Origin of the sequence: Streptomyces sp. NPDC008001 (assembly GCF_042958085.1) — a bacterium.
GTDB lineage: Bacteria > Actinomycetota > Actinomycetes > Streptomycetales > Streptomycetaceae > Streptomyces.
Map to the genome: position 1 here is coordinate 224,912 of NZ_JBIBIZ010000009.1, position 115,343 is coordinate 340,254.

Consider the following 115,343-nt stretch of genomic DNA (forward strand, 5'->3'; position numbering starts at 1 on the left):
CGCCGCGGACGCGGGCCGGCCGGTCCCGTCCTGGGCGGTGCCGCCGGCCGGCAGCACGGCCGCGGCCACCGCGGCCAGGGCGCACACGGCAGCGGCCACCGTCATGGGGACGGCCCGCAGCCGCCGCGCCGTACGGGTCTCTCCCACGGATTCCCCTTCCTCCCGCAGTTCCTCCCGCAGCACCGGCCTCACCGGTACTCCGACAGCCTGCGGCCTATGCCGAGGACGGCCCCGGCCGCGCCGAGGACGGCCAGGACGGCCGCCCCGGCGGCCATGCCCGCGAACGCGCCGCGCCCGTCGTCGGCCGCCTGCCGGAACTCGTCCTGCTCGTGGGCGAGGGCGCGCTCCAGTTCGGTGTCCACCCGGTCGAAGGACTGGCCGGTGCTGTCCTTGTCGCCGATCACCTTGCGCAGGGCCTCGTCGTAGTCGCCGTGGTCGTCGGCGAGCGTCCGGGCCCGGCCGTGGCGCTGCTGCCACTCGCGGACGTCCTTGACGGCGGCGTCGACCGGGTCGCGGCCCTCGGCGTCGTGGGCCAGCGCCCGGGCGCGGCCCAGCAGGCTGTCCTCGCGCGCGGGGCCCGTGTCGCCGCCGACGAGCCGCCCCATGCCGCTGCGGTAGTTGCTCTCGTACTGGTCGTCGCCGTTCTTCGCGAGCACGGCGCCGCGGGCGACCATCGTGAGGTTCTCGTCGCCGCGGGCCTGGAGGGAGCCGATCCTCGCCTCGGTGAGCGCCTGGAGGGATCTCGCGCCGTGGGCGTAGGAGTCCTCCAGGCCGGAGCGGGCCACGGCGTGGCCGGCGACCAGCCACAGCAGGACGACGGCGGTGGCCGCGGTGGCCGCCAGCAGGCCGTGGTTGAAGACCCGGTTCGTGCGGAGGTAGTTGCGCCGCTGGGCCCACCCGAGGGCGCCGAGCGCGACGGCGCCGAGGGCCAGGGCGGCCCACGGCCAGGACTTCGCGTCGTCGTAGTCGGCGCCGAGGCGGCCCGTCTCGGCCTCGTACAGGCCGCGGGCGGCGGGCAGCAGGTCGTCGCGCATGCGGTCGCCCGCGTAGCGCAGGTAGGCGCCGCCGAGCGGCAGGCCCTGGCGGTTGTTGGCGCGGGCGGCCTCCACGAGGCCGGTGTAGCGCGGCAGCCCCTCGCTGAGGGCGGCGATCCGGCGGCGCGCGGCGTCCGAGCCCTCGCGGCTCGCCGCGGCCTTGACGAGCAGCCGGGAGGCGAGCGCGATGTCCTTCTCGTAGCGCTGCCGGACCGCGCGCGGCTCCTGGCCGCCGGCGAGGAAGCCGCTCGCGGCCGTGGTGTCGGCGTCGGCGAGGGAGCGGTAGATGGCGGCGGCGTCGGCGCTCAGCGGCTGGCTGGTGCCCACGACGCCGTCCGCGGCGGTGGACCGGGCCGTGACCTGCCAGGCGGTGACCGCCCCGAACGCCACCAGGACCAGGGCCAGGACGGCGCCGATGACGCGCAGCCGGCCGGGCTCGGTGACGGCCGCGGCCCGCACGCGGTCGAGTGCCTCGCGCCAGGCCGGGACGGCGGCGGTGCGGCCGGGCGCCCCCCGTGGGCCCTCCGCCGGCTGCGGCTGTGACACGTGACCTCCCCCTCGGTCGCTGAGGGCGGCCCGTTGCCCGTGTGCGCAGGGAACAGGTGCCCGGCCAGCAGTATGGCCGCAAGGTCCGGCAAAAACACCGTCGCGGGCGGATCTTGTACGGACCGCGGCCGTCACGGGGGCCCGGGGCGGCCCTCGTTCCCCATCACGCCCGCCGGCCCGGTGCGGTTCCCCGCGCCGGGCCGGCGGGCGGGTGCGCCCGTCGCCTGCCGTGCCTTACGCGTACGTGTAGTACGAGCTGTGGTCGAGCATCTGGGCGGGGGTGACGTTGTTCCACGGGCGCATGGTGTCGTTGAGGTCCACGACGTTCGCGGTGCCGGCGGCCGGCAGGTACGCCGACTCCGGGTGCCTGCGCTGCCACTCCGACCACAGCTTGTCGATGTGGCAGTGGTGCAGCCAGAAGACGGGGTCGTTGGGGGAGACGCCGGTGGCCATCTGGCCGCCCATCCACACGTGGACGCTGTTGTGGACGCGCCCGGCGCCGCGCCAGCCCTCCAGGTAGTTGCGGAAGCTGCCCTCGGAGGCGCTGTTCCACGGGGCCGTGTCGTAGACCGGCATGGCCAGGACGGCGTCCACCTGGGCGCGCGTGGGCAGCGTGCCCGACGCGCCTATCTCGCGCTGCAGGAAGGGGCGGTTGTCGACGCTGACGTTGATGTTCCACTTGCCCGTGGAGTAGGCGAACGGGCCGGTGGTGACCTGCGCGTCACGGCTGCGGCCGTTGCCGCCCATGAAGTCGGCGCCGAAGATCGAGGCGTTGGCCGTGCGGTCGGCGGTCCAGTCCCAGTAGGGGAGCGTGACCGAGGCGTCGACCTTCTGCAGCTCCTGCTCGAACTGGATCAGGAAGCGGCGGTGCCAGGGCAGGAAGGAGGGGGAACGGTGGCCGACGCGGTCGCTGTCGTCCCGGTCGCTCATGATGAACTCGTTGTGCGTCTTGACGAAGCCGTCGTACACGCCGGTGCGCTTGAGCTCCAGTACGGCGTTGACGAAGTTGCGCTTCTCGGTGGCGGTCAGGTTCGCCTGGTTCTTGCGCACTGCCATGGGGTTCGTGTCCTCGTGGGTAAAGAAGTGTGGTCGGTGGTGTCCGTGCGGCAGTGGCCGGTCAGTTCATCGCGATCGGGGTGAGCACCGCGCCCCGGAGCTTCTCGACGGCGGCGCGGGTGAGGGCCAGCGGCTGGTCGAACGTCTGGTAGTGGTTCACGACGCTGATCCAGGAGCCGTCGGCGTTCTGCATGACGTGCAGTTCCTTGCCGTCGATGGTGACGGCGAAGCCGCCGTGGTGGGCCTCGTGGCCGCTCGTGGCCGGCTGCCCGACGATGTGGCGGCCCTGGTAGACCTCGTCGAACGGCATGGGGCCGCTGCCGTGGCCCTCGTGACCGGTGTGGTCCATGGTGTGGCCGGAGTGGTCGGCCGCCCGCGCGCCGGTGGCGACGAGCGCCACGCCGGCGGCGGCAGCGGCGGTTCCTCTGAGCACGACGCGTCGGCTGACGTTGGACGACATGGTCGGTCCCCCTCGGATAGGTGCGCCGAAAAGGCGCGGAATGGTCGATCAGTGGCGGAAGTTGTCACGAATGCAGCCGTAAATCCCTTTTGATGGCGGTTGCTTGTTGTATTTCGTGATCAATCCGTGCGGGCGGATGCTCGCATGTTCGAGGGGGACTCGTGGGGTGGTTGGCTGCTTTTGGGACATTCAGGTAAATGAAGGGTCAACAAATCCCAGGGGAGGAATTTCTGGCGAATGGCCTTGTTGACGCCATGTCAGGAAACTCGGTGGTTTCCGGCGGCCCGGACAGAAGATCTTCCGGCGGCGGGTGGCGTGCGGTGACGCCTCTCACGATGTGAACGTGACGTGAAGAAAGCGGCGGTACTGCGGATTCCGGCCACGGAACATGAGATTCCGCAAATGCGGCAAACGGGCCTGCGGTCCCGGCGAACAGCCCGCGCTCCGGCGAGCCAGCCCCGCGGTCCGGCGAACGGCCCCGCGGTCCGGCGATCAGCCCTACGCGTAGTGCGCGCGCAGCCGCCCGTACGCCTCCGCCGGGGCCTCCGCCCGGTCCAGCGCCAGCAGCGCCGCACCCAGCACCGGCGGGGCCGTCACCACCACCGGCACGGCCTTCGGCGCGCGCCGGGCCAGCAGGGCCACCACGCGCGCGTGCAGCAGCGGGTGCCGGGCCGCGAGCACCCCGCCGCCCAGCACCACCGGCACCTCCGCCCCCAGCAGGCCCAGCCGCTCCAGCGCGACCGCGGCCATGGTGACGACCTCCTCCGCCTGCCGGACCACGATCCCGCGGGCGACCGGATCGCCACCGGCCGCCACCGCGAACAGCACCGGCACCAGCTCGTGCCGCCGCCGCGCAGGCACCGAGCCCAGGTGCAGCGCCTCGATCAGCGCGGTCATGCCGTCCAGGCCGAAGTGCGCGGGCAGGGCGCGGGCCAGGGCGGTGGGCCCGCCGCGGCCGTCAGCCGCCCGCGCCGCCCACCACAGCGCCTCCTCCGCGAGGTCCACGCCGCCGCCCCGGTCACCGGAGAGCCGCCCGAGCGCGAGGAAGCGGGCCGTCCGCCCGCCCGGCCCGAGGCCCGCGCAGTTGATGCCCGCCCCGCACACCACCGCGACGCCCGCCGGCTCGCCGCCGTCGGGCAGCCCCGCCCGCAGCAGTGCGAAGGTGTCGTTGGCGACGGCGACCGTCCGCCCCCACCCCCGCGCGGCGACCTCGGCCGTCAGCTGCTCCTCCTCCACCGGCAGGTCGCAGTTGGCCAGGCACGCCTGGACGTGGGCGGCGTACGGGGGCGCGGCCGGCCCGGCGGCAGCGGTGGCCCGCTCCACGAGCTCCGCCAGGCCGTCCACCGCGCGCCGCAGGCCCGCCCCCTGCGGTTGGAAACCGCCGCCCCGCGCCGCCCCCAGCACCACGCCGTCCGGCCCCACCAGCGCCACGTCGGTCTTGCTGTTGCCCGCGTCGACCGCAAGCAGCGCGCCGCCCGGGCCCGTCTCCCGTCCGGGCGGCGCGCCGCCGTGCGTCACGCCCACGCGAGGTGCTCCCGGTTGTGCGCGAGGAGGGCGTCGGTCAGCCGGTCGGCGTGGTCGAGCTGCCCGACCAGCGGGTGCGCGAGCAGCGCCGCGAACACGCGGTCCCGCCCGCCCTTCAGCGCGGCCTCCAGCGCCAGGTGCTCGTACGCCGTGACGCTCGCGACCAGCCCCGCGTACAGCGGTTCCAGCGGGCGGACGGGCAGCGGGCGCGCGCCCCGGGCGTCCACGGCCGCCGGCACCTCGATCACCGCGTCGTCCGGCAGGAAGGGCAGCGTGCCGGCGTTGAAGGCGTTGACGACCTGGACGTCGCCGGTGTCCCGCAGCAGGGACGCGGTGAGGGCCACCGCCGCCTCCGAGTAGAAGGCGCCGCCGCGCTTCGCCAGCAGCGCGGGCTTCTCGTCGAGCGCGGGGTCGGCGTACAGGGCCAGCAGCTCCCGCTCCATCGCGGCGACTTCGGCCGCGCGCGAGGGCTTGGCCCGCAGCTCCCGGACCACCTCGTCGTGCTGGTAGAAGTAGCGCAGGTAATAGGACGGCACGACGCCGAGCCGGTCCACGACCGAGCGCGGCATGCGCAGGTCCCCGGCGATGGCGTCACCGTGCTCGGCGATCAGCCGCGGCAGGACGTCCTGCCCGCCCACCGTCACCGACCGCTCCCACGTGAGGTGGTTGAGGCCGACGTGCTCCAGCGCCACCTCCTCCGGAGCCACCCCCAGCAGCCGGGCGAACTTCCGCTGGAAGCCGATGGCCACGTTGCACAGCCCCACGGCCCGGTGCCCGGCCGTCAGCAGCGCCCTGGTGACGATGCCGACCGGGTTCGTGAAGTCCACGATCCAGGCGTCCGGGCTGCGGCGCCGTACGCGCTCGGCGATGTCCAGCACCACCGGGACCGTGCGCAGCGCCTTGGCGAGCCCGCCCGCGCCGGTGGTCTCCTGGCCGACGCAGCCGCACTCCAGCGGCCAGGTCTCGTCCCGCTGCCGCGCCGCCTGCCCGCCCACGCGCAGCTGCAGCAGCACGGCGTCCGCGCCGTCCACGCCCGCGTCGAGGTCCGCGGTCCACGAAACCCGGCCGGGGTGGCCCTGCCGGGCCAGGATCCGCCGCGCGAGCCCGCCGACGAGCTCCAGCCGCTCCGCGTCCGGGTCGATCAGGACGAGCTCCGTCACCGGGAGCGCATCGCGCAGCCGGGCGAAGCCGTCGACGAGTTCGGGGGTGTAGGTGGAGCCGCCCCCCACCACTGCGAGCTTCAACCTTGACTCCTGTCGGGTCGTAACCGGACCCGGGACCGGGACCGGAACCGGCCCGCAGCCGGGCCGGGCCGTGCAGGGGTGCCCGTCAGGCCGTGTCGAACACGACCTCCCGGGCCGCCGCGAGCGCCGTCCGCAGCGCGCCGGCCAGCACCGGATCGCCCTCGACGGTGCTCAGCCGCAACTGCGGCCGGGGCAGGGCCAGCCCGGTGAGCTCGGCCTCGGCCATCGCGCGCAACCGCTCGCCGCCCGCCCGGCACACCGCGCCGGAGAGCACCACCAGGGCCGGGTCGACCACCGCCACGACGGCCGCGAGCCCGACGGCCAGCCGCCTGCCCAGCTCGGCGAAGACGTCGTCGCCGGCGCCCGGCAGCTCCGCCGCGCGGGCGAGCGCCTCGGCAGCCGTACGGGCCTCGATGCCGTGGGAGCGGGCCAGGGCGACGACGGCCGGGGCGGCGACGAGCAGCTGGAAGCCCCCGCCGCCGTCCGGGCCGGCCGTGGCGTCGTCCCCGCCGCGCGCGAGCGGTGCGCCCGGCAGCGGCATGTAGCCGATCTCGCCGGCGCCGCCCGTGGCCCCGCGCAGCAGCCGCCCGCCGAGCACGATCGCCGCGCCGACGCCCTCGTCCGCCCACACCAGCACGTAGTCGCCGCAGTCCCGGGCCGCGCCGCCGTGCTGTTCCGCGACGGCGGCGAGGTTGACGTCGTTCTCGATGACGACGGGCGTGCCCACGGCCTCGGCGAGCTCGTCGCGCAGGGCGGGCGACTGCCAGCCCGGCAGGTGCGGGGCGTAGCGCAGGGCGCCGGTGCGCGGGTCGAGGGCGCCGGGGGTGCCGATGACGGTGCGGTGCAGGGCGTCGCGGCCGAGCCCGGCGGCGGCCAGGGCGCCGTCGACGGCCTCCGCGACGAGCCCGGCGGTGCGGCGCGGGTCCTGCTCCGTGCGCACGCGGTGCTCGCCGACGACGGTGCCGGCGATGTCCGCGACGCGCGCGGTGATGCCCTCGGGGCTCACGGCCAGCGCGGCGACGTGGGCGATGCCCGGGTCGACCTCGTACAGCCGGGCGCTGGGCCCGGGCCGCCCGGTGACGCTGCCGGTGCGGCGCACCAGGCCGGCGGTCTCCAGGCGGGTGAGCAGCTGGGAGGCGGTGGGCTTGGACAGGCCGGTCAGCTCCCCGAGGCGGGTGCGGGTGAGCGGGCCGTGGGCGATGAGGAGGTCGAGGGCGGCGCGGTCGTTCATGGCGCGCAGCACGCGCGGCGTTCCCGGGGCCCCGGCCATCTCGCTCCCTGTCCGTCAGGAAATCTGTTAGGAAACCTTCCTATCAACCGGGAGCGTAGGAGTCCGCCCGGCCGGGCGTCAACGGACCGCCCGGAAAATCGCGAGACGCATCGCCCGAACGCTGTTAATTTCCGTGACCATGCAACCGCTCGCCGACCACGACATACGCGCGTCCTTCATCAACTGCTCCAAGGGAGAGGCCCGCCGGATCGCGCTTCCGCGCAACCTCTCCGAACTCCCCTGGGAGGACCTCGACTTCCTGGGCTGGCGCGACCCGGGCGCGCCGGACCGCGGCTACGTCGTCGCCGAACGCGACGGCAAGCTGACCGGTGTGACCCTGCGGGTGCCGCAGGGCGGGCCGCGGAGCATGGCGAAGTCCACGATGTGCTCGCTGTGCCTGACGAGCCACCCGGGCTCGGGCGTCTCCCTGCTGGCGGCCCGCCGGGTCGGTCCCGCGGGCCGCGAGGGCAACACGGTCGGCGCGTACATGTGCGCGGACCTGGCCTGCTCGCTCTACGTGCGCGGCAAGAAGGTCCCCCAGATGGCGATGCGCTACAAGGAGACGCTCGGCGTGGAGGAGCGGGTGGCCCGCATGCTCGCGAACCTGGACGACTTCCTGGGGAAGGTCCGGCGCGGGGAGACACCCGCCGCATAGCCGGGGGCCCGCCCCGGGCGCCGGCCAGGGGCGGTTCCTCGTCCGTCCGGCGCCCGGGAGCGGGCGGCGGCCTACTTCCCGAGCGGCTGCCCCTGCGGGATCGGCGTCGTCGCCTGGGACTGCGGCGAGGAGGGGTTGGCCAGGACGGACGGGGCGGCGACGGCGGCCATCGGGTCCGGCCCGCCCTCCGTCTCCAGGTTCGCCTCCAGCGGGCGCCCGACGATCCGGATCCCCTCCGCGTCCAGCGCCTGCTTGATGCGCCAGCGCAGCTCCCGCTCGACGCCCAGCGCCTTGCCCGGCATCGTCTTGGCCGACACCCGGATGACCACCGAGTCCAGGTAGACCGCGTTCAGGCCCAGGACCTCGACGGGCTCCCAGAGCCGCTCCGTCCACGGCTCGGTCTTCTGCATCTCCTCGCCCGTCCGGGTGAGGACCTCGCGCACCCGGTCCAGGTCCTCGTCCGAGCGGACCTGGACGTCGACGCCGGCCGTGGCCCAGCCCTGGCTCAGGTTGCCGATGCGCTTGACCTCGCCGTTGCGCACGTACCAGATCTCGCCGTCCGAGCCGCGCAGCTTCGTCACGCGCAGGCCCACCTCGATGACCTCGCCGGAGGCGACCCCCGCGTCGATCGTGTCACCGACGCCGTACTGGTCCTCCAGGATCATGAAGACGCCCGAGAGGAAGTCGGTGACCAGGTTCCGGGCGCCGAAACCGATGGCGACGCCCGCCACGCCCGCGCTCGCCAGCAGCGGCGCCAGGTTGATCTTCAGCACCGACAGCACGGTCAGCGCCGCCGTACCCATGATCAGGAACGAGGTGACGCTGCGCAGCACCGAGCCGATGGCCTCCGAGCGCTGCCGGCGCCGCTCCGCGTTGACGAGCAGGCCGCCGAGGGCCGTGCCGTCGACGGCCGAGGCCGTGCGGTTCATCCGGGCTATGAGGCGGGTGATGGCACGCCGGATCAGGGAGCGCATCACGACCGCGATGACGACGATCAGGATGATGCGCAGGCTGTTGCTGAGCCAGACGGACCAGTTCTCCTCGACCCAGCCGGCGGCGTCGTTCGCCGTCCGTTGTGCCTCGTCGAGAGAGACAGGACGAGGCGTCGCGTCTTCTGCGGCCAGGGCAGCGGACCAGAACACTGCAGGAACCCTCCGTGTGTGATACCGGCCCGGGGAGGCGGGCGGGCAAGACCCCCCACAGTAGCGGGGCGCAGGTGATCGTCCGTTGCTGTGTTCGAGATGCGACCGGTCCTGAGCGGGGGATGAACAAGATGTGTTCCAAAACACCCGTGACCCGTTACCCGGTCATGGTGGCGCTCCGACCAGGGGCCGGGGGACACTTGCAGGAGATCGTCCCGGCGCGAGCCACGCGCCGCCGGCGTACAAGGAGGCACCCGTGCCGCATGTCCTGGTCCTCAACGCGTCGTACGAGCCGCTCGGCGTCGTACCGCTCCGCCGCGCGCTCATACTCGTCCTCAATGAGAAGGCCGTCAGCCTCGAGGACACCGGCGCCTATATGCACAGTGCAACGTGCACCATCCCCGCTCCCAGCGTGGTCCGCCTCAAACGCTTCGTGCGCGTGCCCTTTCGGGGGCCCGTCCCGCTCACCCGCCGTGCTCTCTTCGCCCGTGACGGCGGGCGCTGCGCGTATTGCGGTGGCGTCGCAACCAGCGTCGATCACGTGGTCCCGCGCAGCCGCGGCGGCCAGCACGCCTGGGAGAACGTGGTGGCGGCCTGCCGCCGCTGCAATCACGTCAAGGCCGACCGGCACGTCGCGGAGCTGGGGTGGCGGCTGCGCCACCAGCCCGCGCCGCCGTCCGGCCTGGCCTGGCGCATCATCGGCACGGGCCATAGGGATCCGCGCTGGCTGCCTTATCTGGAGGCATTCGGCGCGGAGGACGCGATGGCCCGGATCGACGGCATTTCCGCCTGACGGTTCCGGGCCATTGCCGTGTCCCGGGCGCCGGGCGGGCCGGAGGACCGGCCCGTCCGGCGCTTGAGGACGCCCCGGTCAGGGTGCCACCGCGTACGCCTCCACGCCCTGCAGCGCCTTCCCGTCCTGCACGCGGACGAAGCGGGTGTCCGGCGCGTCCAGGCGCACCGCCTCCGTGCCCTCCTCGCCGGAGGCCGCGGCGGCGTCCCGCCAGGTGCGGCCGTCCGCGGAGACCTGGACGCGGCGGCGCGCCGCCTCCTTCCCGTCCTGTCCTTCCCGCCAGTGCAGCACCAGCTTCCCCAGCCGTACGGGGCGGGCCAGCTCCAGCTGCCGGACGTCCCCGTCCGGGGAGCTCAGGGCCGCGCCGCGGGCCAGGTCGGGCCCGCCGGCCTGCGGGTACGCCCGCACGGTCAGCGTCCGCTCCTGATCGCCGAGCCGCACCGGCACGGTGAAGGTGCGGGCCGAGCCGCCCGCCGGGACCGCGAGCTCGATCCGGGCCGTGGTCACCCCGCCGCGAGCCACCGTCACCTCGGCGGGGGCCTTGACCGTGACGCCGTCGGGCGCCCGCACGGTGAGCTTCTCGCGCACCTGCTCCGGGCGCCGGTTGATCATCCGCACGTCCACCGCCGCCGGGCGCCCGCCGAGCTCCGCGTCCGCGGCCTCGTGCGCGAGCTCGACGTCCGCCGTGGGCGTGTCCGCGAACCAGGGGGCGAGCTCGTGGACGGGCGGCGGCGTGCCGCCCCCCTCCCACACCACCCGCAGCGCGTCCGCCCGCAGGCCCTTGCCCGGCACCTGCGTCCAGCCGCTGTCCGACACCGCACCCAGCGGCTGCCAGCCCTTGGCGGCGTCGCGGCCCCAGACCGTGCCGCGCGCGCCCGGGGCGGGGGCGGTGAGCACCGTGACGGCCGTCAGCGGCCGCGGCCCGTCCAGCCGTACGGTCAGCGGCTCGTCCGCGGAGCCCGTGAAGGCGGTGGCGGGGTCGCCGTCGGTCGCCGCGCCCGCGGAGCGCACCGGCCGGTCCACGCCCGTCCAGCCGTTCGCCCGCGCCAGGGCCTGGTCGAGGAAGGGGGTGAGCACGCCCTTGCCGACCGTCGCCGGGCTGTCCTTGATCCGCCCGCGCAGCCGCTGCACGTCCAGCTGGGCCCGCCAGGCCTCCGCGCCGTCGCCGCGCGCCTGGGCGAGCAGCATGTCCAGCGCCCGCGCCCCCGCCTCGCCGTGCCGCGCGAGCTGCTCCAGCCAGGGGCCGACCTCGTCGCCGAAGGTCCCCGACAGGTGCTGCGGGGCGTCCCGCATCGTGCCGAAGGCGGCCCGCAGCCGGTCCGCAGCCTCCTCCCGGGCCTTGGCGTCCGTGCCCGCCAGGGCGGCCCAGAACGCGTCCAGCAGCGGGCGCAGGTATGCCGACTCCTCGCCGCCGAGGACGGAGGACGCGTCGTTGCCCGCCAGGGCCCGCAGCGCCTCCCGGGTGCGCGGGTCAGGACCGGCCAGGTCGTCGACCGCGGCCCGCCACGAGTCCTGCGGGCGGTAGCCGCGCGGGTTCCACGCGTAGTCCGCCGCCGTGAACAGCGGGATGCGCGAGACGGCGGCCTGGGACGACGCGTTGGCCAGCAGCGCGGCGGAGCCCGCCGCGACGGCCGGCTCGCGGCCGGTGTACGGGCCGAGGAAGATACGGTCCTGCGCGAAGTCGTTGACCGGGTAGTTGTCCATCGTCACCAGCGGGTGCCCGAACGCCGCCCGGGCGTCGGCCAGTTCGCCGCCGGTGATGGTCTTCGGCACCACCCCGACGCCCGTCCACGCCACCTCCACGCGCGGGTCGAGCTCCTCCGCGAGCGCGCGCCGGAACGCCGTCCGCCCGTCCTGGTAGTACTCGGTCGGCAGCAGCGACAGCGGGGCCGCCTCCGGGCCCTTCGCCGCCAGGTGCGCCGCCAGCTCGCCCGCGACCTTCGCCTGCGCCTTCGCCGCCGCCTTCGGCCCAGAACCGAACGCGTCCGCGTCCGCCCCGCAGTGCCACTCGCTGTAGCTCACGTCCTGGAACTGCAGCTGGAAGGCGCGGAACCCCAGCGCCCACATGCCGTCCACCTTGCGCTTGAGCGCCCGCAGGTCCTCCGCCGAGGAGAAGCACATCGCCTGACCCGGCGTCACCGCCCACGCCAGCGTCACGTGGTTGCGGCGGGCCCGGTCGGCCAGCTCCCGGAACTCCTCGCGCTGCGCCGCGGGGTAGGCGGCGCGCCAGCGGGCCTGCCGGTACGGGTCGTCGCCCGGCGCGTACAGGTACCGGTTCTGCTTGGTGCGGCCCATGAAGTCCAGCTGCGCCAGCCGCTGCTCGCGCGACCAGGGCTCGCCGTAGAAGCCCTCGGACAGCCCCCGCACCGCCGTGCCCGGCCAGTCGCGGACCACCGCCCCCGCGAAGCCCTTCGCGCCGCCCTGCTCCACCGTCAGCTGCCGCAGCGTCTGCACCGCGTGGAACAGCCCGTCCGTTCCCGTGCCCGCGAGCGCGGCCGTCGGCCGGCCCGCCACCTGACCCGTCGCCAGGCGGTAGCCTCCGGCCGGCAAGTCCCCGGCCTCCGGCGCGCCCAGCGCCCGCAGCGCCTCCTCGGCGCCCTGCCCGCCCGCGTAGACGATCAGCCCGCTCGGGGGCGGCGTCCCGCCGGGCGCCGCGTCCACGACCGCACGGGCGCCCGCCGCGCGCAGCAGGTCGCGCAGCGCGTCCACCGCGTACGGGTCGGTGCCCGGCTCCGTCATCAGCGTGACCTCGCCGCCGACCGGGGCGAACGAGCCGAGGGCCCGCGCGGCCTGGGGCCGCGGCCACACCGGCGGCAGGGCGCCCTCGCCCTGCGGGTCGGTCGCGGCGGCCGCGGCATCGCCCGGCCGGGGCACCGCCGCGGCCCCGGGCGCACCCGCCAGCAGGCCGCTGAGCAGGGCCGCCGCGAGGACGGTCACCCCGGCGCGGCGGGGGCGCGCGGGCCCGTGGCCGCCGGGTGAGGAGTCGCTGCCCCGGAAGTGCACGGCCGTCTCCCTCGCCCTGTCGGTACTCCAGACGGGGGCGAGCCCATCACCAGCAGATGGGCGTGTCAACGCACGTGACCGAAGTGCCTGTATTGCCCGGCGCGTCGACCGCGAAAGCCGAACCTCCGCGGGTGAACGGGAATTCGAGTGGTGTCCCGCCGCCCAGCGGCGGGTACGGCCTTCGGCACGGACACCCCGCGGAGGTGGTGATGGCCGAGGTGCTCACGTCCAGGGCACGGCTCGCAGCCCTGCACGGCGTCGCGACGTCGTACGGTCCCGCGCCCGGCCGCAGCGCCGGCGTGCCCGAGGACACCGTCGTGGCCGTCCTCGCGGCGCTCGGAGTCGACGCCGCCACGCCCGCCGCCGTCCGCGACGCCCTGGCCGCCCACGAGGAGGCCGCACGCCGCAGGCTGCTGCCCGCCACGGTGGTCCTGCGCGCGGGGCGCGGCCCGCTGCCCGCCCTGCCGCCGGGCACCGAGGCCTGCGTGGAGACGGAGGACGGGGAGGTCGTCGTCCTGGACCTCACCTCCGGCGGCCCCGGGGCGGGCGGCGGCACGCGCCCGGCAGGTACGGGCGGGGCCGGTGTCCGCGCTTCTGCCCCGCTCCCGCTCGGCACGCACGTGCTGCGCGCCCACGCCCCCGACGGCCGCTCCGCCGCCGCCTCCCTGATCGTCGCCCCCGACCGGCTGCCCGCCCCGCCCGCGCGCGGCCACGGCTTCCTCGTCCAGCTGTACTCCCTGCTCTCCGCCCGCTCCTGGGGCATGGGCGACCTCGGCGACCTGGCCGCGCTCGCCGCCTGGTCCGGCCGCGCCTTCGGCACCGACTTCGTCCAGGTCAACCCCCTGCACGCAGCCGTGCCCGGCGCCGGCGGCGCCCCCACCGACCCCTCGCCCTACCGGCCCTCGTCCCGCCGCTTCCCCGACCCCGTCCACCTGCGCGTCACCGACGTCCCCGAGTTCGCGCGGCTCACCGGCGAGCCGCGCGAGCGGGCGGGACACCTCCTCGGCCGGGCCGCCGCCCTGCGCGACGCCGTGCTCCTCAAGGGCGAGCTCATCGACCGCGACGCCGTCTGGGAGCTCAAGCGGCGCGCCCTGGAGCTCGTCCGCTCCGTCCCGCTCGCCCCCGCCCGCCGGGCCGCCTACGAGACCTTCGTCGCCGAGCAGGGCCGCGCCCTCGACGACCACTGCGCCTGGAACGCCCTCGCCGAGCTGCACGGCCCGCACTGGCGCTCGTGGCCCGGCGGCCTCGCCGACCCCCGCTCCGCCGCCACCGCCCGCGCCCGCACCCGCCTGGCCGGCCGCATCGACTTCCACCGCTGGCTCGCCTGGCTCACCGACGAGCAGCTCGCGGCCGCGCAGGCCGCCGCCCGCTCGGCCGGCATGCGCGTCGGCCTCGTCCACGACCTCGCCGTCGGCGTCCACCCCTCCGGCGCGGACACCTGGGCGCAGCAGGACGCCTTCGCCGCCGGCATGTCCGTCGGCGCGCCGCCCGACGCCTTCAGCCCCCGCGGCCAGGACTGGGGCCTGCCGCCCTGGCGCCCCGACGCCCTGGAAGCCGGCGGCTACCGCCCCTACCGCGAGCTGCTGCGCGGCCTCCTGCGCCACGCGGGCGGCCTGCGCGTCGACCACGTCATGGGCCTGTTCCGCCTGTGGTGGGTGCCGGAGGGCGAGGAGCCCACGCGCGGCACGTACGTCCGCTACGACCCCGAGGCCATGCTCGGCGTCCTCGCCCTGGAGGCCCACCGCGCGGGCGCCACGGTGGTGGGGGAGGACCTGGGGACGGTCGAGCCGGGCGTGCGGGAGGCGCTGGCCGAGCGCGGGGTGCTCGGGACGTCGGTGCTGTGGTTCGAGCGGGACTACGCGCAGGACCCCGCGCCGCCGCTGCCGCCCGCCCGGTGGCGCACCGGCTGCCTGGCCACCGCCACCACGCACGACCTGCCCAGCACCGCCGCCCGCCTCACCGGCGACCACGTCGCCCTGCGCCACCGGCTGGGCCTGCTCACCCGGCCGCTCGGCGAGGAGCAGCAGGAGGACGCCCGGGAGGTGGGGGAGTGGCTGGAGCTCTTCCGGCGGCTCGGCCTGCTGCCCGAGGGGCCGGCCGGCGAGGAGGAGGCCGTCCTGGCCGTCCACCGCTATCTGATGCTCACCCCCGCCCGCCTGATCGGCATCTGGCTGCCGGACGCCGTCGGCGACCGCCGCCCGCAGAACCTCCCCGGCACGTGGGACCAGTACCCGAACTGGCGGCTGCCCGTCGCCGGGCCCGACGGGCGCCCCCTCTCCCTTGAGGAGCTGGCCGCCTCACCCCGGCTGCGGGCCCTGATGGCCGAGGTCGGAGCGGCGGCGGGCCCGTAGCACCACCCCCGGACGCGCGGGTCTCCCGGGCTCCCGATATCTTGAGGCCGTGAGCAACAAGAACAAGAACGCCGTGCGAGCCGGTGCCGTCTCGGCCGGCACGCTGCTGATGCTGCTGATGTCGTCCCCCGCGTTCGCGCTCACCCGCGACGACGGTGACGACCCGGGTCCGGGCCTGAGCGTGATCAACACCCTCGGCCTCTACGTCGCCGCACCGATCGTCCTCTTCCTGGTGATCGCCGGCCTCGTGATGGTCGCCGCCAGGCACTCGGACAACCCGCACACGATCGACACCCACCACCCGCGCACGCGCTAGCCGCTCCTTCCGCTTCAGCCCGGTGCCCCCGGTCCTCTCGAGGACCGGGGGCACCGGGCTTTTCCGCGTGTGTTCCCGCCCTCTTTTCCGGAGCGAGGGATTTCGCTTTACGGCCTCCTTAACCTACGGTGTCGTAACCTACGGAACCGTAAGTGCGATCATCCCCCCAGGAGCTGTTTGTGACCATCGCCCCCCTCCGCCACCACGCCCGGGCCATGTGGAGCGACAGCCGCCTGCTGTACGCGCTCGAAGAGGTCGTCGAAGCCGAGCTCAACCGGCATCTGAAGATCGCCAAGGAGTGGATGCCGCACGAGTACGTGCCGTGGAGCGACGGCCGTGACTTCGACGGCGTCATGGGCGGCGAGGCCTGGTCACCCGAGCAGTCCAAGGTCTCCGACATCGGCCGCACCGCCCTCGTGGTCAACCTCCTCACCGAGGACAACCTCCCCAGCTACCACCACGAGATCGCCCAGCTCTTCGGCCGCGACGGCGCCTGGGGCACGTGGGTGCACCGCTGGACGGCGGAGGAGGGCCGGCACGGCATCGTCATGCGGGACTACCTGCTGACCTCGCGGGCCGTCGACCCCGTCGCCCTGGAGCGGTTCCGGATGGCCCACATGAGCGAGGGCTTCGAGTCCGACAACCGGCACAGCATGCTCCACTCGGTCGCCTATGTGGCCTTCCAGGAGCTCGCCACGCGGATCTCGCACCGCAACACCGGGCGGCACTCCGGCGACCCCGTCTGCGAGCGGATGCTCGCCCGGATCGCCACCGACGAGAACCTTCACATGGTCTTCTACCGCAACCTGCTCGGGAAGGCGTTCGAGCTGGCCCCTGACCAGACGATGTCCGCCGTCCGTGACGTCGTCGTCAACTTCCGGATGCCCGGGCACGGCATCCCCGGCTTCGAGCGGGCCGCCGCCCAGATGGCGATCGGCGGCATCTACAACCTGCGCATCCACCACGACGACGTGCTCCAGCCGGTGCTGCGCTTCCTGAAGGTCCTGGAAATCACCGGCCTGGGCCCGGAGGGCCTCCGCGCCCAGGAGGAACTGGGCGCGTTCATGGCGGGCCTGGACGACCAGGCCACGAAGTTCGACGAGCGCCGGGCAGCCCTCCTGGCCCGCCGCGCCGCACGGGCCGAAAAGGCCTGAGGCCGGCCAAGGGCGCTCGCACCGAGTCAAGGGTGCTCGCACGCACCCTTGAATCCGCCGCGACGGCGATCAGCCACAGCGGCGCAGCCCGGCGGTGCCGGGGTCCTCCGGACGGGTGGGCGCCAGGTCAAGGGCGCCCGCGCCCTTGGATCTGCCGCCACGGCGCGCAACCACCTGGGCACCGAGTCAAGGGTGCTCGCACGCACCCTTGAATCCGCCGCGACGGCGCGCAGCCACCGCGGCGCAGCCCGGCGGTGCCGTACGGGCTCAGCCCGGTCCGGCACCGCCGGTCGCCACCGTTGTGGCTGATCGCCGTCGCGGCGGGGTGAAGGGTGCGCGCCCGGCACCCTTCACCCCCCCGGCGTCGGGGGTAGCGTCAGCTGGTCGCCGCCGCCGCGTCGGCGGCCCGCGCCCGCAGCGCCCGTTCCACGCCCGAGCGGGACTCCAGTACCAGTCGCCGCAGGGCCGCGTTCGGCTCGGCCGAGGCCAGCCAGGCGTCCGTCGCGTCCAGGGTCTCCTGCGAGACGAGCAGCGCCGGGTACAGCCCGATCGCGATCTGCTGGGCGATCTCGTGGCTGCGGCTCTCCCACACCGGCTTGACCGCCGCGAAGTACTTCTCGGCGTAGGGCGCGAGCAGCTCCCGCTGGTCCGCCTGGACGAAGCCGCCGATGACGGCCTCCTGCACGGCATTGGGCAGGGCGGCCGACTCCACGACCGCCTTCCACGCGGCGTCCTTCGCCTCGGCGGTGGGCTGCGAGGCCCGCGCCGCCGCCGCGTACCGCTCGCCGGCCGACGTCCGGTCCCGCTCCAGCTCGGCCGCGATGGCGGACTCGCCGGCCCGGCCGGTCGCCGCGAGGCGGCCCAGCAGCGCCCAGCGCAGCTCGGTGTCGACGGCGAGGCCGTCGATCTTCTCGGTGCCGTCGAGGAGCCCCTGCAGCAGGTCGAGCTGCTCGTCCGTACGGGCCGTGGCGGCGAACGCCCGCGCCCACGCCAGCTGGTGGTCGCTGCCGGGCTCGGCGGACTTCAGGTGGGCGAGGGTCGCCTCGGTCCACTCGGCGAGGCCGGCCGGCCGCCACTCGGGGGCGGCGTACAGGTCGAGGGCCAGCTTGACCTGCCGCTGCAGCGACTGGACGACGCCGATGTCCGACTCCTTGGCGATGCCGGAGAGGACGAGCGCGAGGTAGTCGCGGGCGGCGAGCTCGCCGTCGCGCGTCATGTCCCAGGCGGAGGCCCAGCACAGGGCGCGCGGCAGGGACTCGGTGAAGTCGCCGAGGTGGGCGGTGACGGTCGCGAGCGACTGCTCGTCGAGGCGGACCTTGGCGTAGGACAGGTCGTCGTCGTTGAGGAGCACGACGGCCGGCCGGGCGGTGCCGACGAGCGCGTCGACGGGCGTCAGCTCGCCGTCGACGTCCAGCTCGATCCGCTCCTTGCGGACGAGCTTGCCGCCCTCCAGCTCGTACAGGCCGACGGCGATCCGGTGCGGCCGCAGCGTGGGCTCGCCCTTGGCGCCGGAGGGCAGGGCCGGGGCCTCCTGCCGGACGGCGAAGGAGGTGATGACGCCGTCCGCGCCGGTCTCGATCTCCGGGCGCAGGATGTTGATGCCGGCGGTCTCCAGCCACAGCTTCGACCAGGTGGTGAGGTCGCGGCCGGAGGTCTCCTCCAGCGCGCCGAGCAGGTCGGGGAGGCGGGTGTTGCCGAAGGCGTGCGCCTTGAAGTAGGCCTGCACGCCGCGGAAGAACGCGTCCTCACCCACATAGGCGACGAGCTGCTTCAGCACGGACGCGCCCTTGGCGTACGTGATGCCGTCGAAGTTGACGAGCACGTCGTCCAGGTCGCGGATCTCGGCCATGATCGGGTGGGTGGAGGGCAGCTGGTCCTGCCGGTACGCCCAGGTCTTCATGGAGTTCGCGAAGGTGGTCCACGCGTGCGGCCACCGCGAGCCCGGGGCCGAGGCCTGGCAGGCGATCGAGGTGAAGGTGGCGAACGACTCGTTCAGCCACAGGTCGTTCCACCACTCCATGGTGACCAGGTCGCCGAACCACATGTGGGCCAGCTCGTGGAGGATCGTCTCGGCGCGCCCCTCGTACGCGGCGTCCGTGACCTTCGAGCGGAAGACGTACTGGTCGCGGATGGTGACCGCGCCCGCGTTCTCCATCGCGCCCGCGTTGAACTCCGGCACGAACAGCTGGTCGTACTTCGGGAACGGGTACGCGTAGGCGAACTTCTCCTCGAACCAGTCGAAGCCCTGCCGCGTCACCTCGAAGATGTGGTCCGCGTCCAGGAACTCGGCCAGCGAGGGACGGCAGTAGATGCCCAGCGGGATGCTGCGGCCGTCCTTCTCGTACGTGCTGTGCACGCTGTGGTACGGGCCCGCGATCAGGGCCGTGATGTACGTGGAGATCCGCTGCGTCGGCGCGAAGCGCCACACGTTGTCGGCGGGCCGCTCGGGGGTCGGCGAGTTGGAGATGACCGTCCAGCCCTCGGGCGCCTTCACGGTGAACGTGAAGACGGCCTTCAGGTCGGGCTGCTCGAACGACGCGAAGACGCGCCGCGCGTCCGGCACCTCGAACTGCGTGTACAGGTAGGCCTGCTGGTCGACCGGGTCGACGAAGCGGTGCAGGCCCTCGCCCGTGTTGGTGTACGCGCAGTCCGCGACGACCTTCAGCTCGTTGCGGCCGGCCACCAGGCCGCGCAGCGCGATCCGGCTGTCCGCGAACACCTCGGCCGGGTCGAGCGCGGTCCCGTTCAGCACGACCTCGTGCACCGTGGGCGCCACCAGATCGATGAACGTCTCGCCCGCCTCGGCCGCGTCGAACCGCACCACGGTCTCGGAGCGGTAGGTGCCCCCCTCCTGCGCACCGGAGAGGTCGAGCTCGATCTCGTACGCGTCGACGGTCAGCAGACGGGCCCTCCGCTGCGCCTCTTCGCGGGTCAGATTCGTTCCAGGCACCTGGGCATCTCCTTAACTTCGCGACTTTCCGGCCATCCTTCCACGCCGGGTGCCCATGGCGCCCGTGCTGTTTTCGGGAAGCGAAACGACCGCGCCGCCCGGCCCCGAGGGGGACGGGCGGCGCGGCAGGGCCGGGGGAGGGGTCAGCCCTTGAGCTCGGCGGCGACCAGCTCCGCGATCTGCACGGCGTTGAGCGCCGCGCCCTTGCGGAGGTTGTCGTTGGAGAGGAAGAGCGCGAGGCCGTGCTCGGCGGTCTCGTCCTGGCGGATGCGGCCCACGTAGGAGGCGTCCTTGCCGGCCGCCTGCAGCGGGGTGGGGATCTCCGAGAGCTCGACGCCGGGGGCGCCCTTGAGCAGCTCGTACGCGCGCTCGACGCTGATCGGGCGCTCGAAGCGGGCGTTGACCTGCAGCGAGTGGCCGGAGAAGACGGGGACGCGGACACAGGTGCCGGAGACCTTGAGGCCCGGGATCTCCAGGATCTTCCGGGACTCGTTGCGGAGCTTCTGCTCCTCGTCGGTCTCGAAGCGGCCGTCGTCGACGATCGAGCCGGCCAGCGGGAGCACGTTGTACGCGATGGGGCGCTTGTAGACGCCGGGCTCGGGGAAGGCGACGGCCTCGCCGTCGTGGGTGAGCTCGGCGGCCCGCTCGCCGACCGCGCGGACCTGGCCGTCGAGCTCGGCGACGCCGGCGAGGCCCGAGCCGGAGACGGCCTGGTAGGTGGTGGCGATCAGGGCCGTCAGCCCCGCCTCCTCGTGCAGCGGGCGCAGCACGGGCATGGCGGCCATCGTGGTGCAGTTCGGGTTGGCGATGATGCCCTTGGGGCGGTCCTTGACCGCGTGCGGGTTGACCTCGGAGACGACCAGCGGGACCTCGGGGTCCATGCGCCAGGCGGAGGAGTTGTCGATCACGACGGCGCCCTGTCCGGCGACCTTCTCGGCCAGCGCCCGGGAGGTCGCGCCGCCGGCGGAGAAGAGCACGATGTCCAGGCCGGTGTAGTCGGCGGTCGAGGCGTCCTCGATCGTGATCTCCGTGTCCTGCCAGGGGAGGGTGGACCCGGCGGAGCGCGCCGAGGCGAACAGGCGCAGCTCGCTGACCGGGAACGCCCGGTCGGCAAGGATCTTGCGCATGACTCCGCCGACCTGCCCGGTGGCTCCGACGATTCCGATCCTCATGAGGGCTCCCTACTCATGTACATCACATGCAACATGCAACCTGCTGCCAGGGACGTCGCGCCTGGCACGACGGTTCCATCATGTGGTCACACCCGTACCAAAAGTCCAATCCTTTGACCGGTGTGCGGGACGGGGCGGGGAGCCACGGGAAATCTTCAGCCCAGGCGCAGGTCGGCCCGGACATCCTCCGGAAGGGTGGCGGAAGGGGTGCCGGCCGGGCCGGAGACCCGGACCCGGGCGGTCGCCGTCCCGCCGTCGCCCCGGCACACAAGGGTGTACGTCCCCGCGGCCGGGGCGGTGAGCGCGAAGCGGCCCTCGCCGTCGGTGACGGCGGCGACGTCGGGCAGCGGCCCGGGCCCGCCGGCGAAGGCCACGCGGGCGCCGGGAACGGGGGCGCCCGCGGCGTCGCGGACCGTGCCGCGGATCACGCCGGCGGGCGCGGGGGAGGTGCTCATGCGGCCGGGGCGTTCATGAGCGGTCGGGGGTCCATACGGATCGGGTCACGCCTTCCAGGCCACGAAGTTGTCGTAGACCGGCGTGGTGATCCGGGTCCCGGAGTTCACCCGGGCGCCGCCGTACGCGTGCACGGCGACTCCGAACCGGTCGTTGCCGGTGATCCGGTAGACGGAGCTGCCGCTCTGCCCGCCGAAGGTGTCGATGTCGTAGTACACCTTGCGCGGCCCCACCGAGTCGATGCGGCGCGCGTCGTACCAGAGCGTGGCGTAAGGCTTGTCGGCCGGATAGCCGGCGATGTTGCCGGTGACCTGCAGCAGGTCCGCGTCGGACCAGACGCCGAAGCCGAACCAGCCGGTCTGCGCGCCCAGGTCCGTGGACAGGACGATCGCGCCGTAGTCGTAGTTCTCGTCGCCGCCGGACGTCCAGCCGGTCACGGAGCGGAAGCTGGTGCTGACGACCGGGCCGTAGGGCGCCGTGCCGCCGTTGCGGCCGGGCCACACCTTGATGCTGCGGACCCAGCCGTCCCGCCCGGGCACCCCGCTGTTCTTGACGAAGACGACGTGCCCGGCGGTGGCGATCGTGTGCGGGCCGATGAACCAGCCGGTGCCGAGCCAGGCGCTGCCGTCGGCGGCCGTGATCTCCAGGAAGCAGTGCACCCGCCATGGATAGACGCCGGTGGTGGTGATCTGCACCCGGTCGTCCGGCCCGTGGACGGTCTCCGGGCCGGCCGGCGGCCCGAAGGAGGCCTCGCCGATGTCGGGGAGGGGGCCGCCGAAGGCGCTGCCGGCCTCGGGCGCCTCCGGCAGCCGGTAGCCCTCGATGGGCTCGGTGCCCGTGGCGCCGGCCGCCACGGGGGTGCCGTCCGCGCCGGTGCCGGGCGGCTGGGACACGGGCCGGCCGTCGGCGGGCAGCAGGTCCGCCGGGGGTTCGCTGGAGACGGGGGTGTGGGGGTCCTGTGGCATGGGCGGAACCGTCCCTTCGACGGCAAGGTCCGCAGACCGCATGGAACAGGGCATAAGCGCACTCTGCGCTCGAATCTCCTCCGGGAATCCGGGCCGCGGTAGGAGCGCGAAGGGGTGCGCGAACGGGCACTCGAAGCACGCAAGGGGCGGGCGCCCCTACCGCGCGCCCGCCCCTCCTCGTGTCGTGCGGCCCCGCTAGCCGACGACCTTCTCGATCTTCACGCTGCCGCTCCCCGCGACCGTCCCGGCCGCGTTGACCAGCTGCACGTCGCCGAAGAAGGAGCGCCCCTCGGGGGCCGCCCCGGCGACCACGACCTCGGCCGCGACCTGCGCGGACTGCCCGGCGCCGAGCTTGACCGCCGCGCCGCCGGCGACCCTGACCTCACCCAGCGAGGGCGCGAAGTAGACGTCGCGGTAGTCGTAGGCGGTCGAGCCCGAGGGCACCGAGTAGCCCGTGACCTCGATCGTGTACTCGCCCGCCGCCGGACCGGCCAGGCTCACGAGCTCGTCGGAGCCGCCGCTGGTGGAGGAGCCCACGGCCTTGCCGTCCTTGTAGACGGTCAGGTCCAGGTCGGCCTTGGGGTCCGCCGTGCCGCCGATCGCGGCGTCGAAGCGGGTGACGCCCGCCCCCAGCGTGACCTTGGTGACCTGCTTCTCGCCCTCCTTGATGACCGGCCGCGCGATCTTCGAGGAGCCGAGCTGCCCGCCCTTGAGCGTGCCCTCCAGCGCCGCGAAGCCGTTGACGGCCTTCCAGGAGACGGCGGCCGGGGTGCCGATCTTCGCCTCGGGGACGGTCTGCGTCGCCGGGTCGAAGGTGACGCCGAGCGCGGTGGCCGTCAGCGTGTACGGGTTGTCCAGCAGCGGCGACGTGCGCCGCGACTCGACCTCGACCTCCCAGACGCCCGGCAGCGGGTTGGCGTAGCTGCGCAGGTCGGGACGGCACTTGTTGGCCGGGTTCGAGTAGTTCGGGTAGCAGCTGACGGTGGAGGTGTCGTCGACCGGCACGCCATACGGGTTGATCGCGATGAACCGGGTCTGGCTGTCCTTGGCCAGGCCGCTCAGCGCGACCTCCAGCGTCCTGGCGCCCTTGGGCACGTTCAGGAAGTACGAGGTGGTGGCGTTGCGCACGGCCGTGGCGGTCTTCCTGACCACGTACGACGGCGCGGCGACCGGCTCCGCGGCGACGACGGTCGCGAGGACCTGCTTGTCGATGCCCTCGGTGCGGTCGTCGTCCACGGTGAGGATCGCGCTGTGCAGGCCGGCCGTCCTCGGCTTCGCCTTGACCTTGACGGTCACGGGCTGGTCGAGCGGCAGCTTGACCTCGTCGTCGCCCTCGACCTTGAAGGTGCCGTCGTTGTTGCGCCACTTCAGCTCGTGCCACAGGGCCTTGGCGGGCCCGGACGTGCGGGTGATCGTGACCTCGTACGTCCGGGTCTCGCCCGCCTTGAGCCCGCCCTCGCGGTCGTAGATGCCGGTGCCGTAGCCCGGGGTCTTGAGCGCGGAGGACAGCGCGGTGGAGACCGGGGCCTTCACGGTGTAGTCGTGGGCCGTGGCGTGGTGGCGCAGCGCCGCCCAGGCCTCGTTGATGTCGATGAGGCCCGCACCCTGCTCGTAGGCCTGCGCGCCCTTGATCTGCTTGGCGGTGCTGGTCAGCGCCGTGCGCAGGTCGGCCGGGGTGAGCTTCATGTGCTTCTGCTTGGCGGCCGAGATCAGCAGCGCGGAGGCACCGGCGGCCTGCGGGGAGGCCATCGAGGTGCCCTGCAGCATGCCGTAGCCGGGCGGCAGGCCGTAGCCGGCCTCCTTGACGGGGGCGCCCGGCTCCCAGGTCGGCGTGGTGTTGACCGAGGCGCCGGGGGCGGTGAGGGTCGGGGTGAAGCCGCCGTCCTCGCGCGGGCCGCGGGAGGAGAACGGCATCATCGCGTACTTGGTCCTCACCTCCGAGCCGTAGTTGGCGGCCCAGGTCTCCTTGGAGACGGACGCGCCGACGCTGATGACCTTGTCGGCCAGGCCGGGGTCGCCGATGGTGTTGGCGCCGGGGCCGCTGTTGCCCGCGGAGATCACGAGCTGGACGCCGTAGGTGTCGATCAGGCGCGTGTAGAGCTCGGAGCGGGCGTTGTTGCCGTCGTTGAGCGCGGGCAGGCCGCCGATCGACATGTTGACGATGTCGACGCCGTGGTTGACCACGAGGTCGATCATGCCCTCGGTGAGGGCGACGTTGGTGCAGCCGCCGCTCCAGGTGCAGGCCCGGGAGGAGACGAGCTTGGCGCCGGGCGCGGCGCCGTTCATCCTCCCGCCGAAGAGGCCGTTGGCCGCGGTGATGCCCGCGACGTGCGTGCCGTGCTCGGATTCGATGACGCCGATGCTGACGAAGTCGGCCTTCTTGCCGATCCAGTCGCCGCCCTTGGGGTCCATCGGCACGTCCTTGCGGATCTGCACGACGAACGGGATGCGCTCGGCGACCGGGGTCTTCGGGTCGTCCTTGCCGAAGTAGCCGACCTGGAAGCCGTCCTTGTACGGCTTGAGCTCCTCGTCATCGGTGAAGTCGCCGTCGTCGCCGAGGTCGACGCGGACGGTGCCCTTCGCCTTGTCGTAGAGGACCGCCCAGGAGTCGGTGGTGTCGCCGTCCCGGTTGAGGTCGCCCTTCATGTCGCCGCCGGCGGTGGCGTTCTCCCGGAAGAGGGCGACCTGGTAGGTGCCGTTGCCGGGGGCCTTGTAGGTGCGGCCGTTGAACGCGAAGGAGGGGCCGGTGACGTCGGACGTCATCGGCAGCCAGGTGCCGTCCTGGTCGGTGAGCGGGTCGGTCGCGGTGATCCAGTCGACGATCTTGCGCTCACCGGTGGTGGTCTTCTGCAGCGCCGGGTGGCCCAGGTCGATGCCCGAGTCGAGGATGCCGATGGTCACGCCGCGGCCGTCGGCCTCCGGGTGGTCCTCGGTGAAGTCCACGGCGCCGGTCTCGAAGGCCGGCTGGTAGGGGTTCTTCGCGGGGGTGTCCTTGCCCGGTCCCGGGTAGTTGCCCGCCTTGGCGCCCCGGGCGCTCCCGGCCGCGTCGGCGCGGGGCGTCGGGTCCGGCAGCTTGATCTCCTGCTTGAGGTCGATGCCGTGCACCGAGCGCAGCTTCTCCGCCTCGGCGATCGCGGCGTCGGCCTTGCCCGTGGGCACGGTGGCCCGGACGTAGCCCAGCTTGTCGTCGGTGCGGCCCACCGACGCGCCCTTGATGGCGCCGAGCCGGCCGGCGACCTGGCCGGTCTGCCCGGGCTCGGTGGCGATCATCATGGTGACCGTCTTGTCGCCGCCGGCCTTGGCGCCGGCGAGCAGGGCGGCGTCGTGCGAACCGAGCTTGTCCGCAGGGGACTTGACCGGGCCCGGGGCGGGCAGCGGGTCGTCGGCGAAGGCGGGCGCGGCGCCCGCCGCCGTGAGCGCGGCCACGAGGGAGGCCGCGACGGCTATTCGCACCGTGCGTCTGGCGCCGCCGGGGCGCGTGTTGCGGGATTCGGGGGTCATGACCGTCCCTGGCTGGAATTGACGTGAAGCGCCGCTGAACAGCGGACGTCCGGAAATCGGAGCCGGATGACCGATCACTTTTATGGAAGTGACGGGGGTTTGGGGAGAGTTGTCGGAGCGGGAAGGTAAGGATGGCGTAAACCCGCCAGGCGCCACTCGGGAGGAAGCGTGACGGAGGCCGTGAACCGGTCAGCGGCGTTACCGCAGCTCAGGGGCTGTAGGGCAAACGGACTACAGCACCGCACCCAGAAGCGGTCCGGTGTTCCCCCCGAGAGTGAACGCTGAGTGAGCGTCAGCCCGCCAGGGGACGAGTGCTGTATGTCCGTTCGCAATCGCCAAGATCGATGTGAGGTGATCGGCGGCGGCCGTTGCGGCCGCGTTCACGCCCAGGTCACCCCCACTGCCAACGATCCTCGGTAGGAAGGATCGCTGCCGGAAACGCTCCGCAGCCCGTAGCCCGCTCCAGCCCGCTTCGCGTTCGCACTCGGGGAGACCGTTATGCACCGCAGATCCGACAGATCCGCAGACGCCCGACTCGACCGCCGTGCGTTCCTCGCGGCAGCGGGGGCCGTGACCACCGCCACCGGCATCGGCCTGGCCCTGGGCTCCGATCCGGTGCCGGCCGCGGCGCAGCCGGCGGATCCGGGGCCGGGAGCGGCGACCGCCGCCTCCGCGGCCGCCGACGCGGCGTCCGTCTACGGCCCGAACGGCGCCGGCACCACCCTCACCTCGGTCGCCGCCCCGCGCGGCACCGGCGGCTACCGGCGGCTCGGCGACGGCCCGGGCTGGCCCCGGCAGGTGCGCTCCGACCTGGCCGAGCCGCAGCGCGGCCGCGAGGACCGGCGGACGACGCTCGCGTCCTTCGTGCAGTTCACCGACCTGCACCTGACGGACGTGCAGCACCCGCTGCGCTACGAGTTCTTCCGGGCGGGCGAGCCCGGCGCGTGGCGCCCGCACGAGGCGCTGACCCTGCCCGGCGTCGTCTCCCTGATCGAGCGCGTCAACCGGCTCCGGCACGGTCCGGCGACCGGCGCGCCGCTGTCCTTCGTCATCACCACCGGCGACAACGGCGACGAGAACGCCAAGATCGAGGTCGAGTGGTTCCTCACCGCCATGAGCGGCGGCCGCATGACCCCCAACACCGGTGACCCGCGCCACTACGAGGGCGTTCAGAACAGCGGTCTGAAGCTGTTCTGGCACCCCGAGAGCGCCGTGCGCGACCAGGACAAGCAGGCGGGCTACCCGCGGATCCCCGGCTACCTTGCCGCGGCCACCCGCCAGGTCAACAGCCCCGGCCTGAACATCCCCTGGTACTCCACCTACGGCAACCACGACGGCCTCTCCGGCGGCTGCTACCCGGCCGCGGGCACCTTCATCGCCGAGGCCGCGACGGGGAACAAGAAGCTCCAGATCGTCTCCGCGGAGCAGGCCAAGTGGCTGATGGAGGGCGAGTCCAAGGGCGCCGACCCCAAGGGCAAGCGCATAGAGGAACTGCTGAAGGCGCACAAGAAGGAGATGCGCACGGTCACCGCCGACCCCCGGCGGGTGCCGCTGACCGCCCGGCAGTACGTCGCCGCCCACCTCGACCCGCGCTACAAGGGCCGCGGCCCCGCCGGCCACGGCTACACCCGCGAGAACCTCGACTCCGGCGACCTCTACTACTCCTTCAAGATCTCCGACAAGGTCGTCGGCATCAGCCTCGACACCACCGACCCGGGCGGCCACTACCAGGGCTCGCTCGGCACCCGCCAACTGCGCTGGCTGGAAGACACCTTGCGGCGCTACTCCGACAAGTACGCGCTCGTCTTCAGCCACCACCCCAGCTGGAGCATGGACAACCTCAACCCCGACCCCGGCCGGCCCGGCGAGGACCGCCACGACGGCAACGAGCTCATCGCCGTCCTGCAGGGCCACAACAACGTCCTCGCCTGGATCAACGGCCACAGCCACCGCAACCGGATCCGCCCCCGCGGCACGTTCTGGGAGATCGCCACCGCCTCGCACGTCGACTACCCGCAGCTCGCACGGGTCATCGAGGTCACGGACAACCACGACGGGACGGTCTCGCTCTTCACCACCCTCGTCGAGTCGGCCGCCCCCTACCGCACCGACTTCGGCGACCTCTCCCAGACCGGCCTCGCCTCCCTCTACCGCGAGCTCGCCTTCAACGCCCCGGGGTCCGACACCTCGCTCGCCGGCGCGCCCGCCGACCGCAACACCGAGCTGCTGCTGTCCCGGCGCTGAGGCGGCCGGGCCCCGGCGGTCACCGGGGCAGCACCACCAGATACGCGGCAGGGTCGCGGTCGGCCGACGCCATCAGGGCGGTACGGACCACCGCGGCCTGCTGCTGCGGCGCATCGCGCAGCTTCTTCGGGGTGACGTGCACGACCATGATCCCGAGCCGCTCCAGGTGCTCCCGCTTGCGGAACTGCGCCGACCACACGGCGTCGTCGTCCTGCCGGGGCGTCCGCGAGTCGATCTCCACGGCCACGCTGTGCTCGGGCCAGAACGCGTCCACCCGGCCCAGGTGCGGACCGCCCGGCAGCCGCAGGTCCACGTTCCACAGCGGGGCGGGCAGCCGGTGGTCGCGCACCATGTCGTAGAGCCTGCCCTCGGCGACGGCCCGGCCCTCGGCCAGCAGCGTGTCCACCGCGTCCACCACGTGCGCCCGCCCCAGCAGCCGGGCCCGCGTCAACTCCTGGACCACGGCGGCCGCTTCGCAGTGCCCGCCGCGCACCGCCTCGGCCAGCAGCCGGCGCACCGTCGAGGCGTCGGTGAGCTGCCCGACGGCGTCCGCGACCGCCCGGGCGACCGGCGCCACGGGCACCCCCGTCACCGTCTCCGGGCGTGGCAGGGCGTGCGAGCGGACGAACCGGACGAAGCCGGACGGCCGCAGCCGGCGGGTGCGCGGCACGAGCACGTCGATGTGGTCGAGGGCCAGCAGCGGGGGCACGGACGTGAAGCGGTACAGGGCCAGCGCCGCCGCCCCGGTGATCATCGCGGGGCCGTACGGGCCGGCCGCCGCCTCCCGGGCCGCGGCGGTCGCGGTGCCAGGGCCCGGCTGGGCGGGCGGGCCCTGGGTGCGCGGCACCGTGTACAGCAGGGCGGCGTGCAGCCGCTCCTCGCTGGTGGCGGGCCCCGTGCGGAGCAGGAAGACGCCGGGCAGCAGCTGCTGCCACGGCCCGCCGGGGCGGCAGCGCTCCCCGGCGGCGGGTCCGGACACACCGTGGTCGCGCAGCTGACGTGCTGTCATGACACGGTGACGGACGTCGGAGAGGTGATGCAGGGGGCGCGGGGAGAGAGGGGTGTCGGAGTTCATGCCCGGCAGGTTCCCGCGTCCGTGGGGGACCTTCACCCGGTGTTACAGCCCCGTCGACATTTCCGGACAACGCTGCCCTAAAGTACGGGCGTTCGAGGCTCGAAGGGTCCACCGACCCGAGCGGTCCTTCCCCGTCCCGGGCAGGGCTTCGCCCTTCACTCCCGGGCAGCGCCGGGTTTCTTGTCCGCCGCAACGGCGAGAAGCCCACGTCGACCTGTCCGGCGGTGCCGAACGCAGCTCAGCGGACGGGAACGCCCCGGCCGCGGGATCACCCCGCGGCCGGACCGTACCCGGTAGGCCGTGGACCTAGTCCGCGGCGCCGTCGCACTCCTGCGCCCGCAGCGCACGCGCGAGATCGTCCCGGGCCTCCAGCACGAGCCGCCGCAGCGCCGCGGGTGCGTCCGCGTGCTCCGCGAGCCACGTGTCGGCTGCACCGAGGGTGCGGGAGTCGTCCTGCAGCGCCGGGAAGAGCCCCCGCACGACGGCCATCGCGTACTCGATGGACCGCTCCTGCCAGATGCCCTCGATCACCGCGAAGTAGCGGGCGGCGTACGGCGCGAGCAGCTCGCGCTGGCCCGGCTGGTCGAAGCCCGCGATCGTGGCCTCGGCCAGGGCGTTGGAGAGCCGGTCGGAGCCGACGACCGCCTCCCAGGCCTCCTCCTTGACCTCGGCGGACGGCCGGGAGGCCAGGCAGCGCACGCGGTGCCGCTCGCCCGAGGCGGTGCGGTCCCGGGCCAGCTCCGCCGCGACGGCCTCCTCGCCGGCCGCGCCCCGGGCGGTCAGCGCGGCCAGGAACGCCCAGCGCAGCTCCTGGTCCACCTCCAGCCCGTCGATCCGCGCGGAGCCGTCCAGCAGGCCGCGCAGCAGCTGCAGGTCGGCGTCGGCCGTGGCCAGCTGGGCGAAGAAGCGCGCCCACGCCAGCTGGTGGCCGCTGCCCGGCTCGGCGGCCCGCAGCTCGCGCAGCGCGCCGCCGGCGAGCTCCCGCCCGCCCTGCGCGCGCCACGCGGGCGACGCGTAGTGCACGAGGGCGGACCGCGCCCACGCCTGCAGCATCTGCAGCACGCCGACCTCGGTCTCGGCGCCCGCGAACCGCTCCACGAGGCCCACGAAGTCCCGGGCCGGCATCAGCCCGTCGCGCGTGAGGTTCCACAGCGCCGACCAGCACAGGGCGCGCGCGAGCGGGTCCACGATGTCGCCCAGGTGCGCCCGCAGCGTCTCCAGGGAGACCTCGTCGAAGCGGACCTTGCAGTAGGTGAGGTCCTCGTCGTTGACCAGGATCAGCTCCGGGCGCTCGGCCCCGGCCAGCTCGGTCACGACCGTGCGCGGCCCGGCGACGTCCGCCTCGGCGCCGGCGTAGCGCACGAGCGCGCCGTCCTCCTCCCGGCGGCGGTAGAGGCCGACGGCCACCCGGTGCGGGCGCAGCTCGGGGTGCTCGGCCGAGGCCTCCTGCACCACCGCGAGCTCCGTGATCCGGCCGGCGGCGTCGTACGTGGCGAGCGGCGTGAGCGAGTTGACGCCCGCCGTCTGCAGCCAGGACCGGGACCACGCCGCCATGTCCCGGCCCGACGTCTCCTCCAGCACCTCCAGCAGGTCGGTCAGCCGCGTGTTGCCGAAGGCGTGCCGCTTGAAGTAGCGCCGGGCGCCCTCCAGGAAGGCCTCCCGCCCCGCGTAGGCGACGAGCTGCTTGAGGACCGAGGCGCCCTTGGCGTACGTGATGCCGTCGAAGTTGAGCTTGGCCTCCTCCAGGTCGTGGATGTCGGCCGTGACGGGGTGCGTGGAGGGCAGCTGGTCGGCGCGGTACGCCCAGGCCTTGCGGCGGTTGGCGAAGGTGATCCAGCCGTTGTCGAAGCGGGTGGCCTCCACCATCGAGAAGGTGCCCATGAAGTCCGCGAAGGACTCCTTCAGCCACAGGTCGTCCCACCACTCCATGGTGACCAGGTCGCCGAACCACATGTGCGCCATCTCGTGCAGGATGACGTTGGCCCGGCCCTCGTAGGAGGTCTGCGTCACCTTGCCGCGGAAGACGAACTCCTCGCGGAAGGTCACCAGGCCCGGGTTCTCCATCGCGCCGAGGTTGTACTCGGGCACGAACGCCTGGTCGTACTTCCCGAACGGGTACGGGTAGTCGAAGTTGTCGTGGAAGAAGTCCAGGCCCTGCTTGGTGACGGTGAAGACGTCGTCCGCGTCGAAGTGCCGGGCCAGGCCCTTGCGGCAGAGCGCGGCCAGCGGGATCTCCAGGACGGAGCCGTCGGGCAGCTTGCGGCTGTAGTGGTCGCGGACCACGTGGTACGGGCCGGCGAGGACCGCCGTGATGTACGTGGAGATCGGCAGCGTCTCCGCGAACCGCCAGGTGGCGGCGTCCGGCCCGACGGGCTCGGGCTCGCCGGCCTGCGCGCCGTTGCCCAGCACCGTCCAGCCGGCCGGGGCGGTCACCGTGAGCGAGAACGGCGCCTTCAGGTCGGGCTGCTCGAAGTTCGCGAAGACGCGGCGGGCGTCGGCGGGCTCGTACTGGGTGTAGAGGTAGACCTCGCCGTCCTCGGGGTCCTCGAAGCGGTGCAGGCCCTCGCCGGTCCGGCTGTACGCGCACTGCGCGTCGACGACCAGCACGTTCTCGGCGGCCAGGCCGTCCAGCGCGATCCGCGAGCCGTCGAAGACGGCGGCCGGGTCCAGCGCGCGGCCGTTCAGCGTGACGGCCGTGACGGCCGGCGCCAGCAGGTCCGCGAAGGTCGCCGCGCCGGGCTCGGCGCAGCGGAAGCGCACGGTCGTCACCGAGCGGAACGTGCGGTGGTCCTGCCCCGCGCCCATCGCGGACCGCAGGTCGAGCGCCACCTCGTAGGCGTCGACCGCCAGCAGCCGGGCCCGTTCGCGGGCCTCCTCGCGGGTCAGGTTCTCACCGGGCACGTCGGGACTCCTTCGGCTGGAGGGGGTTATCGGGCAACAGCGGAATCATGGCACGGGGTGTGTTTGTTGAAACGGCCACTGACCTGCTCGCCCGAGGAGACCCGCGTGACCGCTGTGGAGAACAAGACCCCCGCCGACTTCTGGTTCGACCCGCTCTGCCCCTGGGCCTGGATGACCTCGCGCTGGATGCTGGAGGTCGAGAAGGTCCGCCCCGTCGAGGTGCGGTGGCACGTGATGAGCCTCGCCGTCCTCAACGAGGACAAGCTCGACACGATGGACGAGCAGATGCGCGCGTTCATGCGGACCGAGGCCTGGGGCCCGGTGCGGGTGTGCATCGCGGCCGCCGTCAAGCACGGCGAGGACGTCCTCGGCCCCCTGTACACCGCCCTCGGCACCCGCTTCCACAACCAGGGACTGCCGCGCGACCACGAGACGATCGTCGCCGCTCTGGAGGAGGCCGGCCTGCCCGCGGAGCTCGCGGACGTCGCCCGGTCGGACGCCTTCGACGCCGAGCTGCGCGCCTCGCACGAGGAGGGCATCTCGAAGGTCGGCCAGGACGTCGGCACGCCGGTTATCGCCGTGCCGGGCGCCGACGGCGAGCAGATCGCCTTCTTCGGCCCGGTCGTCACCCCCGCCCCGAAGGGCGAGGCGGCGGCGCGGCTGTGGGACGGCACGCTGATGGTGGCGTCGACGCCGGGCTTCTACGAGATCAAGCGGACCCGCACGCAGGGTCCGGTCTTCGACTGAGTGCGGCTGTGCCCCGTAAGGGGCGCGGGGAACTGTGCGCGACCAGCCACGGACGGCCCGCAGTCGCACGACCTGGCGGTGCCGGAACCGGCCGACGCGCGCGGGGCCCCCTTCTCCCTTAATGTCCCCGTATGGGGCAGACCGAAGTCACGTCGCCGATCGGCTGGGACGGCGGTCGGGCGGACGCGGACGCACCGCTCGCGAACCGGTTCGCCGAGCGGCCCGTACAGCCGTACGACCTGCTGCTGCGGGCGTACGGGCAGGTCCTGGCCGGGGTGCGGTCCGCCCTGGGGCTGCGCCGGGCGGCCGGCGCCCTGCGCCACTACCTGCGCGGCACCGGCGCCCCGTACCGCGTGGACGCGGACGCACTGCTGGCCCTTCCGGCCGTGCGCTCCGCGGCCGACGCGCAGCTGGACCGCTGGCGCGCCGAGGCGCTGGAGCGGTGGCGCGGCGGCCCCGGCACGGCCGCCGCGTACCCCGCGGACAGCGGCCGGCGCGAGGTGGGGCTCTCGCCGGCGTGGGGGAGCGTGGACTGGTGGCTGGCGCTGCGCGCGTTCGAGTACCGGCTGACGGGCACCGTACGGGTCGCCGCCGACGGGACGGCCTCGGCCGACTACCGCTTCGCGGTGCTCACGCGCTGGGACGCGGGGCGGCTCGCCCGGCTGCACGACGTGGGGCTCGCGAAGGAGTTCACGGTGACGGGCGAGGCGTTCGGCCACGCATGAGAACAAGCATGAGTGCACGCATGCGCGCACTCATAAGCGAAGGCCCCCGCGGACGCAGGGGCCTTCGCCGCCTGCCGCGTGAAGGGTGAGAAGACGATCACGAGCAGGACACCGGGGGCGTTCCCTACGGAACGAGCAGCAGGTTGCCGCGCTGCTTGGCGGCCTCGAAGCGCTTGGCGACGTCCTGCCAGTTGACGACGGCCCACATGGCGTCGATGAAGTCGACCTTCTGGTTCTTGTACTGCAGGTAGAAGGCGTGCTCCCAGGCGTCGAAGACCAGGATCGGGACGGAGCCCTGGCCGACGTTGCCCTGGTGGTCGTAGACCTGCTCGACGATCAGCTTGCCGCTGACCGGCTCGTAGGCGAGGACGCCCCAGCCGGAGCCCTGCGTGGTGGCCGCGGCCTTGGTCAGCTGCGCCTTGAACTTGGCGAAGGAGCCGAAGGACTCGGCGATGGCGTCCGCGAGCTCGCCCACGCCGTCCTTGTCCAGAGGCTCGCCGCCGCCGTCGCCGGACATGTTCTGCCAGTAGATGCTGTGCAGGATGTGGCCGGAGAGATGGAAGGCCAGGTTCTTCTCGAGGCCGTTGATGGCGCCCCACTGGTCCTTGTCACGGGCCTCGGCGAGCTGCTCCAGGGTGTCGTTCGCGCCCTTGACGTACGCCGCGTGGTGCTTGTCGTGGTGCAGCTCGATGATCTTCGCGTCGATCGTCGGCTGCAGCGCAGCGTAATCGTAGGGAAGTTCAGGAAGTGTGTAGATGGCCATGCCGAGCCCTCCGACTTATTGCAATTAACTTGCAAGTAGACGCTACCAGCAAGAGCATCTGACGCGCCGTAAGGGGGAGGCCCTCCCGGTGGATCTCCGACTAAAGACCGAGGCGGGCTAGGTCCTGGAGATCAGGACCCGGCCCGCCTCGTGGGGGGTGGGGTGGTGGCCGGAGGGCGGCGGGGCCGCCGCGGTTCAGTGCTTCGCGGCCGTCACGCGCTGGCGCAGGTAGCCGATGAGGGCGAGGGCGCCCGTGAGCCCGGCCGTGAAGTACAGCTGCACGCGGGTGTCCTGCTCGCGCAGCATCAGGGCCAGGACGCCCACGATGCCGAGCAGGGCCACCCAGGTCAGCCCCGGGAAGAGCCACATCTTCACGACGAGCTTCTCCGGCGCCGTCCGCTCCAGCTGCCGGCGCATCCGCAGCTGGGTGACGGCGATGAAGCCCCACACCACGAGCACCGCGGCGCCCGTCATGTACAGCAGCCACTTGAAGACCGTGTCCGGCCACCAGTAGCTGAGCAGGACGGCGAAGAAGCCGAAGGCGGAGGAGGCGATCACGGTCAGCCGCGGCACGCCGCCGCTGACCTTGGCCAGGAACCGCGGGCCCTCGCCGCGCGTGACCAGGGAGTGCGACATCCGGGAGGCGCCGTAGATGTTGGCGTTCATGGCGGAGAGCAGGGCGACCAGCACGATCACGTTCATGATCTGCCCGGCGGCCGGGATGTCCAGGTACTTCAGCACCGCCACGTACGGGCCGTCCGTCAGGAGCGACTTGTCGTTCCAGGGCAGGACGGTGACGACGACCAGCATCGAGCCGACGTAGAAGAGCGCGATCCGCCACATCGCCGTGCGGACGGCCTGGGCGACGCCCTTGACCGGCTGCTCGGACTCGGCGGCCGCGATCGTCACCGTCTCCAGGCCGCCGTAGGCGAAGACCGAGGCGAGGAGGCCGACGACCAGGCCGTTGGCGCCGTTGGGGAGGAATCCGCCGTGGCCGGTGAGGTTGTCGCCGCCCGGGGCCTCGGTGCCCGGCAGCACGCCCAGGATGGCCAGGACGCCCAGGACGAGGAAGATGCCGATCGCGGCGACCTTGAGCGTCGCGAACCAGAACTCGAACTCGCCGAAGTTGCTGACCGCCGCGAGGTTCGTCCCGCAGAAGACGGCCATGAATATCAGCACCCACATCCACGAGGCCGTGGAGGGGAACCAGGACTGCATGATGTGCGCCGCGCCGATCGCCTCGACGGCGATGCCGACGCAGAGCTCGACCCAGAACATCCAGCCCGCTGTGAAGCCCGCCCACGGGCCGATCGCCTTCTCGGCGTGCACGGAGAAGGTGCCCGAGGCCGGGTTGGCCGCGGCCATCTCGCCCAGCATCCGCATCACGAGCATCACGAGCAGCCCGGAGGCCGCGTACGCGAGCACGATCGCCGGACCGGCGGCGGCGATGCCCGCGCCGGAACCGACGAAGAGGCCGGCCCCGATGACCCCGCCGAGGGCGATCATCGACAGGTGGCGCTGCTTGAGGCCGTGCGACAGGTCCGTGCCGCCCGGCGTCTGGCCATTGACCGCGCGCTCGGGCGCGGAGGTCGCAGAAGTCCGAGTCATGGTCGTGTGTGTCCCGTGGGGTGAGAGCGGAAAAGTTGCCTCAGTGTGGGGGTCATGTTCGCTCAGGACAACACCTATGACAGAGCTGTCCGATATTCAGACCATGGAATGACTGTCCGTGCCTGACATCTCGCCAGAAGGCGAAGAAAACGAGCCGCCCACGGCGGATGATCAGCCTGCGCGGCGCAGCCGGAGCTCGCGCACCCAGGCCACCGCGAGCACGGCGCCGGTCGCCGCGGCCGACCACAGCAGCTGCGGACGGGCCCCCTCGTCGGTGATCATCAGCACCAGCACACCGGCCATCCCGGCCAGCGCGACCCAGGTCAGATAGGGGAACGCCCACATCTTCAGGGCCAGGCGCTCCGGCATCTCGCGCTCGATGCGGCGCCGCAGCCGCAGCTGCGAGACGGCGATCAGACCCCAGACGAAGAGCAGGACAGCGCCGACGGCGTTCAGCAAGTACCGGAAGATCGAATCCGGCCACTCCAGATTGAGTATCACCGAGGCGAAACCGAACGCCACCGAGGCCGCCACCGCCCGGCGCGGCACCCCGCCGCCCGACACCTTCAGCAGCGCCCGCGGCGCCTCGCCGCGCTCGGCGAGCGAGAAGACCATCCGCGACGAGCCGTAGAGGTTGGCGTTGAGCGCGGACAGCAGGGCCACGAACACCACGACGTTCATGATCTGGCCGGCGCCCGGGATGCCGATGTGGTCGAGCACCGCCACGTACGGGCTCTTGCCCGGCTGCATCGACGACCAGGGGAGCAGGGTCACGATGACGAGCATCGAGCCCACGTAGAAGAAGAGGATGCGCCACACGGCGCTGCGCACCGCACGGCCCACCGCGCGCGCCGGGTCGTCGGACTCGGCCGCGGCGATCGTGACGACCTCCAGGCCGCCGAAGGCGAAGACGACCGCGAGGACGCCGGAGACGACGCCGCTGACGCCGTTGGGCAGGAAGCCGCCGTGGCCGGTGAGGTTGGAGAGGCCCACGGCCTCGGTGTCCGGCAGCACGCCGAAGATCGCCAGCAGGCTCAGCGCCAGGAAGAGGACGATCGCCCCGACCTTGAGCGCGGCGAACCAGAACTCGAACTCGCCGAAGTTCTTCACCGCGGAGAGGTTGGCGGCCGTGAAGACCACCATGAAGATCAGCACCCAGGCCCACTGCGGGACGCCCGGCACCCAGCCGTTCGCGATCTGTGCCGCGCCCGTCGCCTCCACGGCCAGCACGACCACCAGCAGGAACCAGTACAGCCAGCCGACCGTGAAGCCGGCCCAGCGGCCCAGCGCCCGCTCGGCGTGCACCGAGAACGCGCCCGAGGCGGGCATCGCGGCGGACATCTCGCCGAGCATCCGCATCACCAGCATCGCGAGCGCGCCCGCGATCAGGTACGACACGATGATGCCCGGGCCCGCGACGGCGATGCCGGCCCCGGAACCGACGAACAGGCCGGCGCCGATGACGCCGCCCAGTCCGAGCATCGTCAGGTGCCGCTGCTTGAGCCCGGCCGACAGGGGTTCTTTCTCGGCCGCGAGGGAATCGGCGGCGGGGGGTGCGTCGTGCATGGGCTCGTACTCTCGGTCCGCGCGAAGAGCGCTGGGGATCTTCGCGCAAGGCGCAAAGAGGTATAGGTGACTCCACATTCTCCCGGCAAGGTGCTCCGAGCCAAGCCTCGCCGGTCCCCAGTGACAAGCATCACGCGGAAAACGGGCCGCGCCGGGAACCTCGCTGGGAAGTCTCCAAGCCGTACGGCCTGCCTTTGTCATTGCCGTGCGATGCCCGCCCGGGCGCGCTCGGCTAACGTCGCACAGTCACTGCTTGTCCCACCCATTGTCCCCACCATTTACCTGCGGAGTGAAGATGGCCACCGCTGCTGCCTCTGTTCCCCGGACCGGTACGGTCCTCGCCGATCTGCTCCCCGCCTCCACCGCCGGGCGTGCCCGCGTGCGCGACGCGGCCCTGGTCCTGGGCGGCGCCGCCCTCACCGGTCTCACGGCCCAGATCGCCGTGCCGGTCCCCGGCTCCCCGGTCCCGGTCACGGGCCAGACCTTCGCGGCCCTCCTGGTCGGCACCGCCCTCGGCGCCCGCCGCGGCTTCCTCTCGCTCGCCCTGTACGCCGTCGCGGGCGTCGCGGGCATGCCCTGGTTCGCCGAGGCCCGCTCCGGCGCCGCCTTCCCCTCCTTCGGCTACGTCCTCGGCATGCTCCTCGCCGCGACCGTCGCCGGCGCCCTCGCCCGCCGCGGCGCCGACCGCTCCGCCCTGCGCACCGCGGGCACGATGGCCCTCGGCACGGGCATCATCTACGCGGTCGGCGTGCCGTACCTGGCCCTGGCCGTGCACATGCCCCTCACGGAGGCCGTGGCGGCCGGTCTGACGCCGTTCCTCATCGGCGACGTCCTCAAGGCCGCACTGGCCATGGGCGCGCTGCCCACGGCGTGGAAGCTCCTGGGGCGCCGGGGCTAGTCCTCCCCCTTACACACGAAGCGGCCCGCGTCTCCGGAAGGGAGACGCGGGCCGCTTCGTGTGTGCGAGGTGCTTGCCGCTAGCGACCGGCGACCCGGCGCCTGCGGTCCAGGACCAGGCCGATGGCCAGGACCACGCCGCCCACGAGCGTCGAGAGCAGGACCTGCTCCCGGTTGTCGCCGCCGTCGACCACCATGTAGCCCAGCACGAACACGATCATGGCGATGGTGGCCCAGGTGAGGTACGGGAAGAGCCACATCCGGACGACGAGCTTCTCCGGCATCTCGCGCAGGATGACACCGCGCATCTTCAGCTGCGTGATGCAGATGACCAGCCAGACGAAGAGCGCGACCGCACCCGACGAGTTCAGCAGGAACTTGAAGACGGTGTCGGGCCACAGGTAGTTGAAGCCCACCGACAGGAACCCGAAGATCACCGAGCCCAGGATCGCCGCCTGCGGCACGCCGCGGGAGGTCGTCTTGGCGAAGGCCTTCGGCGCGTCGCCGCGCTGGCCGAGGGAGAAGGCCATGCGGGAAGCGGTGTACAGGCCCGAGTTCAGGCAGGACAGCACGGCCGTCAGCACGATGACGTTCATGATCTGGCCGGCGTGCGGGATGCCGATCGAGTCGAGCGCCGCGACGTAGCTGCCCTTGTCGGCGATCTCCTTGGAGTCCCACGGGAGCAGGGAGACCACGACGAGGATCGAGCCCAGGTAGAAGACGCCGATCCGCCAGATGACGCTGTTGGTGGCCTTCGTCACGGCGCGCTGCGGGTCCTCGGACTCACCGGCGGCCAGGGTGACGATCTCGCTGCCCATGAAGGAGAAGACGACCATCAGCACACCGGTGAGGATGGCGCCGGGCCCGTTCGGCAGGAAGCCGCCGTGCGAGGTGAGCAGGTCGAAGCCGTGGCCGGGGTTGTCGGAGCCGGGCAGCACGCCGAAGACGGCGAGCAGACCGATGATCACGAAACCGGCGATCGCCACGACCTTGATGCCGGCGAACCAGAACTCGAACTCACCGTACGAGCTGACCGAGGCCAGGTTGGTGGCGGTGAGGACCAGCATCACGATCAGGGCCCAGCCCCACTGGGGCACGCCGGGCACCCAGCCGTGGAGGATCTTGGCACCCGCGGTCGCCTCGACCGCCAGCACCACGACCCAGAAGAACCAGTAGAGCCAGCCGATGGTGAAACCGGCCCAGCGGCCCAGCGCCCGGTCCGCGTAGGCGGAGAACGACCCGGAGGTCGGATTGGCCGCGGCCATCTCGCCGAGCATCCGCATCACGAAGACGACCATCGCGCCGACGAGCGCGTAGGAGATCAGGATGCCGGGGCCGGCGGCGGCGATGCCGGAGGCGGAACCCACGAACAGGCCCGCTCCGATGACACCGCCAATGGCGATCATGGACAGGTGGCGGTTCTTGAGCCCGGCCTTGAGGCCGTCCCCGCCCGCCTCCGGGGCGTGGCCGGGATCGCCGGTCGTCGACCCCTTCGTCATGGTCGGCGGTGTCGCACTCATGTGCACGTTCCTTCGGGTTGTTCCTTAGGTTCTCGGGTTACGAGTGACCGCATTAGAACTTTTCAAAGGTGTCTTTAGGAAGACCCGAATCCATTTCGTTGTGTTCACTCAGCGTTACATCTCCCCTCCTGACGAAACGCCGCTCCGCGGCATGCCACACTCGGACGCATGCGCGTGTACCTCGGCTCCGACCATGCCGGCTACGAACTCAAGAACCACCTCGTCGAGTGGCTCAAGGCCCACGGCCACGAGCCCGTCGACTGCGGTCCCCACATCTACGACGCCCAGGACGACTACCCGCCGTTCTGCCTCCGCGCCGCGGAGCGGACCGCCGCGGACGCGGACAGCCTCGGCATCGTGATCGGCGGCTCCGGCAACGGCGAGCAGATCGCCGCGAACAAGGTGAAGGGCGTCCGGGCCGCCCTGGCCTGGAGCGAGCAGACGGCCGCGCTCGGCCGCGAGCACAACGACGCCAACGTCATCAGCATCGGCGGCCGGATGCACACGCAGGAAGAGGCGACGAAGTTCGTCGAGATCTTCCTGGCCACGCCGTACTCGGGTGAGGAGCGGCACACCCGCCGCATCGAGATGCTGGCCCGCTACGAGACGACGGGCGAGCTCCCGGAGATCCCGGCGCACCACCCGCAGCAGTAATCCCGGCCGTCCCGGCCCGGCCCGCCCGCTCCCGGTGACCGGGCGGGCGGGTCCCGCCGCGCGCAGCGGCGGGGCAGCCCGGTCGGCCCGCAGCCGAAAGCGACCCCGTCCGGAGGACATCTCCATGCCCGAAGGGCATACGATCCACCGCCTCGCGGCGGACCACAACCGTGCCTTCGGGGAGCGCCCGGTCCGGGCGACCAGCCCCCAGGGCAAGTTCTCCGACGGCGCCGCCCTCGTCGACGGCCGCGTCCTCGAAACCGCCGAAGCCCACGGCAAACACCTCTTCCTCGGCTTCGGCGACGCCTGGATCCACATTCACCTGGGTCTCTTCGGGAAGTACGCCCTCGGCGGCGGCCCCGTGCCGCCGCCGACCGACACGGTCCGCCTCCGCCTCACGACCCCGGACGCGTACGCGGACCTGCGCGGCCCCACCACCTGCGCCCTGATCACCGGCGCCGAGAAGCAGGCGATACACGACCGCCTCGGCCCCGACCCGCTGCGCCCCGGCGACGACCCCGGCAAGGCCTGGCAGCGGATCTCCCGCAGCCGCACCAGCATCGCCGCCCTGCTCATGGACCAGAAGGTCGTCGCGGGCGTCGGCAACGTCTACCGCGCCGAAGTCCTCTTCCGGCACGGCATCGACCCCTACCGCGCGGGCCGCGACCTCACCCGCTCCGAATGGGACGGGATCTGGGCCGATCTGGCAGCGCTGATGCGCGAGGGCGTGCGGAACAACAGGATCGACACCGTGCGGCCCGAGCACACGCCCGAGGCCATGGGCCGCCCCCCGCGCGTGGACGACCACGGCGGCGAGGTCTACGTCTACCGCCGGGCCGCCATGCCCTGCCACATCTGCGGCGACGAGATCCGCACGGCCGGTCTCGCCGCCCGCAACCTCTTCTGGTGCGCGGGCTGCCAGCAGCGCTGACAGCCCCGCAGCACCCCCGGCGGGAAGACGGGAAGGGACGTCAGAACGGGAAGGGACGTCAGAAGCCGTGCGGCAGCCACGGCGCCACGTCGCTGCCGAAGGCCGCCGCCGCCTCCTCCAGCGCACCCTCGCGCAGCTCCCGCACCCGGCCCGCCCCCGCCAGCGCGGCCAGGGACACCCCGCCCAGGTAGGCCGAGCCCAGCTCCCGCACGGACAGGGCCAGATCGGCCGCGTCCTCCGTGCGCTCGCACGACGCGCCCTTCGGGTCGCCCGTCAGCCGCCACCGCCCCGCGTTCCAGGGGCAGAAGTCGTCGGCCACCTCCAGCACCACGTCCACCGCACTGCGGTACGTCCGCGCGGCGAGCGCCGCCCCCACGTCCACCAGCCGTACGTGCAGCGAGTCCTTGACCCGTGGCTCGCACCGCCGGATGTCGCTGACCAGGTGCAGCAGCGGATCGTCCACGGGCCGGTCGTGTGCCGTGACCCAGGAGGTGAGGTCCAGCTCCGTCAGCCAGCGCCACAGGGCGGCGTACGCGGTGGGGGTCAGCGCCTCCACGTCGCGCACCTGCACCGTCCCGTTCGCCACCGAATCCGTCCAGTCGGGCCGCACGGCATAGCGGGCGTACCCCACCGTCCGCCCGTCCTCCTCGGCCAGCACGCACTGCAGCGGCGAGGCGCCCTCGCGGTTGCCCGCGGGGTCCAGCACGGGCAGCGCCTCCCAGCCCGGCTGCCGCGCGAGCATGCCCGGCCGGGCGGCGACCCGGCGTGCGTAGACCGTCTCGCAGGCGTCGCGTGCTTCACCGGGCTCCGACAAGCGCAGCCGCACCCCCTCCGTGCCCGGCGGGACGGACAACCGCACCCGGGAGGTATCGATACGGACGCTCACGGAGTGGGTCGCGATGCCGTAGCCGAACCGCCCGTAGATCTCCGGCTCGGAAGCCGTCAGCACGGCCAGCGGCTCACCCCAGGCCCGTACGTCGTCCAGCTGCCGCCGCATCATCTGCCGCAACACGCCCCGCCTGCGGTGCGTCGGCCGCACGCCCACCATCGTCACCCCGGCGGCGGGAACCCGTTCCCCGCCCGGAACCGTGATCCGGAAGGCGAACGCCCCGGTCGTCCCCACGGCCGCGGGGCCGTCCCAGACCCCGAGCGCCCGCCCGGGACTGAGCAGTTCACGCCACAGGGCGACTTCCTCGGGGGCCTCGGGGACACCGCCGAACGCCAGCTCCAGGGAGGCGTACCAGGTGGCGAAATCGGCATCGCGCAGGACTCGCAACTCCGTCGTCATGCCCCCATCCCTAGCAGCGATCCGGGCCCGCACGCGAAGGAATTTCGCATATGGGGCCGACCCCGCCGCACGGGACGTACCGTGCCCGGCCGTGTCGGCGCGGCGTGAGTCGACGCACCGCCGAATGGGTGGATAAGGTCACGATGCAATGACTGGCGGTGCGGAGACCCCGACGGCCCGGATGCGCAAGGCATGGCACCGGGCCCGCACAAGCGTGCGCAAAGCCGGGGTGGACTACTTCCGCGGCGACGGCTCCGACTGGATCGCCCTCGCGGCCCTCCTCCTCACCGTCCCCGCACTCGCCCTGACCACCATCGCGCTGCCCGCCTGGTGCGTCCCCACCGCCCTCGTCCTGCCCATCGTCGCCGGCGGACTGCTGCTGCGCCCCGCCAGCCTGCTCGCCCTCTACGGCGCCTCCGCCGTGGCCCTCGTCGCCGAGGCCGCCGTGCTGAACGCCGAGGCGACCGGGGACGGCGTCCGCGTCACGCCCGGCACGATCCTCGTCGTCGCGGCGGTCGGCCTCCTCGGGCTGCTCATCGCCCAGTTCCGCAGCCGCGTCGGCGTGCCCTGGCGGCGCGGCGGCACCATGCTCTTCGACCTGCGCGAACGCATCCGCGTCCAGAGCAAGCTGCCGAAGCTGCCGCGCGGCTGGCACCGGGAGATGGCGCTGCGGCCGGCCGGCGGCCAGTCCTTCTCGGGCGACTTCGTCGTCGCGGCCCGCACCAACGGCGGCCGCAGCCTGGAGGTCGTCCTCACGGACGTCTCCGGCAAGGGCATGGACGCCGCCTCGCGCGCCCTGCTGCTCTCCGGCGCCTTCGGCGGCCTCCTCGGCTCCCTGCCGCCCCACGCCTTCCTGCCCGCCGCCAACGGCTACCTCCTCCGCCAGGACTGGGACGAGGGCTTCGCCACCTCCGTCCACCTCGTCCTCGACCTCGACAGCGGCGACTACGAGATGTACTCCGCGGGCCACCTGCCCGGCCTCCAGCTCTGCGCCGGCACCGGCCGCTGGGAGGAGAAGGGGGCGGAAGGGCCGCTCCTCGGCGTCTACGACGGCGCCCAGTTCGACCCGATCAAGGGCACGCTGCGGCCCGGCGACGTCCTGATGCTCTTCACCGACGGCCTGGTCGAGACCTCCGAGCGCGACCTCACCGAAGGCATGGACCGCCTCACCGGCGAAGCCGACCGCTACGTCTCCGCCGGCTTCCAGGGCGCGGCCTGGCACCTGATCGAGGCCGTCGCCAAGGACGTCAACGACGACCGGGCCCTGCTGCTGATCTGCCGGCACTGAAACCGCACCGCACCGCACCCCGGAGGACGCCCATGACCGCTCTCGACCTCGCCGCCGTGGAGGCCCTGGCACGCCGCGCCCACGCCGCCCGGACGGACAAGGCGGGCCGCCCGTACACCGAGCACCTGGCGGCCGTCGCCGAGGGCGTCCGGCGGCGCGGCGGCAGCGACGAGCAGATGGCCGCGGCCTGGCTGCACGACGCCGTCGAGGACGACGCCGTGAGCGAGGAGTGGCTGGCCGCCTCGGACCTGCCCCCGGCCGTGAAGGACATCGTGCTGGCGGTGACCAAGCGCGAGGGCGAGGCCCCCGAGGCGTACGCGGCCCGCATCCTGGCCACGCCGGGCGCCCTCCTGGTCAAGGAGGCGGACCTGGCGCACAACTCCGACCCGGAGCGGGCGAAGGAACTGGACGAGGCGACGCGGGAACGCCTGAAGGCGAAGTACGCGCGGATGCGGGCGCTGCTGGGCATCGAAGCGTAGAGGCACCCCTCAGTTCTTACGGAACGCCCACTCCATCCGCGGCTCCATGACGCAGCGGAAGACCCGCCGCACCGGCGTCGTGCACAGCGCCGTCATCACCACGATCGCGATCAGGGTGACCAGGACCTCACCGGCCGGCCGGCGCACCCACGCCGCCACGTCGTACCACTCCCACCAGCGCGACAGCTTGATCAGGAAGCCGTGCAGCAGGTACCCGTACAGCGTCCCCGCGCCGAGCGAGGTGAACCAGACGGTCCGGCGCGGGACCCACGCCAGGAAACCCGCCGTGAGCACCGCGGCGCACACGAACAGGCCCAGCGTCATCACCGGGGCCGTCCAGGCCGGCTCGTGCAGGTCCTGGACGGCGGTGTTGCGGTAGAACCAGCCGGAGTCCAGCCGCGGCGCCAGCCAGTACGCGACGCCCACCGCGGCCGCGAACACCGGCACCGCCGCGACCCGCACCCACCGCCGCCGCACCAGCTCGAAGTGCTCGCGCCGCAGGTGCAGGCCGATCACGAAGAACGGCAGGAACTGCAGCACCCGCTGGAGAGCGAGGTCGCCGCCGATCTCGGGGGAGACCGCGGCCAGCACGGCCACGACGAAGGCGACCGGGACGGGCCAGCGGATCAGCTTCCAGACCGGTGTCGTGAGCCGCCAGACGAAGAGCGCGGCGAGGAACCAGTTCAGGTACCACGGGTTGAGCAGCGAGACCGGCTCCGGCGGCGCGTCGTCCTCCGCCCAGTGCTGGAAGTACGTGTAGGCGACCTCGAAGACCACGTACGGCACGACCACACCCGTGAGCAAGCGCTTGAGCTTGGCCGGGCTCAGGTCGAAACCGCGGGAGAAGTATCCGGAGATCAGGATGAACGCCGGCATGTGGAAGGTGTACACGGTCAGGTAGAGCGCCATCGCGGCACGGCTGGAGTGCGAGAGGGGCTCCCACGCGTGTCCCAGCGCCACCAGGACGATCGCGAGGTACTTCGCGTTGTCGAAGAAGGGGTCGCGCTGTGCGGGGGCGGCGGGCGCGGGCGCCGGGCCGGGCTGCCCCGACGGGGTCACCGCGCGGGCGGGAGGTGTGACAGCGGGGGACATCCGACGCACCCTAGCGGCGCGGCCCGAGCGGGTAAAACCCCTCGTCCGTATATCCACCTCCCCCGGCTTTACGGACAGTTTCCGGACGAAGTGCCGATGAAATGTCACGGACCCGCAGGAACCGGCGAGTTGGTGGCACGATGGTTGACGGGCGAGGGCCGCGGGGAGCATGACTCCCGGGCGACCAGTGGGTATCCGAACCGAGGGTGTGATCAGTTGTGGCCATTTCGCTGTCAGTGGTGCTGCTCTTGGCGATCGTGCTGGTGGTGCTCTTCCGCTCCGGCAGCATCAAGGGCGGCCCGGCCCTCGTCGCCATCCTCTTCGGCTTCTTCCTCGCCTCGACGGGCATGGCCCCGTCGATCCAGAGGTTCCTGAACTCGATCGCCGAAACGATAAACGGCATCAAGTTCTGAGCCGTACGGCAATCGGCGGACGGGCGAAACGGCGGGTGAACGACGAACGCCTCCGGCAGGGCCGGAGGCGTCGGTGGAGCGGGCGACGGGAATCGAACCCGCGTAGCCAGTTTGGAAGACTGGGGCTCTACCATTGAGCTACGCCCGCGCGCGCCGCGAACCGGAAGAGACCGTGCGGCACGCTGTGCATCGTAGCGGGTCGGGGCGGTGCACCGCACGTCACCCCTTCGGCCCCGCCCCCGGGCACGTCCTCACGCCGGTCCCGCGCCGCCCCGTGCTCCCGGGCGCCGCCGGTAATCCGGCCACCACGACCTCCGCGGGCATGTACCCTACGTCTCGCACTTACGGGGTGTGGCGCAGCTTGGTAGCGCGTCCGCTTTGGGAGCGGAAGGTCGTCGGTTCGAATCCGGCCACCCCGACCACGCACGACCTCACACGGCCACGGTCAAGATCACATTGTGGGGCGCATCCTGCTTGCGGTTACTATGCAAGCTGCGCGCCCGTGTGTCTGCACCACCGAGTCTGCCTACCGGGCGCGATCCGCTGAACCTCAGCAGAATCACCAGAAGTCAGCCCCAAGGAGACCGAACCGTGAAGAGCGCCGTGGAGACCCTGAACCCGACTCGGGTTCGGCTCACTGTCGAGGTGCCCTTCGAGGAGCTCAAGGCCAGCCTCGACGCGGCGTACAAGAAGATCAACCAGCAGGTCACGGTGAAGGGCTTCCGTCAGGGCAAGATCCCGGCCCGTGTCATCGACCAGCGCTTCGGCCGCGGTGCGGTGCTGGAGGAGGCCGTCAACGACGCGCTTCCGAAGTTCTACACCGAGGCGATCAACGAGGCCGAGCTGAACCCGCTGGGTCAGCCCGAGGTCGACATCACCGAGCTGAAGGACGGCGAGCTGCTGGCCTTCACCGCCGAGGTGGACATCCGCCCGACCCTGGAGATCCCGGACTACTCCGGCATCGAGGTCACCGTCGACTCCGTCGAGGTCACCGACGAGGACGTCGAGAAGTCGATCGAGCAGCTGCGCGACCGCTTCGCCACCACCGCCCCGGTCGAGCGCGCCGCCGCCGAGGGCGACATCGTCACCGTCGACCTGGAGGCCAAGGTCGACGGCGAGGTCCTCGAGGACGGCGTCGCCAAGGGCGTCGACTACACCATCGGCTCCGGCCAGCTGCTCGACGGCATCGACGAGGCCGTCACCGGCCTGGAGGCCGGCGGCACCGCCACCTTCACCTCCGAGCTCAAGGGCGGTTCCGCCGAGGGCAAGGAGGCCGAGGTCAAGGTCGACGTCACCGCCGTCAAGTCCCGCGAACTGCCGGAGCTCGACGACGACTTCGCCCAGCTGGCGAGCGAGTTCGACACCCTGGAGGAGCTGCGCGCCGACAGCCGCAAGCGCCTCGAGCGGATGAAGAAGTTCGACCAGGCCACGCAGGCCCAGGAGAAGGTCCTCGACGAGCTGATCAAGCTGGTCGAGGTCCCGATGCCGGAGAAGCTGCTCGAGGACGAGGTCAACACCCGTAAGCACAACCTCGAGCACCACCAGCTGGGCCAGATGGGCCTGGACCTCGCGAAGTACCTGGAGATCCAGGGCAAGTCCGCCGAGGAGTTCGACGCCGAGCTCAAGGAGCAGGCCGAGAAGGGCATCAAGACCCAGTTCATCCTCGACGAGATCGTCAACAAGGAGAAGGTCTCGGTCGGCCAGGAGGAGCTCACCGAGCACCTCATGCGCCGTGCCCAGTCCTCCGGCATGAGCCCCGACCAGTTCGCCCAGGCGGTCGTCGAGGGCGGCCAGGTCCCGATGCTCGTCGGTGAGGTCGCCCGCGGCAAGGCGCTGGCCACCGTGGTCGAGGCCGCCACCGTCAAGGACGCGTCCGGCGAGGTCATCAGCCTGGACGACGAGGACGAGGAGACGGCCGAGGCCGCCACCGAGGCCGTCGAGGGCGCCGAGGGCACGACCGAGGCCTGAGCCCCGGTCGCCCGCACGGACGCCGCAGGGCGGCCCTGAAGGCAGTCATGGACGGGTCCGGACGTGTTCGCACGTCCGGGCCCGTCCGTGTCCCCGGGTGCCGTTCCCGGGCCCGGTGCGACCTGCGGATCCCGTCCCGGGCCCTTCCCGGACCCGTCCCGGGCCGGTACCGGCGTCGCACCGAACCTGCGCTCAGAGCGAACAGTTCCTGATGCGGGATGGCGCCCGCCGAACAGCGCGTTAGGGTCCGTAGATACGAGGGCAGGGGACCACTTGGCGACCGCCGGAAGCAGTCCGGCCGGGCCGCCCGTACCCCGGTCCCCGGAGAAGACGCGGAGACGGCCCGTTGCCGTCAGAGACGAGCAGGTGGATACGTGACGAATCTGATGCCTTCCGCCGCCGGTGAGATCGCCATCGGTGGTGGCCTCGGCGACCAGGTCTACAACCGGCTGCTCGGGGAGCGGATCATCTTCCTGGGCCAGCAGGTCGACGACGACATCGCCAACAAGATCACGGCGCAGATGCTCCTCCTGGCCGCCGACCCGGACAAGGACATCTACCTCTACATCAACAGCCCCGGCGGTTCGGTGACGGCCGGCATGGCGGTCTACGACACCATGCAGTACATCCCGAACGACGTGGTGACCATCGGCATGGGCCTCGCGGCCTCGATGGGCCAGTTCCTGCTGACCGGCGGCACCCCGGGCAAGCGCTTCGCGCTGCCCAACACCGACATCCTCATGCACCAGGGGTCCGCGGGCCTCGGCGGTACGGCCACGGACATCAAGATCCAGGCCGAGCAGCTGCTGCGCACCAAGAAGCGCATGGCCGAGATCACCGCGCACCACACCGGCCAGACCGTGGACACGATCATCCGTGACGGTGACCGTGACCGCTGGTTCACGGCCGAGGAGGCCAAGGAGTACGGGATCATCGACGAGATCATCACCCACGCCGCCGGCGTTCCGGGTGGCGGCGGCACCGGGGCCTGAGCCCCGGCGCAGTAGGTAACCGCCAGACAGCCCGTATCCGGGCCCGGGCGCTGCTTCCCGGCCCACCGACCGCCACCAGGATGGTGAAACCCGCATGAACATCTCGTCCCCGAGCGGCCTGTACACCGGCCCCCAGGCCGAGGCCCGTTATGTCGTCCCGCGCTTCGTGGAGCGCACCTCCCAGGGCGTCCGTGAGTACGACCCGTACGCGAAGCTCTTCGAAGAGCGCGTGATCTTCCTGGGCGTGCAGATCGACGACGCCTCCGCCAACGACGTCATGGCGCAGCTGCTGTGCCTGGAGTCGATGGACCCGGACCGCGACATCTCGATCTACATCAACAGCCCCGGCGGCTCGTTCACGGCCCTCACGGCCATCTACGACACGATGCAGTTCGTGAAGCCGGACATCCAGACCGTCTGCATGGGCCAGGCGGCCTCCGCCGCCGCGATCCTGCTGGCCGCGGGCACCCCCGGCAAGCGGATGGCGCTGCCCAACGCCCGCGTGCTGATCCACCAGCCCTCCAGCCAGACGGGCCGCGAGCAGCTCTCCGACCTGGAGATCGCCGCGAAGGAGATCATGCGGATGCGCACGCAGCTGGAGGAGATGCTGGCCAAGCACTCCACCCAGCCGATCGAGAAGATCCGGGACGACATCGAGCGCGACAAGATCCTCACGGCCGAGGACGCGCTCGCCTACGGCCTGGTCGACCAGATCGTTTCTACCCGCAAGAGTTCCGTAAACGTTTGATCGCCGTGCCGCTGGTATCCCCCTTGCGCCGACCGAGTAAGGGCAAGGGGGGCCCGCTCGGGGGGCCCGGCAAGGTACCGTCGATAGGCAAGCACCCGGGTTCGCAGTGCAAGGCGGATCCCAGGCGAAGGGGAAGCACCTCGTGGCACGCATCGGTGACGGCGGCGATCTGCTCAAGTGCTCGTTCTGCGGCAAGAGCCAGAAGCAGGTGAAGAAGCTCATCGCGGGTCCTGGTGTGTACATCTGCGACGAGTGCATCGACCTCTGCAACGAGATCATCGAGGAAGAGCTCGCGGAGACGAGCGAGGTGCGCTGGGAAGAGCTTCCCAAGCCCCGCGAAATCTACGAGTTCCTCGAGGGCTATGTCGTCGGCCAGGAAGCCGCGAAAAAGGCCCTTTCCGTCGCCGTCTACAACCATTACAAGCGGGTGCAGGCCGGCGAGACCGGCGCCCACAACCGCGACGACGGCATCGAGCTCGCCAAGTCCAACATCCTGCTGCTGGGCCCCACGGGCTCCGGCAAGACGCTGCTGGCCCAGACCCTGGCCCGCATGCTGAACGTCCCCTTCGCCATCGCCGACGCGACGGCCCTGACGGAGGCCGGCTACGTCGGCGAGGACGTCGAGAACATCCTGCTGAAGCTGATCCAGGCCGCCGACTACGACGTCAAGAAGGCCGAGACCGGCATCATCTACATCGATGAGATCGACAAGGTCGCCCGAAAGAGCGAAAATCCATCGATCACACGGGACGTGTCGGGCGAGGGCGTCCAGCAGGCCCTGCTGAAGATCCTGGAAGGCACCACGGCCTCGGTCCCGCCCCAGGGCGGCCGCAAGCACCCGCACCAGGAATTCATCCAGATCGACACGACGAACGTGCTGTTCATCGTGGGCGGCGCCTTCTCCGGCCTGGAGAAGATCATCGAGTCCCGGGCGGGCGCGAAGGGCATCGGCTTCGGCGCCACGATCCGCTCCAAGCGGGAGATCGAGGCCAGCGACCAGTTCCAGGAGGTCATGCCGGAGGACCTGGTCAAGTTCGGCATGATCCCGGAGTTCATCGGCCGCCTCCCGGTGATCACCTCGGTCCACAACCTCGACCGCGAGGCCCTCCTCCAGATCCTGGTGGAGCCGCGCAACGCCCTGGTCAAGCAGTACCAGCGGCTGTTCGAACTCGACGGCGTCGAGCTGGAGTTCGACCGCCCGGCCCTGGAGGCCATCGCCGACCAGGCGATCCTGCGCGGCACGGGCGCGCGCGGCCTGCGCGCCATCATGGAGGAAGTCCTGATGTCCGTGATGTACGAGGTCCCGTCCCGCAAGGACGTGGCCCGCGTCGTCATCACGGCGGACGTCGTCCACTCGAACGTGAACCCCACCCTGGTGCCGCGCGAGCCGCGGATCGTGGGGAAGGACGAGCGGCACGAGAAGAGCGCGTAGGCGCTGCGCTGAGCTTGTTTGCTTGTGAGGGCGCCCGGCACTGTGCCGGGCGCCCTTTCGGTTGTCCGGGGGTTCGTAGAACTGGTGGGCGATCCGATGCTCGAACGGGTGGTCGGTAGGGGATCGCCGGACGCAGCGGGACCTGCGTTCCTACGGTCAGATCATGGCCATTTCGCCCGACGATGCGGTGTACTACATCTTCCGGGACCGTCCCGAGATGCTTGCCCCGGTGTTCCGGCTTCTGGGTGTGCCGTTACCGGAGAAGGTGTCCCTAGGAGTACTTCCCGCAGAGACCGCGAAGATGAAGATGCTCGATCGACGCGCGGACTGTGTGCTGGTTGTCGGACCGGCCGACGGCAGTGATGGTTTCCTCGTCGCCGTCGCGATGGCGGAGTGGCGCAGCGAGGGCAAGCCGGTCAGATGGGCGGGCTACCTCTCACACCTGATGGCGAGGTACGACTGTCCGGCCCTCCTTCTGGTGGTCTGCCAGGACAAGGAGGTCGAGGGATGGGCGGCCGGTCCGTTCCAGCTCGGCCCTGAAGGCTGGACTGCGCTGTCCCTGCGTCCGCTGGTCCTGGGGCCCGGGAACGTTCCCCTGATCACCGACCCGGACCGGGCTGCCCAGGATCTGCTGTCGGCGGTGTTCTCCGTCGTGGCGCACAGCCATGAGGAGGAAGACGCTGCGGCTGCACTGAAGGCACTGGGAAAGGCCTTGGCAACGGTCGAGTCGGACTCGGCCGCGTTCTGCTGGGAATTGCTGGAGATCGGTCTGGGGGACTTCCTGACCGAAGACATTCGGAGGCACCTGATGAGCCCGCGTACCTACTTCCCCGGCCGGGGCACCCTGATCGAGGAGACGTACCTGGAGGGCAAGGCCGAGGGGCGCGTCCGGGGGTCTGCCCAGATGGTGCTGCGTGTGCTGGACAACCGGGGAATCCTCATGCCCCCTGCGGCCCGGGAGCGCATCATGGACTGTGCCCAGATGCTCACCTTGGAGCGCTGGATGGACCGCGCCCTCACCGTCTCCACGATCGACGAACTCTTCGTGGAAGAGAGCTGAGCGTTAGTTTGGAAGAGGGCGTCCGGACGAGTGCCGGGCGCCCTTTCGCGCGTCCGTGCGTAGGGTGTGGCCATGGCTGGAGAACGTGATCTGAGCAGGCTCCTGAGCGGAATGCGGCCGGAGCTGAACCCCGGGCGGTACGTCTACGTCACGGCCGCGGACGCGGTGCCGACCGGCCTCACCCCCGTGGTGACGGTGCGGGAGCCCGAGGGGCTGACCCTGGTGCTCGACCAGGAGGAGGCCGACAAGGCGGGCCTGCCGTACGAGTACGTCGCGGGCTGGATCACCCTGCGGATCCACTCCGCCCTGGAGGCGGTGGGGCTCACGGCAGCGGTCTCCCAGGCCCTGGCCCAGGCGGGCCTGAGCTGCAACGTCGTCGCGGGCTTCCATCACGACCACCTGTTCGTTCCGCACGAGCGGGCGCAGGAGGCGGTGGGCGTGCTGGAGAGGCTGGCGAGCGCGGCCGAATGGGATCAGCCCGGCGCTTGAGGACCTGCGAGATCGCCGGGCGCGCGGCACCATAGTTGCCCTATGGTGTTGCTGTGGCAACAACGACGATCCAGATTCCCCGTGAAACCCGCGATCATCTCGCCGAGCTCGCACGGGAACGCGGCCTGACCATCGGCCAGCTCGTCGAAGCACTGGCCGAGCAGGAGCCCACGGCCGAGCAGCGCGCTCAGCGGCTCGCCGCCGCTCGTGAGCACGTGCGTCAGGTCATCGGCCTCGACATCAGCGACGCAGAGTTCGACCAGGCGCCCGACATCTTGGCCAACATCTACAAGATCGCCGCCAAGAAGGCCCGGAGCGCGGCTGCGTGATCATCCTGGACACCGCGGCCACGCGGGCCCTGGCGAACGGCCACAAGACGCTCAACCTGCTCGCGGCCAATATGGCCGCCGCGGCCGATCAGCTGCGTGTTCCCGCCCTGTGCCTCATGCAGGCCGAAGCGGACGACGAGGGGGCGGCGCGGCGCGTCCTGGGCTTTCCCACCGTCGCCGTCGACCCCCTTGATACGGTCGCGGCCGTCACGGTGGGCACGATGGTGCGCGACGGCTACGGTGGTCCGGACACCTGTCACGCTTTGTACTGCGCGCTGCCCCGTGCGGAGTTCACCGGTCTGTCGATCCTGCTCACCGACGACGAAGACCGCTACCCGCCGGGGACGCTGGCCATCAACGTGGACTCCCCGGAGATGCTGGGCTTTCTCTAGCCGGCGACCGCACCGTCCGCCCGGACCTCAAAGCCGCTTTTCCAGCAAGGTGACCGCGTACGGGTTGCCCAGGCCGCCGTCCTTGGACGACTGCTCGCCGACGACGGTGTAGCCCGCCGCTTCGTAGTACGCCCGCAGCCGCGCATTGTTGGCCAGGCAGTCCAGCCGGCACGACGTACGGCCGGCGGCGGCGATGCGGCGTTCGGCCTCGGCCAGCATCCGGAGGCCGGTGCCGGGCGGGGCGGTGCGGCGGTCGGTCATGAGGCGGTGGACGTAGCCCGCCGTCGGGGGCTGCGGGCCCCAGGCGGCCGGGTCGTCCCACCAGAGCTCCCACGCCCCGGCGACCGGCCCGTCCGCGCCGAGGGCCGCGAACCAGACCTCGCCTTCTTCGATGCGCGCCCGGAAGTGCTCCTCGCCGAGCTGGCCGGGCTTCCACTGGTCGATGCCCCGCGTGATCTGCCAGCGCGCCGCGTCGTCGCGCAGCCGGACGAGCCGCGCCAGGTCGCGCGCGCCCGCGCGGCGGAAGGCCAACTCGTACGTGACCTGGGATGTATTCGCGTTCACGACGCGCCAGCCTATGGGGCTGCTCGCCGCTGGCTGATTCGGGCTCTGGCCGGGATCCGGGTCGGGGGACGAGCATGCGGGGGTCCACCTCGCCGAGCGAGCCGAGCGATCGGCCGACCGACCCTCAAGGGAGCGACATGGCAGGCCACTTCATTCTCAAGAGCATCAGTAACAGCGACCTCACCATTGCGACGAGCAAGGGCGCCAAATGGTCCGTCCTCCAGCACGGCAACATCGGCTGGAACACGGCCTCCCGCGCCGTACTGTCCAAGGCCCTCGTCGGCCAGCCGATCGGCAACCGCGACGGACTGCCGCCCCACCGGTACCTGGAGTCCAAGGCCAGCGCGGGTTCGGAGCTGGAGAAGTACCTCCGCAGCGCCGGCTGGGCCGACCTCCTCATCCGCCCGGCCAGCGCCGGCCTCGGCCTCCGTGAACTGAGCCCGAAGGCCAAGGCGGCCTGGGACCGTGGCGACCGCACGGGCGCCCTGGTCGAACAGTTCCTGCACGGCACCGCGACGGTTGAGGTCTACTACATCAACGGCACGGAGATGAGCTAGGTGCGGATCCGTGGGTTGGGTGCGGGTTAGAACGGGCTGCCAGCAGGGGGAGGGGTGGGGGGCTCGGGTCCGGTTTGGGATTGCCTGGGGCCGGTGGGGAGTTGGCCGCCGTACTCGCGCCGTCGCGGATGCGGGTGCGTGAGGAGACCTTGCGCATAGGTGTGGGCTGAGGGGGAGCTGGCTGCTGCCGCGATGTGTCTGGGCCCGTCGTGGGCGCTTCGCTCAGTTTCTCGCCGTTGTGGCTGAGCGGGCGGGTGCGGGTGGTGGGGGTTGGCGGCTGGTGGGCCGTTGTTGGCACGGATATCCACCGGCCGGGGCGTAATACCGGCGGATAAGGGGGCTCAACTGCGCTCTAGCGGCCTTTTTGCGCTTCTCAGCCCCGTAATCAACCGGCTTGGCCCCATGACGGGTGGCTAATGGGGCTCAACCCCCTACTCAGGGACAGCCAACCGCTCAGCCACAGCGGTGGCGCGCCGAGCGAAGCGCCCACGACGGCAGGCACCACATCGCGGCAGCAGCCCGCTCCCCGCCAGCCACGGCCGGAGGGACCGGTCTCCTTACGCGCCCGCATCCGTGACGGCAGGAGTACGGCGGCCAACCGCCCACCGGCCGCAAGCAATCCCGAGCCGACCCGCGCCCCCCACTCCTCCCCCTGCTGCCAGCCTGTCTTGACCTCAGCTACGACGAGACAGGCAGTCGGCCGCGGCGCGTTACGACTGCGGCGGGGAGACGTATGAACCCAGGCCGGGTTCCGTGTAGATGAGGCCCTCAGCTCGTAGGCCCCGGTGGACCTTGTGGGCCGTGGCCGCGGCGATACCGAACTCTTCGCAGAGCTGGAACACGGAGGGCACCCTCGTACGCGGGGGATACGTGCCGTTCTTGATGCGCTGTCGGATCACATCGGCCACCTGACGCCAGCGCGGGATGTCGGGAACGAATTCGATCACATGGGCACGCTACGCGTTTCATGCAGTGCGCGGCAATGAGCGATTAGCTTCGATTTCTTGGTTTTCTAAGTGTGCTACGCATACTGCGGTAGGGTCCCGCATATGGGAGACCCCGGCGACCGCTGGCACGGTCCCGGGGCATGGTCAACGCTTCAGAGGAGCGCCGACATGCGCAACTTTATCCGCCGCTGGTTCGGTTGGACACGGCAGGTTCCAACCCCCGAGCCCCCGCCTCTGCCTGAACTCCGCACCGCTGAGCCCCAACTCCAATCCCCCGCCCCCCAAGGCCCCTCCTGCGGCGTCTACGTGTGGGCCACTGCCCACGGCATCGACCTCCGGCCGGTCGGCCCGCTGGCTGCCTGCACCTGCTCCGTCGAGGAGCATCCGCAAACGCTGCCCGCGATCGGCACGTTCGTCCTGGACACCCGGGACGACACCGTCGGGCAGGTCATGGACAACGGCGGTTCGCAGATCCTGCTGCGTACGCTCGTCGGCGGCAAGGAGTGGGAGGCGGAACCCGGCGCGGTCCGGCCCGTCACCGAAGCGGAGCTGCTCAGCGCCAAGGTGCAGGCGGCCAACACCGCCAGCAGGTGGGGTAGATAGCTGAGAACGGCGACGGGTCGCCCTGCGGCCCGTCACCGCTGCGCGGGCGACCTACGCTGGGCGAGGTTGCCCTAGACGCCTAGTGGTACTCGCAAGCGAAGGTGGCGTGCTGAGGGCGGACCCCGAGGAGCTTCAACATTTCTATGCAGGGGTCATTGCTGTGCAGTACGTCGTCCATCGGATCGTTAGATGCACCCTGACAGGCCTGCTTCACCTTGGGGCCGACGGTGTAACCGTACGACTTCAGGTAACTCGTGCACTGGGCGGGAGTAGCTTCTGCCGCGGTCGAGGTGGCAAGTTGAAGCGTGCCTGCTGTCATGATCAACCCTGCTGCAATCGCCACTCGCTGTGCCAACTTGCGCACGATGTTGTCTCCCTCACATCAAGTAGCCTGCCGGGCGGGCTCAACGAGCCGCTCGGCAGGCTTGATCATCGATGGGGGTAACCTTACTGGCCGTGACCTTTGGTCATGCGCTGTGATTCAGCCATCCTCCCGACTGGTGCGACGGCTCACTTGTCCTTGCGAACCTCGTTGCGGACCTTGGCGGTCGCCTCCGAGAGTTCCTCGGCGGACATTCCATTGCCTGTGGAGGTCGCGCCCCCATAGGGGGAGTTGCTCTTCGAGGTCACATGCCGGACTACACCGAAGGCGCTCGAGTCGCCCCAGATGCAGACGCTGATCTCGCCGGTGCTTGAGATCGTGCCCATGCTGGCCGTCGACTTCTTCTGCTCGCACTTCATGACCGCGCCGTCGAAGCCGCTTGGGGAGAAGCTTGTCCAAGCTGTGACTGTTTCGACCTTAACGCCCTGCATGGTCGCAGTGTTCTTCTTCTCGTCCTCTTCCGTCTTTGCGATCACCGCATCGACCGTCTTCTCCGGGTCGGAGAGCTCGCCGTACACGCCAAGTACCGTGAGAGTTTGCTTCTCGGCACTTGCGTATGCCCCCGAGACGCCCGTGCCGTTGGAGATGCCCAGTTCCTTGGCGTTCTTGTCGTCGGCCAGGTCCTTCGTGCTCGTCTGCTTAGCCCCGGGCGCGCTCGCACTGCTCTTCGTGTACTTGCCGTCCAGCAGCGTGTCCGGCAGGACGATCGTGTACGGCTTCACGTCACCGCCGCCGCCCATGAAGTACACCACCCCCGCGATGAGCGCGCCCACGACCGCTACCGCGCCGATCGTGATGCCGATCGCCTTGCCCTTGCCGCCGCCCTGGGGCGGGACCGGCGGGGGGTACTGGCCCGGGTAGCCGGGCTGGGACTGCTGGGGGACGCCCCAGGGCTGCTGGGGCTGCTGCGGGGCGGCGCCGTACGGCGTGCCGGGCGGCGGCGGGGGCGGCGGGTAACCGTAACCGGGCTGGCCGGCGGGGGCGCCCTGGCCGTACGGCTGCTGAGGCGGCTGCTGGCCGTAGGGGCCCGGCTGGTTGTAGCTCATCGTTTCTCTCTCGATCCTGGGGGGATTCGTGTGACAGTCCCGCTATCCTTCCGGATCTCCTACAGGGGCCTTGACGCCGGGCGGCAACGGTTTCGGAACAGTTGCGTACGCATCGGCGGTCACTTCGGCCACTTCGGTCGAATCGCCCCCTGCCCCGTCTCCGCGCCGCCCCGCAGGGGCTACCGCGGCTTGCGGACCTCCTTGCGGATTTTGGCCGTGACCTCGGCCAGCTTCTCCGCCGTCAGGCCGTTGGTCTTCTGCATGTCCTCGCTGCCGCCCATGCTGTGGCTCATGACGAGCCCGACGGCACCCTTGTCGCCCCAGATGCACTGGCTCATGACCTGCGAGAACTTCTTCTCGACGATGCTGAACGACATCGTGTCCTGCTTGCACTTCAGGACGGCGCCGTCGAAGCCGCTCGGGCGGTAGTCCTTGTACTCGCCGCGCTTGAGCCAGTCGCTCGTCGGCGTCCCGTCCTCGTTGTCCTTGTCCGACTCGGCCATGTTCCTGATCATCTTGTCGACGGACTTCGCCGGGTCGGGGATTTTGCCGTACATGCCGACGACCTGGAGGCCCTGGTTCTTGTCGTTCTTGTAGCCGACGTGGTCGCCGTCGACGCCCTCAAGGCCGAGCTTCTTCATTTCGGCACGGTCCTCGGCGTCGAGGCTCTTGACTCCCTCGTCGTCGGCGTCCGGCGCCTGCTTCTTGTACTCGCCGTCCACCAGTGCCGGAGGCAGCTCGATCGTGTACGCCCCCCTGCCGTCGTCATCGCCGCCGGTGAAGTACAGGGCGCCGCCCACCAAGGCCCCCACCACGGCCAGCGCGCCCACTCCGATGCCGATCGCCTTGCCCTTTCCGCCCCGGCGGTCCGGGATCGGCGGCGGCCACTGGCCCTGCTGACCGTACGGCGGCTGGCCCGGCTGCCCGTACGCCTGACCGGGCTCCCCGTAAGGCTCCCCGTAAGGCTGCGGCGGCACGGGCGGTCCCTGCGGCGCCGGCGGAACGGGCGGCGGCGTCGGCTCGTAGTCGTTCATCGGATGTTCCCCCCACGTCTGTTTGGTGACAGAAGTCGGTCTACATCCTTTCTTGTCGCTTATTCAGTTCTTACGTCGGGTCTCACTTCAGAGTCTGCTCTCACTTCGGGGTCAGCGCCGCCCCCCGCAGCCTCCCCGCCGCTTCCGCCGCCTCCGGAATATCCGTCCGCTCGCCCAGGGCCGCCCCCACGACGCCCACCGTGCCGCGGTCGGCCCACACGCAGTACGGGAGCGTCAGGGCCGCGCCGGGCCCGCCGTCCGCCGGCGTGAAGCGCACCGACTGGCACTTCATCACCGCGTCACGGCCCACGCCCCGCGGGCGGACCCGCTCCGGCCGCCCCTGCACCTCTTCCCTCGCGCCGCGCTTCACCGGCTGCTTCAGCGCGTCCTCCGCCATCGCCTCGAACATGCCGTCCACGGCCCGCTCGGGATCCTTCACCTCACCCCAGATGCCGCTGAACATCAGCTTTTCCCGGCCGGAGGAGTAGCCGGCCGTGACGCTCCCCGCGTCGTGGACCCCCAGGCTCCGCAGGCGGTCCAGGTGATCCGTACGGAACGTCCGGCCGACCGGCGAGTCCCTCCGGAAGCCGGCCACGCGGTCCGGCGCCGTCAGCCGGTACCGCTCGCCGCCGCCGTCCCCGCGCCCGTCGCCCGCACCGCCCGCCGGGCCGCCGCGCGTGAGGATCAGGAAACCGCCCAGAAGGGCGCACAGCATGACGATCGAACCGATCACCACGCCCGCCACCAGCTTCCCCTTGCCGCTCGGGCGGTCCGGGACGGGCGGCGGCCACACGGCCGCGCCGTAGCCGCTCGGACCGCCCGGCTGTGCGTAGGACCGGGGGGCCGCCGGAAGCGGCTCGTACAGGTCGGCCTGCTGCTTGCTCATCGTTCTCTCGTCGCTTCTCTCGTTGCGTGGGCGTCATCCTTGCCGATCCCGCGGCCATCGATTCGAAACCCCCGCGCACGCCCCCGTAGAATTCACCCCGTGACCGACAACACTCAGCGCCCCGACAGCGGGCACGCGACCGACCGCACCCCCGACCTGCCGACCCAGTACGTGCCGGCCGACGTAGAGGGGCCGCTGTACGAGCGCTGGGTAGAGCGGGGCTACTTCGAGGCCGATGCCAAGAGCGAGAAGGAGCCCTACACGATCGTCATTCCGCCGCCGAACGTCACCGGCTCCCTCCACCTGGGCCACGCCTTCGAGCACACGCTGATCGACGCCCTCACCCGCCGCAAGCGCATGCAGGGCTACGAGGTCCTGTGGCAGCCGGGCATGGACCACGCGGGCATCGCCACGCAGAACGTGGTCGAGCGCGAGCTCGCCAAGGAGGGCAAGTCGCGCCACGACCTCGGCCGTGAGGCGTTCGTCGAGCGCGTCTGGCAGTGGAAGGCCGAGTCCGGCGGGCAGATCTCCGGCCAGATGCGCCGTCTGGGTGACGGCGTCGCCTGGAGCCGCGAGCGGTTCACCATGGACGAGGGCCTGTCCAAGGCCGTCCAGACGATCTTCAAGAAGCTCTACGACGACGAGCTGATCTACCGCGCCGAGCGCATCATCAACTGGTGCCCGCGCTGCCTGACCGCCATCTCGGACATCGAGGTGGAGTACCAGGACGACGACGGCGAGCTCGTCTCCATCCGCTACGGCGAGGGCGACGCCTCCATCGTCGTCGCCACGACGCGCGCCGAGACGATGCTGGGCGACACCGCCGTGGCCGTCCACCCCGAGGACGAGCGCTACAAGCACCTCGTCGGCACGGAGATCGAGCTGCCGCTGACCGGCCGCCGCATCCCGGTCGTCGCCGACGAGCACGTCGACCCGGAGTTCGGCACGGGTGCCGTCAAGGTGACCCCGGCCCACGACCCGAACGACTTCGAGATCGGGCGACGCCACGACCTGCCGTCGCTCACCGTCCTCGACGAGCACGGCGTCATCACGGCCCACGGCCCCTTCCTCGGCCTGGACCGCTTCGAGGCCCGTTCCGCGATCGTCGGCGCCCTGCGCGCCGAGGGCCGCATCGTCGCCGAGAAGCGCCCGTACACCCACTCCGTGGGCCACTGCTCGCGCTGCAAGACGACGCTGGAGCCGCGGCAGTCCATGCAGTGGTGGGTGAAGACCGCCCCGCTGGCCAAGGCCGCCGCCGACGCCGTCCGCGAGGACAAGGTCAAGATCCACCCGCAGGAGATGGAGAAGCGCTACTTCGACTGGGTCGACAACCTCCACGACTGGTGCATCTCGCGCCAGCTGTGGTGGGGCCACCGCATCCCCGTCTGGTACGGCCCGGACGGCGAGATGGTCTGCGTCGGACCGGACGAGCAGCCGCCGACCGGCGAGGGCTGGCACCAGGAGACCGACGTCCTGGACACCTGGTTCTCCTCCGGCCTGTGGCCCTTCTCCACCCTCGGCTGGCCGGAGAAGACCGAGAGCGTCGAGAAGTTCTACCCGAACTCCGTCCTCGTCACCGGCTACGACATCCTCTTCTTCTGGGTCGTCCGGATGATGATGTTCGGCCTGTACGCGATGGACGGCACCCCGCCGTTCCACACCATCGCCCTGCACGGCATGGTCCGCGACCAGTTCGGCAAGAAGATGTCGAAGTCCTTCGGCAACGCGGTCAACCCGCTCGACTGGATGGACAAGTACGGCTCCGACGCCGTCCGCTTCACCCTCGCCCGCGGCGCCAACCCCGGCGTCGACGTGCCGATCGGCGAGGACTGGGTCCAGGGCTCGCGCAACTTCGCGAACAAGATCTGGAACGCGACGCGCTTCGCGATGATGAACGGCGCCACGGTCGAGGGCGACCTGCCGCCCGCCGAGAAGCTGTCGGCCACCGACCGCTGGATCCTCTCGCGGCTCAACGCCGTCGTCGCCGAGGTGGACGCGCTCTACGACGACTACCAGTTCGCGAAGCTCTCGGACGCGCTGTTCCACTTCGCGTGGGACGAGGTCTTCGACTGGTACGTCGAGCTGTCCAAGACCACCTTCCAGAAGGGCGGTCCCGAGGCCGAGGTCTCGGCCCGCGTCCTGGGCGAGGTCCTCGACGTCACGCTCAAGCTGCTGCACCCGGTCGTGCCCTTCGTCACCGAGACGCTGTGGACCACGCTCACCGGCAAGGAGTCGGTCGTCGTCGCCGACTGGCCGAAGGACAGCGGCTTCCGCGACGCCGCGGCCGAGCAGGAGATCGCCACGCTCCAGCAGGTCGTCACCGAGGTCCGCCGCTTCCGCTCCGACCAGGGCCTGCAGCCGGGCCAGAAGGTCCCGGCCCGGCTCGACCTGAGCGGCACGGCGCTGGCGGCCCACGAGGACGCGATGCGTTCGCTGCTGCGTCTGCAGCCGGCCGGCGAGGGCTTCGCCGCGACCGCCTCGCTGCCGGTCGCGGGTGCGACTGTCGCGCTCGACCTGTCCGGCACGATCGACGTCGAGGCCGAGCGCAAGCGCCTCACGAAGGCGCTCGCCGCGGCCGAGAAGGACAAGGCGCAGTCCACGGCCAAGCTGGGCAACGAGGCGTTCCTCGCGAAGGCCGCGGAGGCGGCCGTGGAGAAGATCCGTAAGCGGCTGGAGACGGCCGAGGCGGATATTGAGCGGATCAGCGCGCAGTTGGCGGCGCTGCCGCAGGGCTGAGCCCGGCCCCGCTGGGGCTTTGAGCGGCCCCCTGTGCCCTTGGTGGGTACGGGGGGCCGTTTGCTTGTCACCTGCGGCCCGGTGGGGGCTTGTCGCGCAGTTCCCCGCGCCCCTTATGGGGCGCGGATCGCGCCGAGTCGCTGCGGGCTTGTCGCGCACTCGCGGCGGAGCCGCAGATTGATACGGCCCCGCGGCCCTTACGGGCGCGTATGCCTAACGCGCCGCCCACGGGCGCGTCCGCCCCGGGTCCCACATCGGGCCCCAGGGGCCCTCCACCGGGCCCTCTTCCTCCTGGGTCAGGGGGCGGCGCCGCTTTCGCCGGTGCTGCGGCCAGCACAGTACGTACACCGTGGACACCGCCACGAACCCGAGCCGGATCAGGCCCTTCGCCGACTCGTCCGGTACGGCGAAGACGCTGCCGTACAGCACGATCAGTGCGATCCAGCTCCACCAGGGGACGAGGCGCCGCTGCCCGCAGACGTCCCACAGCAGCGTGCCGAGCAGCACCGACGCCGTGTAGTACGTGTAGACGCTCGGGTCGAGGAGGATGCGGGCGTTCGCGCCGAGCAGGACGACGCCGGCCCAGCGGCCCCGCCACACCGCGACCGCGCCCAGCGTGAGGCCGAGGGCGGCCTGGGCGGGGCGGGCCCAGTCGGGGGTGACGGGGGTGTTGCCGCCCAGCCAGCGCAGGGCGGAGGCCGGGCTGTTGGGGATGGTGAACTTCGCCGCGGCGAAGGAGTCCGGGGCCGCGAGGAAGAACGGCAGCCAGGCGACGGCCAGCAGCGCCGCGCACCACAGGGCCGCCCGCAGCCAGCGGTCGCGGGGCAGGGCGAGGATCAGCGGTACGAAGGCCAGGGCCGTCGGCTTGGAGTCCATGGCCAGGGCCAGGCAGGCGCCGACGGCCGCCGGGTTGCAGCGGGTCAGGAACCAGACCGCCAGCGCGGTGAAGAACAGCGCCAGGACGTCGTCCAGGTGCCCGAAGCGGACCGAGACCTCGATCCACATGGGGATGAAGGCCAGCCCCGCGATCAGCACGCGCTGCCGCAGCCGCTGGTGGTTCGTGCCCGTACCGAGGAAGTGCATGGCGGCGCTGCGCCCCGCCAGCACGACGATGACCAGGCCCAGCACGGACATGAACGCCGCCGCCAGGAACTGTCCCGTGTGCTCGGAGAACGGGTTGAACAGGCCCGCCACCAGGAAGCTGATGGGGCCCATCTGCAGCTCGGGGTGGTGGGCGTAGAGGTTGAGCCCGCCGGTGCCGTCGCCCGACGAGCCCTGGTAGATCAGCTCGCCCCCGGTGCGCAGGTAGTGCCAGGAGAAGCCGCCGTTGGGCTCGACGACGGCGAACCACAGCAGGGTCCACGCCGTGAGCAGCAGCAAGTGCATCCGTGTGCTGATTTCCGGTACCCGCACCCGCACAACGCTCCCGTTCCGCTGCCCGGACCTGCTCCGGACATGTGTCACCGGGGGTCAGATGGCGGAACGGGGGCGGGGGTTGCCTTGCGGGCGGGAATTGTGACCCGGTTCACGTTTATGTGATGTGACGCGCCGTCAGGCCCCGGGCGGGCGGCGGCCGTCGTCAGCTCTCGATCGCGACCGGGCCCGAGGTGACGACCTCGGCGTTGCGCCGCGTCTTGGCCCAGCCGTTGCGGCCGCGCAGCATCCGGACGAAGCCGCGCGCCGACGCCGGGAAGAGGTGGTACGCGTACAGCCACAGTGCCAGACCCCACAGCAGGGCGGCCGGCAGGGAGTGGTCCGACGCCCGGTCCCGGCGGTAGACCGGGCCCCACAGCACGAACGGCAGCACGGAGACGACGGCCAGGCCCAGCACCAGCGGCCACAGCGCGAGCATGCCGCCGAACGCCGCACCGAAGCCGTCCTCGGCGGCGGTCAGGCCCAGCAGGGCGAACATGACCGCGCACAGCGCGAGGGTCACCAGGTGGGCGACCGGCTGGAGGAAGGTGTAGAGCGTCTCCAGGACGCCCTTGCCGCCGTAGTGGCGGGAGGAGACGATGCGCGGCGCGTAGCGGACGCACTGCAGGTTGCCCTGCGCCCAGCGGGTGCGCTGCGTGAGGAAGCGGCGGGCGTGCGGCAGGCCCTCCTGGGAGACCCAGGTGTCGGCTATGTGGGATATCCGGTCACCGTTGAGGATCATGTGCAGGCCCAGCTCGTAGTCCTCCAGGAGCGCGCCGCGCTTCCAGGGGCGGCGCTCGGCGGCGGCGATCCGGTCCAGGGCGGCGAGCCGGGTGAACTGGCCGTTGCCGCCCAGGCCCACGGAGCCGGTGCGGCCGCGCAGCAGCTGCATGCCGGCGTTCGAGACGGAGAACTCCATGTCCTGCATGCGGACGAGGAGACGGGCGAAGGCGTTGCGGACCCGGCCGCGGTCCGGCAGCGGGCGCGGGTCGCCGGCGTTGCGCATGCGCACGCTGACCTGCACGCCGCCGGTCTCCGGGTCGCCGAAGCCGGCGGGGCCGCTGACGCGCTCCAGCGCGTGCGGGTCGAGCTGGCCGTCGGCGTCGATCACGCACACGACGACGCGCTCGCGGTCGGTGTCCTTGGACAGGAACTGGTTCAGTTCGTCGTACGCGGCGTTCAGTGCCGCGCCCTTGCCCTGGCGGGCGTCGGGGCGCACGCGGCTGACGAGGTGCACGCGGCGGTCGGTCTCGGCGAGCCCGGCGACGATGGCGCCGGTGCGGTCGTCGCTGTCGTCGTCGATGACCCACACGTGGGCGCGCGGGTGGTCGGCGCGCAGGCGGCCGACGGTCGTGCCGACGACCGCCTCCTCGTCGCGGCAGGGGACGAAGAAGTGCCAGGCGAAGGCGCCGGCGTCGCCGTTCTGCGCCTCGGGGCGGCGGAGGTAGGCGTGGCGGGCGCCGGCCCAGTAGAGGAGGAAGCAGGCGAGGAGGAAGAAGGGGAAGACGAACAGGAGGGGGCTGGAAAACATGCGGGGTATCGCTCCGGGGAAGGGGCTTCGGCGGGTACGGCACCGCCGGTCACGTGCGTGGGGGCTGCTCGCCGTTGCGGCGGAGGAGAGGCCCCGGTCCCGCCCTTTCACCGTTTCCCGGGCTGCGCCCGGACCCCGGGGCTCGGCCCCGGTTACGGGAAGGACGGGGCGGGAGAGGTCCCTACGCCGCCGCTGCCAAGTGCTGCGGGGCGGCGATCGCCGTCAGCAGGGCGGTGATCCGCTCCGACGCCAGGCCGTCCCCGAAGGGGCTCGGCAGGGCCGACAGGCGGTCCAGCCCCTCCGCGCCGGAGGCGAGCCGGCGCCGGGCCGCCCGCCCGATCTCCGCACCCGGCTCCACCAGGTCCGCGAAGTCCGCCATCGCCTCGGGCCGCTCCGTCGAGCGCCGCACGACGACCAGCGGCCGCCCCAGCACCGTGCACTCCTCCTGGATGCCGCCCGAGTCGGAGACGAGCAGCGCCGCGTGCCGGGCCAGGGCGAGGAACTCGCCGTAGCCGAGCGGGCGGGTGACGGTCAGGCCCGCCAGGAGGCCCTCCAGGCCGGCGGCCTCGATGCGGGCACGGGTCCGCGGGTGCAGCGGCACGACGACCGGTCGGCCGTCGGCCGCGAGCGCGGCGAGCTCGGTGAAGACGGCCCGCAGCGCCTCGGGGGAGTCGGTGTTCTCGGGCCGGTGGACGGTGGCCAGGACGTACGCGTCGGCGGTCAGCCCGTGCTGCGCCAGCAGCTCGGCGCGCTCGGAGGCCGGCGGCAGCTGCCCGTGCACCGCCTCGACCACCGTGTTGCCGGTGACGGCGATCCGGGCGTCCGCGACGCCCTCCGCGAGCAGGTTCGCGCGGTTGTCCTCCGTGGCCGCGCACAGCACGTCCGCGATGCTGTCGATGAGGACGCGGTTGTGCTCCTCGGGCATGTTGCGGTCGTGGCTGCGCAGGCCGGCCTCGACGTGCAGCAGCGGGATGCCGCGGGCGTTCGCGGCGAGCGCGCCCGCGAGGGCCGCGTTGGTGTCGCCCTGGACGACGACGGCGCGCGGCGGCTCGGCGGTGAAGAGGTCGTCCAGCTGGGCGAGGGCGCTGGAGATCTGGACGGCGCGCGGCTGTCCGCCGACCCCGGTCAGGAACGTCGGCTCGGGCAGGCCCAGCTCGGTCAGGAAGCGGCCGGAGAGTTCCTCGTCGTAGTGCTGACCGGTGTGCACCAGGTGGGCGGCGGGGCCCAGGAGGCGTACGAGGTCGGTGAGCTTGACCAGCTCGGGGCGGGTGCCGAGGACGACGGCGACGCTACGGGCGGGCAGGAACTGCACGAGGTGACTCCTGGGGCTGGCGGACGGTGACAGCTCCAGAGCCTGCGGTTGCTCGGTTGCACCCCTGGGGGGACTTCGGTTGCCGGACGGTTGCGAAACCGGAATCCGGCCGGAAACCGGGCTAGAAGGGACTTTCGTCCTCGTCCGGGGCGGGACTTTCGCCCCCGCCGTCGGCCCGGTAGCGGTAGCCCAGCCCCCGTACGGCCTCCAGCGGGTCCGCGGCCTCGTCGCCGGCGGCCTGGCGCAGCTTGCGCCGCAGCCGCAGGACGGCGAACTTCACGCGCTCGCGGCCGGTGCCCTCGGGGTCGTCCCACACCCGGTCGAGCAGCTGGTCGGTGGTGATCACCCGGCCCCGGTTGCGGACCAGCAGCTGCAGCAGCCGGTACTCGATGTCGCTGAGCCGGGCCTCGTGCCCCTGCCAGACCGCCGAGCGCCGCTCGGGCACGAGCCGCAGCCCGTCGTCGAAGGAGTCGCCGGCCCAGCGGGTGGGCGCGGTGCGGCGCAGCAGCGCCTCGACGCGGGCGAGTAGCTCGTCGTTGCCGAAGGGCTTGGGCAGGTAGTCGTCGGCGCCGGCGCGCAGGCCGCGGACCCGGTCGGTCTCGGCGCCGCGGGCGGTGAGCAGCAGGACGGGCAGGTCGCTGAGGTCCCGGGTGCGCTCCAGCACCTCCCAGCCGTTGAGCTGAGGCAGCCCGATGTCGAGCAGCATGAGGGCGGGGCGCTCGGCGAACAGCAGCCGCAGCCCGTCGCGGCCGTTGTCCGCGTGGGCGACCTCGTAGCCGGCGCGGGTGAGCAGGGTGCGCAGGGCCAGGGCGAGGTCGGGGTCGTCCTCGACGACGAGCACGCGGGTCATCCGGCCGCCTCCTCGCGCGGCGGCTCGCCCGGCCCTGCGACCGGCAGCCGGACCAGGAACGCCGCGCCCCCGCCCGTCGCCTCGCCGACGGTGATCGTCCCGCCGTGCAGCCGGACGATCGTGCGGCTGATGGCGAGCCCGAGACCGGTGCCGGGATATCCACCCGTACGCGCGTTCGGTGCCCGTACGAAACCATTGAAGATCTCGTCCCGGAATTCCTCCGGGACGCCGATTCCGGTATCCGCGACTTCGATCTCCCAGAACTCCCCGCGGGGTGCCGCCGTGACCGAGATCCGGCCACCCGCCGGGGTGTATTTCGCGGCATTCTCCAGAAGATTGGCCAGGACGTTCCGCAGCCGGTGCCGGTCGCCGCGCAGGACGGGTCCGGGAGCGCACTCCAGAACGGTGAACAATCCCGCCTCCTGTGCCGCGCCCATCCGGTCGAGGACGGCCTCCAGCAGCATGCGGTCCACCTCCACGGCCCCGAATTCCAGGTCCAGGCCGGCGGTGGCCCGCATCCGGGTGGTCAGGAGCAGGTCGGTGATCACCCGCTGCATGCGGTCGGCGTTGCGGCGGACGGCCTCCAGGAAGGAGGCCTGCTCCCCGGTGAGGGTGCCGAAGGACGGGTCGGCGAGCAGCTCGCAGAAGCTGATCACGGAGGTGAGGGGGGTGCGCAGCTCGTGCGAGGCGGCGGCGGTGAAGGCGTTGCGCTGCCGGGCCAGCTCGGTGAGCGCCGTGTTGTCCCGCTCCAGGTCCCGCTCGCGCCGCTTGCGGTCGGTGACGTCCTCGTAGGTCCACAGGGCGCCCAGGTAGGCGCCCTCGTGGCGGAGCGGTTCGATCACGCGGCGGACGGTGCGGCCGCCGGGGAAGGGGAGCTCGGCCGTGCGGTGGACGTGGTGGTGGGCGGGATGCCCGGCAAGGAAACCGCCGGCCCGGCCCTCCGCATCGAACATGCGGTTGAACTTGCGGTTGGCCGCGAGCACCCCGCCGTCCGGGCCCTGCACGACGGCGCCCGCGGGCAGCGCCTCCAGCAGCGCGTCCAGCAGCGTCCGCAGCCGGTCTTCCTCTCCGCTCACCATCCAGCTCCTGCACGTAGGGGCGTCGGCACGTGGCCGCGGGGGCATGGGGCACGAGGCACGGGCACGTAGGAACGTAAGGGGCCTTTCGGGAAAACCGTAGGACAACGCCGCCGGGCCTGCCGCCCGTGCTGTCGGACCCCCTCCGTAGACTGGTCCGCGTGAGCGAGCGCCCCCTGAATGACGACAACGGCAGCACCGGCCCCGACGACGACCGCTTCGAGGAGATCGTCGACGCCGAGACCGAGCGGGATCCCGACCTCGCCGTCATCGAGGCGGGCAGCCGGACCCTGCGCGCCCAGGCGGTCCCGCCGCAGGGCGACGTCCCCGCCCGCCCCGAGGACCCCGAGACCGACCGGGCGCTGCGCGAGGTCGAGGCCGAGCTCGCCGGCCGCTGGGGCGAGACCAAGCTCGACCCCTCGCTGGTGCGCATCGAGGCCCTGATGGACATCCTGGGCCAGCCCCAGCGCGCCTACCCGGCGATCCACATCACCGGCACCAACGGCAAGACCAGCACGGCCCGCATGATCGAGTCGCTGCTGGGCGCCTTCGAGCTGCGCACCGGGCGGTACACCAGCCCGCACGTCCAGTCGGTCACCGAGCGCATCAGCCTCGACGGCGCCCCGATCTCGGCCGAGCGCTTCATCGAGACGTACCGCGACATCCAGCCGTACGTGCAGATGGTCGACGACCGCGAGGACTACCGCCTGTCCTTCTTCGAGGTCCTGACGGCCATGGCCTACGCGGCCTTCGCCGACGCCCCGGTCGACGTGGCCGTCGTCGAGGTCGGCATGGGCGGCACCTGGGACGCGACGAACGTCGTCGACGGCTCCGTCGCCGTCGTCACCCCCATCTCGCTCGACCACACCGACCGGCTCGGCGCCACGCCCGGCGACATCGCCGGCGAGAAGGCCGGCATCGTCAAGCAGGACGCCACCGTCGTCCTCGCCCAGCAGCCGGTCGACGCCGCGCAGGTGCTGCTCAAGCGCGCGGTCGACGTCGACGCCACCGTGGCCCGCGAGGGCATGGAGTTCGGCGTCGTCTCCCGGGAGGTCGCCGTCGGCGGCCAGCTGCTGACGCTGCGCGGCCTGGGCGGCGAGTACCCCGACCTCTTCCTGCCGCTGTACGGCGCCCACCAGGCGCACAACGCCGCGGTCGCCCTGGCCGCCGTCGAGGCGTTCTTCGGGATCGGCGCGCAGCACGCCCGCACGCTCGACATCGACACCGTCCGCCGCGCCTTCGCCCAGGTCACCTCCCCGGGCCGGCTGGAGGTCGTGCGCCGCAGCCCCACCGTCGTGCTGGACGCCGCGCACAACCCGGCCGGCGCGCGCGTGACGGCCGAGGCCGTCACCGAGGCGTTCGGCTTCAGCCGGCTCGTCGGCGTCGTCGGCGCCAGCGCCGACAAGGACGTCCGCGGCCTGCTGGAGGCCTTCGAGCCGGTCTTCGCCGAGGTCGTGGTGACCCGCAACTCCACCCCGCGCTCCATGGACCCCGACGAGCTCGCGGCCATCGCCGTCGAGGTCTTCGGCGCCGAGCGCGTGCAGGTCGAGCCCCGGCTGGACGACGCCCTGGAGGCCGCGATCACCCTCGCGGAGGAGGAGGCCGAGTTCTCCGGCGCGGGCGTCCTGGTGACCGGCTCGGTGATCACGGTCGGCGAGGCCCGGCTGCTCCTCGGAAGGGGCTGACGATGCGAACGCTCTGCGCGAGCACTCTGATCGGTGAATTCTTCGTCATCGGGTTCGCCGGTCTGGTCGCCATGCAGATGTCCGACCTCCCGGCGGGCACGGTGTGGGCCGTCAGCGGCACCGCGATGGCCGTGAGCGTGCTGCTGTGCGGCATGCTCGGCCGCCCCGGCGGCGTCCAGCTGGGCTGGCTGCTGCAGATCGGGCTGGTGCTGAGCGGCTTCGTCGTCCCGATGATGTTCATCCTCGGGGTGATCTTCGGCGGGCTGTGGTGGGCGTCGGTCCACTTCGGCCGCAAGATCGACGAGGCGAAGGCGCGGTTCGCGGCCGAGGCGGCCGACGCCGCGTAGCCGGGGCCCGGTCCGGGTGCCGCGCGTCCGCCGCGCCCCTGTACCCTCTGGCCCACCAGACCCGATCGTCCGCAAGGAGCCGCAGTATGAGCCAGCGCACCCTCGTCCTTCTCAAGCCCGACTGCGTGCGGCGCCGGCTGGTGGGCGAGGTCATCGCCCGCATCGAGCGCAAGGCCGGATGGACGATCAGCGCGCTGGAGCTGCGCACCCTGGACCGCGCCACCCTGGAGCAGCACTACGCCGAGCACGTCGGCCGCGACTTCTACGAGCCGCTGATGGGCTTCATGTCCTCCGGCCCCGTCGTCGCCATGGTCGTCGAGGGCGAGCGCGTCATCCAGGGCGTGCGTGCCCTGGCCGGCCCGACGGACCCCATTTCGGCCGCCCCGGGATCCATCCGTGGTGACTTCGGCACCATCACGCGCGAGAACCTCATCCACGCCTCGGACTCCGAGGAGTCGGCCGAGCGGGAAATCAAGATTTTCTTTCCCGGCCTCGGCTGATAGCGCATCAAGGCCGGAGCCTTTCTGATCAGGGGCGACCGATTTTCTTTCGGTCGCCCCTGGCATATGCGCGGCGAACGAGGGAACCTCTCACTCCGACACGACGTCACCATTACTGGGGGAGGCTCCACTTCCGCCCACAATGGCGGAGGAACCCTCGCACCGCGTTCGACCGGTCGAGACTACGATGAGAGCCTCCGCGCCCGCCGCGCACCGCACACCCTGCCGACCTCAAGTAAGCACCCGCTCCAGCTGGGAAGGCCAGACGTATCCTCATGGGGAACAACATGTCGTTCATCGGCCGTGACATGGCTGTCGACCTCGGGACCGCCAACACGCTGGTGTACGTCAGAGGCCGCGGAATCGTCCTCAACGAGCCCTCAGTCGTCGCCATCAACACCAACACCGGCGGCATCCTCGCGGTGGGTGCCGAGGCGAAGAAGATGATCGGCCGCACCCCGGGCAACATCGTCGCGGTCCGGCCGCTGAAGGACGGCGTCATCGCCGACTTCGAGATCACCGAGCGGATGCTCCGCTACTTCATCCTCAAGATCCACAAGCGCCGCTGGATGGCCCGCCCGCGCGTCGTGGTCTGCGTGCCCTCCGGCATCACCGGCGTCGAGCGGCGCGCCGTCATCGAGGCGTCCACCCAGGCGGGCGCCCGCCAGGTGCACATCATCGAGGAGCCGATGGCCGCCGCGATCGGCTCCGGCCTCCCCGTCCACGAGGCCACCGGCAACATGGTCGTCGACATCGGCGGCGGCACCACCGAGGTCGCGGTGATCTCCCTCGGCGGCATCGTCACCGCCCAGTCCATCCGCGTCGCGGGCGACGAGCTCGACAACGCGATCATCCAGCACATCAAGAAGGAGTACAGCCTCCTCCTCGGTGAGCGGACCGCCGAGCAGATCAAGATCACCATCGGGTCGGCCTACGACCTGGAGCAGGACGAGCACACCGAGATCCGCGGCCGGGACCTCGTCAGCGGCCTGCCCAAGACGGTCGTCATCTCCGCCGCCGAGGTCCGCAAGGCCATCGAGGAGCCGGTCAACTCCATCGTGGACGCCGTCAAGACCACGCTCGACAAGTGCCCGCCCGAGCTCTCGGGTGACGTCATGGACCGCGGCATCGTTCTCACGGGCGGCGGCGCCCTCCTGCGCGGCCTCGACGAGCGGCTGCGCCGGGAGACCGGCATGCCGATCCACATCGCCGAGGACCCGCTGGACTCCGTCGCGCTCGGCTCGGGCAAGTGCGTCGAGGAGTTCGAGGCCCTCCAGCAGGTCCTGGACGCCCAGCCGCGCCGCTGACCGGGCGGCCGGGGCGGCTGCGCCGGAGCCGCGGCCGCAGCGCCACGGGCCTCGTTCCCGGGCGCCGTTCCCCCTGCCGGGGGACGCCGTCCGGCCCCTTGGCAGGGGGTGGCGCCAAAGGCACCCGGCGTACCACCGCTGCCGGGAAACAACCTGATATACAGGCACAACGCTCCGGATGACCGGCCCGCCCCGCAGCCCGCCGGTCCTACGAGAAGGGCACGCCGCCGCACGTGAGGGACACACGAGAGAGCCGGCTGCTGCTGGTGCTGCTGGTCGCCATCGCCTTCGCACTGATCACGGTGGACATCCGTGGCGGTGAGCGGTCCCCGCTCGACGGCGCCCGGCACGCTGCGGCCTCCGTCTTCGGGCCCGTCGAGAAGGGCGTCGCCTCCGCGGTCGACCCCGTGGGCAACGCCGTGGCGGCCGTCCGTGACTCCGGTGAGCGGCACAACCGCATCAGCGCCCTGGAGCGCGAGAACACCAGCCTCAAGCAGCGGCTCGGCAGCAACGACCGCAACCGCGGCCGGGCCGCCGAGCTCGACGACATGCTCAAGACCGCCGGCCGCGGCCAGTACGGCATCAAGGGCGCCCAGGTCATCGCCATAGGCGCGGCCCAGGGCTTCTCCTGGACCGTCACCATCGACGCCGGCAGCCGGGACGGCATCCAGCGCGACATGACCGTCCTCAACGGCGACGGCCTCGTCGGCCGCGTCACCACCGTCGCCCGCGACACCTCGACCGTCCTGCTCGCCAACGACCCCAAGTTCACCGTGGGCACCCGCATGGAGAAGAGCGGCGAGCTCGGCTTCGCCAACGGCCAGGGCGCCGGCGTCCTGCGCGTCGAACTGCTCAACGGCAAGGCGGCCGTCCGCCCCGGCGACCGCCTCGTCACCTTCGGCTCCAGCCGCGACAAGCCCTTCGTGCCCGGCGTCCCCGTCGGCGAGGTCACCCGCGTCGAGCCCGCCGGCGGCAGCCTCACCCGCACCCTCCAGGTCCGCCCCTTCGTCGGCTACAGCAAGCTCGACATCGTCGGCGTCGTCGTCGAACCCCCGCGGACCGACCCGCGCGACACCGTGCTGCCGCCCAAGCCCGAAGCCCCCAAACCCACGCCCACCGTGACCGTTACGGTCACGCCGTCCGCGAGCGCCAAACCCGAGGACTGACGATGCGCCTCAACCGGATCCTGCTCTCGACCGCGCTCGTGGTGGTCGCCCTCGTCGTGCAGGTCACCGTCCTGGCACGGCTCCACCTGCCGGGCGCCGTCCCCGACCCACTCCTCCTCGTCGTCGTCGGGCTCGCCCTCGTCCACGGCCACACCAACGGCGCCGTCATCGGCTTCGGCGCCGGCCTGCTGGCCGACCTGGCCCCGCCCGCCGACCACGCCACCGGCCGGTACGCCCTCGTGCTGAGCGTCATCGGCTATCTCGTCGGCCTCGCCCGCCCCGAGACCGGCAAGCTGCGCTCGGCCACCGTGCCCATGCTGGTCGTGGTCGCCGCGGCCGTCACCTCCACCCTGCTCTACGCGGGCGTCGGCTCCCTCGTCGGCGACACCGCCGCCCGGAACGTCGGCCTCAGCAGCCTCGTGTTCACCGCGGCCCTCTACGACCTGCTGCTCGCGCCGTTCATCGTGCCGCTCGTCATGGCCATGGCCAGGCGCGTCCAGAACGACCCGCTGACCGCCGACGGCCCCAGCACGCTGGGCGGCAGCCGCAGCGGCCGCACGGGCCGCCTGGGCAGCCAGCGCACCGGACTGCGCAACCGGCCCCTGCGCCGGCCGAGCCGCGTCAAGGGGGTGAAGCGGCTGTGAGCGACGCACGCGCGGCCGCCGGGCCGCACCCGGCCACGATGCCCGCACCTCTGCGCCGCGTGGGCGGAGAAGCGAACGAGGGGGCATTGTGAGCGACGCACGCGCGGCCGCCGGGCCGCACCCGGCCACGATGCCCGCACCTCTGCGCCGCGTGGGCGGAGAAGCGAACGAGGGGGCACTGTGAGCAGCAATCTCTCCGAGTCCGGGCGGACCTCACGCGTCACCATCCGCCTCGTCGTCATCCAGATCCTCGTCTTCTCCCTCCTCCTCACCCTCGGCGGCCGCCTCTGGTACCTCCAGATCCGCAACGGCGACGAATACACCGCCGAAGCCGCCGACAACCACATCCAGCAGGTCGTCGCCCCCGCCACCCGCGGCTCGATACTGGACGCCCGCGGCGTCCCCCTCGCCGACAACGAGACCCGCCTCGTCGTCTCCGCGAGCCGCACCGACCTGATGAAGATGAAGGACCGGGGCCGCACCGTCCTCGCCCGCCTCGCCGGGGTGCTGGGCATGAAGCCCGAGGACGTCGCCGCCAAGGTCCGGCTCTGCGACGCCAAGACCCCCAAGCCCTGCTGGGCCGGCTCGCCCTACCAGCCCATCCCCATCACCGACGAGGCCACCACCCAGCAGGCCCTGCAGATCCGCGAGCGCGCCGAGGACTTCCCCGGCATCACCGCCGAGCCCACCGCCGTGCGCCGCTACGCCGGCCCCGGCGGCTCCAACACCGCCCAGGTCCTCGGCTACCTCTCGCCGGTCACCGACGAGGAGATCACCAAGGCCAAGGCCGGCCGCTCGCCGCTGCTCCGCTCCGACCAGGTCGGCCGCTCCGGCCTGGAGCGCCAGTACGACAGCCAGCTGCGCGGCAAGGCCGGTGTCACCCGCTACGAGGTCGACAACCTCGGCCGCGTCATCGGCAAGGCCAAGAGCGACAAGGCCGTCCCCGGCTCCAACCTCGTCACCAGCATCGACGCCCGCGTGCAGGCCATAGCGGAACGCGAGCTGGACCAGGCGATGAAGGACGCCCGCAAGGAGGTCGACAAGAACACCGGCACCAACTACAAGGCCGACGCCGGTGCCGTCGTCGTCATGGAGGCCAAGACCGGCCGCGTCGTCGCCATGGCCTCCAACCCCACCTACGACCCCAACGCCTGGGTCGGCGGCATCTCCGCCAAGGACTACCAGAACCTCACCGGCAAGGACTCCGGCTTCCCGCTGCTCAACCGCGCCATCCAGGGCCAGGCCGCCCCCGGCTCGATCTTCAAGGTCATCTCCGCCACCGCCGCCGTCCGGGCCGGTTACGCCTTCGACGACAACTACAACTGCTCCGCCTCGTACAGCATCGGCAACCAGGTCTTCAAGAACTTCGAGTCCAAGGGGTACGGCCCGATCAACCTCGGCCGCGCCCTGGAGGTCTCCTGCGACACCGTCTTCTACGACCTGGCCTACCGCCAGTGGCAGAAGGACGGCGGCAACAACCCCAAGCACCCCGCCGACTGGTTCTACAAGACCGCCCACGACTTCGGCCTCGGCAAGGAGACCGGCATCGACCTCCCCAACGAGGTCACCGGCCGCGTCCCCGACCGCGAGTGGAAGAAGAAGTACTGGGAGGCCAACAAGGACTCCTGGTGCAAGCAGGGCAAGACCGACACCAGCTACGCCGGCCAGATCGCCAAGGAGAACTGCGAGTCCGGCATGCGCATGCGCGCCGGTGACTCCGTCAACTACTCCATCGGCCAGGGCGACACCCTCGTCACCCCCCTGCAGATGGCCACCATCTACGCCGCCGTCAGCAACGGCGGCACCCTGTGGAACCCCACCGTGGGCAAGGCCGTCATCAGCCCCGACGGCCGCACCGTCCAGGAGATCGCGCCGAAGGCGCACGGCAAGCTGCCGTTCGACCGGAAGACGCGCGACCAGATCGACGGCGCCCTCGCCGGCGTGGCCACCCAGGGCACCGCCGCCTGGCGCTTCGAGGGGTGGCCGCAGAAGGAGATCCCGATGCACGCCAAGACCGGCACCGCCGAGGTCTACGGCAAGCAGACCACCTCCTGGTTCGCCACCTACACCGGCGACTACGCGGTCGTCATGACGATCTCCCAGGGCGGCACCGGCTCCGGCGCCTCCGGCCCCGCCGTGCGCAACATCTACAACGCCCTCTACGGCGTCGACGAGAAGGGCAAGATCGACGCCAAGAAGGCGCTCCTGCCCCACCCCCAGACCGGCCTGCCGAAGATCGAGAAGGACGGCACCATCGAGGCCCAGCCCATCGAGCCCGCCCCGCCCAGCCCCTCGGCCCGGAAGGAGGAGCAGGACACGTGACCGCCACCGACGGCTACCGCGCGCGCCGCTTCAGCCCCGAGCGCTCCGCCTGGGGCCGGCTCACCGCCCGCGACTCCGTCGTCCGCCGCCTCGACTGGGTCATGGTCTGGGCCGCCCTCGCCCTCTCCGGCATCGGCACCCTCCTGGTCTACTCGGCCACCCGCAACCGCACCGAGCTCAACCAGGGCGACCCGTACTACTTCCTGCTCCGCAACATCCTCAACACCGGCATCGGCCTGGGCCTGGCCATCGGCGCGGTCTGGGTCGGCCACCGGGCCCTGCGCGGCGCCGTCCCCATCCTCTACGTCATCTCCGTCCTGCTCACCGTCGCCGTGCTGACGCCGCTCGGCGCGACCATCAACGGCGCCCGGTCCTGGATCCAGCTCGGCGGCGGCTTCTCCCTCCAGCCCTCCGAATTCACCAAGATCACCATCGCGCTGGGCATGGCGATGCTGCTCGCCGCCAAGGTCGACGCGGGGGAGCGGCTCCACCCCGACCACCGCACCGTCGTCGAGGCCCTCGGCCTCGCCGCCCTGCCGATCCTCGTCATCCTGCTGATGCCCGACCTCGGCTCCGTGATGGTGCTGGTCGTCATCGTCCTCGCCGTGCTCCTGGCCTCCGGCGCGTCCAACCGCTGGGTCGCCGGCCTGATCGGCACCGGCGTCCTCGGCTGCATCCTCATCTGGCAGCTCGGCGTCCTCGACGAGTACCAGATCAACCGCTTCGCCGCCTTCGCCAACCCCGCGCTCGACCCCTCCGGCGTCGGCTACAACACCAACCAGGCCCGCATCGCCATCGGCTCCGGCGGCCTCCTCGGCTCCGGCCTCTTCCACGGCTCCCAGACCACCGGGCAGTTCGTGCCCGAGCAGCAGACGGACTTCATCTTCACCGTCGCCGGCGAGGAACTGGGCTTCGTCGGCGCCGGGACGATCATCTTCCTGGTCGGCGTCGTCATCTGGCGCGCGTGCCGCATCGCCCGCGAGTCCACCGAGCTCTACGGGACGATCGTGGCCGCCGGGATCATCGCCTGGTTCGCCTTCCAGTCCTTCGAGAACATCGGGATGACGCTGGGGATCATGCCGGTCACGGGCCTGCCGCTGCCGTTCGTGTCGTACGGCGGTTCGTCCATGTTCGCGGCCTGGATCGCGATCGGCCTCCTGCAGTCCATCAAGGTCCAGCGGCCGGTATCGGCGTAAACGGGGGCTGCCCGGTGGGGCGCGTGCGCACTACATTCGCACTATGGCGGACACTCTGCGCGAGATCGAGCGGAAGTACGAGGCCACGGACGCCGCGGCTGCGGCTTCGCTCCCCGACCTGAGCGGCGTCAACGGCGTCGCGGCCGTCACCCACGAGGGCACGCACGAACTCGACGCCGTCTACTACGACACCGCCGACCAGCGGCTCGCCGCGGCCGGCATCACCCTGCGCCGCCGCACCGGCGGCCCGGACGCGGGCTGGCACCTCAAGCTGCCGGTCGCCCCCGGCGTCCGCGACGAGATCCGGGCACCCCTCTCGCCCGGCGTCCCGCGCGCCCTCTCCTCCCTCGTCCGCGCCCGCGTCCGGCACGCCGAGCTCGCCCCCCTGGTCCGCATCCGCTCCCGCCGCGACGTCAGCCACCTGCTCGGCGCGGACGGCACGCTCCTGGCCGAGGCCAGTGCCGACAGCGTCAGGGCCGACCGCCTCGGCGACGGCGGCGGCAGCGCCCGCTGGACCGAGTTCGAGGTCGAGCTGGCCGGCGGCACCGGCACCGGCACCGCCCTCCTCGACGCCGTCGAAGAGCGCCTCCTCGACGGCGGCCTGCGCCCTTCTGACGCCCCGTCGAAACTCGCCAGGGCACTGGCGGAGACGGCGGAGAAGCGGAAGAAGAAGACGAAGCAGGCCAAGCAAGCGAAGGAGACGCCGAAGGGCTCCGCCGGGGACCACGTCCTCGCCTACCTCCACCGGCAGACAGACGCCCTGCTCGCCTGCGACACCGGCGTCCGCCGCGGCACCGAGGACTCCGTCCACCAGATGCGCGTCGCCACGCGCCGCCTCCGCAGCGCCTTCCGCACGTACCGCGACGTCCTGGACCGCGAGGCCACCGGCCCCCTCGGCGCGGAGCTGCAGTGGCTCGCCGGAGAGCTCGGCGCCGACCGGGACCGGGAGGTCGTCGCCGACCGGCTGAAGGACGGCCTCGCCGGGCTGCCCGGCACGCTCGTCCTCGGGCCCGTCCGCGCCCGGCTGCGCATCTTCGCGGCCGGCCGCGCCCGGGGCACCCGCAAGCGGGTCCTGGCCCTCCTCGACGGCGAGCGCTACCTCGCCCTCCTCGACGCGCTCGACGCCCTCCTCGACGCCCCGCCCCTGCTGCCCGCCGCCGCGCACCCCGCACCGGAGGTCCTGGCCGGAGCCGTCCTGCGCGACTACAAGCGCCTCGCCGGCCGCGTCGAGAAGGCCCTCGGCACCGGCCCGGGGCCGCAGCGCGACACCGCCCTCCACGAGGCCCGCAAGGCCGCCAAGCGCGCCCGCTACGCCGCCGAGGCCGCCGTGCCAGCCCTCGGCAAGCCGGCCAAGCGCTTCACGGCCCGCATGAAGGGCGTCCAGACGCTCCTCGGCGATCACCAGGACAGCGTCATGACCCGCACCGCCCTGCGCACCCTCGCCGCCCGGGCCCACGCGGCGGGGGAGAGCACGTTCACACTGGGGCTGCTGTACGGGCGCGAGGAGCAGCGCGCGGCGGACGCCGAGCGCGATCTGCCGGAGGTGTGGCGGAAGGCGTCCCGGAAGCGGTACCGGGCGGATCTGCGGCCGTGAGGGTCCGCTCCGCGGGCACGTTACTCTTGAGGGTCACCCCCGTCCGCTCATGAGAGACATTGCGATGCCTGTCGAGTCGGTCTTCCCGCGCCTCGAAGCTCTCCTCCCGCACGTGCAGAAGCCCATTCAGTACGTCGGCGGAGAGCTCAACTCCACCGTCAAAGACTGGGACGCGTGCGACGTCCGCTGGGCCCTCATGTACCCGGACGCGTACGAGGTCGGTCTGCCCAACCAGGGCGTCATGATCCTCTACGAGGTCCTCAACGAGCGCGAGGGCGTCCTCGCCGAGCGCACGTACAGCGTGTGGCCGGACCTCGAGGAGCTGATGCGCGAGCACGCGGTGCCGCAGTTCACCGTGGACAGCCACCGGCCGGTCAAGGCGTTCGACGTCTTCGGCCTGAGCTTCTCCACCGAGCTGGGCTACACGAACATGCTCGCCGCGCTCGACCTGGCCGGCATCCCGCTGGACGCCAAGGACCGCACGATCGACGACCCGATCGTCCTCGCCGGCGGTCACGCCGCCTTCAACCCCGAGCCGATCGCGGACTTCATCGACTGCGCGGTCATCGGCGACGGCGAGCAGGCCGTCCTGGAGATCACCGAGATCATCCGCGCCTGGAAGGCCGAGGGCCGCCCGGGCGGCCGCGAGGAACTGCTGTTCCGTCTCGCGAAGACCGGCGGCGTGTACGTCCCGGCGTTCTACGACGTCGAGTACCTGCCGGACGGCCGCATCGGCCGCGTCGTGCCCACCAAGTCCGGCGTGCCGTGGCGCGTGTCCAAGCACACCGTCATGGACCTGGACGAGTGGCCGTACCCCAAGCAGCCGCTCGTGCCGCTCGCGGAGACCGTCCACGAGCGCATGTCCGTCGAGATCTTCCGCGGCTGCACCCGCGGCTGCCGCTTCTGCCAGGCCGGCATGATCACGCGCCCCGTGCGGGAGCGGAGCATCACCGGCATCGGCGAGATGGTCGAGAAGGGCCTCAAGGCCACGGGCTTCGAGGAGGTCGGCCTCCTCTCCCTGTCCTCCGCCGACCACACCGAGATCGGTGACATCGCGAAGGGCCTGGCGGACCGGTACGAGGAGGACAAGATCGGTCTGTCCCTCCCCTCCACCCGCGTGGACGCCTTCAACGTCGACCTCGCCAACGAGCTCACGCGCAACGGCCGCCGCTCCGGCCTGACCTTCGCCCCCGAGGGCGGTTCCGAGCGCATGCGCAAGGTCATCAACAAGATGGTCTCGGAAGAGGACCTGATCCGTACCGTCGCCACGGCGTACGGCAACGGCTGGCGCCAGGTGAAGCTGTACTTCATGTGCGGCCTGCCCACCGAGACCGACGACGACGTGCTGCAGATCGCCGACATGGCGATGAACGTCATCCAGAAGGGCCGCGAGGTCTCCGGCTCCAACGACATCCGCTGCACCGTCTCCATCGGCGGTTTCGTGCCCAAGCCGCACACGCCGTTCCAGTGGGCCCCGCAGCTCTCCGCGGAGGAGACGGACGCCCGCCTGGCGAAGCTGCGCGACAAGATCCGCGGCGACAAGAAGTACGGCCGTTCGATCGGTTTCCGCTACCACGACGGCAAGCCGGGCATCGTCGAGGGCCTGCTCTCGCGCGGTGACCGCCGCATCGGCGCCGTCATCCGCGCGGTCTACGAGGACGGCGGCCGCTTCGACGGCTGGCGCGAGCACTTCTCGTACGACCGCTGGATGAAGTGCGCCGAGAAGACGCTGCCCGAGCAGGGCGTGGACGTCGCCTGGTACACGACGCGCGAGCGCACGTACGAGGAGGTCCTGCCCTGGGACCACCTGGACTCCGGTCTCGACAAGGACTGGCTCTGGGAGGACTGGCAGGACGCGCTCGACGAGACCGAGGTCGAGGACTGCCGCTGGACGCCGTGCTTCGACTGCGGCGTGTGCCCGCAGATGGACACGTCCATCCAGATCGGCCCGACCGGCAAGAAACTGCTGCCGCTGAGCGTCGTCAAGTAGGAACGCCTGTTCGAGTGGGGGCCCTGCCGGGTTGGCAGGGCCCCCGCTGCACGTACTCTAGGTAGCAGTACGACCGCACTCACGAAGGAATCAGACCACTGGGCAAGCGACAGCCCGAAGGCCCGCCGCCCGCACCCGCGGTGCAGCGCATCCGCCTGCGCTACACCAAGCGCGGCCGCCTCCGGTTCACCAGCCACCGCGACTTCCAGCGCGCTTTCGAGCGGGCCCTGCGCCGCGCCGAGGTGCCCATGGCGTACTCGGCGGGCTTCACCCCGCACCCGAAGGTGTCGTACGCCAATGCCGCACCCACCGGCACGGGCAGCGAGGCCGAGTACCTGGAGATCCAGCTCGCCGAGGTCCGCGAGGTCGAGCAGCTGCGCAAGCTGCTCGACGAGTCCCTCCCTGCCGGGCTGGACATCACGGACGCCGTGGAGGCACGCACGTCCTCCTTCGCCGAGCGGCTGGAGGCCTCCGTCTGGGAGCTGCGGCTGGACGGCGTGGAGCCGGCGGACGCCGAGCGCGCCGTGGCGGCCTTCATGGCGGCCGATCAGGTGGACGTCCAGCGCCGCACCAAAAACGGGTTGCGGACCTTCGACGCCCGTGGCGCGGTGATCCGGCTCGAGGCGCGGGACGCCGCGGCCGATAGGCCCGGCGACGGTCCCTGTGCGATACTGCGGCTGGTTGTTCGGCACGCCACACCCGCCGTTCGACCCGACGACGTCCTGTCCGGTCTCCGCGCTACGGCCGACCTGGCGCCGCCGGTCCCCGCTGCGGTGACCAGGCTGGCGCAGGGGCTGCTCGATGAGGAGTCCGGCACGGTGACCGACCCGCTCGCGCCCGACCGCGAAGCCGCCCCGGCCTTCCCCACCACGGCCGCCGGGCCGAGCCCCGCCGGCGTCGCGCAGGTGCCGGAAGGTTCCGCGTAAGGACGGCCGTCGAAGCGCCGCCGGACACCAGGGAGCCACCCGGTGCGGCAGGCGCACTGACCAGGAGACTTTCGCCGGTCCCGAGGGACTGCTTCGGGCCCGGCGAGCGAGACGACAGCTCCCGTGCGGCGACCGCGCCCCGGACGGCGGTACCGCGCTCATCACGCGGACCGGCGGGCCGGAACCGGCGCGGCGCCCGGGAGCGTGACGGGAGAACCGCCCGCATGCTCGAATCCATTGAGCCCGCTGAGCCCGGCCCTGCCGGGACCGAATCCGACAACAACAGCCCCAGCGACACGCTGCCGGCACGTCGCCGCCGCCGCGCGGCCTCCCGCCCCGCGGGCCCGCCGGCCGCCAAGGCCGCCGCCGAGGCCCCCGAGGCCGCCACCGAGACCGCCGCACCGCAGGCGCAGGCCGCCGCCGCGCCGGAGGCCGAGGCCCCGGCCGCCCCTTCGACGCCCGCGCGCCCGCGCCGCCGCGCCACCCGTAAGGCCGCCGCGCCCTCCGGTGCCCCCAAGGTCGCCGAGCCCGCCGTGGAGACCGCACCCGAGGTCGCCGAGTCCCCGCAGCCTGCCGACCTGACCGCCGAGCCCGTCGAGGAGCCCGCCGTGGAGCCCGCTCCCCGTACCCGCCGCCGTGCCACCCGTAAGGCCACCGCCCCCGCGGGCGCCCCGAAGGGCGCCGAAGCCGTCGTCGAGCCGGTCGAGCCGGCTGTCGCCGCCGTCGTCGAGGAGGAGGCCGAGGAGGTGGCCGAGGTGCTGCAGGAGGCCCCCGCCGCCCCGGCCCGCCCGCGCCGCCGTGCCGTGCGCCGTGCCTCCGCTCCGGCCGGTGCGCCGCGTGGCGCCGAGGCCGCCGAGCCTGTAGCGGCCGCCGAGCCCGCCGCGGAGGAGCCGCAGGCCGCCGAGCCCGCCGAGGCTCCGGCCGCCGAGGCTGCCGCCCCCGCCCGCCCGCGTCGCCGTGCCGTGCGCCGCGCTTCGGCCCCGGCCGGTGCGCCGCAGGCCGAGGCCGTCGTGGAGGCGCCCGCGCAGACCGCTGCCCCGGCCGCCGCCGCGCCCGAGGCCGAGGAACCGCAGGAGGCCCCGGCCGCCCCGGCCCGTACGCGCCGCCGCGCCGTGCGCCGCGCTTCCGCTCCCGCAGGTGAGCCGCAGACCGCCGAGGCCGTGACCGAGGCCGCCGCCGAGCCCGTGGCGGCTCCGGCCGCTGCCGAGGCCGCCCCGGAGGCCGCCGAGACCGCTGCCCCGGCCCGTACGCGCCGCCGTGCCACCCGCAAGGCCACCGCCCCGGCCGGCGCCCCGCAGGCCGCCGAGCAGGCCGCAGAGCCGGCCGAGGCCGTCGCCGAGCCGGTCGCCGAGGAGCAGGCCGCCGCCGAGCCCCGCGGCCGCCGCACCCGCCGCCGGGCCACGGCCCCCGCCGCGCCCGCGGCCGAGGCCGAGCAGCCCGCCGAGGCCGCCGCCGAGCCGGCCCCGGCCCGTACGCGGTCGCGCCGCCGCGTCGCCGCCGGTGACGCCGAGCAGGCCGCCGCCGCCCTGGAGGCCGCGAAGGAGGCGAGCCGCGCCCGCGAGGCCGCCGCCCCCGCGCCGGCCGAGGAGACCGCCGCCCCCGCGCGGGGCCGCCGCCGCGCCGTGCGTCCCCCGACGGCCGTCTTCCAGGCGCCCGTCTTCACCGAGCCGATGTTCCAGACCCCGGAGACCGCTGCCGCCGCTGCTGCCGCTGCCGCCGTGGAGGAGCCGGCCGAGGCTGAGGAGGAGCGCGTCGCCGAGGCGCCGGCCGCCGGCCGCCGCCGTCGCCGCCGCCGCGGCGAGCCCGCCGAGGCCCCGCAGGCCGAGGCCGTGCCCGCCGTCGAGGAGGAGCCGGAGGCCGCCGAGGCCGAGGGCGCCGAGGAGGCCGAGGCCGCCGAGGACGAGGAGCAGGGCGACCGCCCGTCGCGCCGCCGCCGCCGGGGTGGCCGTCGCCGCCGCCGTGGCGAGGCCGCCGAGGCAGAGGGCGAGCTCGAGGACGAGCAGGCCGCCGAGGCCGAGGAGGCCGAGGCCCGCGAGGAAGAGGCCGAGGAGGCCGACGAGGACGCCGGCCCGGGCTCCTCCAGCAGCCGCCGTCGCCGTCGCCGCCGCCGTCGCAGCGGCGAGGCCGTCGACACCGAGCCGGGCGCCGACGAGCCGGAGCGCACGGTCGTCAAGGTCCGCGAGCCGCGCAAGCGCGAGGAGCGCGAGCCGGGCACCGGCTTCGACGAGGTGCAGTCCATCAAGGGCTCCACCCGCATGGAGGCGAAGAAGCAGCGCCGCCGCGAGGGCCGCGAGCAGGGCCGCCGCCGGGTGCCGATCATCACCGAGGCCGAGTTCCTGGCCCGCCGCGAGGCCGTCGAGCGCGTGATGGTCGTCCGCCAGAGCGGCGAGCGCACCCAGATCGGCGTGCTGGAGGACAACGTCCTCGTCGAGCACTTCGTCAACAAGGAGCAGGCCACCAGCTACGTCGGCAACGTCTACCTGGGCAAGGTCCAGAACGTGCTGCCGTCGATGGAGGCTGCCTTCGTCGACATCGGCAAGGGCCGCAACGCCGTGCTCTACGCCGGCGAGGTCAACTTCGAGGCGCTCGGCATGGGCAACGGCCCGCGCCGCATCGAGACCGCCCTCAAGTCCGGCCAGTCCGTGCTCGTCCAGGTCACCAAGGACCCGATCGGTCACAAGGGCGCCCGTCTGACCAGCCAGGTCTCCCTCCCCGGCCGCTACCTGGTGTACGTGCCCGAGGGCTCGATGACCGGCATCAGCCGCAAGCTCCCCGACACCGAGCGGGCGCGCCTGAAGACCATCCTCAAGAAGATCGTCCCCGAGGACGCGGGCGTCATCGTGCGCACCGCCGCCGAGGGCGCGAGCGAGGACGAGCTGCGCCGCGACGTCGAGCGTCTGCAGGCGCAGTGGGAGGACATCCAGAAGAAGTCGAAGCAGATCTCGACGAGCTCGCCGAGCCTGCTCTACGGCGAGCCGGACATGACCGTCCGCGTCGTCCGCGACATCTTCAACGAGGACTTCTCCAAGGTCATCGTCAGCGGTGAGCAGGCCTGGGAGACCATCCACGGCTACGTCTCGCACGTCGCGCCCGACCTGGCCGACCGGCTGCAGAAGTGGACGTCGGACGTCGACGTCTTCGCCACGTACCGGATCGACGAGCAGCTGATGAAGGCGCTGGACCGCAAGGTCTGGCTGCCGAGCGGCGGTTCGCTCGTGATCGACCGGACCGAGGCGATGGTCGTCGTCGACGTCAACACCGGCAAGTTCACCGGCCAGGGCGGCAACCTGGAGGAGACGGTCACCAGGAACAACCTGGAGGCGGCCGAGGAGATCGTGCGCCAGCTGCGGCTGCGCGACCTCGGCGGCATCATCGTGATCGACTTCATCGACATGGTGCTGGAGTCCAACCGGGACCTGGTGCTGCGCCGCCTGCTGGAGTGCCTGGGCCGCGACCGCACCAAGCACCAGGTCGCCGAGGTGACCTCGCTGGGTCTGGTCCAGATGACCCGCAAGCGGGTGGGCCAGGGCCTGCTGGAGTCGTTCTCCGAGGCGTGCGTGCACTGCAACGGCCGCGGCGTCATCGTCCACATGGACCAGCCGGCGTCCGTCGGCGGCGGGGGCGGCGGCAAGCGCGGCAAGAAGAAGGGCAAGGCCGGGCACGAGCACGTGCACGAGGCCGCTGCGGCTCCGGCCGCCGAGGAGGCCCCGTCGGTCGAGGAGGCCCCCGCGGCCGCCGCGGTCGAGCCGGTCACCGAGGCGCCCGAGCTGGAGCCCGTCGCCGTCACCGAGGCCGAGCTCCAGCCGGCCGTCGGTGGTGACGAGGAGTGGTTCGGCAGCGTCGCGGAGGCGGAGGCCGCGGCCAAGCGCGGCCCCCGTACGCGCCGCCGGGCGACCCGCAAGGCGTCCGCTCCGGCGGGTGCGCCGCGCGCTGCCGCGGAGGCGGAGGTCGTCGTGACCGAGCCCGAGCCCGCGCCGGTGGCCGCCGCCGAGCCGGCCGAGGAGCCCGTGGTTACCGCTGAGCCGGTCGCCGAGGCCGAGCCCGTCGCCGAGCCCGTGGCGGAGGCTGCTCCGGCCGCTCCCGCCCGGCCGCGCCGCCGGGCGACCCGCAGGGTCTCGGCTCCGGCGGGCTCGCCCGCGGACGCCGAGGCGGCCGTCGTGGTCGTCCCGGCCGCGGCTCCGGCCGCAGCGGCTGCCGAGCCGGTCTCCGGGGTCGTCGAGGGCGCCGAGGTCGTCGAGGGCGCCGAGGAGGCCGAGGCCGCGGCCCCGGCCAAGAAGACCGCCCGCAAGACGGCCGCGAAGAAGACGGCCGCCAAGAAGGCTCCGGCGAAGAAGGCCGCCGCCAAGAAGACGGCGGCCAAGAAGACGACGACCGCGAAGAAGGCCACGACGTCGGCGGCCAAGAAGACCGCCACGAAGACGGCCGCCAAGAAGGCTCCGGCCAAGCGGGCGACGAAGAAGGCAGCGGAAGCGGTGTCCTCCTCGGAGGACTGAGCGACCCTGCTCGCCGTGGCGGACGGAACGCCGTCCGCCACGGCAAGCAGCGACAGGCCGCACCGTCAAGAGGGCCCGGTTTGACCCCCTGGTCAAGGGGCCGTAATCTTGACGGTCGGTGTCTGTTACGGCACCACGCCACTGAGCAAACACCTTCCGGCCCCGCCGGGAGAGGCCGCTCGTCCACTCGGACCGTCACGGGCTCCGCCCGTGCGAGCGGCTGGCATCAGAGGTCCCCTTTACTAGCGAGAGAGTGAGATCCGCGTGTACGCAATCGTGCGTAGCGGTGGTCGTCAGCACAAGGTTGCTGTCGGCGACATCGTCGAGGTTGACAAGATTTCCACCGGCAAGGTGGGCGACGCGGTCGAGCTCTCGACGCTGCTCGTCGTCGACGGCGAGAACGTCACCAGCGACCCGTGGGTCCTGGCCGGCATCAAGGTCTCGGCCGAGATCGTGGACCACCACAAGGGTGCCAAGATCGACATCCTGAAGTACAAGAACAAGACCGGTTACCGCAAGCGCATCGGTCACCGCCAGCAGTACACCGCGGTGAAGATCACCGGCATCCCCACGGCTGCGAAGTAAGGGACTGAGGAGACATGGCACACAAGAAGGGCGCATCGTCCACCCGGAACGGTCGCGACTCCAACGCTCAGCGGCTCGGCGTGAAGCGCTTCGGCGGTCAGCTCGTCAACGCCGGTGAGATCCTGGTCCGCCAGCGCGGCACCCACTTCCACCCGGGCGCCGGTGTCGGTCGCGGTGGCGACGACACCCTGTTCGCGCTGCAGGCCGGTGCGGTGCAGTTCGGCACCCACCGTGGCCGCAAGGTCGTCAACATCGTTCCGGCTGCCTGATCTTTCTGATCGGCGCACTGTAGAGCGATAGCGAGGGCGGACCTCCCTTCCCTGTGCGGGAAGCGGGTCCGCCCTCGCTGCGTTACAACTGAGACAACCCCATCTGTATCTGGAGGCACACCGCAATGACCACCTTCGTGGACCGCGTCGAGCTGCACGTCGCCGCGGGTAACGGAGGCCATGGCTGCGCCTCCGTGCACCGGGAGAAGTTCAAGCCGCTCGGCGGCCCGGACGGCGGCAACGGCGGCCGTGGCGGCGACGTGATCCTGGTCGTGGACCAGTCCGTCACCACTCTGCTCGAGTACCACCACAGCCCGCACCGCAAGGCCACCAACGGCAAGCCCGGCGAGGGCGGCAACCGCTCCGGCAAGGACGGCTCCGACCTCGTCCTGCCCGTCCCGGACGGCACCGTCGTCCTCGACGCCCGGGGCAACGTCCTGGCCGACCTCGTCGGCGAGGGCACCACCTACATCGCCGCCCAGGGCGGCCGCGGCGGCCTCGGCAACGCCGCGCTGGCCTCGGCCCGCCGCAAGGCGCCCGGCTTCGCGCTGCTCGGCGAGCCCGGTCAGACCGGCGAGATCGTCCTGGAGCTCAAGACCGTCGCCGACGTGGCCCTCGTCGGCTACCCGAGCGCCGGCAAGTCCTCGCTGATCTCGGTGCTCTCCGCAGCCAAGCCGAAGATCGCCGACTACCCCTTCACCACCCTCGTCCCGAACCTGGGCGTGGTCACCGCGGGCGCGACGGTCTACACGATCGCCGACGTGCCGGGTCTGATCCCGGGCGCCAGCCAGGGCAAGGGCCTCGGCCTGGAGTTCCTGCGCCACGTCGAGCGCTGCTCGGTGCTCGTGCACGTCCTCGACACCGCGACGCTGGAGTCCGAGCGCGACCCGCTCACCGACCTGGACGTCATCGAGGCGGAGCTGAAGGAGTACGGCGGCCTGGAGGACCGGCCCCGCATCGTCGTCCTCAACAAGGTCGACATCCCCGACGGCCAGGACCTCGCGGACATGATCCGGCCCGAGCTGGAGGCCCGCGGCTACCGCATCTTCGAGGTCTCGGCCGTGTCCCGGAAGGGCCTGAAGGAGCTGTCCTTCGCCCTGGCCGGCATCGTGGCCGAGGCACGCGCCGCGAAGCCGAAGGAGGAGGCGACCCGCATCGTCATCCGCCCGAAGGCCGTCGACGACGCGGGCTTCACCGTCACCCTGGAGGAGGACGGCCTCTACCGCGTGCGCGGCGAGAAGCCGGAGCGCTGGGTGCGGCAGACCGACTTCAACAACGACGAGGCCGTGGGCTACCTGGCCGACCGCCTCAACCGCCTCGGCGTCGAGGACGAGCTGATGAAGGCCGGTGCCCGCGCGGGCGACGGCGTCGCCATCGGCTCCGAGGACGACGCGGTCGTCTTCGACTGGGAGCCGTCGATGGCCGCCGGTGCGGAGATGCTGGGCCGCCGTGGCGAGGACCACCGCCTGGAGGCCCCGCGGCCCGCGGCGCAGCGCCGCCGGGACCGCGACGCGGAGCGGGACGAGGCGGACCGCGAGTACGACGAGTTCAAGCCGTTCTGACGGGCGCGAGCCGCCGCTCATCCGGCGCGCAGTTCCCCGCGCCCTTAGGGGCGCGGGGCTGTGTCAGATCTGCGGCTCCGCCGCGTGGGCGCGACCGTCGTCCCGCGGCCGTCCTTCCGGTGTGCGGTATTGCGCCCTTAGGGGCGCGGGGAACTGCACGACCAGCCACGGACGGGCTGCAGCGGACGTAGCACCTGGCCTCTGGCCATGAGTAAGGCCCCCGGGAGGAAAACCTCCCGGGGGCCTTACTCATGCCTTGTCAGTCGGCTGCAGGCCGGCTTCGGCTGATCGCGCCGTTCCCCGCGCCCCTGACGGGACGCGGTACTGACGCAACGTCACACGGCCGCCGCCGCATCCGCCTCCCGCTGGGTCGGGATCTCCGACGCGCGGGCCTCCATCCGCGCACGGCGGGCGTCGGCCTCCTTGGCCAGGGCGAGCGCCGCCGCGTTGAAGCGGACCAGCGACGGCGGGTCGGACGGGCCGAGCAGCTGGACCTTGAGCTCCGCGCGGGCCCGGGCGAGGCCGTCCAGGCGGGGGTCGCGGACGGCCGCGAGCAGACCGGCGACCTCGCCGGCCTCCGGCGTGAGGATCGTCGCCGCGCTGACCGTCGGGAAGCTCGCGCGGAACTCCTCCTCGGTCATGCCGCTGGTGTTGGCGACGGCGTACGGCTTCTCGCTGATCAGGTAGTCCGAGACGACGCTCGACACGTCGCTGATGAGCACGTCCGCCTCGTTGAAGCAGCTGAAGAGCGCCGGGCGGGCGGTGGTGATGATCTGGTGCTCCCAGTCCGGCAGGGAGGCCCAGTAGGCGGCCTCCCAGGCGGCGGTGGCGGCCTCGACGGTCGCGGCGCGGCCCGCCTCGGGCGTGCCCTGCAGCATCATCCGCTCGATCTCGTCCGCGCTGTCGCGGAACGTGCTGGTCGTCAGCCGGTCCAGCTCGGCCGTGCGGCGGTCCAGCTCGGCGGCGGCCTCCGGGCCCGGGCGGGCACCGGTGCGGGCGGCGTTGGCCTCGCGGATCATGGCCTGGATGCGCTCGTTGGCGCGGCCCGCGCGCGGGTCGACGGAGCCGGTCATCGGGTGCGGCTTGTAGAGCAGGCGCACCTTGGGGTCGGCGAGGAGCGCGCGGACGATGTTCTCGCCGGCGAGCATCACCGAGGTGTTGCCGGGGTTGCCGTCCCAGCCCTCCCACGTGGGGGCGTAGAGGACGGTGGTGAACTCGCCGGCCGGGGCACCGGCGTACGGCCGGATCGGGGCCAGCTGCGGGCGGCCGACCTCGACCACGTCGCGGTCGTCGACGCCGATGTCGGCGAGCTGGTAGCGCTCGCGGGCGGCGGGGCCGGCGACCCAGATCTCGTCGTACGCCTTCGAGTACGGGTTGCAGCTGGAGAGCTTGTCGCTCTCGCCGTGGTTGATGAAGGCGTGCTTGATCGACGGCATCCGCAGGACCTGCGAGGTCTTACCGGAGTTCGCCGGGTGGATCATCATCTTCAGCGAGGACTTCTCCAGGGCCATCAGGTGGACGACCTTGGGGATGCAGATGACCGGCACGTCGGTGGCCTCGATCTTCTGCACCATGAAGCGCTCGCGGAGCACGATCACGGGGTTGCCGTCGAGCGCGGCGAGCGTGGAGAGCCACATGTTGGCCTGGTAGGCCGAGGTGGTGCCGCCCGAGAAGTACATGCCCACGGTCGGCTGGTAGCCGGCCAGCCAGCGGTCGAGCCACTCCAGGGCGCGCTGCTCGTCCGCGATGCGCTTCTTCGGCCGCAGCCAGCTCGCGAGGTGGACGGTGCCGCCCGCGGCCAGCAGGAGGGCCGCGGCGATGCCGATCTCGCCCCACAGCGGCTTCTCCGTGCCGACGGAGGCCAGCAGGCCCGCGGTGGCGGGGATCGCGAAGCGCAGCAGGCGGCGGCCGTGCTGGCGGGCCAGCAGGCGCGGCGGGGCGGTGGTCAGGTGCAGACCGCTCGTGTCGATGTTGCGGGTCACGAACGGCAGCGTGCGGCTGCGCCGGACCAGGATCGCGGTGGCCTGGCAGGCCAGGTGCGCGGCGTAGAAGAGGACGAGCCCGACGAAGACGGGCGCGTAGTCGCGCAGCGAGCCGTCGCCGTGGAGCCGCAGCAGGCCGATGAGGACCAGCATGTCGCGCAGCAGCTGCCGGACCATGACGTCGAAGCGGATCTTGCCGAGGACGGCGACGAGACCCGGGTCACGGTGCTGCAGGTAGAGATCGAGGGCGAGCCCCGCCGCGGAGGCGGCGATCAGCAGCGGCACGTGAGGCATCAGCGCGCCGACGAGCTGGGTGGCGAAGAACACCAGCATCGCGAGCAGCGCCGCTACCTGCACGGCTCGTCGGGAGGCTGTTCCGGCAGAAGGCACTGGGAGGGCTCCTGGCAGGCGGACTAGAGGGGGCGGTGGGCGTGGGGGAGACCGTGCCTGGACGACGGTCGACTACCGACCGTATGACGCGGGCTGGTCCAGGAGCAATCTTCCGTGACGGCAATCATCGCAAAACAGGGCCGAACGACCACAATCTCAGGACGGTAGATTTGCGGGCCTGAGGCGCCCGGACGAGGCGGGCGGCCGGCGATCACATGGGGTGTGCGCAGTGACTGGGGCAGGGGAGCAGCAAGGGGTCCGTGCGGCGGCGGTGGCGGCCGCCCGCAGGATCGTGGTCAAGGTGGGGTCCTCCTCGCTCACCACCGCGGGCGGGGGGCTGGACGCCGACCGCGTTGACGCGCTCGTCGACACGCTCGCCAAGGCCGGCGGCGAGAAGGAGATCGTGCTGGTCTCCTCCGGCGCCATCGCGGCCGGCCTGGCCCCGCTGGGCCTCGACCGGCGGCCGCGCGACCTGGCCCGCCAGCAGGCCGCCGCCAGCGTCGGCCAGGGCCTCCTCGTCGCCCGCTACACGGCGTCGTTCGCCCGTTACGGCCGCCGCGTGGGCCAGGTCCTGCTCACGACGGACGACACCAGCCGCCGCGCCCACTACCGCAACGCCCGCCGCACGCTGGACCAGCTGCTGGCCATGGGCGCGGTGCCGGTCGTGAACGAGAACGACACGGTCGCCACGGACGAGATCCGCTTCGGCGACAACGACCGGCTGGCCGCCCTCGTGGCCCACCTCGTACGGGCGGACCTGCTGGTGCTCCTCTCCGACGTGGACGGCCTCTACGACGGCGACCCCTCCACGCCGGGCACCTCGCGGATCGCCGAGGTCACCGGGCCGCGGGACCTGGAGGGCATCTCGATCGGCAGCGCGGGCAAGGCCGGCGTCGGCACGGGCGGCATGGTCACCAAGGTCGACGCCGCCCGGATCGCGGCCGCCGCCGGCATCCCGGTCGTGCTGACCTCCGCCAGTCAGGCCGCGGACGCCCTCGCCGGCCGCCCCACCGGCACCTTCTTCCACCGCACCGGGCGCCGCTCCGCCGACCGCCTGCTGTGGCTCGCGCACGCCTCCACGCCGCGGGGCGCGCTGACGCTCGACGACGGGGCCGTGCGGGCCGTGGTCGACGGCACGGGCTCGCTGCTGCCGGCGGGCATCGCCGGGGTCGAGGGCGAATTCAGCGCGGGCGACCCCGTCGAGCTGCGCGACACCGAGGGCCGCGCCGTGGCGCGCGGCTTCGTGGCCTTCGACGCGGGCGAGATCCCGCAGCTGCTCGGCCGCTCCACCCGCGACCTGGCCCGGGAGCTCGGACCGGAGTACGAGCGCGAGGTCGTGCACCGCGACGACCTCGTCGTGCTGCGCCGCTGACGGACGTCACTGGTGCGTCATGTGTGGCGACGCAGTGTGGCGGAACAGTGTGGTAAGTCCAGCCTTTCCATGGGGCCTTTCCGCAAAAACCCCACGCAGCCGCCCTCGGACTGGTCAACTTTGATGCGAGAGAGCGACGACCAGCACCACCGCTCCGCCGTACGCACGCGGAGCAGCGAGCAAGGAGGCCGCCGGTGAGACGAGGGCGCCCAGGGGCGCTGCCCCGCGCTGGAGGCACGCCCCCAGCCACGGCTGCGGGCGCCTCCGCCCAGGCCCGCGGGGCCGTGGGGGAGACGCGCACACTGACCAGCGTCGCGGGCGGCGGAGGCGATGCGGAGGAAGTGTCCCGGCTGTGGCACATCACCCTCAGCGTCTCGGGCGCCGAGGCGCCGCTCGCCGAGGTCCGCCGCGCGCTCGAGCAGCTCGCCCACGACCACCCCTTCCTGCTGACCAGCCGCTACGCCCGCGACCACGCCGAGATCCGGTACTGGGAGGAGGCGCGGGACCTGCACGACGCCGCGGCGGTCGCGCTGCGCCTGTGGGGCGAGCACCGCTCTACGGCCCGGCTCCCCCCGTGGGAGATCGTCGGCCTGGAGGTCATCGACCGCGAGACGTACCACCAGCGGATCTCCGAGGGCTACGGCCCGCTGCCGGCCACGCCGGTGGGGGTCCACCCGTTCTGACCCGTTCTGTTCTGTTCTGATCCGTTCTGATCCGTTCTGATCCGAGCGGCGCCGGCGTCCCGGGCGGGCCCCCGCGCCCCTCCGGCCGTCCGCGGGCCGGACCCCGCGTCCACAGTCCGGAATGCGTGGTGGCCCCGGGCCGCGCGCGACTACCCTGCCAGTCATGAGCAGCGTTTTCCCCTCCCCCCTCGCCGACCCGATGCCGCAGTCCCCGGTGCTGCGCGCCGCCTACCGCGCCCGCGCGGCCGCCGCGGAGCTCGCGCCACTGCCGCGCTCGGTGAAGGACGAGGCGCTGCTGGCCATCGCCGACGCCCTCGAGGTCCGCACGAAGGAGATCGTCGAGGCCAACGCCGAGGACGTGGCCAAGGCCCGTGCCGCCGGGACGAGCGAGAGCGTCGTCGACCGGCTGACCCTCACCCCGGAGCGCGTGCGGGCGATCGCCAAGGACGTCCGCGACGTGGTGGCCCTGCCCGACCCCGTCGGCGAGGTCGTCCGCGGCTCCACCCTCCCCAACGGCATCGACCTGCGCCAGGTCCGGGTGCCGCTCGGCGTCGTCGGGATCATCTACGAGGCCCGGCCCAACGTGACCGTCGACGCGGCCGCGCTGTGCCTGAAGTCCGGCAACGCGGTCCTGCTGCGCGGCTCCTCCTCCGCGTACGCCTCCAACACCGCCCTGGTGCGCGTCCTGCGCGACGCCGTGGGCGGGGCGGGCCTGCCGGCCGACGCCGTCCAGCTGGTGCCGGGCGAGAGCCGCGACTCGGTGCGCGAGCTGATGCGCGCCCGCGGCATGGTCGACGTGCTGATCCCGCGCGGCGGCGCCTCCCTGATCCGTACGGTCGTGGAGGAGTCCACGGTCCCGGTCATCGAGACCGGCACCGGCAACTGCCACGTGTACGTGGACGCACAGGCCGACCTGGACATGGCGGTGGACATCCTCGTCAACTCCAAGGCGCAGCGCGTCAGCGTGTGCAACGCGGCCGAGACGCTGCTCGTGCACCAGGACATCGCCGCGGAGTTCCTGCCGAAGGCGCTCGCCGCCCTGGCGGAGGCGGGCGTGACCGTGCACGGCTGCGAGCGCGTCCTCGCGCTGGCCGAGGGCAGCCCCGCGACCGTGGTGCCGGCGACCGTCGAGGACTGGGAGACCGAGTACCTCTCGTACGATATCGCCGCGGCCGTCGTGGACGACCTGGACGCCGCCGTCCGCCACATCCGGCTGTGGTCCTCCGGCCACACCGAGGCCATCGTCACCACCTCGCAGGCCGCCGCCCGCCGCTTCACCCAGCTGGTGGACTCGACGACCGTCGCGGTCAACGCCTCGACGCGGTTCACGGACGGCAGCCAGTTCGGCTTCGGCGCCGAGATCGGCATCTCGACGCAGAAGCTGCACGCGCGCGGCCCGATGGGCCTGCCCGAGCTGACGTCGACGAAGTACATCGTCACGGGCGACGGGCACGTGCGCGGCAACGGCCTCCCGGCGAGCTGAATTCCCCTACGCGCTGAGCGGATTGACCGTTCCGGGGCTACGCTGGACGCGTGCCGGACGACGTGGGGGGCCAGCCGTTCCCGGACGGCGAGGAGCCCGACAGCTACCGCAGCGGGGACGATCGGGACGACCCCTTCGCCTCCGTGGTCTTCGACGAGGAGTTCGTGCGGTCCGCGAGGATCCACGAGCCCTCGGCGGCCGAGCGGATGCTCGCCGCCGGCCGGGCCCGCGCCGAGAGCGAGACGTCGCAGTCCGCTCCGTCGCCGCGCTCCCGGTCCGCCGGCGGCCCCGCCGACGACGATCTCTACGACGACGCCCGCGAGGACGGCTTCGGCGGCGGCCTGCTCGGCCACCACACGGGCCGTGCGGGCGTCTGGCCCACCCTCACCCACGACCTGGACCCGGACGACGCCTACGGCCCGTACGGCCGCCACGGCGGCCCACGGCGCCCCTACCGGGGCCATGCCCGCTGGCACCGTCCGGTGGCATGGGTGCTGGCCGTGGTGATGGGCATAGGCGTGGTGGCCCTCGCCTTCGCCGCCGTCTACCGCAGCGCCTCCTCGGGCAATCGGCCGAGCTCCGATCCGCCGCCCGCGACCACCGGAGTGGACGCCCCCGCGGGCTCCCGGCCGGGCCCGCTGCCCTCCGTATCGGCGGATTCCGAGCCTCCGGTGGCCTCCGCAGCGCCCCCGCAGTAGGCGGGCGCCCCGGAGGCCGGGAGCGTCCGGCACGGAAGCCGGGGAAGGCCGCGCGGCGCACCGGCCCGGCGTCCCGGCCACCCCCTCCCGCCCGGCCCCGGGCCAGGGGCTCACCCGCCGCAACCGCCGCGACCTGCACAAATGTGCGTGGCCACGGCAGGCGGATTTTCTTCGGAACTTGTCGTGTACCGGAGCGTTTACCGAAGGCCCCGCAGACCTACTCTTGATGTATGGACGGGCCTGGAGACCCACCTGAGGGCACGCCCGAGGGTGGCCCGGCAGGTGGGGACGACGAGTACCGATCCGTCGTCTTCGACGAATCGTTCGTCCGGGCTGCCCGGCTCCAGGAGCTCTCCGCCACCGAGCGCATGGGCGACCACGTGCTCGCCGTCCGTAACCGGCACGTCTGGTCCAGGATCGGCGCCTCCCGGCAGGTGCTCGTCCTCGTGATCCTCATAGCCCTGGCCTTCGGCACGGCCGTCTACATGGGACTGCGCCATCCCTACAAGGACCCCGTCGTGCCCGCCGCCGAGCCGATGCACGCCGTGCTCGTGCCGCTCGCCCCGAAGGACCCGGTGCCCGGCGGCGCCGCGCAGGAGCTCTTCGACCGCAGCCCCGCGGCCCAGTTCCGGCAGGGTGCCGAGGGGGTCAACCTGCCCCCCGCGCGCAGCACCCAGCACTTCTCCGAGAGCCAGGTGATGGCGGCCCTCGCCGCCGCCAAGGAGTACACGGTGAAGTCGGCCCTCGACCCGGCCGTGCTCACCGGCGGCGCGCAGCGGACGGTCCGGCTGCTGCTGGATCCCGCCCAACTCGACCAGTTCGACCGGAGCTTCGACCGGCCCGCGAACGACGGGCGGCACGCGGCCACCGCCTGGCTGGTGCGCTTCGACCCGGCGCAGGTCGCCCTCGTGGACACGCCCGTACGGACGCGGGGCGTCTTCCACATCTCCGAGACCGGTCCGGCGACGCTGGAGGTCTCGGCCGACCAGACCTTCGTCTACGCGCTGCGGGCGGCGAAGGGGTCCGGCGACGCGTCGCTGTTCACCGTGCGGCGCGTGATGCGGTTCCGGTTCGACCGGGACGGACTGCAGGAGCACCACCTGATCGTGGTGCAGAGCTCCCTGCAGGCCGGCCCGCAGTCCTGCTCGGCCGACGACGAGGCCTATCTGAGGCCGCTCCTGGCCGGCCAGAAGCCGGACGGGTCCGTGCCCGGCGACACGGACCCGTACGTCACGGGTCCGACGACGGCCGCGGTCTGCGGCTCCCTGGCCCGTACGGCCCAGCCGGCGGGTTCGCACTGAGCGGTCCGGCCCCGCGGGGCCCACGGCTACGTGCGGCCGCTAGGCCTTCCCGCTGCTCTCCGAGGGCCCCTGAGGGCCCTTCCCGGGGCCCTGAGGGGCCTCGCTGCCCGGCCCCCCGGGCCGGCCCGTGAAGACGTCGCGGAGCCGCCCGCCGAGGTCCCCCGCCCCGCCGGCGATGTCCCGCACCAGACCCATCAGCGGGTCCTTGCTGGCCCGTACGGACTCCGCGTAGTGGTTCGCCGACTCGCGGAAGGAGTCCGTCACCGACGTGTCCTTGTCCTCGTCGCGCCGCGGGTAGTGCCCGTCCATGATCCGCTGGAAGTCCCGGCTCGCGGCCCACTTCTTCAGCTCGGCCGCCCGCACCGTCGTGAACGGGTGGCTGCGCGGCAGCAGGTTCATGATCTTGAGGACGGAGTCGCGCAGGTCGCCGCCCGCCTCGTACTCCTCCGCCTGCGCGAGGAACGCGTCCACGTTCATCTCGTGCAGGTGGTTGCCGCCCGCGATCTTCATCAGGCCGCGCATCGAGGCCTGCAGGTCCTGGCCGGCCAGCAGCCCCGCCCGGTCCGCGGACAGCTCCGACTTGCGGAACCACTCGCGCAGTGCCGTCACGATCGCCATGACCGCAACGTTGCCCAGCGGGATCCAGGCGACCTTGACGGCGAAGTTCGTCAGGAAGAGCAGGATCGTGCGGTAGACGGCGTGCCCCGAGAGGGCGTGTCCCACCTCGTGGCCGACGACGGCCCGCATCTCCTCCTCGTCGAGCAGCTCGACCAGGCCCGTGGTGACGACGATGACGGGCTCGTCCAGGCCGATGCACATGGCGTTGGGCTGCGGGTCCTGCGTCACGTACATCGGCGGGACCTTGGGGAGGTCCAGGACGTAGCAGGCGTCCAGCAGCATGGTGTGCAGATGCTGGAACTGCTGTTCGCTCACGCGCACCGAGTCCGACAGGAAGAGCAGGCGCAGGCTGCGCTCGGGCAGCAGGCCGCTCAGCGCCTTGAAGACCGTGTCGAAGCCGCTCAGCTTGCGCAGCGCCACGAGGGCGGAGCGGTCCGCCGGGTGCTCGTAGGCGCGGGAAGAGATGCCCGGGAAGCGGCTGCGCTGCCGGCCGGGGAGCCGCTCCCCGGAAGCACGGCCGTTGCCGTCACTGCTGCCGTTGCTGCTGTCACTCATCGAGACCCCCTCGGCGGCGTACGCACCTTCCGGACCCCACCCTAGGGGCTGCCACCGGCAGGGCTACCGTGGAGGCATGTCCCCTCTGCATGCGTTCGCCGCCCAGCCCGGTGTCACCGAGCTCCTCGCCGTCTCCAAGGGCGACCAGGGGCCGGGCCCCGTCATCCGTACGGTGCTCATCGTCGGCGTGGTGGGGATCGTCTTCCTGGCCTGGTTCCTGCTGCGCGGCTACAAGAAGGACTGACGCCGCGCCGCCAGGCGTGGAGTCGGCGTGAGCCCGCGCGGGGCCCCCGCATACGATGTGGCAGAAGTCTCTGCCCGCTACCGTCCCGGATAGGTCCTGCCGACGATGACTGCCTCCTTCGCCTCAGCGCACACCGCTCTCGCCACCCTCGCCTCCGAGGGCGAGCACGTCGATACGCACCCGAGCATCAGCCCGTTCATGACCGGTGGCGCCGCCCTGGTCATCCTGCTGCTCCTGCTGTGGGTCACCACCCGCTTCAACCGCGACCGCTGAGCAAGCCGGTCCCTGAGGGTTCGGCGTCCGGCGACGCCCAGTAGGGTCTGCACGCATGGGAGAGCAGACAGGGCCCGTGAAGCGGCGGCTCGGCGTGATGGGCGGGACCTTCGACCCGATCCACCACGGCCACCTGGTCGCCGCGAGCGAGGTGGCCGCGCGTTTCCACCTGGACGAGGTGGTCTTCGTACCGACGGGACAGCCGTGGCAGAAGAGCCACCGGGAGGTGTCCCCGGCGGAGGACCGCTATCTGATGACGGTGATCGCCACGGCGTCCAACCCGCAGTTCTCGGTGAGCCGGATCGACATCGACCGCGGCGGGCCGACGTACACCACGGACACGCTCCGTGAGCTCGCGGCCCTCAACGACGACTCGGACCTGTTCTTCATCACGGGCGCCGACGCGCTGTCGCAGATCCTCACCTGGCGGGACACGGAGGAGCTGTTCTCCCTGGCCCACTTCATCGGCGTGACCCGGCCCGGCCACATACTGGCCAACCCGGGGCTGCCCGAGGGCGGCGTCTCGCTCGTCGAGGTGCCGGCCCTCGCGATCTCCTCCTCCGACTGCCGGGCGCGCGTGGCGCAGGGCGACCCGGTCTGGTATCTGGTCCCCGACGGTGTCGTGCGCTACATCAACAAGCGCAAGCTCTACCGGCACTGAGGCACGGACCGAGGGGTACCGAGGGGAACCGGTGAACGACCGACAGGACCCGTACGCACACCAGCCGCAGGTGTACGGCTACGACGCCTACGGGCAGCCGGTGTACCGCCCGGACGCCCCGGAGCGGGTCTACGACCCGTACGGTCAGCCGGTGCAGCAGCAGCAGCCCTACCCTCCGCAGGAGCCGGTGCAGGGGGCCCACGGTTACGGCGGCTACGGGTACGACGCGGCGGGCGGTTACGACCCGTACGGCATGCCCGCGCAGGAGTCCCCTCAGCAGTCCCACCAGCAGCCTGTTCAGCCTGTGCAGCAGCAGCTCCGGGAGCCGGTGCAGGAGCCTGTCCAGGAGCAGGCCCAGCAGCAGTGGATCCCGCGGCAGGCCGGCCCGCCGCACGCCGAGGAGCCGGGTGCCCGGCCGGCCGGGGCACAGGCTTCCGGCGCCGCCGCCGGTCCCGCCGCGGCGGCGGACTACCGCACCGAGCAGTTCTCGTTCATCGAGGAGCCCGACGAGGACTCCGAGGACGTCATCGACTGGCTGAAGTTCAGCGAGAGCCGCACCGAGCGGCGCGACGAGCGCAAGCGCAAGGGCCGCAACCGGATCGTGGCGCTCGCCGTGGTGCTCGTCCTCGCGCTGGGCGGCACGGCGGCGTACCTGTTCCTGAGCGGCTCCGGCGACGAGAAGGGCGCGACCGCGGCCGGCGGGGCGCAGAAGCGCGACGTGATCGTCGTTCATCTGCGGCAGACGCACGGCGGCGGCTCCTCCACGGCCCTGCTGGTCGACAACGAGACCACGAAGAAGGCCACCACCGTCCTGCTGCCGAACACCCTGGCCGTCGCCAAGGAGGGCGGTGCGGGCTCCACCACGCTCGGCAAGTCCGTGCAGGACGACGGCACCGGCGCGACCCGCGACGCCCTCAACACCCTGCTGGGATCCGACATCAAGGGCAGCTGGCGGCTGGACACCCCGTACCTGGAGAACCTCGTCGAGCTCGTCGGCGGGATCGAGGCCGACACCGACACGGACGTCCCCGGCGAGAAGCAGGGCGACGGCCCGGCGGTCCGGCGGGGCACCGCGCAGAGCCTGAGCGGCCGCATGGCGGTCGCCTACGCCACCTACCGGGGGCCCGGCGAGGACGAGGGCAAGCAGCTCGCCCGGTTCGGCCGGGTCATGCAGGCGGTGCTGAAGAAGCTTCCGGACGACAGCGCCTCGGCGACGCGCACGATGGAGACGCTGGCCCAGATCCCCGACCCGTCGCTCTCCACCGAGCAACTGGGCGCCTCCCTGGCCCACATCGCGGCGCTGGCCAAGAAGGGCTCGTACGCCACTTCGGTGCTCCCGGTGCAGCAGGACGGCACCCTCGCAGAGAAGGCCACCGGCGGGCTCGTCAAGGACGTCCTGGGCGGCACGGTGAAGAACACCGACCGGAACGCGACGCCCCGGGTGAGCGTGAAGAACGCCACAGGCGGCAAGGGCGCGGCGACCTCCGCGCAGATCACCCTGGTCAACAGCGGCTACAGCGTGATCGACGGCGGTACGGCGAGCGCCGCCGAGGCGGCCTCGGCGGTGCTCTACGCCGACGAGAAGCGGGCGGCGGAGGCCAGGGAGCTCGCCAAGACCCTGGGGCTGCCGGCGGGCGCCGTGAAGCAGGCCAAGGACGCCGGGACGGCCGACTTCACGGTGGTCCTGGGCAAGGACTACAAGGGCTGAGGCGGCGCAGCGACCGGGGGGCGGGCCCGGCCCGGCGGCGCTGCCGGGGCGTACGGGGTCGGTAATGCCCAGGAGGGCCACCGGCGGGTCGTGAGACCCTTGATGGGTACCTGACCCCCTTCGACCGAAAGCATGGCTTGTGACCGCCACGGACCGCTCCACCGAGCTCATCAAGGCCGCCGCCCAGGCGGCCGCCGACAAGCTCGCGCACGACATCATCGCGTACGACGTCAGCGACGTACTGTCGATCACCGACGCCTTCCTGCTGGCCTCGGCCCCCAACGACCGCCAGGTCAAGTCGATCGTCGACGAGATCGAGGAGCGCCTCCTCAAGGAGCTCGGCGCCAAGCCGGTGCGCCGCGAGGGCGACCGCGACGCCCGCTGGGTGCTCCTGGACTACGTCGACATCGTCGTCCACGTCCAGCACAGCGAGGAGCGGGTCTACTACGCCCTGGAGCGGCTGTGGAAGGACTGCCCGGAGATCGAGCTGCCCGCCGACGCCGCCGCCACCCGCGGCAAGGGCGAGGAGCACGCCCGTGCCCGGGCCGCCGAGGGCGGCGAGGGCTTCGACGACGCGGGACGGTGAGCTGAGCTGAGCAGCAGCGGCAAGGGCGGCGGCCGCGGCCGCCGCATCGTCCTGTGGCGGCACGGCCAGACCGCCTGGAACCTGGAGCGGCGCTTCCAGGGCTCCACGGACATCGAGCTGACGGGGACCGGCGTCGCACAGGCGCGCAGGGCCGCCCGGCTGCTGGCGGGCCTGCGGCCGGACGCGATCATCGCCTCGGACCTCAGGCGGGCCGCGGCCACCGCGGCCGAGCTCGCCGCGGTCACCGGCCTGCCGGTCACCCACCACCCCGAGCTGCGCGAGACGTACGCGGGCGTGTGGCAGGGCCTCACGCACGAGGAGATCATCGAGCGGCACGGCGAGGAGTACGCGGCGTGGAAGCGCGGCGAGCCGGTCCGGCGCGGCGGCGGTGAGCTGGAGACCGAGGTCGCCGACCGGGCCGCCCCGGTCGTCCTGCAGCAGGCCGAGAAGCTGCCGGAGGACGGCACGCTCGTCGTCGTCAGCCACGGCGGCACCATCCGCACCACCATCGGCCGACTGATCCAGCTGGAGTCCCGGTCGTGGGAGTCGCTGGGCGGCCTGACCAACTGCTGCTGGTCCGTGCTGGGCGAGGGCGCGCGCGGCTGGCGCCTGCTGGAGCACAACGCGGGGACGCTCCCCGAGCCGGTCCTCGGCGACGACGACTGAGCGCCGGCCGGGCGCTCCCCGGGCGGTCCCGGGGAGCGGATTTCACATCGGGGCAGGTGGCAGGCTAGAGTTCTTCTTGTTCGCGGGGAACGCCGGGGGAAACACCCGGAAGATCCGAGAACAGCGGGGCTATAGCTCAGTTGGTAGAGCGCCTGCATGGCATGCAGGAGGTCAGGAGTTCAATTCTCCTTAGCTCCACAGTTCGAAACGATCCCGTCTCCGGCTACAGGAGACGGGATCGTTTGCTGTACCGGCACATTCCCGTGGCAGAATCCGGCTGTCGGGAGCGGAGGACGGGCCGAAGGGGAGGGAACGGCTGACCCATGGGTGCTCACAGCCGGAAGTGCGACTGGTGCGGCAGCGGCACGCCGATCGTCCGTGACATGGAACCGCTCAACTCCGCTTTCCAGTACTGGTGCGTGGAGTGCGCCCGGGCGCTGATCATAAAAGGCGACCCCATCGAGACCTACCGCGAGCTGGAGGGCGAGCCGATCTACGGCCGGCTGCTCGACGAGCACTGCGCCCTGAAGCGCTTCTACTCCTTCGCGACCGCCTGAGGCGGGTTCGCGGCCGCCTGGGGCGGGCAGCCGGGCAACCCCCGGGGCGACGGGCGCGTCCTGGGGCCGACGATCGAGGTGCGGCGTGGCCATCGGCTGCGCGTCACCTGGAGCAACCGCCTCACCGGGCCGCATCTGGACGTGACGGCGCAGTGGTACCGCTTCCGCCTGCTCAACGCCTCCAACGCCCGCACCTACGCCCTGCGGCTGGTGGACGAGGAGGCGGACGACCCGTTAAGGACGTGATCCAGGTGCCCGCCGGGCAGATGGTCAACGTGATCGGCCGCTTCCACGGCGCGCGCGGCCGGTTCATGTACCACTGTCACCTGCTGGAGCACGAGGACATGGGGATGATGCGTCCGTTCGTGGTGATGCCGGAAGAGGTGCTGAAGTTCCATCACGGCGAGCACGGGGACCACGGTCACGGGGGTCACTCCGGGCACTCGGGCTGACGCTCCCGCCGGGGCCCGCGGTGCGGAGGGCGGCCAGGACGAGGAAGGCCGCCCCCGCCGCCGGGTAGCCGGCGTCGAGCAGCATCTGGCGGCCGTTCTGGCGGAGTTCGGGCCGGTCCTGCCCGCCGTGGGGGAGCCGCCACAGCACGTACGAGAAGAACAGCACGGCGGCCGCCGCGGTCCCCGCCCACCAGGCGCGGCTGCCCCGGGCGGCCGCCTCGCGGACGAGCAGCAGTCCGGCCGGCACGCACCACACCCAGTGGTGCGACCACGAGACGGGGCTCACGAGCAGCGCGGTGACGGCGCAGGACAGGGCGCCCCAGGCGGCGGCCCGCGGCCCCGTCCGCCGGGTCCGTACGGCCACGGTCAGGCCGAGGGCGGTGACGGCCGCCGCCGCGACCGCCCACCAGGGGCCCGGGTCGCCGGTGTGCAGCAGCCGCGCGAGGACGCCGCGCAGCGACTGGTTGGCGGTGTCCTCGGCGTGGCCCACCCGCTCGGTGGCGAAGACGGCGCCGGTCCAGAAGCGGTGCGAGTCGTGCGGCAGGGCCAGCGCGCCGAGCAGCACGGTGCCGCCGAAGGCGGCGGTGGCGACGGCGGCCCGGCGCAGCCACGGCCCGCCGCCCGCCCGGCGGGTCAGGCCCGTGGCGGCCAGGTGGACGACGAACAGGGCGGGGGTGAGCTTGATGCCCGTCGCGAGGCCGGTGCCGAGGCCCGCCCAGCGGTGCCCGGCCGGCCGCGTCAGGTCCCACAGCACCAGGACGACGACGAGGAGGTTGATCTGCCCGTTGCGCAGGGTCTGCCACACGGGCTCGCACCACACGCACAGCGCTGCCGTCGTGAGCGTCGCGGCGGCCCGCGGGCGGCCGTCCACGAGCCGTACGGAGAGGTGGGCGAGGGCGAGCAGGAGGCCGAGGTTGACGAGCTCGGTGAGGACGCGCAGCGCGGTCGTCCCGGGCAGGGTGAGGGCGGTGAAGAGGAGCGCCGCGAAGGGCGGGTAGGTGGCGGGCAGGCCGCGGGGCGTGGCGCGCATCGCGTAGAGGTCGCCGCCGGTGCGGACGGTCCAGCCCTCGGCGCGGTAGACGAGGATGTCGGTGGAGGTGACGTGGGAGGCCCGCTGGGCGAGGAGGACGAGGCAGAAGGAGATCAGACAGCCCGCGGCGGCGGCCAGGGTGCTGCGGCGGCCGGGGCGGCCGGGCCAGGCTGTCACGAGGAGCGCTCCGGTTCCGCGGGTGACAAACACGGGGGCAAATCGGGCGAATAGTGGGCGATGTTATCCCATTCGCCCGGGTTTCCGGTGCCGCCGGACGGCCGATTTGGCAGGTGGCGGGGGTCTCCGTGTAATGTTGTCGATGTCGCCAGGGGGAACCGGCAAGGGAAACCTTCCGGAGCCGTCCCGGCGGAAAACTTCACAAGGGGCTATAGCTCAGTTGGTAGAGCGCCTGCATGGCATGCAGGAGGTCAGGAGTTCAATTCTCCTTAGCTCCACAGGAGATAAGCGGGTTGTCCGGAAACGGGCGGCCCGCTTTTTCGTGCGCGGTGTCGCGTCCCCCGGGTCAGCGCTCCTTGTCGAGTCTCAGGGCCAGCGCCGGGCAGCGCCGCACGGCCCGCTGCGCCCGGCCCCGGAGATGGTCCGGCACGCCCGCGTCCGCGAGCGAGGGGTAGCCGTCCGGCCCGATGCGGACGAGCTGCGGCAGCAGGTCCGCGCACAGCCCGTGCCCCTCGCACAGCGTCCAGTCCACCGCCAGCCGCTCCACGCGGCGCGGGCCGCCCGCGGCGGCGTCCGCACCGGCGGGCGAGGGCAGCGGCAGCACGCCGGCCGTGGGGCGCCCGCAGCCGCCGTGCAGGACGTGCGCGGCCAGATCGTCGGTGAAGGCCGACAGCGCGGTCAGGACGAACCGTGCGGCGCCGTCCGGATGCCCGCACGCCCCGCGCCCCCGTACGCCCCCGGCCGCCTCCCGCACGCGCTCCAGGGCGCCCTGCCCGGCGCCCGCCGCCACGTCCGCGAGCGCCCCGGCGAGCTCCGGCAGGCCGGACCGGCACGGCCCGCACTGCCCGGCCGACTCGGCGGCCAGCCAGTGCGCCGCCCGCACGGTCTCGCCCAGCGGGCAGGTGTCCTCCGGCAGGGCCACGACGGCACCGGGGCCGAGCACCCCGCCGCAGCCGGCCAGCCCGCCGTACGAGATCCGGGCCCGGGCCGCCGTCGCCGTGTCCAGCCACGCGCCGTGGTAGCCGCCGGTCAGCACGCCCTGCAGCTCGGGCGCGGAACCGCACACCTTCAGTACGTAGGCCAGCGGCACCCCGCCGGGCACCTCCACGACCTGCGGCTCGGGCACCGCGCCCGAGACGGTCAGCAGCAGCGTGCCGGGCTCGCCCGGGGCGCCCGTGGCCGCGTAGCCCTCGGCGCCCAGGCGGGCGGCGAGGGCGAGTTGGGCGAACGTCTCCGCGTTGGACAGCAGCGTCGGCGCCCCGCCCAGGCCCTCCTGCGCCGCCCGGCCGTGCTGCCCGGGCGGCAGCGGCAGCCCGCCGTCGGCAGCGCGCAGCAGCGCCGAGGACTCGCCCGACACCAGCCGCTCGGGCAGGCGCACCACCCGGGCGCGCACGGAGCCGCCGCGCCGGCCGGCGAGGCCCCGCTCGGCCAGCGCCTCCCGCACCGAGGCCTCGGCCGCCGCCCGGGTCACGCCGACCACCACCGAACCCGCGCCGAGGGCCGCCGCGGCCAGCAGGGCCCCGTCCAGCACCAGGTGCGGGGCCCGCGCGAGCAGCACCGCGTCCTTGCGGCAGGCCGGATCGCCCTCGCAGCCGTTGACCACCACGGCGGGGCGCGCGCCGCGCCGGCGCGCCGTCCGCCCCACCACCTGCAGCTTGCGCGCGAACGGGAAGCCCGCGCCGCCCCGGCCGCGCAGCGCGACCGCCTCCGCCAGGGCGGTCAGCTGCGCCTCGGTGTGCTGGGGCAGCGAGCCGTGCACCGACAGATGGGCGCTGCGGTCCAGCCGGGCCGCCCGGTCCAGCCCGGCCAGCAGGCGCGGCCGGCCGAGGGCGAGGACCGCCGGCTCCGGGGGGAGCGCGGCGCTCACCGGGCCCGGCCCGGAGCGACGGCGTCACCGGTGCGGTCGGGGAGGTCGAGCAGGTGGAGGAGGTCCAGGTCCAGGTCCATGGCACGGCACCGTAGGGAGCCCGGCGGCGGCGTGCGGTCCGCTTCGCGCAACCTCGGTGCGAGGGGCCTCACCACTGCTAACGTCGGTCCGTTCGGCGCCGGTTCGGTCACACCGCGGCTCGCCGGCGTCTTGCGGGTGACTTCCCGCTGTCCCTTCGGTGCCTTCCGGGTGCCTTCCCGGCCCACTTCCGGTGCCGCCTTGATCTCTTCTTGACGAACTCATGCCCCACGGTTGAGCAGTTCATCGAAAGAGTGACGCGTTGTGGACGTGCTCATGCCACTGCGTGCTCATGTGCCGCGTGCATGCCCGTGCGTCCGCATTTCGCGACCACTCGTTTCGCAGGGGGTTCCATGAGATCAAGCCGCACCCGCGTGCGCGCCGGACTGGCCCTGGCGGCAGCGCTGCCGCTGGCCGCCGGGGCGCTCGCGCTCGGCACGCCCACCGCCCTGGCGGCCCAGCCCGGGCCGCACGACCGGCAGGCGCTGGCGGGCACCAAGCCGCTGTGGGCGACGCCCTCGGCCGACCGCGGCACCGCCGACGCGTCGGAGAAGGTCACCGCCCGCGTCTACCTGGCCGGCCGGGACGCCAAGGGCCTCGCCGCCTACGCCCGGGCCGTCTCCGACCCGTCGTCCGGCTCGTACGGCAAGTACTTGACGGCGCGCCAGGCGCAGGAACGATTCGGGGCGACGAAGGAGCAGATAGCCGGGGTCACCGGCTGGCTGACCTCCTCCGGCCTCAAGGTGACCGGCACCAACGAGCACTACGTCACCGTCACCGGTGACGCCGCCGCGGCCAGGAAGGCCTTCGGCACCGAGCTGCACCGCTACGTCAAGGACGGCCGCACCTACCACGCGCCGGCCACCACCGCCTCCGTCCCCGCCTCGCTCGACGGCGCCGTCCTGACCGTCGTGGGCCTGAACGACGCTCCGCGCCTGGCCAAGCACCGCGAGACCCTCCCCGGCCCGTCGGCAGCCTTCCGCAACGCCGGGCCGTTCTCCACGTACTACGGCTCGAACGTGAACAAGAGCCTGCCGTCCGCCTACGGCTCCCACGCGCCGTACGCGATCAAGGGCTACACGGGCAAGCAGCTGCGCGCCGCGTACGGGGCGAAGGAGTTCACCGGCAAGGGCGTCACGATCGCCATCACCGACGCGTACGCCTCGCCGACCATCGCCCAGGACATCCAGCAGTACGCCAAGCGCAACGGCGACAAGAGCTGGAGCAAGGGCCAGTACTCCCAGGTGCTGCCGGCCGACTGGACGCACACCGGCGAGAAGGAGTGCGACGCCTCCGGCTGGTACGGCGAGGAGACCCTCGACGTCGAGGCCGCCCACGCCGTCGCCCCGGACGCCGGCATCGTCTACGTCGCCGGCTCCTCCTGCCAGGACGACGACCTGATCGACGCCCTGCACAAGATCGTCGACGGCCGGCTCGCGGACATCGTCTCCAACTCCTGGGGCGACGTCGAGAGCAACGAGACCCCGGACGTGGCCGCCGCCTACGACCAGGTCTTCCAGACCGGCGCCGTCGAGGGCATCGGCTTCTACTTCTCCTCCGGCGACGACGGCGACAACGTCGACAAGCACGGCACCAAGCAGACCGACACCCCCGCCAACTCGCCGTGGGTCACCTCGGTCGGCGGCACGTCCCTCGCGGTCGGCAAGGGCGACAAGTACTTGTGGGAGACCGGCTGGGGCACCCACAAGGCGGAGCTCTCCAAGGACGGCCTGAGCTGGGAGGGCTCGGTCTTCACCGGTGGCGCCGGCGGCGGCACCAGCAAGATCCACCAGCAGCCGTTCTACCAGCGCGGCGTCGTCCCCGACGCGCTCGCCAAGGCGAACGGCAGCACCCCCATGCGCGTCGGGCCCGACATCGCGGCCGTCGCCGACTCCAGCACCGGCTTCCTCGTCGGCCAGACCCAGACCTTCCCCGACGGCAGCACGAAGTACGACGAGTACCGCATCGGCGGCACCTCGCTCGCGGCCCCGGTGATCGCCGGCGTCCAGGCGCTCGCCCAGCAGGCCCGCCACGGCGTGCCGATCGGCTTCGCCAACCCCGCCATCTACGACCGGTACGGCACCGCCGCCTACCACGACGTCACCGACCACCCGCTCGGCAAGGGCCAGGGCATCGGCGTCGTCCGCGTGGACTACAAGAACGGCGTGGACGCCAAGGGCGGCCTGGTCACCACGCTGCGCAGCCTCGGCGGCGACAGCTCGCTCTCGGCCACCGTCGGCTACGACGACGTCACCGGCGTCGGCACGCCGGGCAGCACGTACGTGACCTCGTACATCCCGGGGCACCGCGGCTGAGCGGAGCGAACCGCGCCCCGTACAGGGTGAACCGCGCTCCGTAAGGGGCGCGGGGAACCGCGCGAGCAGCCACGGACGGCCCGCACGGGCCGACCGGGCAGGAAGGGCCCGCAACCTCGATGCGGGCCCTTCCTGCGCTGCGGTAACCTGACTCCATGCGTGCCGTACGCCTCCTGCTTAGCGGGCCGCGCTGATCAGTACCGACCGGTGACCACGGTCGGCATCGGCGCGGCGTCCCCTCCTGTGCGAGGGGATTTTTCATTTCCGCAGGTGCCGCAGGTAGGGACGACGACGATCGATGGAGCTTTGAGGACGATGAGCGAGACCAACAACGCCGCCGAGGTGGCTGCCCCGCACCGCTACACGGCCGCGCTGGCCGCCGACATCGAGGCACGCTGGCAGGACGTCTGGGACGCCGAGGGCACGTACGAGGCGCCCAACCCCGGCGGCGACCTGGCGGGCGACCCGGCCGCCGTGGCCCGCCCCAAGAAGTTCGTCATGGACATGTTCCCGTACCCCTCGGGTGCGGGCCTGCACGTCGGCCACCCCCTCGGCTACATCGCCACCGACGTCTACGCGCGCTACCACCGCATGACCGGCCACAACGTCCTGCACACCCTGGGCTTCGACGCCTTCGGCCTGCCCGCCGAGCAGTACGCCGTGCAGACCGGCACCCACCCGCGGGTCTCCACCGAGGCCAACATCGTCAACATGAAGGCGCAGCTGCGCCGCCTGGGCCTGGGCCACGACAAGCGCCGCTCCTTCGCCACGATCGACCCGGCCTACTACAAGTGGACCCAGTGGATCTTCCTGCAGATCTTCAACTCCTGGTACGACGAGGAGGCGAAGAAGGCCCGCCCGATCGCCGAGCTGGTCGAGCAGTTCGAGAGCGGCCGGCGCGAGGTGCCGGGCGGGCGGGCGTGGAGCGGCCTGACCGCCGCCGAGCGCGCCGACGTCCTGGGTGAGTACCGCCTGGCCTACGCCTCCGAGGCGCCCGTCAACTGGTGCCCCGGCCTGGGCACCGTGCTGGCCAACGAGGAGGTCACCGCCGACGGCCGTTCCGAGCGCGGCAACTTCCCCGTCTTCAAGTCCAAGCTGCGCCAGTGGAACATGCGGATCACCGCCTACGCGGACCGCCTGCTGGAGGACCTGGACGCCCTGGACTGGCCCGAGGCCATCAAGCTCCAGCAGCGCAACTGGATCGGCCGCAGCGTCGGCGCCCGCGTCGACTTCGCCGTCGACGGCCACCCGGACGCCAAGGTCACCGTCTTCACCACCCGCCAGGACACCCTCTTCGGCGCCACCTACCTGGTCGTCGCGCCCGAGCACCAGCTGGTGCTCGACGACGAGGCGCACCGCTCGGTCATCCCGGCCGCCTGGCCCGAGGGCACCCACGAGGACTGGACCGGCGGGCACGCCACCCCGGCCGAGGCCGTCGCCGCCTACCGCAAGGAGGCCGCCGCCAAGTCCGACGTCGAGCGGCAGGCCGACGCCAAGGAGAAGACCGGCGTCTTCACCGGCGTCTACGCCGTCAACCCGGTCAGCGGCGAGAAGCTGCCCGTCTTCACCGCCGACTACGTCCTCATGGGCTACGGCACCGGCGCGATCATGGCCGTCCCCGCGCACGACAGCCGCGACTTCGCCTTCGCGCGCGCCTTCGACCTGCCCATGCGCTGCGTCGTCCGCCCCTCCGACGACCGCGGCACCGACCCGGCCGCCTGGGCCGAGTCCTTCGACTCGTACGACGCCGAGATCATCAACTCGGCCGGCGAGGGCATCTCCCTGGACGGCCTGGTCGTCGGCGAGGCGAAGACCCGCATGGCCGAGTGGCTGACCGAGCAGGGCATCGGCGAGGCCACCGTCAACTACCGCCTGCGCGACTGGCTCTTCAGCCGCCAGCGCTACTGGGGCGAGCCCTTCCCGATCGTCTACGACGAGCAGGGCGTCGCCCACGCGCTGCCCGAGTCGATGCTGCCGCTGGAGCTGCCCGAGGTCGAGGACTACTCGCCGCGCACCTTCGAGCCCGACGACGCCGACACCGAGCCCGAGACCCCGCTCTCCCGCAACGAGGACTGGGTCAACGTCACGCTCGACCTCGGCGACGGCCCCAAGCGCTACCGCCGCGAGACCAACACCATGCCCAACTGGGCCGGCTCCTGCTGGTACGAGCTGCGCTACCTCGACCCGCACAACGACCGGCAGCTGGTCTCGCCCGAGGCCGAGCAGTACTGGATGGGCCCGCGCGAGGGTCAGCCGCACGGCGGCGTCGACCTGTACGTCGGCGGCGCCGAGCACGCCGTGCTGCACCTGCTGTACGCCCGCTTCTGGTCGAAGATCCTCTTCGACCTGGGCCACGTCTCCTCGGCCGAGCCGTTCCACAAGCTCTACAACCAGGGCATGATCCAGGCGTACGTCTACCGCGACGCCCGCGGCATCGCCGTCCCGGCCACAGAGGTGGAGGAGCGCGAGGGCGCGTACTACTACCAGGGCGAGAAGGTCAGCCGGCTGCTCGGCAAGATGGGCAAGTCCCTGAAGAACGCCGTCACGCCGGACGAGATCTGCGCCGAGTACGGCGCCGACACCCTGCGCCTCTACGAGATGGCGATGGGCCCGCTGGACGTCTCCCGCCCGTGGGACACCCGCGCCGTCATCGGCCAGTACCGGCTGCTGCAGCGCCTGTGGCGCAACGTCGTCGACGAGGCCACCGGCGAGGTCACGGTCGTGGACGCCGAGGCCGACGAGGCGACGCTGCGGGCCCTGCACAAGGCCGTCGACGGCGTGGCCCAGGACCTGGCGAACCTGCGCTTCAACACCGCCATCGCCAAGATCACCGAGCTCAACAACCACGTGACCAAGCTGCGCGAGGTCCCGCGGTCCGTCGCCGAGGCCATGGTGCTGCTGATCGCGCCGCTGGCCCCGCACATCGCCGAGGAGCTCTGGCGCAAGCTGGGCCGCTCCGGCTCCGTGGTGCACGCGGACTTCCCCGTCGCCGACCCCGCCTACCTGGTCGACGAGGCCGTGACCTGCGTCGTCCAGATCAAGGGCAAGGTCAAGGCGCGGCTGGAGGTCCCGCCGTCGATCTCCGACGAGGAGCTGGAGAAGGTGGCGCTGGGCGACCCGGCGGTCGTCGCGGCGCTGGGCGGCGCGGGCATCCGCAAGGTGATCGTGCGGGCGCCGAAGCTGGTGAACATCGTTCCGGCGTAGCGACCGGGGTTCCGGCGTGGCGACCGGGGCCTGACGGCTGAGGGCCTTCAGCGACTGGGGGCTTTTCAACGACTGAGGGTTCTTCCCTACGGGCAGGTTGGGGGTTCATTTGGAACCCCTGACCTGCCCGCGCCGTTTACGGTGGAAGGAGCGAAAGCCGCCGTCCCCAGCCGAGGAGCGTCATGGAAGCCGTGGCCGTGATCGTCCTACTGGTCTTCGCGGTCCTCGTCGCGCTCGGAGTGATCGCCACGGTCAGGACGGCGCGCGCGGTCAAGCGCGGCGTGGACCGCACGGTCCACCAGGCCCGCCGCACGGTCGAGGACACCCGCCTCAAGGCCATGCGGTTCGCCCAGCCCGGCGCGGCCGGCGAGGTCGCCCAGCTGCGCCTCTCGCTGCGCACGTCGATGCGTGCCACGCAGGACGCCCTGCAGTCCGCCGCCCCCGAGGACGCCTCGCTCTCGGAGGCGCTCGCGCTCTTCCAGCGGCTCAGCGCCCACGGCCACGAGCTGGACGACGAGCTGAAGCGGCTGGAGAGCGAGCCGGACAAGACCCGGATCGCGGCCTGCCTGCCGGAGCTGCGGGAGCGGACGGCGCGCGTCAAGGACTCGGCGGATTCGCTGCGCTTCGCCGCCCAGGACCGGGCCCGGAAGTTCGCCGAGGAGGATCTGGAAGCGCTGAGCGGCCAGATCCGCATGGAGGCGGGAGCGCTGCGGCACTGGAGCGACGAGCCGGTGGGTCCTGCGGCGCAGGGTCCTTCTGCGCCGTCGCCCGGGGAGCCGGTCGCGGGCGCCGCCGGGGCCGCGCGGGCCGCTGAGCCGGGCGCGGGGCCGGAGGAGCAGCCCCGGCCGCAGGCGATCACCGGGCGCGACCGGGAGGCGTGGCGCCGGCCGGGCTACTCCTGGCAGAAGACGGGGCGGCCGGAGAGCACGTCCTGAGCTGATCAGGATCAGGAGCTGATCCTGGCGGTCCTGTCGGGGCGGGGCCTAGCTGATGCGGGGTGCCGCTGTCCGGTCGTCCCGGGGGATGATCACCTGTACGGGGCCCGTACTGCCGTCGGAGCGCCCCGGCGGGTAACCTCCGGAACATGTCCCGCCATCTCGCTGTCATTACCGATTCAACGGCCTATCTGCCGCAGCGGGCGATGGAGCGGCACAGCATCACCGCCGTACCGCTCACCGTCGTGCTGGGGGACGAGGCGCTCGAAGAGGGCACCGAGGTCTCGGCCCGCTGTGTGGCCCAGGCGCTGCAGAAGCGCAGGCCGGTGACCACGTCGCGGCCCGGCCCCGAGGTCTTCGCGGCGGCCTACCGCGCGGCGGCCGAGGCCGGTGCGCGGGGCATCGTCTCGCTGCACCTGTCGGCGGAGTTCTCCGGCACGTACGACGCGGCGGTCCTCGCGGCGCGAGAGGCGGAGGTGCCGGTGCGGGTCGTGGACACCGGCTTGGTGGCCATGGCCCTCGGTTTCTGCGCGCTGGCCGCCGCCGAGACGGCGGACGCCGGCGGCACCCTCGACGAGGCGGTCGCCGCCGCGGAGAAGCGGGCTCAGGGCACGGCCACCTTCTTCTACGTCGACACCCTGGACTACCTCCGCCGGGGCGGCCGGATCGGCGCGGCCCAGGCCCTGCTGGGCTCGGCGCTCGCCGTCAAGCCGCTGCTGCAGCTGGAGGGCGGCCGCATCGAGCTGCGCGAGAAGGTGCGTACGGCGTCCAAGGCCATCGCCCGGCTGGAGGAGATCGCGGTGGAGCGCGCGGGCGCGGCGCCCGTCGACATCGCCGTCCACCACCTGGCCGCGCCCGACCGCGCTTCGGAACTGGCCGACCGGCTGCGGGAGCGCCTGCCGGCGCTGGAGGAGCTGCACGTCAGCGAGGTGGGGGCGGTCATCGGGGCGCACACGGGGCCGGGGCTGCTGGGCGTGGTGGTAGCGCCGAAGTAGGCGGGGGCGGGCTTCCGGCTGACGCTCCGCGAGGCTTCAACGGGGCTCCGGCCGGTGTTCTGCGAGGCTTCAGCCGGACTCCCGGCTTCTTCCTTTCCCTCTCCGCGGTGGCGGAGTTATCCACAACTGCCGGGTTATCCACGGGAATCGGACCGTCCGAGCAGGATCGGGGGAATCGCCCTACGGTCTTGCGCATGACGGATCGCGTGAAGGGTCGCCTCTCGCCACCGGGTAACAACGGCCTGCAATGGGGCGGGAGTTGGCGGCTCGCGGTGCGGGAGCGCCTGCCGCTGTGGGTGCAACTGCGGTGCGGCATCGAACCGAAGACGCTTGCCGCGCTGGCAGTCGTGCTGGTGGCCGCGTGTGTCTTCGCCGCGTACCACTTTCTTGCCGGGCGGCCGCAGACGGTCCGGGTGCCCATGCGGGAGACGCAGGCGTCGGCTGCTGCCGCGCCCTCGCCGGGTGTGCCGCCTCCGGCCGTCTCCTCGCTGGCCGTCTCCTCTCCGGCCCGGACGGGCGGTGGCGGAGCGGTGGTCGTGGACGTGGCGGGCAAGGTGCGCAGGCCGGGCGTGCTGCGCCTGCCGGCGGGTTCGCGGGTGGCCGATGCGCTGGCCGCGGCCGGGGGAGCCCGCCCGGGGGCGGACACGACGGGGATCAACAGGGCGCGGGTCCTCGTGGACGGCGAGCAGATCGTGGTGGGCGCACCTGCGGGGAGCGCGGGCAACGTGGGCAGTGCGGCTGCCCCGGCGGCTTCTGCTGCTGCAGGGGCCGGGGGAGGCTCCGCCCCGGGCGGCCCGGTGAGTCTGAACGCCGCGACGGTCGAGCAGTTGGACGCGCTGCCGGGCGTCGGGCCCGTCCTGGCCCGGCACATTCTCGACTACCGCACGCAGCACGGCGGCTTCCGCTCCGTCGAGGAGCTCCGCAAGGTCAACGGGATCGGCAGCCGCCGCTTCACCGACCTCCGCCCCCTGGTGCAGCCATGACGGCCACCAAGCCCGCTGCGACCGCCGCGGCCGGCGCGACCCCCATGGGCACGCTGCGGCGGCAGGACGCGCCGGGTGAGGAGCGGGAGGGCTCGCAGGCCCTGCGGCAGGAAGGCCCGGTGGATCTGCGGCTGGTCGCGCCCGCGGTCGCGGCGTGGGTGGCCGCGGCCCTGGCGCTGACGGCAAGCGGATGGGCGGTCGTCCCGGCGGCGGGTGCCGGAGTCCTGGCGGCAGGCGTGCTCCTGGCCCGGAGCAGGTGCGGCCGCACGCCCGGCGGGCGAGGGGCGTGGTCCGGCGGGATCGCCGTCGCACTCGCCGCCGTCCTGCTGTGCGCCGCGGCCGGTGCGGCGGTGGCGGCACTGCGGGGCGCCGACTCCCGGCGGGGGCCGCTTCCCGCACTGGCCCGAAGCGGCGCCGCGGCCGTCGTGGAGGCGACGCTCACGGCCGACCCGAGAGCCACGCGCCCCCGCGCGCGAGGAGCCGTGCGGACGGCTCCCGCCGCGGTGATCGAGGCCGAGGCGACCAAGGTGACCGCGGGCCGCGTCACCACCGCCGTCCGTACGCCGGTGCTGCTGATCGCGCCACCGTCGTGGCTCGGACTGCTGCCGTCCACGCGGGTGCGGGCCGAAGGCCACCTCACGGTGCCGGCGCAGGCAGGAGGGTCCGGGCCCCCACCCGCCGCAGTCCTGCGGATCAGCGGGCGGGAGCAGCCCGCGGTCGTCGGCGGCCCCAGCACGGTGCAGCGCGTCGCGGCCAGGTTCCGGGCGGGGCTGCGGGAGGCCACGGACGCACTGCCGCCGGATCCGCGCGCCCTGCT

Annotated in this window: 96 protein-coding genes, 4 tRNA genes and 1 pseudogene (2 of these 101 running past the window's edge); 62 read left to right on the top strand and 39 right to left on the bottom strand. The window is 72.4% G+C overall.

Annotated features, from left to right (window positions below; translation table 11 throughout):
- The 7 genes from ACFZCD_RS24795 to ACFZCD_RS24825 all read right to left on the bottom strand — a co-directional run.
- On the bottom strand, window positions 1–105 hold the beginning of the coding sequence (locus ACFZCD_RS24795; RefSeq protein WP_391834842.1) for a glutamate ABC transporter substrate-binding protein. The gene continues 855 nt to the left of window position 1, outside the view; only the first 105 of its 960 coding nucleotides appear in the window; it begins with the start codon at window positions 103–105; the stop codon falls past the left edge of the window.
- Window positions 106–188: 83 nt separating this feature from the next.
- Window positions 189–1,580 carry a hypothetical protein gene (locus ACFZCD_RS24800; protein WP_391834390.1) on the bottom strand — a complete coding sequence of 464 codons (1,392 nt, stop codon included), beginning with the start codon at window positions 1,578–1,580 and terminating at the stop codon, window positions 189–191.
- 234 nt (window positions 1,581–1,814) lie between these two features.
- Entirely contained in the window at window positions 1,815–2,636 is an 822-nt protein-coding gene (locus tag ACFZCD_RS24805) for a tyrosinase family protein (protein WP_391834392.1), read from the bottom strand.
- Window positions 2,637–2,697: 61 nt separating this feature from the next.
- Window positions 2,698–3,096, bottom strand: coding sequence for a tyrosinase cofactor (locus ACFZCD_RS24810; protein WP_391834394.1), 399 nt, complete (start codon window positions 3,094–3,096; stop codon window positions 2,698–2,700).
- A gap of 498 nt (window positions 3,097–3,594) precedes the next feature.
- Entirely contained in the window at window positions 3,595–4,620 is a 1,026-nt protein-coding gene (locus tag ACFZCD_RS24815) for an N-acetylglucosamine kinase (RefSeq protein WP_391834396.1), read from the bottom strand.
- Window positions 4,611–5,849 carry a 6-phospho-beta-glucosidase gene (locus tag ACFZCD_RS24820; RefSeq protein ID WP_391834844.1) on the bottom strand — a complete coding sequence of 413 codons (1,239 nt, stop codon included), beginning with the start codon at window positions 5,847–5,849 and terminating at the stop codon, window positions 4,611–4,613. Before ACFZCD_RS24820 ends, ACFZCD_RS24815 begins: the two co-directional genes overlap by 10 nt.
- Window positions 5,850–5,949: 100 nt before the next feature.
- Entirely contained in the window at window positions 5,950–7,134 is a 1,185-nt protein-coding gene (locus ACFZCD_RS24825) for an ROK family protein (RefSeq protein ID WP_391834398.1), read from the bottom strand.
- 139 nt (window positions 7,135–7,273) lie between these two features.
- Between ACFZCD_RS24825 and ACFZCD_RS24830 the strand changes: the two genes are divergently transcribed.
- A complete protein-coding gene (locus ACFZCD_RS24830) occupies window positions 7,274–7,789 on the top strand; it encodes an FBP domain-containing protein (protein ID WP_391834846.1) in 516 nt (171 codons plus the stop codon).
- Window positions 7,790–7,860: 71 nt separating this feature from the next.
- Here ACFZCD_RS24830 and ACFZCD_RS24835 read toward each other — a convergent pair whose 3' ends face one another.
- Window positions 7,861–8,931 (bottom strand): mechanosensitive ion channel family protein, encoded by a 1,071-nt coding sequence (locus ACFZCD_RS24835; RefSeq protein ID WP_391834400.1) that lies wholly within the window; start codon window positions 8,929–8,931, stop codon window positions 7,861–7,863.
- Window positions 8,932–9,187: 256 nt separating this feature from the next.
- Here ACFZCD_RS24835 and ACFZCD_RS24840 point away from each other — a divergent pair, with 256 nt between their 5' ends.
- Window positions 9,188–9,724 (top strand): HNH endonuclease, encoded by a 537-nt coding sequence (locus ACFZCD_RS24840; protein WP_030366446.1) that lies wholly within the window; start codon window positions 9,188–9,190, stop codon window positions 9,722–9,724.
- Window positions 9,725–9,802: 78 nt separating this feature from the next.
- Here the strand turns inward: ACFZCD_RS24840 and ACFZCD_RS24845 are convergent, their stop codons facing one another.
- Window positions 9,803–12,727, bottom strand: coding sequence for a beta-N-acetylglucosaminidase domain-containing protein (locus ACFZCD_RS24845; protein ID WP_391834402.1), 2,925 nt, complete (start codon window positions 12,725–12,727; stop codon window positions 9,803–9,805).
- A gap of 209 nt (window positions 12,728–12,936) precedes the next feature.
- Here ACFZCD_RS24845 and malQ point away from each other — a divergent pair, with 209 nt between their 5' ends.
- The 3 genes from malQ to ACFZCD_RS24860 all read left to right on the top strand — a co-directional run bounded on the left by malQ (window position 12,937) and on the right by ACFZCD_RS24860 (window position 16,548).
- A complete protein-coding gene (malQ, locus tag ACFZCD_RS24850) occupies window positions 12,937–15,078 on the top strand; it encodes a 4-alpha-glucanotransferase (protein WP_391834404.1) in 2,142 nt (713 codons plus the stop codon).
- 49 nt (window positions 15,079–15,127) lie between these two features.
- The gene (locus tag ACFZCD_RS24855; RefSeq protein WP_391834406.1) at window positions 15,128–15,394 is read left to right on the top strand and encodes a hypothetical protein; all 267 of its coding nucleotides are present in this window, start codon (window positions 15,128–15,130) and stop codon (window positions 15,392–15,394) included.
- 179 nt (window positions 15,395–15,573) lie between these two features.
- A complete protein-coding gene (locus ACFZCD_RS24860; protein ID WP_391834408.1) occupies window positions 15,574–16,548 on the top strand; it encodes an acyl-ACP desaturase in 975 nt (324 codons plus the stop codon).
- Window positions 16,549–16,924: 376 nt separating this feature from the next.
- On the opposite strand, the gene pepN (ACFZCD_RS24865) is transcribed toward ACFZCD_RS24860, so the two are convergent.
- The 5 genes from pepN (ACFZCD_RS24865) to ACFZCD_RS24885 form a co-directional block, all read right to left on the bottom strand.
- Complete coding sequence (gene pepN, locus ACFZCD_RS24865; protein ID WP_391834410.1) at window positions 16,925–19,498, bottom strand: aminopeptidase N; 2,574 nt, start codon at window positions 19,496–19,498, stop codon at window positions 16,925–16,927.
- A 143-nt stretch (window positions 19,499–19,641) separates the two neighbouring features.
- On the bottom strand, window positions 19,642–20,670 hold the full coding sequence (locus tag ACFZCD_RS24870) for an aspartate-semialdehyde dehydrogenase (RefSeq protein WP_391834412.1): 1,029 nt from the start codon (window positions 20,668–20,670) through the stop codon (window positions 19,642–19,644).
- 155 nt (window positions 20,671–20,825) lie between these two features.
- Entirely contained in the window at window positions 20,826–21,125 is a 300-nt protein-coding gene (locus ACFZCD_RS24875) for a carboxypeptidase-like regulatory domain-containing protein (RefSeq protein WP_391834414.1), read from the bottom strand.
- Between the two features lie 45 nt (window positions 21,126–21,170).
- Window positions 21,171–22,088, bottom strand: a complete 918-nt coding sequence (locus tag ACFZCD_RS24880; protein ID WP_391834416.1) for a trypsin-like serine peptidase — start codon at window positions 22,086–22,088, stop codon at window positions 21,171–21,173.
- Window positions 22,089–22,283: 195 nt separating this feature from the next.
- The gene (locus tag ACFZCD_RS24885) at window positions 22,284–25,589 is read right to left on the bottom strand and encodes a S8 family serine peptidase (RefSeq protein ID WP_391834418.1); all 3,306 of its coding nucleotides are present in this window, start codon (window positions 25,587–25,589) and stop codon (window positions 22,284–22,286) included.
- Window positions 25,590–26,087: 498 nt separating this feature from the next.
- Here ACFZCD_RS24885 and ACFZCD_RS24890 point away from each other — a divergent pair, with 498 nt between their 5' ends.
- Entirely contained in the window at window positions 26,088–27,833 is a 1,746-nt protein-coding gene (locus tag ACFZCD_RS24890) for a TIGR03767 family metallophosphoesterase (protein ID WP_391834420.1), read from the top strand.
- 19 nt (window positions 27,834–27,852) lie between these two features.
- Here ACFZCD_RS24890 and ACFZCD_RS24895 read toward each other — a convergent pair whose 3' ends face one another.
- Together ACFZCD_RS24895 and pepN (ACFZCD_RS24900) are read right to left on the bottom strand one after the other, a co-directional pair.
- Window positions 27,853–28,908 (bottom strand): hypothetical protein, encoded by a 1,056-nt coding sequence (locus ACFZCD_RS24895; protein WP_391834421.1) that lies wholly within the window; start codon window positions 28,906–28,908, stop codon window positions 27,853–27,855.
- 306 nt (window positions 28,909–29,214) lie between these two features.
- Window positions 29,215–31,809, bottom strand: coding sequence for an aminopeptidase N (gene pepN, locus ACFZCD_RS24900; protein ID WP_391834423.1), 2,595 nt, complete (start codon window positions 31,807–31,809; stop codon window positions 29,215–29,217).
- Between the two features lie 105 nt (window positions 31,810–31,914).
- Between pepN (ACFZCD_RS24900) and ACFZCD_RS24905 the strand changes: the two genes are divergently transcribed.
- Together ACFZCD_RS24905 and ACFZCD_RS24910 are read left to right on the top strand one after the other, a co-directional pair.
- The gene (locus tag ACFZCD_RS24905) at window positions 31,915–32,556 is read left to right on the top strand and encodes a DsbA family protein (RefSeq protein ID WP_391834425.1); all 642 of its coding nucleotides are present in this window, start codon (window positions 31,915–31,917) and stop codon (window positions 32,554–32,556) included.
- A gap of 131 nt (window positions 32,557–32,687) precedes the next feature.
- Window positions 32,688–33,281 carry a hypothetical protein gene (locus tag ACFZCD_RS24910; RefSeq protein WP_391834427.1) on the top strand — a complete coding sequence of 198 codons (594 nt, stop codon included), beginning with the start codon at window positions 32,688–32,690 and terminating at the stop codon, window positions 33,279–33,281.
- A 124-nt stretch (window positions 33,282–33,405) separates the two neighbouring features.
- On the opposite strand, the gene ACFZCD_RS24915 is transcribed toward ACFZCD_RS24910, so the two are convergent.
- The 3 genes from ACFZCD_RS24915 to ACFZCD_RS24925 all read right to left on the bottom strand — a co-directional run bounded on the left by ACFZCD_RS24915 (window position 33,406) and on the right by ACFZCD_RS24925 (window position 37,218).
- A complete protein-coding gene (locus ACFZCD_RS24915) occupies window positions 33,406–34,044 on the bottom strand; it encodes a superoxide dismutase (RefSeq protein WP_391834429.1) in 639 nt (212 codons plus the stop codon).
- A gap of 195 nt (window positions 34,045–34,239) precedes the next feature.
- On the bottom strand, window positions 34,240–35,652 hold the full coding sequence (locus ACFZCD_RS24920; protein ID WP_391834431.1) for an amino acid permease: 1,413 nt from the start codon (window positions 35,650–35,652) through the stop codon (window positions 34,240–34,242).
- A 171-nt stretch (window positions 35,653–35,823) separates the two neighbouring features.
- Window positions 35,824–37,218: an amino acid permease gene (locus ACFZCD_RS24925; protein WP_391834433.1), complete on the bottom strand. Its 1,395-nt coding sequence runs from the start codon at window positions 37,216–37,218 to the stop codon at window positions 35,824–35,826.
- Between the two features lie 295 nt (window positions 37,219–37,513).
- Between ACFZCD_RS24925 and ACFZCD_RS24930 the strand changes: the two genes are divergently transcribed.
- On the top strand, window positions 37,514–38,116 hold the full coding sequence (locus ACFZCD_RS24930) for a biotin transporter BioY (protein WP_391834435.1): 603 nt from the start codon (window positions 37,514–37,516) through the stop codon (window positions 38,114–38,116).
- Window positions 38,117–38,195: 79 nt separating this feature from the next.
- On the opposite strand, the gene ACFZCD_RS24935 is transcribed toward ACFZCD_RS24930, so the two are convergent.
- Entirely contained in the window at window positions 38,196–39,614 is a 1,419-nt protein-coding gene (locus ACFZCD_RS24935) for an amino acid permease (RefSeq protein WP_391834848.1), read from the bottom strand.
- Window positions 39,615–39,803: 189 nt separating this feature from the next.
- Here ACFZCD_RS24935 and ACFZCD_RS24940 point away from each other — a divergent pair, with 189 nt between their 5' ends.
- Both ACFZCD_RS24940 and ACFZCD_RS24945 read left to right on the top strand, forming a co-directional pair.
- Complete coding sequence (locus tag ACFZCD_RS24940) at window positions 39,804–40,289, top strand: ribose-5-phosphate isomerase (protein ID WP_391834437.1); 486 nt, start codon at window positions 39,804–39,806, stop codon at window positions 40,287–40,289.
- Between the two features lie 124 nt (window positions 40,290–40,413).
- Window positions 40,414–41,220, top strand: a complete 807-nt coding sequence (locus ACFZCD_RS24945; protein WP_391834439.1) for an Fpg/Nei family DNA glycosylase — start codon at window positions 40,414–40,416, stop codon at window positions 41,218–41,220.
- Between the two features lie 58 nt (window positions 41,221–41,278).
- Here ACFZCD_RS24945 and ACFZCD_RS24950 read toward each other — a convergent pair whose 3' ends face one another.
- Window positions 41,279–42,508, bottom strand: a complete 1,230-nt coding sequence (locus ACFZCD_RS24950) for a GNAT family N-acetyltransferase (RefSeq protein ID WP_391834441.1) — start codon at window positions 42,506–42,508, stop codon at window positions 41,279–41,281.
- Between the two features lie 148 nt (window positions 42,509–42,656).
- On the opposite strand from ACFZCD_RS24950, the gene ACFZCD_RS24955 reads away from it, so the two are divergent.
- The gene (locus ACFZCD_RS24955; protein ID WP_391834443.1) at window positions 42,657–43,796 is read left to right on the top strand and encodes a PP2C family protein-serine/threonine phosphatase; all 1,140 of its coding nucleotides are present in this window, start codon (window positions 42,657–42,659) and stop codon (window positions 43,794–43,796) included.
- A 32-nt stretch (window positions 43,797–43,828) separates the two neighbouring features.
- A complete protein-coding gene (locus tag ACFZCD_RS24960; RefSeq protein WP_391834445.1) occupies window positions 43,829–44,275 on the top strand; it encodes an HD domain-containing protein in 447 nt (148 codons plus the stop codon).
- 9 nt (window positions 44,276–44,284) lie between these two features.
- Here the strand turns inward: ACFZCD_RS24960 and ACFZCD_RS24965 are convergent, their stop codons facing one another.
- The gene (locus ACFZCD_RS24965) at window positions 44,285–45,367 is read right to left on the bottom strand and encodes an acyltransferase family protein (protein ID WP_391834446.1); all 1,083 of its coding nucleotides are present in this window, start codon (window positions 45,365–45,367) and stop codon (window positions 44,285–44,287) included.
- Between the two features lie 218 nt (window positions 45,368–45,585).
- Here ACFZCD_RS24965 and ACFZCD_RS24970 point away from each other — a divergent pair, with 218 nt between their 5' ends.
- A complete protein-coding gene (locus ACFZCD_RS24970; protein WP_058044441.1) occupies window positions 45,586–45,780 on the top strand; it encodes a hypothetical protein in 195 nt (64 codons plus the stop codon).
- 74 nt (window positions 45,781–45,854) lie between these two features.
- Here ACFZCD_RS24970 and ACFZCD_RS24975 read toward each other — a convergent pair.
- Window positions 45,855–45,928, bottom strand: a tRNA-Gly gene (locus ACFZCD_RS24975).
- Between the two features lie 197 nt (window positions 45,929–46,125).
- Here ACFZCD_RS24975 and ACFZCD_RS24980 point away from each other — a divergent pair.
- The 9 genes from ACFZCD_RS24980 (at window position 46,126) to ACFZCD_RS25020 (ending at window position 53,190) form a co-directional block, all read left to right on the top strand.
- Window positions 46,126–46,202: transfer RNA gene (locus ACFZCD_RS24980), tRNA-Pro, on the top strand.
- 169 nt (window positions 46,203–46,371) lie between these two features.
- Window positions 46,372–47,748 carry a trigger factor gene (gene tig, locus ACFZCD_RS24985; RefSeq protein ID WP_391834448.1) on the top strand — a complete coding sequence of 459 codons (1,377 nt, stop codon included), beginning with the start codon at window positions 46,372–46,374 and terminating at the stop codon, window positions 47,746–47,748.
- 386 nt (window positions 47,749–48,134) lie between these two features.
- Window positions 48,135–48,740 (top strand): ATP-dependent Clp protease proteolytic subunit, encoded by a 606-nt coding sequence (locus ACFZCD_RS24990; protein WP_391834850.1) that lies wholly within the window; start codon window positions 48,135–48,137, stop codon window positions 48,738–48,740.
- A 94-nt stretch (window positions 48,741–48,834) separates the two neighbouring features.
- Entirely contained in the window at window positions 48,835–49,488 is a 654-nt protein-coding gene (locus ACFZCD_RS24995) for an ATP-dependent Clp protease proteolytic subunit (protein WP_058044444.1), read from the top strand.
- A gap of 142 nt (window positions 49,489–49,630) precedes the next feature.
- Window positions 49,631–50,920, top strand: coding sequence for an ATP-dependent Clp protease ATP-binding subunit ClpX (gene clpX, locus ACFZCD_RS25000; RefSeq protein ID WP_030366476.1), 1,290 nt, complete (start codon window positions 49,631–49,633; stop codon window positions 50,918–50,920).
- A 163-nt stretch (window positions 50,921–51,083) separates the two neighbouring features.
- Window positions 51,084–51,980: a hypothetical protein gene (locus ACFZCD_RS25005; RefSeq protein ID WP_391834451.1), complete on the top strand. Its 897-nt coding sequence runs from the start codon at window positions 51,084–51,086 to the stop codon at window positions 51,978–51,980.
- Window positions 51,981–52,052: 72 nt separating this feature from the next.
- Window positions 52,053–52,469 (top strand): ACT domain-containing protein, encoded by a 417-nt coding sequence (locus ACFZCD_RS25010; protein ID WP_391834453.1) that lies wholly within the window; start codon window positions 52,053–52,055, stop codon window positions 52,467–52,469.
- A 53-nt stretch (window positions 52,470–52,522) separates the two neighbouring features.
- Window positions 52,523–52,798, top strand: a complete 276-nt coding sequence (locus tag ACFZCD_RS25015; RefSeq protein ID WP_391834455.1) for a hypothetical protein — start codon at window positions 52,523–52,525, stop codon at window positions 52,796–52,798.
- A complete protein-coding gene (locus tag ACFZCD_RS25020) occupies window positions 52,795–53,190 on the top strand; it encodes a hypothetical protein (protein WP_391834457.1) in 396 nt (131 codons plus the stop codon). Before ACFZCD_RS25015 ends, ACFZCD_RS25020 begins: the two co-directional genes overlap by 4 nt.
- Before the next feature lie 27 nt (window positions 53,191–53,217).
- On the opposite strand, the gene ACFZCD_RS25025 is transcribed toward ACFZCD_RS25020, so the two are convergent.
- The gene (locus ACFZCD_RS25025) at window positions 53,218–53,754 is read right to left on the bottom strand and encodes a GNAT family N-acetyltransferase (protein WP_391834459.1); all 537 of its coding nucleotides are present in this window, start codon (window positions 53,752–53,754) and stop codon (window positions 53,218–53,220) included.
- Window positions 53,755–53,891: 137 nt separating this feature from the next.
- Here ACFZCD_RS25025 and ACFZCD_RS25030 point away from each other — a divergent pair, with 137 nt between their 5' ends.
- A complete protein-coding gene (locus tag ACFZCD_RS25030) occupies window positions 53,892–54,311 on the top strand; it encodes a hypothetical protein (RefSeq protein ID WP_391834461.1) in 420 nt (139 codons plus the stop codon).
- Window positions 54,312–55,021: 710 nt separating this feature from the next.
- Here the strand turns inward: ACFZCD_RS25030 and ACFZCD_RS25035 are convergent.
- Window positions 55,022–55,258, bottom strand: a complete 237-nt coding sequence (locus tag ACFZCD_RS25035; protein ID WP_391834462.1) for a GntR family transcriptional regulator — start codon at window positions 55,256–55,258, stop codon at window positions 55,022–55,024.
- A 306-nt stretch (window positions 55,259–55,564) separates the two neighbouring features.
- Here ACFZCD_RS25035 and ACFZCD_RS25040 point away from each other — a divergent pair, with 306 nt between their 5' ends.
- Entirely contained in the window at window positions 55,565–55,861 is a 297-nt protein-coding gene (locus ACFZCD_RS25040; protein ID WP_391834464.1) for a hypothetical protein, read from the top strand.
- 79 nt (window positions 55,862–55,940) lie between these two features.
- On the opposite strand, the gene ACFZCD_RS25045 is transcribed toward ACFZCD_RS25040, so the two are convergent.
- From ACFZCD_RS25045 to ACFZCD_RS25060, 4 genes are all read right to left on the bottom strand, one after another.
- On the bottom strand, window positions 55,941–56,225 hold the full coding sequence (locus ACFZCD_RS25045) for a hypothetical protein (protein WP_391834466.1): 285 nt from the start codon (window positions 56,223–56,225) through the stop codon (window positions 55,941–55,943).
- A gap of 146 nt (window positions 56,226–56,371) precedes the next feature.
- Window positions 56,372–57,289, bottom strand: a complete 918-nt coding sequence (locus tag ACFZCD_RS25050) for a hypothetical protein (protein ID WP_391834468.1) — start codon at window positions 57,287–57,289, stop codon at window positions 56,372–56,374.
- 179 nt (window positions 57,290–57,468) lie between these two features.
- The gene (locus ACFZCD_RS25055) at window positions 57,469–58,323 is read right to left on the bottom strand and encodes a hypothetical protein (RefSeq protein ID WP_391834470.1); all 855 of its coding nucleotides are present in this window, start codon (window positions 58,321–58,323) and stop codon (window positions 57,469–57,471) included.
- 100 nt (window positions 58,324–58,423) lie between these two features.
- Window positions 58,424–59,209, bottom strand: coding sequence for a hypothetical protein (locus tag ACFZCD_RS25060; RefSeq protein WP_391834472.1), 786 nt, complete (start codon window positions 59,207–59,209; stop codon window positions 58,424–58,426).
- A gap of 99 nt (window positions 59,210–59,308) precedes the next feature.
- Here ACFZCD_RS25060 and ACFZCD_RS25065 point away from each other — a divergent pair, with 99 nt between their 5' ends.
- The gene (locus ACFZCD_RS25065; protein ID WP_391834474.1) at window positions 59,309–61,945 is read left to right on the top strand and encodes a valine--tRNA ligase; all 2,637 of its coding nucleotides are present in this window, start codon (window positions 59,309–59,311) and stop codon (window positions 61,943–61,945) included.
- Between the two features lie 213 nt (window positions 61,946–62,158).
- On the opposite strand, the gene ACFZCD_RS25070 is transcribed toward ACFZCD_RS25065, so the two are convergent.
- The 5 genes from ACFZCD_RS25070 to ACFZCD_RS25090 form a co-directional block, all read right to left on the bottom strand.
- On the bottom strand, window positions 62,159–63,331 hold the full coding sequence (locus ACFZCD_RS25070) for a hypothetical protein (RefSeq protein ID WP_391834476.1): 1,173 nt from the start codon (window positions 63,329–63,331) through the stop codon (window positions 62,159–62,161).
- A gap of 193 nt (window positions 63,332–63,524) precedes the next feature.
- Entirely contained in the window at window positions 63,525–64,889 is a 1,365-nt protein-coding gene (locus tag ACFZCD_RS25075; protein ID WP_391834478.1) for a glycosyltransferase, read from the bottom strand.
- Window positions 64,890–65,070: 181 nt separating this feature from the next.
- A complete protein-coding gene (gene wecB / locus ACFZCD_RS25080; protein ID WP_391834480.1) occupies window positions 65,071–66,201 on the bottom strand; it encodes a non-hydrolyzing UDP-N-acetylglucosamine 2-epimerase in 1,131 nt (376 codons plus the stop codon).
- A 121-nt stretch (window positions 66,202–66,322) separates the two neighbouring features.
- Window positions 66,323–67,051 carry a response regulator transcription factor gene (locus ACFZCD_RS25085; protein WP_391834482.1) on the bottom strand — a complete coding sequence of 243 codons (729 nt, stop codon included), beginning with the start codon at window positions 67,049–67,051 and terminating at the stop codon, window positions 66,323–66,325.
- Window positions 67,048–68,130 carry an ATP-binding protein gene (locus ACFZCD_RS25090; protein WP_391834484.1) on the bottom strand — a complete coding sequence of 361 codons (1,083 nt, stop codon included), beginning with the start codon at window positions 68,128–68,130 and terminating at the stop codon, window positions 67,048–67,050. Before ACFZCD_RS25090 ends, ACFZCD_RS25085 begins: the two co-directional genes overlap by 4 nt.
- Window positions 68,131–68,288: 158 nt before the next feature.
- Between ACFZCD_RS25090 and ACFZCD_RS25095 the strand changes: the two genes are divergently transcribed.
- The 15 genes from ACFZCD_RS25095 to obgE all read left to right on the top strand — a co-directional run bounded on the left by ACFZCD_RS25095 (window position 68,289) and on the right by obgE (window position 88,713).
- Window positions 68,289–69,812, top strand: a complete 1,524-nt coding sequence (locus ACFZCD_RS25095; protein WP_391834486.1) for a bifunctional folylpolyglutamate synthase/dihydrofolate synthase — start codon at window positions 68,289–68,291, stop codon at window positions 69,810–69,812.
- A gap of 2 nt (window positions 69,813–69,814) precedes the next feature.
- Entirely contained in the window at window positions 69,815–70,159 is a 345-nt protein-coding gene (locus ACFZCD_RS25100; RefSeq protein ID WP_391834488.1) for a DUF4233 domain-containing protein, read from the top strand.
- Window positions 70,160–70,245: 86 nt separating this feature from the next.
- Window positions 70,246–70,659 (top strand): nucleoside-diphosphate kinase, encoded by a 414-nt coding sequence (gene ndk / locus ACFZCD_RS25105; protein ID WP_391834490.1) that lies wholly within the window; start codon window positions 70,246–70,248, stop codon window positions 70,657–70,659.
- A 287-nt stretch (window positions 70,660–70,946) separates the two neighbouring features.
- On the top strand, window positions 70,947–71,966 hold the full coding sequence (locus ACFZCD_RS25110; RefSeq protein ID WP_004950903.1) for a rod shape-determining protein: 1,020 nt from the start codon (window positions 70,947–70,949) through the stop codon (window positions 71,964–71,966).
- Between the two features lie 233 nt (window positions 71,967–72,199).
- A complete protein-coding gene (mreC, locus tag ACFZCD_RS25115) occupies window positions 72,200–73,132 on the top strand; it encodes a rod shape-determining protein MreC (RefSeq protein WP_391834492.1) in 933 nt (310 codons plus the stop codon).
- Window positions 73,133–73,134: 2 nt separating this feature from the next.
- The gene (mreD, locus tag ACFZCD_RS25120; RefSeq protein ID WP_391834494.1) at window positions 73,135–73,776 is read left to right on the top strand and encodes a rod shape-determining protein MreD; all 642 of its coding nucleotides are present in this window, start codon (window positions 73,135–73,137) and stop codon (window positions 73,774–73,776) included.
- Between the two features lie 180 nt (window positions 73,777–73,956).
- Window positions 73,957–76,098: a penicillin-binding protein 2 gene (gene mrdA / locus ACFZCD_RS25125; protein ID WP_391834496.1), complete on the top strand. Its 2,142-nt coding sequence runs from the start codon at window positions 73,957–73,959 to the stop codon at window positions 76,096–76,098.
- Window positions 76,095–77,294, top strand: a complete 1,200-nt coding sequence (rodA, locus tag ACFZCD_RS25130; protein ID WP_391834498.1) for a rod shape-determining protein RodA — start codon at window positions 76,095–76,097, stop codon at window positions 77,292–77,294. Before mrdA ends, rodA begins: the two co-directional genes overlap by 4 nt.
- Before the next feature lie 43 nt (window positions 77,295–77,337).
- A complete protein-coding gene (locus ACFZCD_RS25135) occupies window positions 77,338–78,888 on the top strand; it encodes a CHAD domain-containing protein (protein ID WP_391834500.1) in 1,551 nt (516 codons plus the stop codon).
- A gap of 64 nt (window positions 78,889–78,952) precedes the next feature.
- Complete coding sequence (locus ACFZCD_RS25140) at window positions 78,953–80,878, top strand: TIGR03960 family B12-binding radical SAM protein (RefSeq protein ID WP_391834502.1); 1,926 nt, start codon at window positions 78,953–78,955, stop codon at window positions 80,876–80,878.
- 140 nt (window positions 80,879–81,018) lie between these two features.
- Complete coding sequence (locus ACFZCD_RS25145) at window positions 81,019–81,804, top strand: TIGR03936 family radical SAM-associated protein (RefSeq protein WP_391834504.1); 786 nt, start codon at window positions 81,019–81,021, stop codon at window positions 81,802–81,804.
- 224 nt (window positions 81,805–82,028) lie between these two features.
- Window positions 82,029–86,297: a ribonuclease E/G gene (locus ACFZCD_RS25150; protein WP_391834506.1), complete on the top strand. Its 4,269-nt coding sequence runs from the start codon at window positions 82,029–82,031 to the stop codon at window positions 86,295–86,297.
- A gap of 264 nt (window positions 86,298–86,561) precedes the next feature.
- Entirely contained in the window at window positions 86,562–86,882 is a 321-nt protein-coding gene (gene rplU, locus ACFZCD_RS25155; protein ID WP_030366503.1) for a 50S ribosomal protein L21, read from the top strand.
- A gap of 14 nt (window positions 86,883–86,896) precedes the next feature.
- The gene (gene rpmA, locus ACFZCD_RS25160; protein WP_030201505.1) at window positions 86,897–87,151 is read left to right on the top strand and encodes a 50S ribosomal protein L27; all 255 of its coding nucleotides are present in this window, start codon (window positions 86,897–86,899) and stop codon (window positions 87,149–87,151) included.
- A gap of 125 nt (window positions 87,152–87,276) precedes the next feature.
- Window positions 87,277–88,713, top strand: a complete 1,437-nt coding sequence (gene obgE / locus ACFZCD_RS25165; protein WP_391834508.1) for a GTPase ObgE — start codon at window positions 87,277–87,279, stop codon at window positions 88,711–88,713.
- Between the two features lie 335 nt (window positions 88,714–89,048).
- Here the strand turns inward: obgE and ACFZCD_RS25170 are convergent, their stop codons facing one another.
- Complete coding sequence (locus ACFZCD_RS25170) at window positions 89,049–91,085, bottom strand: hypothetical protein (RefSeq protein WP_391834510.1); 2,037 nt, start codon at window positions 91,083–91,085, stop codon at window positions 89,049–89,051.
- A 271-nt stretch (window positions 91,086–91,356) separates the two neighbouring features.
- Here ACFZCD_RS25170 and proB point away from each other — a divergent pair, with 271 nt between their 5' ends.
- From proB to ACFZCD_RS25195, 5 genes are all read left to right on the top strand, one after another.
- Window positions 91,357–92,457 (top strand): glutamate 5-kinase, encoded by a 1,101-nt coding sequence (gene proB, locus ACFZCD_RS25175; RefSeq protein ID WP_391834853.1) that lies wholly within the window; start codon window positions 91,357–91,359, stop codon window positions 92,455–92,457.
- Window positions 92,458–92,741: 284 nt separating this feature from the next.
- On the top strand, window positions 92,742–93,140 hold the full coding sequence (locus tag ACFZCD_RS25180) for a hypothetical protein (RefSeq protein WP_391834855.1): 399 nt from the start codon (window positions 92,742–92,744) through the stop codon (window positions 93,138–93,140).
- Between the two features lie 163 nt (window positions 93,141–93,303).
- Window positions 93,304–94,623: a glutamate-5-semialdehyde dehydrogenase gene (locus tag ACFZCD_RS25185; RefSeq protein WP_391834512.1), complete on the top strand. Its 1,320-nt coding sequence runs from the start codon at window positions 93,304–93,306 to the stop codon at window positions 94,621–94,623.
- Between the two features lie 50 nt (window positions 94,624–94,673).
- On the top strand, window positions 94,674–95,321 hold the full coding sequence (locus tag ACFZCD_RS25190; RefSeq protein WP_391834514.1) for a hypothetical protein: 648 nt from the start codon (window positions 94,674–94,676) through the stop codon (window positions 95,319–95,321).
- A 230-nt stretch (window positions 95,322–95,551) separates the two neighbouring features.
- Window positions 95,552–96,622, top strand: coding sequence for a hypothetical protein (locus ACFZCD_RS25195; RefSeq protein ID WP_391834516.1), 1,071 nt, complete (start codon window positions 95,552–95,554; stop codon window positions 96,620–96,622).
- Between the two features lie 39 nt (window positions 96,623–96,661).
- Here ACFZCD_RS25195 and ACFZCD_RS25200 read toward each other — a convergent pair whose 3' ends face one another.
- Entirely contained in the window at window positions 96,662–97,795 is a 1,134-nt protein-coding gene (locus tag ACFZCD_RS25200; RefSeq protein WP_391834519.1) for a M48 family metallopeptidase, read from the bottom strand.
- A gap of 76 nt (window positions 97,796–97,871) precedes the next feature.
- Between ACFZCD_RS25200 and ACFZCD_RS25205 the strand changes: the two genes are divergently transcribed.
- The 9 genes and pseudogenes from ACFZCD_RS25205 to ACFZCD_RS25245 all read left to right on the top strand — a co-directional run.
- Window positions 97,872–98,039 (top strand): hypothetical protein, encoded by a 168-nt coding sequence (locus ACFZCD_RS25205; protein ID WP_391834521.1) that lies wholly within the window; start codon window positions 97,872–97,874, stop codon window positions 98,037–98,039.
- A 105-nt stretch (window positions 98,040–98,144) separates the two neighbouring features.
- Entirely contained in the window at window positions 98,145–98,312 is a 168-nt protein-coding gene (locus ACFZCD_RS25210) for a hypothetical protein (RefSeq protein WP_391834522.1), read from the top strand.
- Window positions 98,313–98,367: 55 nt separating this feature from the next.
- On the top strand, window positions 98,368–98,973 hold the full coding sequence (gene nadD, locus ACFZCD_RS25215; protein WP_302860422.1) for a nicotinate-nucleotide adenylyltransferase: 606 nt from the start codon (window positions 98,368–98,370) through the stop codon (window positions 98,971–98,973).
- Window positions 98,974–99,004: 31 nt separating this feature from the next.
- A complete protein-coding gene (locus ACFZCD_RS25220) occupies window positions 99,005–100,681 on the top strand; it encodes an LCP family protein (RefSeq protein ID WP_391834524.1) in 1,677 nt (558 codons plus the stop codon).
- A gap of 139 nt (window positions 100,682–100,820) precedes the next feature.
- A complete protein-coding gene (gene rsfS / locus ACFZCD_RS25225; protein ID WP_391834526.1) occupies window positions 100,821–101,267 on the top strand; it encodes a ribosome silencing factor in 447 nt (148 codons plus the stop codon).
- A 6-nt stretch (window positions 101,268–101,273) separates the two neighbouring features.
- On the top strand, window positions 101,274–101,933 hold the full coding sequence (locus tag ACFZCD_RS25230) for a histidine phosphatase family protein (RefSeq protein ID WP_391834857.1): 660 nt from the start codon (window positions 101,274–101,276) through the stop codon (window positions 101,931–101,933).
- A 125-nt stretch (window positions 101,934–102,058) separates the two neighbouring features.
- Window positions 102,059–102,131: transfer RNA gene (locus ACFZCD_RS25235), tRNA-Ala, on the top strand.
- Between the two features lie 125 nt (window positions 102,132–102,256).
- The gene (locus ACFZCD_RS25240) at window positions 102,257–102,490 is read left to right on the top strand and encodes a hypothetical protein (RefSeq protein WP_391834528.1); all 234 of its coding nucleotides are present in this window, start codon (window positions 102,257–102,259) and stop codon (window positions 102,488–102,490) included.
- A gap of 266 nt (window positions 102,491–102,756) precedes the next feature.
- Window positions 102,757–102,810, top strand: a pseudogene (locus ACFZCD_RS25245) (hypothetical protein); the annotation flags it as partial.
- On the opposite strand, the gene ACFZCD_RS25250 reads toward ACFZCD_RS25245, so the two are convergent.
- On the bottom strand, window positions 102,800–104,149 hold the full coding sequence (locus ACFZCD_RS25250; RefSeq protein WP_391834530.1) for a glycosyltransferase 87 family protein: 1,350 nt from the start codon (window positions 104,147–104,149) through the stop codon (window positions 102,800–102,802). The pseudogene ACFZCD_RS25245 and the gene ACFZCD_RS25250 overlap by 11 nt on opposite strands.
- A gap of 205 nt (window positions 104,150–104,354) precedes the next feature.
- On the opposite strand from ACFZCD_RS25250, the gene ACFZCD_RS25255 reads away from it, so the two are divergent.
- Window positions 104,355–104,427: transfer RNA gene (locus tag ACFZCD_RS25255), tRNA-Ala, on the top strand.
- A gap of 68 nt (window positions 104,428–104,495) precedes the next feature.
- Here the strand turns inward: ACFZCD_RS25255 and ACFZCD_RS25260 are convergent.
- Together ACFZCD_RS25260 and ACFZCD_RS25265 are read right to left on the bottom strand one after the other, a co-directional pair.
- The gene (locus ACFZCD_RS25260; RefSeq protein ID WP_391834532.1) at window positions 104,496–106,016 is read right to left on the bottom strand and encodes an NADH-ubiquinone oxidoreductase-F iron-sulfur binding region domain-containing protein; all 1,521 of its coding nucleotides are present in this window, start codon (window positions 106,014–106,016) and stop codon (window positions 104,496–104,498) included.
- Window positions 106,013–106,168, bottom strand: a complete 156-nt coding sequence (locus tag ACFZCD_RS25265) for a hypothetical protein (RefSeq protein WP_391834534.1) — start codon at window positions 106,166–106,168, stop codon at window positions 106,013–106,015. Before ACFZCD_RS25265 ends, ACFZCD_RS25260 begins: the two co-directional genes overlap by 4 nt.
- Before the next feature lie 279 nt (window positions 106,169–106,447).
- Here ACFZCD_RS25265 and ACFZCD_RS25270 point away from each other — a divergent pair, with 279 nt between their 5' ends.
- The 6 genes from ACFZCD_RS25270 to ACFZCD_RS25295 form a co-directional block, all read left to right on the top strand.
- Entirely contained in the window at window positions 106,448–108,409 is a 1,962-nt protein-coding gene (locus ACFZCD_RS25270) for a protease pro-enzyme activation domain-containing protein (RefSeq protein WP_391834536.1), read from the top strand.
- Between the two features lie 315 nt (window positions 108,410–108,724).
- Window positions 108,725–111,613: a leucine--tRNA ligase gene (locus tag ACFZCD_RS25275; protein ID WP_391834538.1), complete on the top strand. Its 2,889-nt coding sequence runs from the start codon at window positions 108,725–108,727 to the stop codon at window positions 111,611–111,613.
- Window positions 111,614–111,795: 182 nt separating this feature from the next.
- Complete coding sequence (locus ACFZCD_RS25280) at window positions 111,796–112,548, top strand: hypothetical protein (RefSeq protein ID WP_391834540.1); 753 nt, start codon at window positions 111,796–111,798, stop codon at window positions 112,546–112,548.
- Between the two features lie 149 nt (window positions 112,549–112,697).
- Window positions 112,698–113,543, top strand: a complete 846-nt coding sequence (locus tag ACFZCD_RS25285; RefSeq protein ID WP_391834542.1) for a DegV family protein — start codon at window positions 112,698–112,700, stop codon at window positions 113,541–113,543.
- Window positions 113,544–113,737: 194 nt separating this feature from the next.
- Window positions 113,738–114,526, top strand: a complete 789-nt coding sequence (locus ACFZCD_RS25290; protein ID WP_391834544.1) for a ComEA family DNA-binding protein — start codon at window positions 113,738–113,740, stop codon at window positions 114,524–114,526.
- A protein-coding gene (locus ACFZCD_RS25295; protein WP_391834546.1) for a ComEC/Rec2 family competence protein crosses the window boundary here: on the top strand, window positions 114,523–115,343 show its beginning. It continues 1,855 nt past the right edge of the window; the window shows 821 of its 2,676 coding nt (coding positions 1–821); its start codon is at window positions 114,523–114,525; its stop codon lies beyond the right edge, outside the window. Before ACFZCD_RS25290 ends, ACFZCD_RS25295 begins: the two co-directional genes overlap by 4 nt.

What these genes read in the sequence shown, in the direction of transcription:
- ACFZCD_RS24805 (WP_391834392.1), bottom strand. Translation starts at nt 2,636, where the DNA reads ATGGCAGTGCGCAAGAACCAGGCGAACCTGACCGCCACCGAGAAGCGC.
- ACFZCD_RS24810 (WP_391834394.1), bottom strand. Translation starts at nt 3,096, where the DNA reads ATGTCGTCCAACGTCAGCCGACGCGTCGTGCTCAGAGGAACCGCCGCT.
- ACFZCD_RS24825 (WP_391834398.1), bottom strand. Translation starts at nt 7,134, where the DNA reads ATGGCCGGGGCCCCGGGAACGCCGCGCGTGCTGCGCGCCATGAACGAC.
- ACFZCD_RS24830 (WP_391834846.1), top strand. Translation starts at nt 7,274, where the DNA reads ATGCAACCGCTCGCCGACCACGACATACGCGCGTCCTTCATCAACTGC.
- malQ (WP_391834404.1), top strand. Translation starts at nt 12,937, where the DNA reads ATGGCCGAGGTGCTCACGTCCAGGGCACGGCTCGCAGCCCTGCACGGC.
- ACFZCD_RS24870 (WP_391834412.1), bottom strand. Translation starts at nt 20,670, where the DNA reads ATGAGGATCGGAATCGTCGGAGCCACCGGGCAGGTCGGCGGAGTCATG.
- ACFZCD_RS24875 (WP_391834414.1), bottom strand. Translation starts at nt 21,125, where the DNA reads ATGAGCACCTCCCCCGCGCCCGCCGGCGTGATCCGCGGCACGGTCCGC.
- ACFZCD_RS24880 (WP_391834416.1), bottom strand. Translation starts at nt 22,088, where the DNA reads ATGCCACAGGACCCCCACACCCCCGTCTCCAGCGAACCCCCGGCGGAC.
- ACFZCD_RS24885 (WP_391834418.1), bottom strand. Translation starts at nt 25,589, where the DNA reads ATGACCCCCGAATCCCGCAACACGCGCCCCGGCGGCGCCAGACGCACG.
- ACFZCD_RS24890 (WP_391834420.1), top strand. Translation starts at nt 26,088, where the DNA reads ATGCACCGCAGATCCGACAGATCCGCAGACGCCCGACTCGACCGCCGT.
- ACFZCD_RS24895 (WP_391834421.1), bottom strand. Translation starts at nt 28,908, where the DNA reads ATGAACTCCGACACCCCTCTCTCCCCGCGCCCCCTGCATCACCTCTCC.
- ACFZCD_RS24910 (WP_391834427.1), top strand. Translation starts at nt 32,688, where the DNA reads ATGGGGCAGACCGAAGTCACGTCGCCGATCGGCTGGGACGGCGGTCGG.
- ACFZCD_RS24915 (WP_391834429.1), bottom strand. Translation starts at nt 34,044, where the DNA reads ATGGCCATCTACACACTTCCTGAACTTCCCTACGATTACGCTGCGCTG.
- ACFZCD_RS24920 (WP_391834431.1), bottom strand. Translation starts at nt 35,652, where the DNA reads ATGACTCGGACTTCTGCGACCTCCGCGCCCGAGCGCGCGGTCAATGGC.
- ACFZCD_RS24925 (WP_391834433.1), bottom strand. Translation starts at nt 37,218, where the DNA reads ATGCACGACGCACCCCCCGCCGCCGATTCCCTCGCGGCCGAGAAAGAA.
- ACFZCD_RS24930 (WP_391834435.1), top strand. Translation starts at nt 37,514, where the DNA reads ATGGCCACCGCTGCTGCCTCTGTTCCCCGGACCGGTACGGTCCTCGCC.
- ACFZCD_RS24935 (WP_391834848.1), bottom strand. Translation starts at nt 39,614, where the DNA reads ATGACGAAGGGGTCGACGACCGGCGATCCCGGCCACGCCCCGGAGGCG.
- ACFZCD_RS24940 (WP_391834437.1), top strand. Translation starts at nt 39,804, where the DNA reads ATGCGCGTGTACCTCGGCTCCGACCATGCCGGCTACGAACTCAAGAAC.
- ACFZCD_RS24945 (WP_391834439.1), top strand. Translation starts at nt 40,414, where the DNA reads ATGCCCGAAGGGCATACGATCCACCGCCTCGCGGCGGACCACAACCGT.
- ACFZCD_RS24950 (WP_391834441.1), bottom strand. Translation starts at nt 42,508, where the DNA reads ATGACGACGGAGTTGCGAGTCCTGCGCGATGCCGATTTCGCCACCTGG.
- ACFZCD_RS24955 (WP_391834443.1), top strand. Translation starts at nt 42,657, where the DNA reads ATGACTGGCGGTGCGGAGACCCCGACGGCCCGGATGCGCAAGGCATGG.
- ACFZCD_RS24960 (WP_391834445.1), top strand. Translation starts at nt 43,829, where the DNA reads ATGACCGCTCTCGACCTCGCCGCCGTGGAGGCCCTGGCACGCCGCGCC.
- ACFZCD_RS24965 (WP_391834446.1), bottom strand. Translation starts at nt 45,367, where the DNA reads ATGTCCCCCGCTGTCACACCTCCCGCCCGCGCGGTGACCCCGTCGGGG.
- ACFZCD_RS24990 (WP_391834850.1), top strand. Translation starts at nt 48,135, where the DNA reads ATGCCTTCCGCCGCCGGTGAGATCGCCATCGGTGGTGGCCTCGGCGAC.
- ACFZCD_RS24995 (WP_058044444.1), top strand. Translation starts at nt 48,835, where the DNA reads ATGAACATCTCGTCCCCGAGCGGCCTGTACACCGGCCCCCAGGCCGAG.
- ACFZCD_RS25005 (WP_391834451.1), top strand. Translation starts at nt 51,084, where the DNA reads ATGGCCATTTCGCCCGACGATGCGGTGTACTACATCTTCCGGGACCGT.
- ACFZCD_RS25010 (WP_391834453.1), top strand. Translation starts at nt 52,053, where the DNA reads ATGGCTGGAGAACGTGATCTGAGCAGGCTCCTGAGCGGAATGCGGCCG.
- ACFZCD_RS25030 (WP_391834461.1), top strand. Translation starts at nt 53,892, where the DNA reads ATGGCAGGCCACTTCATTCTCAAGAGCATCAGTAACAGCGACCTCACC.
- ACFZCD_RS25050 (WP_391834468.1), bottom strand. Translation starts at nt 57,289, where the DNA reads ATGAGCTACAACCAGCCGGGCCCCTACGGCCAGCAGCCGCCTCAGCAG.
- ACFZCD_RS25055 (WP_391834470.1), bottom strand. Translation starts at nt 58,323, where the DNA reads ATGAACGACTACGAGCCGACGCCGCCGCCCGTTCCGCCGGCGCCGCAG.
- ACFZCD_RS25060 (WP_391834472.1), bottom strand. Translation starts at nt 59,209, where the DNA reads ATGAGCAAGCAGCAGGCCGACCTGTACGAGCCGCTTCCGGCGGCCCCC.
- ACFZCD_RS25070 (WP_391834476.1), bottom strand. Translation starts at nt 63,331, where the DNA reads ATGCACTTGCTGCTGCTCACGGCGTGGACCCTGCTGTGGTTCGCCGTC.
- ACFZCD_RS25075 (WP_391834478.1), bottom strand. Translation starts at nt 64,889, where the DNA reads ATGTTTTCCAGCCCCCTCCTGTTCGTCTTCCCCTTCTTCCTCCTCGCC.
- ACFZCD_RS25085 (WP_391834482.1), bottom strand. Translation starts at nt 67,051, where the DNA reads ATGACCCGCGTGCTCGTCGTCGAGGACGACCCCGACCTCGCCCTGGCC.
- ACFZCD_RS25090 (WP_391834484.1), bottom strand. Translation starts at nt 68,130, where the DNA reads ATGGTGAGCGGAGAGGAAGACCGGCTGCGGACGCTGCTGGACGCGCTG.
- ACFZCD_RS25100 (WP_391834488.1), top strand. Translation starts at nt 69,815, where the DNA reads ATGCGAACGCTCTGCGCGAGCACTCTGATCGGTGAATTCTTCGTCATC.
- ndk (WP_391834490.1), top strand. Translation starts at nt 70,246, where the DNA reads ATGAGCCAGCGCACCCTCGTCCTTCTCAAGCCCGACTGCGTGCGGCGC.
- ACFZCD_RS25110 (WP_004950903.1), top strand. Translation starts at nt 70,947, where the DNA reads ATGTCGTTCATCGGCCGTGACATGGCTGTCGACCTCGGGACCGCCAAC.
- mreD (WP_391834494.1), top strand. Translation starts at nt 73,135, where the DNA reads ATGCGCCTCAACCGGATCCTGCTCTCGACCGCGCTCGTGGTGGTCGCC.
- ACFZCD_RS25135 (WP_391834500.1), top strand. Translation starts at nt 77,338, where the DNA reads ATGGCGGACACTCTGCGCGAGATCGAGCGGAAGTACGAGGCCACGGAC.
- ACFZCD_RS25140 (WP_391834502.1), top strand. Translation starts at nt 78,953, where the DNA reads ATGCCTGTCGAGTCGGTCTTCCCGCGCCTCGAAGCTCTCCTCCCGCAC.
- ACFZCD_RS25150 (WP_391834506.1), top strand. Translation starts at nt 82,029, where the DNA reads ATGCTCGAATCCATTGAGCCCGCTGAGCCCGGCCCTGCCGGGACCGAA.
- rpmA (WP_030201505.1), top strand. Translation starts at nt 86,897, where the DNA reads ATGGCACACAAGAAGGGCGCATCGTCCACCCGGAACGGTCGCGACTCC.
- obgE (WP_391834508.1), top strand. Translation starts at nt 87,277, where the DNA reads ATGACCACCTTCGTGGACCGCGTCGAGCTGCACGTCGCCGCGGGTAAC.
- ACFZCD_RS25185 (WP_391834512.1), top strand. Translation starts at nt 93,304, where the DNA reads ATGAGCAGCGTTTTCCCCTCCCCCCTCGCCGACCCGATGCCGCAGTCC.
- ACFZCD_RS25195 (WP_391834516.1), top strand. Translation starts at nt 95,552, where the DNA reads ATGGACGGGCCTGGAGACCCACCTGAGGGCACGCCCGAGGGTGGCCCG.
- ACFZCD_RS25200 (WP_391834519.1), bottom strand. Translation starts at nt 97,795, where the DNA reads ATGAGTGACAGCAGCAACGGCAGCAGTGACGGCAACGGCCGTGCTTCC.
- ACFZCD_RS25205 (WP_391834521.1), top strand. Translation starts at nt 97,872, where the DNA reads ATGTCCCCTCTGCATGCGTTCGCCGCCCAGCCCGGTGTCACCGAGCTC.
- ACFZCD_RS25210 (WP_391834522.1), top strand. Translation starts at nt 98,145, where the DNA reads ATGACTGCCTCCTTCGCCTCAGCGCACACCGCTCTCGCCACCCTCGCC.
- nadD (WP_302860422.1), top strand. Translation starts at nt 98,368, where the DNA reads ATGGGAGAGCAGACAGGGCCCGTGAAGCGGCGGCTCGGCGTGATGGGC.
- ACFZCD_RS25240 (WP_391834528.1), top strand. Translation starts at nt 102,257, where the DNA reads ATGGGTGCTCACAGCCGGAAGTGCGACTGGTGCGGCAGCGGCACGCCG.
- ACFZCD_RS25270 (WP_391834536.1), top strand. Translation starts at nt 106,448, where the DNA reads ATGAGATCAAGCCGCACCCGCGTGCGCGCCGGACTGGCCCTGGCGGCA.
- ACFZCD_RS25275 (WP_391834538.1), top strand. Translation starts at nt 108,725, where the DNA reads ATGAGCGAGACCAACAACGCCGCCGAGGTGGCTGCCCCGCACCGCTAC.
- ACFZCD_RS25280 (WP_391834540.1), top strand. Translation starts at nt 111,796, where the DNA reads ATGGAAGCCGTGGCCGTGATCGTCCTACTGGTCTTCGCGGTCCTCGTC.
- ACFZCD_RS25285 (WP_391834542.1), top strand. Translation starts at nt 112,698, where the DNA reads ATGTCCCGCCATCTCGCTGTCATTACCGATTCAACGGCCTATCTGCCG.
- ACFZCD_RS25290 (WP_391834544.1), top strand. Translation starts at nt 113,738, where the DNA reads ATGACGGATCGCGTGAAGGGTCGCCTCTCGCCACCGGGTAACAACGGC.